This window comes from Janthinobacterium rivuli, from assembly GCF_029690045.1.
Taxonomy (GTDB): domain Bacteria; phylum Pseudomonadota; class Gammaproteobacteria; order Burkholderiales; family Burkholderiaceae_D; genus Janthinobacterium; species Janthinobacterium rivuli.
Map to the genome: position 1 here is coordinate 1,486,466 of NZ_CP121464.1, position 115,343 is coordinate 1,601,808.

82 protein-coding genes and 2 tRNA genes (2 of these 84 running past the window's edge) are annotated in these 115,343 nt (G+C 60.4%); 55 read left to right on the plus strand and 29 right to left on the minus strand.

Annotated features, from left to right (window positions below; translation table 11 throughout):
• Together P9875_RS06685 and P9875_RS06690 are read right to left on the minus strand one after the other, a co-directional pair.
• Nucleotides 1-2,237: the 5' portion of a TonB-dependent receptor gene (locus tag P9875_RS06685; RefSeq protein WP_278317896.1), read on the minus strand. The gene continues 439 nt to the left of window position 1, outside the view; the window shows 2,237 of its 2,676 coding nt (coding positions 1-2,237); it begins with the start codon at nucleotides 2,235-2,237; its stop codon lies off the left edge, out of view.
• A 176-nt stretch (nucleotides 2,238-2,413) separates the two neighbouring features.
• Nucleotides 2,414-5,140 carry a TonB-dependent receptor gene (locus P9875_RS06690; protein ID WP_278317897.1) on the minus strand — a complete coding sequence of 909 codons (2,727 nt, stop codon included), beginning with the start codon at nucleotides 5,138-5,140 and terminating at the stop codon, nucleotides 2,414-2,416.
• A gap of 239 nt (nucleotides 5,141-5,379) precedes the next feature.
• Between P9875_RS06690 and P9875_RS06695 the strand changes: the two genes are divergently transcribed.
• From P9875_RS06695 to P9875_RS06795, 21 genes are all read left to right on the plus strand, one after another.
• Nucleotides 5,380-5,802, plus strand: coding sequence for a hypothetical protein (locus P9875_RS06695; protein WP_278317898.1), 423 nt, complete (start codon nucleotides 5,380-5,382; stop codon nucleotides 5,800-5,802).
• Between the two features lie 19 nt (nucleotides 5,803-5,821).
• Nucleotides 5,822-7,654 (plus strand): ABC transporter substrate-binding protein, encoded by a 1,833-nt coding sequence (locus P9875_RS06700; protein ID WP_278317899.1) that lies wholly within the window; start codon nucleotides 5,822-5,824, stop codon nucleotides 7,652-7,654.
• A gap of 28 nt (nucleotides 7,655-7,682) precedes the next feature.
• Nucleotides 7,683-8,621 carry an ABC transporter permease gene (locus P9875_RS06705; protein WP_034782513.1) on the plus strand — a complete coding sequence of 313 codons (939 nt, stop codon included), beginning with the start codon at nucleotides 7,683-7,685 and terminating at the stop codon, nucleotides 8,619-8,621.
• Nucleotides 8,622-8,630: 9 nt separating this feature from the next.
• Nucleotides 8,631-9,740 (plus strand): ABC transporter permease, encoded by a 1,110-nt coding sequence (locus P9875_RS06710; protein WP_219311047.1) that lies wholly within the window; start codon nucleotides 8,631-8,633, stop codon nucleotides 9,738-9,740.
• A 9-nt stretch (nucleotides 9,741-9,749) separates the two neighbouring features.
• On the plus strand, nucleotides 9,750-11,441 hold the full coding sequence (locus P9875_RS06715; RefSeq protein ID WP_219311045.1) for an ABC transporter ATP-binding protein: 1,692 nt from the start codon (nucleotides 9,750-9,752) through the stop codon (nucleotides 11,439-11,441).
• A 27-nt stretch (nucleotides 11,442-11,468) separates the two neighbouring features.
• Nucleotides 11,469-12,431, plus strand: coding sequence for a VTT domain-containing protein (locus P9875_RS06720; RefSeq protein ID WP_035825185.1), 963 nt, complete (start codon nucleotides 11,469-11,471; stop codon nucleotides 12,429-12,431).
• Between the two features lie 384 nt (nucleotides 12,432-12,815).
• Nucleotides 12,816-13,835, plus strand: a complete 1,020-nt coding sequence (locus tag P9875_RS06725; protein ID WP_035825187.1) for a glucokinase — start codon at nucleotides 12,816-12,818, stop codon at nucleotides 13,833-13,835.
• A gap of 412 nt (nucleotides 13,836-14,247) precedes the next feature.
• Complete coding sequence (gene scpB / locus P9875_RS06730; RefSeq protein ID WP_035825189.1) at nucleotides 14,248-15,042, plus strand: SMC-Scp complex subunit ScpB; 795 nt, start codon at nucleotides 14,248-14,250, stop codon at nucleotides 15,040-15,042.
• Nucleotides 15,035-17,131, plus strand: coding sequence for a 23S rRNA pseudouridine(2605) synthase RluB (gene rluB / locus P9875_RS06735; protein ID WP_278317900.1), 2,097 nt, complete (start codon nucleotides 15,035-15,037; stop codon nucleotides 17,129-17,131). The genes scpB and rluB overlap by 8 nt, the downstream gene beginning before the upstream one ends.
• A gap of 342 nt (nucleotides 17,132-17,473) precedes the next feature.
• On the plus strand, nucleotides 17,474-17,962 hold the full coding sequence (rimP, locus tag P9875_RS06740; RefSeq protein ID WP_035828693.1) for a ribosome maturation factor RimP: 489 nt from the start codon (nucleotides 17,474-17,476) through the stop codon (nucleotides 17,960-17,962).
• Entirely contained in the window at nucleotides 17,959-19,524 is a 1,566-nt protein-coding gene (nusA, locus tag P9875_RS06745; protein ID WP_035825194.1) for a transcription termination factor NusA, read from the plus strand. Before rimP ends, nusA begins: the two co-directional genes overlap by 4 nt.
• A gap of 46 nt (nucleotides 19,525-19,570) precedes the next feature.
• Complete coding sequence (gene infB / locus P9875_RS06750) at nucleotides 19,571-22,429, plus strand: translation initiation factor IF-2 (protein ID WP_278317901.1); 2,859 nt, start codon at nucleotides 19,571-19,573, stop codon at nucleotides 22,427-22,429.
• A 114-nt stretch (nucleotides 22,430-22,543) separates the two neighbouring features.
• Nucleotides 22,544-22,960 (plus strand): 30S ribosome-binding factor RbfA, encoded by a 417-nt coding sequence (gene rbfA / locus P9875_RS06755; protein WP_035825200.1) that lies wholly within the window; start codon nucleotides 22,544-22,546, stop codon nucleotides 22,958-22,960.
• A 2-nt stretch (nucleotides 22,961-22,962) separates the two neighbouring features.
• Nucleotides 22,963-23,898 (plus strand): tRNA pseudouridine(55) synthase TruB, encoded by a 936-nt coding sequence (truB, locus tag P9875_RS06760; protein ID WP_051959407.1) that lies wholly within the window; start codon nucleotides 22,963-22,965, stop codon nucleotides 23,896-23,898.
• 207 nt (nucleotides 23,899-24,105) lie between these two features.
• On the plus strand, nucleotides 24,106-25,938 hold the full coding sequence (typA, locus tag P9875_RS06765) for a translational GTPase TypA (RefSeq protein ID WP_176388866.1): 1,833 nt from the start codon (nucleotides 24,106-24,108) through the stop codon (nucleotides 25,936-25,938).
• Between the two features lie 119 nt (nucleotides 25,939-26,057).
• Nucleotides 26,058-27,053: a tRNA dihydrouridine(20/20a) synthase DusA gene (gene dusA, locus P9875_RS06770; RefSeq protein WP_278317902.1), complete on the plus strand. Its 996-nt coding sequence runs from the start codon at nucleotides 26,058-26,060 to the stop codon at nucleotides 27,051-27,053.
• Nucleotides 27,053-27,517 (plus strand): hypothetical protein, encoded by a 465-nt coding sequence (locus tag P9875_RS06775; RefSeq protein ID WP_278317903.1) that lies wholly within the window; start codon nucleotides 27,053-27,055, stop codon nucleotides 27,515-27,517. Before dusA ends, P9875_RS06775 begins: the two co-directional genes overlap by 1 nt.
• A 534-nt stretch (nucleotides 27,518-28,051) precedes the next feature.
• Complete coding sequence (locus P9875_RS06780; RefSeq protein ID WP_035825209.1) at nucleotides 28,052-29,791, plus strand: methyl-accepting chemotaxis protein; 1,740 nt, start codon at nucleotides 28,052-28,054, stop codon at nucleotides 29,789-29,791.
• A gap of 60 nt (nucleotides 29,792-29,851) precedes the next feature.
• On the plus strand, nucleotides 29,852-30,199 hold the full coding sequence (locus P9875_RS06785; RefSeq protein WP_233516259.1) for an energy transducer TonB: 348 nt from the start codon (nucleotides 29,852-29,854) through the stop codon (nucleotides 30,197-30,199).
• A gap of 167 nt (nucleotides 30,200-30,366) precedes the next feature.
• Nucleotides 30,367-30,939, plus strand: coding sequence for a hypothetical protein (locus P9875_RS06790; RefSeq protein ID WP_099400781.1), 573 nt, complete (start codon nucleotides 30,367-30,369; stop codon nucleotides 30,937-30,939).
• A gap of 149 nt (nucleotides 30,940-31,088) precedes the next feature.
• On the plus strand, nucleotides 31,089-31,472 hold the full coding sequence (locus P9875_RS06795; protein WP_035825214.1) for a hypothetical protein: 384 nt from the start codon (nucleotides 31,089-31,091) through the stop codon (nucleotides 31,470-31,472).
• A 317-nt stretch (nucleotides 31,473-31,789) separates the two neighbouring features.
• On the opposite strand, the gene P9875_RS06800 is transcribed toward P9875_RS06795, so the two are convergent.
• From P9875_RS06800 to P9875_RS06810, 3 genes are all read right to left on the minus strand, one after another.
• Complete coding sequence (locus P9875_RS06800) at nucleotides 31,790-32,239, minus strand: hypothetical protein (protein WP_035825219.1); 450 nt, start codon at nucleotides 32,237-32,239, stop codon at nucleotides 31,790-31,792.
• 259 nt (nucleotides 32,240-32,498) lie between these two features.
• Nucleotides 32,499-33,158 carry an FxDxF family PEP-CTERM protein gene (locus tag P9875_RS06805; protein ID WP_278317905.1) on the minus strand — a complete coding sequence of 220 codons (660 nt, stop codon included), beginning with the start codon at nucleotides 33,156-33,158 and terminating at the stop codon, nucleotides 32,499-32,501.
• Nucleotides 33,159-33,459: 301 nt separating this feature from the next.
• Nucleotides 33,460-35,565, minus strand: a complete 2,106-nt coding sequence (locus tag P9875_RS06810; RefSeq protein ID WP_278317906.1) for a TonB-dependent receptor family protein — start codon at nucleotides 35,563-35,565, stop codon at nucleotides 33,460-33,462.
• A 288-nt stretch (nucleotides 35,566-35,853) separates the two neighbouring features.
• On the opposite strand from P9875_RS06810, the gene P9875_RS06815 reads away from it, so the two are divergent.
• A complete protein-coding gene (locus P9875_RS06815; RefSeq protein ID WP_176388863.1) occupies nucleotides 35,854-36,300 on the plus strand; it encodes a response regulator in 447 nt (148 codons plus the stop codon).
• Between the two features lie 28 nt (nucleotides 36,301-36,328).
• Here P9875_RS06815 and P9875_RS06820 read toward each other — a convergent pair whose 3' ends face one another.
• The 6 genes from P9875_RS06820 to P9875_RS06845 all read right to left on the minus strand — a co-directional run bounded on the left by P9875_RS06820 (nucleotide 36,329) and on the right by P9875_RS06845 (nucleotide 40,498).
• A complete protein-coding gene (locus P9875_RS06820) occupies nucleotides 36,329-36,625 on the minus strand; it encodes an addiction module antidote protein (protein ID WP_035825229.1) in 297 nt (98 codons plus the stop codon).
• Entirely contained in the window at nucleotides 36,625-36,924 is a 300-nt protein-coding gene (locus P9875_RS06825; RefSeq protein WP_035828697.1) for a type II toxin-antitoxin system RelE/ParE family toxin, read from the minus strand. Before P9875_RS06825 ends, P9875_RS06820 begins: the two co-directional genes overlap by 1 nt.
• Before the next feature lie 202 nt (nucleotides 36,925-37,126).
• Nucleotides 37,127-37,202, minus strand: a tRNA-His gene (locus P9875_RS06830).
• A 144-nt stretch (nucleotides 37,203-37,346) separates the two neighbouring features.
• Nucleotides 37,347-38,192 (minus strand): glutamate racemase, encoded by an 846-nt coding sequence (murI, locus tag P9875_RS06835; protein ID WP_099400788.1) that lies wholly within the window; start codon nucleotides 38,190-38,192, stop codon nucleotides 37,347-37,349.
• A gap of 65 nt (nucleotides 38,193-38,257) precedes the next feature.
• Entirely contained in the window at nucleotides 38,258-39,799 is a 1,542-nt protein-coding gene (locus P9875_RS06840; protein ID WP_034784516.1) for a fumarate hydratase, read from the minus strand.
• An 81-nt stretch (nucleotides 39,800-39,880) separates the two neighbouring features.
• Nucleotides 39,881-40,498, minus strand: coding sequence for a YqhA family protein (locus P9875_RS06845; protein WP_099400789.1), 618 nt, complete (start codon nucleotides 40,496-40,498; stop codon nucleotides 39,881-39,883).
• A gap of 308 nt (nucleotides 40,499-40,806) precedes the next feature.
• Between P9875_RS06845 and acs the strand changes: the two genes are divergently transcribed.
• The 6 genes from acs to P9875_RS06875 all read left to right on the plus strand — a co-directional run bounded on the left by acs (nucleotide 40,807) and on the right by P9875_RS06875 (nucleotide 47,012).
• The gene (gene acs / locus P9875_RS06850; RefSeq protein ID WP_099400790.1) at nucleotides 40,807-42,813 is read left to right on the plus strand and encodes an acetate--CoA ligase; all 2,007 of its coding nucleotides are present in this window, start codon (nucleotides 40,807-40,809) and stop codon (nucleotides 42,811-42,813) included.
• Between the two features lie 242 nt (nucleotides 42,814-43,055).
• A tRNA-Ser gene (locus tag P9875_RS06855) sits at nucleotides 43,056-43,146 on the plus strand.
• Nucleotides 43,147-43,377: 231 nt separating this feature from the next.
• Nucleotides 43,378-44,688, plus strand: coding sequence for a tyrosine-type recombinase/integrase (locus P9875_RS06860; protein ID WP_278317907.1), 1,311 nt, complete (start codon nucleotides 43,378-43,380; stop codon nucleotides 44,686-44,688).
• On the plus strand, nucleotides 44,681-44,860 hold the full coding sequence (locus tag P9875_RS06865; RefSeq protein WP_278317908.1) for a hypothetical protein: 180 nt from the start codon (nucleotides 44,681-44,683) through the stop codon (nucleotides 44,858-44,860). The genes P9875_RS06860 and P9875_RS06865 overlap by 8 nt, the downstream gene beginning before the upstream one ends.
• Before the next feature lie 947 nt (nucleotides 44,861-45,807).
• Nucleotides 45,808-46,674 (plus strand): phage integrase N-terminal domain-containing protein, encoded by an 867-nt coding sequence (locus P9875_RS06870; protein WP_278317909.1) that lies wholly within the window; start codon nucleotides 45,808-45,810, stop codon nucleotides 46,672-46,674.
• Nucleotides 46,675-46,811: 137 nt separating this feature from the next.
• Nucleotides 46,812-47,012: a helix-turn-helix transcriptional regulator gene (locus P9875_RS06875; protein WP_278317910.1), complete on the plus strand. Its 201-nt coding sequence runs from the start codon at nucleotides 46,812-46,814 to the stop codon at nucleotides 47,010-47,012.
• A gap of 107 nt (nucleotides 47,013-47,119) precedes the next feature.
• Here P9875_RS06875 and P9875_RS06880 read toward each other — a convergent pair whose 3' ends face one another.
• From P9875_RS06880 to P9875_RS06890, 3 genes are read right to left on the minus strand one after another with little or no spacing between them, the layout of a single operon-like run.
• On the minus strand, nucleotides 47,120-48,148 hold the full coding sequence (locus P9875_RS06880) for an RES family NAD+ phosphorylase (protein ID WP_278317911.1): 1,029 nt from the start codon (nucleotides 48,146-48,148) through the stop codon (nucleotides 47,120-47,122).
• Nucleotides 48,145-49,080, minus strand: a complete 936-nt coding sequence (locus P9875_RS06885; protein WP_278317912.1) for a sce7725 family protein — start codon at nucleotides 49,078-49,080, stop codon at nucleotides 48,145-48,147. Before P9875_RS06885 ends, P9875_RS06880 begins: the two co-directional genes overlap by 4 nt.
• 4 nt (nucleotides 49,081-49,084) lie before the next feature.
• On the minus strand, nucleotides 49,085-49,984 hold the full coding sequence (locus tag P9875_RS06890; protein WP_278317913.1) for a sce7726 family protein: 900 nt from the start codon (nucleotides 49,982-49,984) through the stop codon (nucleotides 49,085-49,087).
• A 1,119-nt stretch (nucleotides 49,985-51,103) separates the two neighbouring features.
• Here P9875_RS06890 and P9875_RS06895 point away from each other — a divergent pair.
• Entirely contained in the window at nucleotides 51,104-54,796 is a 3,693-nt protein-coding gene (locus P9875_RS06895) for a reverse transcriptase domain-containing protein (protein ID WP_278317914.1), read from the plus strand.
• Between the two features lie 530 nt (nucleotides 54,797-55,326).
• Here P9875_RS06895 and P9875_RS06900 read toward each other — a convergent pair.
• Nucleotides 55,327-56,907, minus strand: coding sequence for an isocitrate lyase (locus P9875_RS06900; protein WP_278317915.1), 1,581 nt, complete (start codon nucleotides 56,905-56,907; stop codon nucleotides 55,327-55,329).
• Between the two features lie 376 nt (nucleotides 56,908-57,283).
• Between P9875_RS06900 and P9875_RS06905 the strand changes: the two genes are divergently transcribed.
• A complete protein-coding gene (locus P9875_RS06905; RefSeq protein WP_278317916.1) occupies nucleotides 57,284-57,709 on the plus strand; it encodes an SMI1/KNR4 family protein in 426 nt (141 codons plus the stop codon).
• Nucleotides 57,710-57,762: 53 nt separating this feature from the next.
• On the opposite strand, the gene P9875_RS06910 is transcribed toward P9875_RS06905, so the two are convergent.
• Nucleotides 57,763-59,067 (minus strand): MFS transporter, encoded by a 1,305-nt coding sequence (locus tag P9875_RS06910; RefSeq protein ID WP_278317917.1) that lies wholly within the window; start codon nucleotides 59,065-59,067, stop codon nucleotides 57,763-57,765.
• Between the two features lie 152 nt (nucleotides 59,068-59,219).
• Here P9875_RS06910 and P9875_RS06915 point away from each other — a divergent pair, with 152 nt between their 5' ends.
• Nucleotides 59,220-59,936 (plus strand): SDR family oxidoreductase, encoded by a 717-nt coding sequence (locus P9875_RS06915; protein WP_278317918.1) that lies wholly within the window; start codon nucleotides 59,220-59,222, stop codon nucleotides 59,934-59,936.
• Between the two features lie 3 nt (nucleotides 59,937-59,939).
• Here the strand turns inward: P9875_RS06915 and P9875_RS06920 are convergent, their stop codons facing one another.
• Nucleotides 59,940-60,218 (minus strand): DUF1993 family protein, encoded by a 279-nt coding sequence (locus P9875_RS06920; RefSeq protein ID WP_278317919.1) that lies wholly within the window; start codon nucleotides 60,216-60,218, stop codon nucleotides 59,940-59,942.
• Nucleotides 60,219-60,352: 134 nt separating this feature from the next.
• Here P9875_RS06920 and P9875_RS06925 point away from each other — a divergent pair, with 134 nt between their 5' ends.
• The 12 genes from P9875_RS06925 (at nucleotide 60,353) to P9875_RS06980 (ending at nucleotide 75,364) form a co-directional block, all read left to right on the plus strand.
• A complete protein-coding gene (locus tag P9875_RS06925) occupies nucleotides 60,353-60,775 on the plus strand; it encodes a hypothetical protein (RefSeq protein WP_278317920.1) in 423 nt (140 codons plus the stop codon).
• Nucleotides 60,776-60,849: 74 nt separating this feature from the next.
• The gene (locus tag P9875_RS06930) at nucleotides 60,850-61,815 is read left to right on the plus strand and encodes a bifunctional helix-turn-helix transcriptional regulator/GNAT family N-acetyltransferase (protein WP_278317921.1); all 966 of its coding nucleotides are present in this window, start codon (nucleotides 60,850-60,852) and stop codon (nucleotides 61,813-61,815) included.
• 83 nt (nucleotides 61,816-61,898) lie between these two features.
• Nucleotides 61,899-62,537 (plus strand): TetR/AcrR family transcriptional regulator, encoded by a 639-nt coding sequence (locus tag P9875_RS06935; protein WP_035825265.1) that lies wholly within the window; start codon nucleotides 61,899-61,901, stop codon nucleotides 62,535-62,537.
• A gap of 116 nt (nucleotides 62,538-62,653) precedes the next feature.
• Nucleotides 62,654-63,448 (plus strand): alpha/beta fold hydrolase, encoded by a 795-nt coding sequence (locus tag P9875_RS06940; protein WP_219310989.1) that lies wholly within the window; start codon nucleotides 62,654-62,656, stop codon nucleotides 63,446-63,448.
• Nucleotides 63,449-63,596: 148 nt separating this feature from the next.
• Nucleotides 63,597-65,801, plus strand: coding sequence for a TonB-dependent receptor (locus P9875_RS06945; protein WP_278317922.1), 2,205 nt, complete (start codon nucleotides 63,597-63,599; stop codon nucleotides 65,799-65,801).
• Nucleotides 65,802-65,885: 84 nt separating this feature from the next.
• Nucleotides 65,886-66,881, plus strand: coding sequence for an alpha/beta hydrolase family esterase (locus tag P9875_RS06950; RefSeq protein WP_278317923.1), 996 nt, complete (start codon nucleotides 65,886-65,888; stop codon nucleotides 66,879-66,881).
• 199 nt (nucleotides 66,882-67,080) lie between these two features.
• Nucleotides 67,081-69,876 (plus strand): type VI secretion system Vgr family protein, encoded by a 2,796-nt coding sequence (locus P9875_RS06955; protein ID WP_278317924.1) that lies wholly within the window; start codon nucleotides 67,081-67,083, stop codon nucleotides 69,874-69,876.
• Between the two features lie 18 nt (nucleotides 69,877-69,894).
• Nucleotides 69,895-72,165, plus strand: a complete 2,271-nt coding sequence (locus tag P9875_RS06960; protein ID WP_099400806.1) for a T6SS effector phospholipase Tle3 domain-containing protein — start codon at nucleotides 69,895-69,897, stop codon at nucleotides 72,163-72,165.
• Between the two features lie 79 nt (nucleotides 72,166-72,244).
• The gene (locus tag P9875_RS06965; protein ID WP_278317925.1) at nucleotides 72,245-73,861 is read left to right on the plus strand and encodes a type VI lipase adapter Tla3 domain-containing protein; all 1,617 of its coding nucleotides are present in this window, start codon (nucleotides 72,245-72,247) and stop codon (nucleotides 73,859-73,861) included.
• 13 nt (nucleotides 73,862-73,874) lie between these two features.
• Nucleotides 73,875-74,141 (plus strand): PAAR domain-containing protein, encoded by a 267-nt coding sequence (locus P9875_RS06970; RefSeq protein WP_035825279.1) that lies wholly within the window; start codon nucleotides 73,875-73,877, stop codon nucleotides 74,139-74,141.
• Between the two features lie 84 nt (nucleotides 74,142-74,225).
• Nucleotides 74,226-74,885 (plus strand): hypothetical protein, encoded by a 660-nt coding sequence (locus tag P9875_RS06975; protein ID WP_278317926.1) that lies wholly within the window; start codon nucleotides 74,226-74,228, stop codon nucleotides 74,883-74,885.
• Between the two features lie 44 nt (nucleotides 74,886-74,929).
• Entirely contained in the window at nucleotides 74,930-75,364 is a 435-nt protein-coding gene (locus tag P9875_RS06980) for a DUF695 domain-containing protein (RefSeq protein ID WP_100875823.1), read from the plus strand.
• Here P9875_RS06980 and bla read toward each other — a convergent pair whose 3' ends face one another.
• Together bla and P9875_RS06990 are read right to left on the minus strand one after the other, a co-directional pair.
• A complete protein-coding gene (bla, locus tag P9875_RS06985; RefSeq protein WP_278317927.1) occupies nucleotides 75,365-76,258 on the minus strand; it encodes a class A beta-lactamase in 894 nt (297 codons plus the stop codon). It lies immediately after the preceding gene.
• The gene (locus P9875_RS06990; protein ID WP_278317928.1) at nucleotides 76,251-78,926 is read right to left on the minus strand and encodes a hybrid sensor histidine kinase/response regulator; all 2,676 of its coding nucleotides are present in this window, start codon (nucleotides 78,924-78,926) and stop codon (nucleotides 76,251-76,253) included. Before P9875_RS06990 ends, bla begins: the two co-directional genes overlap by 8 nt.
• Before the next feature lie 531 nt (nucleotides 78,927-79,457).
• On the opposite strand from P9875_RS06990, the gene P9875_RS06995 reads away from it, so the two are divergent.
• Complete coding sequence (locus P9875_RS06995; protein WP_278317929.1) at nucleotides 79,458-81,683, plus strand: TonB-dependent receptor; 2,226 nt, start codon at nucleotides 79,458-79,460, stop codon at nucleotides 81,681-81,683.
• A gap of 78 nt (nucleotides 81,684-81,761) precedes the next feature.
• On the opposite strand, the gene gluQRS is transcribed toward P9875_RS06995, so the two are convergent.
• The 8 genes from gluQRS to P9875_RS07035 form a co-directional block, all read right to left on the minus strand.
• On the minus strand, nucleotides 81,762-82,682 hold the full coding sequence (gluQRS, locus tag P9875_RS07000) for a tRNA glutamyl-Q(34) synthetase GluQRS (RefSeq protein WP_278317930.1): 921 nt from the start codon (nucleotides 82,680-82,682) through the stop codon (nucleotides 81,762-81,764).
• A 217-nt stretch (nucleotides 82,683-82,899) separates the two neighbouring features.
• The gene (locus P9875_RS07005; RefSeq protein ID WP_152598854.1) at nucleotides 82,900-83,529 is read right to left on the minus strand and encodes a hypothetical protein; all 630 of its coding nucleotides are present in this window, start codon (nucleotides 83,527-83,529) and stop codon (nucleotides 82,900-82,902) included.
• Nucleotides 83,526-88,487, minus strand: coding sequence for an RHS repeat-associated core domain-containing protein (locus P9875_RS07010; RefSeq protein WP_278317931.1), 4,962 nt, complete (start codon nucleotides 88,485-88,487; stop codon nucleotides 83,526-83,528). Before P9875_RS07010 ends, P9875_RS07005 begins: the two co-directional genes overlap by 4 nt.
• Complete coding sequence (locus P9875_RS07015) at nucleotides 88,477-89,781, minus strand: DUF2169 family type VI secretion system accessory protein (RefSeq protein WP_278317932.1); 1,305 nt, start codon at nucleotides 89,779-89,781, stop codon at nucleotides 88,477-88,479. The genes P9875_RS07010 and P9875_RS07015 overlap by 11 nt, the downstream gene beginning before the upstream one ends.
• Nucleotides 89,782-89,783: 2 nt before the next feature.
• A complete protein-coding gene (locus tag P9875_RS07020) occupies nucleotides 89,784-91,925 on the minus strand; it encodes a type VI secretion system Vgr family protein (protein WP_278317933.1) in 2,142 nt (713 codons plus the stop codon).
• A 77-nt stretch (nucleotides 91,926-92,002) separates the two neighbouring features.
• Entirely contained in the window at nucleotides 92,003-93,049 is a 1,047-nt protein-coding gene (tssG, locus tag P9875_RS07025) for a type VI secretion system baseplate subunit TssG (protein WP_035825296.1), read from the minus strand.
• Nucleotides 93,013-94,866, minus strand: coding sequence for a type VI secretion system baseplate subunit TssF (tssF, locus tag P9875_RS07030; protein ID WP_035825299.1), 1,854 nt, complete (start codon nucleotides 94,864-94,866; stop codon nucleotides 93,013-93,015). Before tssF ends, tssG begins: the two co-directional genes overlap by 37 nt.
• Nucleotides 94,867-94,944: 78 nt before the next feature.
• Nucleotides 94,945-95,757, minus strand: coding sequence for an outer envelope protein (locus P9875_RS07035; protein WP_081922859.1), 813 nt, complete (start codon nucleotides 95,755-95,757; stop codon nucleotides 94,945-94,947).
• Nucleotides 95,758-96,196: 439 nt separating this feature from the next.
• Here P9875_RS07035 and P9875_RS07040 point away from each other — a divergent pair, with 439 nt between their 5' ends.
• The 6 genes from P9875_RS07040 to P9875_RS07065 all read left to right on the plus strand — a co-directional run bounded on the left by P9875_RS07040 (nucleotide 96,197) and on the right by P9875_RS07065 (nucleotide 103,520).
• On the plus strand, nucleotides 96,197-97,711 hold the full coding sequence (locus P9875_RS07040; RefSeq protein ID WP_278317934.1) for an ABC transporter ATP-binding protein: 1,515 nt from the start codon (nucleotides 96,197-96,199) through the stop codon (nucleotides 97,709-97,711).
• On the plus strand, nucleotides 97,704-98,780 hold the full coding sequence (locus tag P9875_RS07045; protein WP_099400818.1) for an ABC transporter permease: 1,077 nt from the start codon (nucleotides 97,704-97,706) through the stop codon (nucleotides 98,778-98,780). Before P9875_RS07040 ends, P9875_RS07045 begins: the two co-directional genes overlap by 8 nt.
• Nucleotides 98,773-99,702, plus strand: coding sequence for an ABC transporter permease (locus P9875_RS07050; protein ID WP_278317935.1), 930 nt, complete (start codon nucleotides 98,773-98,775; stop codon nucleotides 99,700-99,702). Before P9875_RS07045 ends, P9875_RS07050 begins: the two co-directional genes overlap by 8 nt.
• Before the next feature lie 21 nt (nucleotides 99,703-99,723).
• Nucleotides 99,724-100,809 (plus strand): BMP family ABC transporter substrate-binding protein, encoded by a 1,086-nt coding sequence (locus P9875_RS07055; protein ID WP_278317936.1) that lies wholly within the window; start codon nucleotides 99,724-99,726, stop codon nucleotides 100,807-100,809.
• Between the two features lie 121 nt (nucleotides 100,810-100,930).
• Nucleotides 100,931-101,767 carry an HDOD domain-containing protein gene (locus P9875_RS07060; RefSeq protein ID WP_099379493.1) on the plus strand — a complete coding sequence of 279 codons (837 nt, stop codon included), beginning with the start codon at nucleotides 100,931-100,933 and terminating at the stop codon, nucleotides 101,765-101,767.
• 136 nt (nucleotides 101,768-101,903) lie between these two features.
• Complete coding sequence (locus P9875_RS07065) at nucleotides 101,904-103,520, plus strand: M28 family peptidase (protein ID WP_278317937.1); 1,617 nt, start codon at nucleotides 101,904-101,906, stop codon at nucleotides 103,518-103,520.
• 176 nt (nucleotides 103,521-103,696) lie between these two features.
• Here the strand turns inward: P9875_RS07065 and P9875_RS07070 are convergent, their stop codons facing one another.
• Complete coding sequence (locus P9875_RS07070) at nucleotides 103,697-104,911, minus strand: MFS transporter (protein WP_278317938.1); 1,215 nt, start codon at nucleotides 104,909-104,911, stop codon at nucleotides 103,697-103,699.
• 147 nt (nucleotides 104,912-105,058) lie between these two features.
• The gene (locus P9875_RS07075; protein WP_176389385.1) at nucleotides 105,059-106,057 is read right to left on the minus strand and encodes an LLM class flavin-dependent oxidoreductase; all 999 of its coding nucleotides are present in this window, start codon (nucleotides 106,055-106,057) and stop codon (nucleotides 105,059-105,061) included.
• A gap of 260 nt (nucleotides 106,058-106,317) precedes the next feature.
• On the opposite strand from P9875_RS07075, the gene galT reads away from it, so the two are divergent.
• From galT to P9875_RS07100, 5 genes are all read left to right on the plus strand, one after another.
• Nucleotides 106,318-107,421, plus strand: coding sequence for a galactose-1-phosphate uridylyltransferase (gene galT, locus P9875_RS07080; protein WP_278317939.1), 1,104 nt, complete (start codon nucleotides 106,318-106,320; stop codon nucleotides 107,419-107,421).
• Nucleotides 107,418-108,533, plus strand: a complete 1,116-nt coding sequence (locus P9875_RS07085; RefSeq protein WP_278317940.1) for a peptidase M24 — start codon at nucleotides 107,418-107,420, stop codon at nucleotides 108,531-108,533. The genes galT and P9875_RS07085 overlap by 4 nt, the downstream gene beginning before the upstream one ends.
• On the plus strand, nucleotides 108,530-109,597 hold the full coding sequence (gene galK / locus P9875_RS07090) for a galactokinase (RefSeq protein ID WP_278317941.1): 1,068 nt from the start codon (nucleotides 108,530-108,532) through the stop codon (nucleotides 109,595-109,597). The genes P9875_RS07085 and galK overlap by 4 nt, the downstream gene beginning before the upstream one ends.
• A gap of 177 nt (nucleotides 109,598-109,774) precedes the next feature.
• On the plus strand, nucleotides 109,775-111,514 hold the full coding sequence (locus P9875_RS07095; RefSeq protein ID WP_278318801.1) for a glycoside hydrolase family 2 protein: 1,740 nt from the start codon (nucleotides 109,775-109,777) through the stop codon (nucleotides 111,512-111,514).
• A 53-nt stretch (nucleotides 111,515-111,567) separates the two neighbouring features.
• Nucleotides 111,568-115,343: the 5' portion of an NAD(P)-binding protein gene (locus P9875_RS07100; RefSeq protein WP_278317942.1), read on the plus strand. 61 nt of this gene lie beyond the right edge of the window; 3,776 of the gene's 3,837 nt are visible here — the first part of the coding sequence; its start codon is at nucleotides 111,568-111,570; its stop codon lies beyond the right edge, outside the window.

The following is a 115,343-nucleotide window of genomic DNA, read 5'->3' on the forward strand; positions in this document are numbered from 1 at the left end:
ACGCCGCGTGCCAGGCGCGCATTCAGGCTGACGTCGATGCCGTCGGTTTTCACTTCACCGATGTTATCGTTCAGGTCGAGAATGGCGTACGGCGAACCATCGGGATTGCGCAGGAACAAGGCCTTGTATTTTTCGTAGTTGCCGAAGATCGATTGCTCGGGCAAGGAGCCAATCTTGTCCTTCAAATGGATGTTCCAGTAGTCGATGGCGACGGTCACTTCTTTGATCGGCTCGAGCACCAGGCCGAAGGCGAAAGTCGTGGATTTTTCCGGTTTCAGGTTTTCATTGCCGCCTTGTAGCTTGAACTGCTGCAAGTCGCAATCGCGCAAGGGATTGGCGCCAGGCTGCGGCACGCCACCGGGGCACAAAATCGGGTCGTCATAGCTGTCGTTGGTATCGTTCTTCGACGGCGGCGCATTCTTTTCAAACAGGGTGGGGGCGCGGAAACCCGTGCTGGCCGAGCCGCGCAGCACCAGCGCGCTGCTGGCCTGGTAGCGCAGGGCCAGCTTCGGATTGGTGGTGCTGCCCACGTCGCTGTAATGGTCGAAACGGGCGGCCAGCTGCACTTCCAGGTCCTTGATCAGCGGTAAGTTGATTTCGCCGAAGACGGCCTGGATGGTGCGCGAGCCGCGCTTCGACAGCGAGCCCGACAAGCCGGAACTGGTGGCCTGGCCGGCGATGTCGCGGTTGACGTTGAAGTCGGCCTTTTCGCGCCGCACTTCGCCGCCCAAAGCGATGGCCAGCGGGCCGCCGGCCAGCTGCATCAGGTCGTGGCTGCCCTTGAGGTCGAAGCCCGTGGTGGTGACCCTGGCGTTCTGCACTTCGCCGCGCAGGGCCGTGCTGTCGAGGTAAGCCTTGCCGGGGGCATCCTGCACCCCAAACGGGTTCAGGATGCCGTTCAGCACGCCAGCGGCAAAGCTCGCATCCTGCACATAGCCGTTGGTAAATTTCTCCGACGACTTGCTGATCGCATGGCTCAGTCCCGTCTTGTAATCCCAGCCCGCCAGTTCGCCTTCCAGCGCCAGCACCAGGCGGTCGGCTTTGCCGGTGGAATCGATTTGCCGCTGGCCTGCCTCGACGGGACGCCAGTTGACGCTCAGCGGCTGTCCCGACAGTCCCGGCTGGGCCGGCACGCCGCCCGCATTGCCCGGATAGTATTTGCTGGTATTGGGCAAGATCAAGCCAATTTGCGGCGGCGGCGCCGTGCGCGCCTTCACCTTGTTTTCCGAATGCAGGTATTCCACCGTGGCCAGGTGGCCGCCGCCCAGCTTGAAGGCGCCCTTGCCGAAGAAGGCCAGCTGTTCCTGCGCTGGCAGGTCGTCGATCTGGCGCGTGTAATCCTGGCGGCAAGTGCCGTTCGCCGGCACGGCCGGCACCGACAGCGGCGGCAGGCAGCCGCTGGCCGCGTACGGATTGCCGGCCAGGCCCTTGCCGCCGTTGGCGGCCGCATCGAAGTAATTGCCGGGGAAGGTCGTGCCGCTGGTAATGGACAGGCCGCGCGAGGGGATGATGCCGGTGGCCGAGAAGGCGCGGTCCTGCGAGGTCAGCACCTCCTGCTTGTGATAGTCGAGCACGCCGAAAATATTGTAGCCGTCCGTGTCGAGCTCGCCAAAGCCCGTCGACAGGTTGAGGCGGTGCTCGTCGCCGCCCTTGTGCTGGGGGGCGATGATTTCGGCCGTGATGTTCGTGACGTTGACGGAGCGCTTGGTGATGAAGTTGATGACGCCGCCGATGGCGTCCGTGCCGTAGATGGCCGAGGCGCCGTCGCGCAGCACTTCGACTCTTTCCAGGGCGGCGATGGGAATGATGTTCAGGTCGACGCTGGCGCCGTCATACGGATGGTTGGCGATGCGCCGGCCATTGAGCAGCACCAGGGTCTTGTCGCCGCCCAGTCCGCGCAAGTCGGCGCTGGCCTGGCCGCCCGTGGGCAAGCCGCTGGTATTGCCGCCGACGGCATTGCCGCTGCCCATGCTCGACGCGTTCGCGGGGATCCTGCCCAGCACTTCCTGGGCCGTCGTCAAGCCCTGTCTGGCGAAATCCTCGGCCTTGAAGATGGACAAGGGCGTCGCCGTTTCCGCGACGAGGCGCTTGATGGAGGAACCGGTGACTTCGACTCTTTGCATGGCGGGCGTGCCGGCTGTGTCGGTGTCCTGCGCCATGGCCGCATGGCCATAAACACCGAGCAAGGCTGCGCACAGCAGGCGCAAGGCAGGGAAGGGACTGCGGGTTGGCATCATCTGACACTCCTGTGGCGTGGGTTTGGCCAAGTGGCCTGCAAGGGAGTTTTACAGGCGCGCGGGAGCTAAGGTTTGCGTTTGCGCAATAGGCATGTGGATGCGTGTCCGCGCGCCACAGTCGGAACAAAAAAAGGCGGTGATTGCTCACCGCCTCGGGTTAGGATGCCTGCGTCAGCTTAGAAGAACTTGTAGCTGGCGCCCAGTTTGAAGTAGCGGCCGATGGCGCCGCTGGCATCCATCGGGTTGTAGCTCATGCCGCCATAGGTCAGCGGGTCGAGCGGGGCGATCTTGTCGGTCACGTTGTTGATCGAGGCAAACAATTGCAACTGTTTGTTGACGTTCCAACGGCTAGACAGGTCGAGCGTGGTGAACGAGGCGAGCTTGCAACCGTTCGGCGCCGGTGTGCCGTCGGCCAGTTTGGAGGAGCAAGGAATGCCCTCAAACTTGATATTCTTCATGTCCGAACGGTAGTTCAGCACGCCGCTGACGTTCCAGTTGCCCAGGTCCCACGAGCCGGTGAGATTGATCTTGTCCTTCGGCGTGCCGGCGCAGTTGGAAGTGTCGCAATTGCCATGCGTGCCGGCGAACTGGTAGCGCACGGTGGACGACTCGGCCCGCACCCACGAGGCGATGTGGGTCCAGGTCAGGCCGAACGTGGCGCGGCCGTAGTCGCCCAGGCGCACGCGCTGCTTGATGTCCAGGTCGATACCCTTGATCTCCGTGAAGCTGGAGTTGCGGTAGGGCGCCTTGGTGATCAGCAAGACGCCCGTGTTCGGCGTGACGACGCCATTGATGGTCAGGTTGCTGTCGGAACGGATGGCGGTCGGCAGGGCGGCCGCTTCGTTGTACGGCAGGGGATTGATCTCGTTTTCGCGCTTGATCTTCCAGCCATCGAGCGACAGGCTGGTATCGTTGAACGGATCCCACACGATGCCCAGGGTGTAGCCCTTGGATTTTTCCGGCTTGAGGCTGGGGTCGCCGACCTTGACGGCCGCCACCTGCAGTTCGCAGTCGCTGGCATTGGCGCCCGGCAGGCGGGTGCCGCCCGGGCAGCGCACGGGATCGCTTACGGTCGCGGTGCCCGTCGATTGCGAATCGGCATTGCTTTCGGCCGGGCCCGGTGCGCGGAAGCCTTCCGAATACGTGCCGCGCACGGCGAAGGTTTTCAGTGGCGTCCACTTGGCGCCCAGTTTCGGCGTGGTCGACGAGAAACGGTCGTATTTGTCGTAACGCAAGGCGCCCGACAGTTCCACCGTTTTGAAGACGGGCGCCAGCACTTCCAGGAACACGGCCGACACCTTGCTGTCACCCTTGGCCGCCACGTAACTGGCGTTGATGGAACCGTCTTCCGTGCCAGTCAGCGATGGATTGTCGAGCTTGTCGCGACGGTGTTCCGCGCCCACTGCCAGGCTCAGGGCGCCGCCCGGCAACTGCATCAGCTCGCGCGAGGCCTTGAAGTCGATGATGTCGAGCTTGGTCGTCGAATCGGAGGTGGCGTTGGTGACCATGGCCGCGTACAGCGAGGCCGGATTCTTGCCTGCCTGTGCACCGATGTAGTAGGGGAAATGCTTGCTGGCCGGACTGGAATCGCCCAGGGCATCCCTGACAACGGCCATGTTCAGCATGTTGCTGTAATCGAGGTGCAGCTTTGATTCCGAATGCGTGTAGCCGGCATCGTAGTCCCAGCCCATGGCATTGCCCTTGACGCCGAGCACGATGCGGTTGAACTCGTTGTTGGCCTGGCGCGTGCTGGGGCCGACGTCGAAAGCCTGGTAGCGCACGCGTACCGGCACGCCGTACGGATTTTGCGGATGGTTGGCGGCCAGCACAATGGTGGTGCCGGCACCGGAACCGTAATTGACGACGCCAGTCGGGCTGGTGGCGTTCGGCGGGAAGGCGACGGTGGGCGTGACCGATGGCGGGATCAGGGTAAAGGCCGTGTCGCGTTTCGAGTAGCCCGCTTCCGCGTATACCTGGGTGTCGGCATTGACTTGCCAGGTGCCGCGCGTGTACAGGTTGACCGATTCGATCTTCGGCTGCATCGAGCGGAACTGGTCGTGGTGCCACACGCAGCCGCCTTTCGGATCTTGCGGTGAAGACACGGACAAGGTGGAGCAGCCGGGCAGGGAGACATAGTTGTTGGTGACGGGGTCGCGGATCAGGCCTGTCGGCGAGGGATTCGCATCGTTGTTGCTGTTGATGTAGCCGCCGGCGAACTGGGTGTTGATCGCATAGCCATACGGGCGCAGGTCGCCCTTGCCTATCCATTTGCGCCCGGCGCGGTCGCTGTTCATCAGCATGTCCGATTTGCTGTATTCGGCATTGACGACGACATTGAATTTATCCGTGTCCAGGTTGCCCTTGCCGAAGGTCAGCGAGGCGCGGTGCTGCTTGGCGTCGCTGTCGCCGGAGATACCCGTGTCGGCCTTCAGGGTCAGGCCTTCGAAGTCCTTGCGCAGGATGATGTTGACGACGCCGGCGATGGCGTCCGCGCCATACGTCGACGAGGCGCCGTCCTTGAGGATTTCGATGCGCTCGACAATCTGCATCGGCACGGTGGACAGGTCGGTAAAGCTCTTCTGGCCGTCATCGGCGCGCGCGAACGGCGCCATGCGGCGGCCATTGAGCAAGACCAGGGTCGATGTGGCGCCCAGGCCGCGCAGCGAGATGGCCGTGGAACCGGCGGCAAAGCCGTTGCCGAAGCCCGTCGGCAGGGAGCCGGCACCGTCGGCGGTCAGGGTTTGCAGGTATTCGGCCACGGTGGCCTTGCCCGATTTCATCAAGTCATCGCGGGTGATGAGTTGTACCGGCGATGCGGTCTCGGCCGTGGCTCGTTTGATGCTCGAGCCTGTAATTTCCACACGTTGCACATTGGCGTCTTGCGCCATTGCCGGCGCAGCCATGATGCCAAGGCTGAGCGCTGCCACGCTACCCGAAAAGATCAGGCGTACGGAGCGGGATATCACTGTTTCCATCATCATTCTCAGAACTCCGAAAGTGTGCTCGGCTGGCCCTTGTGCGGCACAGCTTTGCCAGGGTGATAAAGATTGCTGCGTCGGCAATCGCTGTGGGTCAAACGGCATATCGTGCATTGCCGTGATTGATAAGACCATTTGCCGGGAAACCCTGTCAACGCGCACACATGCTTTTTCGGCATGGAAACAACAGTGTTTTTTATAATATTGACTTGTTTCAATATTTGCAATTATTTCAATGTTGCAGTGCGCCGCATATTTTCCGTACTGCCATAAAAACAGCTGTCATTCGGGGCCGTAAGGGTTACTACCAAGGTATTTTTTCATGGTGGCGGCTGGCTTTTGTTGCGCTGCGGAAGATTTTCCCCGTGATCGGGCGGCCGTGGCTGCGCGCCACGCCAGCACTGCGGCTTTTCGCCCGGCGGACAAAATATGCGTTATCGTTACGCCTTTTTCCAGCGCGCTTGCATGTGGACGGGGCTGGCGATGAGCAAGGCATAGATCTTGCGTGGATGGACTGGTTTTGGCGGTGGAATCCTGTATCCCAGGGGGAAGCCAGTACAAGCGCACCAATGCGGTGCGACAGATAATCGAGATGAAGGGTATTACATGAAGTCACCATGGATGCGGCGCGTGGCGCTGCTCGCCTGCCTGGCCACCCTGCCGCTGGCGGCCGTTGCCGCCGATGCCGCCCCCGCGGGCGCGCCGGTCAAAACCTTGCGCTATATCCTGCCGGCCGCCGAGACGGGTTTCGATCCGGCCACCGCGCGCGACCTGTATTCGAACCACATCACGCAGGCCGTCTTCGACACTCTGTACACCTATGATTACCTGGCGCGCCCCGTGAAGGTGGTGCCCGGCGCGGCCGCCGCCATGCCGGAAGTGTCCGCCGACGGCAAGACCTACACCATCCGCCTGAAAAAAGGCATCCTGTTCACGCCCGACGCCGCGTTTGGCGGCAAGCGCCGCGAACTGACGATGGCCGATTACGTGTATTCGTGGAAACGGCTGTTCGACCCGCGCCTGGCTTCGCCGCACAGCTGGCTGTTCGAAGGCAAGGTGGTGGGCCTCGATGATCTGGCCAAGGAAGCGGCCAAGTCGAACAAGCTCGATTTCAGCAAGAAGGTGGCCGGCCTGGAAATCCTCGACCCGTACACCTTGCGCATCACGCTGACCAAGACCGATTTCAATTTCCCCATGATTCTCGCCTACGTGCCGACGGCCGCCGTGGCGCGCGAAGTGGTGGACAAATACGGCGACGTGAAGGGCGAAGTGGGTTCGAATCCCGTCGGCACCGGCTATTACACCCTCGGTGAGTGGACGCGCGGCAACCGCATCGTCCTGAACCGCAACCCGCAGCACTTGCCGGAAACGTGGAATTTCATGGCCGGCGACGACCCGGACGACCAGCGCATCGTGCGCCAGATGCAGGGTAAACGCATTCCCGCCATCGACCGCATCGAAATTTCCGTGATGATCGAAGACCAGTCGCGCTGGCTGTCGTTCCAGAGCGGCGGCACGGACGTGTTCTGGCTCGACGGCCCGCTGGCGCCGAAAGCGCTGCTCAACGGCAAGCTGCGTCCCGAGCTGGCGGAGAAGGGCGTGCAACTGTCGCGCCTGCTCGATCCCGAGATCAGCTATTACTACTGGAATATGGAAGACCCGACCCTGGGCGGCTTCAGCAAGGAAAAGATCGCCCTGCGCCGCGCCATCGCCATGGCGCACAATATCGACGAGGAAATCCGCATCATCTGGAATGGCCAGGCCAAGCGCCTCGACTATCCGATACCGCCCGGTGTCGTCGGCTACGATCCGCACTACAAATCCCTGCTGCAATACGATCCCGTGCTGGCAAACAAATTGCTGGATAAATTCGGTTACAAGAAGGGCGCCGACGGCTGGCGCACTCTTCCGGACGGCAAGCCGCTGCTGATCCGCTACGCTTCGCGCAACGAAGCCAATGGCGTGCTGCAGGCGGAAATGTGGCGCAAGACCTACAACTCGCTGGGCATCCGCATGGAAAACGACCGCATGATCTTTTCCGACATTTTAAAGACGGAAAAGCAGTGCAAGATGCAGACGCGCACGGCGCCTTGGCTGGCCGACTATCCGGACGGCGACAACTTCATGCAGCTGTTCTACGGCCCGAACACGCACCAGAACAACAATGGCTGCTACCAGGATCCCGAATACGATAAATGGTACGCGGCCAGCCAGGCCATGCCGGCCAGCCCCGAGCGCGACGAGCTGTTCCACAAGATGGCGCGCCGCCTGGAAGTCAATGCGGGCGCCCTGATCGGCTATGCGCGCTACCGCAACATGCTGGCGCAAAAGTCGGTGCAAGGCTACAAGAAGCACCCGATCCTGTTCCAGGAATGGGCGTACATGGATATCGACAGCAGCGGTGCGCCAGTGGCTACTCCGGCTCCCGCCACTAAATAAGCGCAGCTTATAACGACAAGGAATCATTATGTTTGCTTATATCCTGCGCCGCCTGTGGCAGATGCTGCCCACCATGCTGGGCGTGGTCCTGCTGGTGTTTATCCTGTTCAACTGGGTCGGCGGTGACCCCGCCTACATTTTGGCCGGCAAGATGTCGAGTGCCGAAAGCATCGCCAACATCCGCCGCCAGCTCGGGGTCGACCAGCCGTATTACGTGCAACTGTGGATCTTCATCAAGCAGATCGTCACGTTCGACTTCGGCCAGAGCTGGGCCACGGGGGAATCCGTGTCGCACATCATCACCTCGCGCCTGGGGCCGTCGATGATGGTGTTGATTCCGCTGACCGTGCTGGAAACGTTTTTTGGCGTGGCGCTGGCGCTGGCCATCGCGTTTGTCCGCGGTTCGCTGACGGACCGCGCCGTCATGATCGCCTGCACGGTGGGCATGTCGATTTCCATCCTCGTCTACATCATCGTCTTCCAGTACGGCTTCGCCTATAAACTGGGCCTGTTCCCCGTGCAGGGCTGGGGCGACAGCTTCTGGGAAAACCTGCTGCGCTATTCCACCTTGCCTATCCTGATCGGCCTGGCCGTGTCGATTGCGCCGACCCTGCGCCTGTTCCGCACCTTCGTGCTGGACGAGGCGAACCAGGATTACGTGCGCACGGCGCGCGCCAAGGGCCTCAAGGAAGGCCGCATCATGTGGGTGCACGTGCTGCGCAATGCCGGCATTCCCATCATTACCTATGTGATGTCGAACTTGCCGGCCCTGCTGATCGGCGCTTTCCTGCTCGAGCGCTTCTTCGGCATCCCCGGCATCGGGCGTGAAGTGATTCTGGCCGTCGAGCGCAGCGACTTTCCGGTGATCAAGGCGATCACCGTGTATGTTGCCGCCGCCACCATGCTCTTCAACCTGCTCACCGACCTGCTGTACCAGGCGGTCGATCCTCGCGTACAACTGAAGTAGAAAGAGACGATGTCGAAACCTCATACATCGCCCGGCCTGTGGGCCCTGGCGTGGCGCCGTTTGCGCGGCGACAAGATTGCAATGGTATCGCTGGCCGTGGTCGGCGCCTTTTTCCTGCTGGTGCTGGCGTCCGCCAGCGGCCTGGTGGCCTCGAACTGGGAAGACGAAGTGGCCGTCAGCTATGCGCCGCCGACCTTCGTGGGCGCCGACAAGGACGTCGCCGCCGATGGCGCGATGCCCGTGACGGACGAGCGCAGCGCGCCGACGCCCGTCAACGTGCTTGACCCGCTGGCCGACGATATCGCCGAACTGCGCGCCCAGATGGGCAGTAATCCATCGGCCGGCGTCGAGATGTACGGCGTCACCGACCCGCTGGCCGACGACTTGACGGCCTTGCGCGCCGGCATGGGCAAGGCCAAGAAACTCGTCACGCACAAGGCGGCAACCCTGCCGTTCGGCGCCGACAAGTGGGGTCACGACATTCTGCAGAAAACCATCAAGGGCGGCGAAACGTCGATCGTCGTGGGCCTGGTGGCCGCCTTGCTGGCCGTGGTGCTGGGCACGATTTTTGGCGCCGTGTCCGGCTACTTTGGCGGCATGGTCGATGACTTTTTCAACTGGTTCTACAGCATCTTTACCTCGATTCCGTCGATCCTGATGATTCTCACCGTGGCGGCCGTGCTGCAGCAAAAGGGCGTGCTGACCATCGTACTGATCCTGGGGCTGACTGGCTGGACGGGGCCGTACCGTTTGATCCGCGCCGAATACATCAAGCACAAGGCGCGCGAATACGTGATGGCGGCCGACGCGATTGGTGCTTCGCACTGGCGCAAGATGTTTTCTCACATCTTCCCCAACGTGAGCCACGTTGCCTTGGTGCAAATGTCGATTCTGGTCGTGGGCTTCATCAAGGCCGAAGTGATTTTGAGCTTCCTCGGCTTTGGCGTGCCGGTGGGTACCGTCTCGTGGGGCAGCATGCTCAACGAGGCACAAAATGAACTGATCCTGGGCAAATGGTGGCAGCTGACCGCCGCCGCCACGGCGATGGCCGTGCTGGTGACGGCGTTCTCGCTGTTTACCGATGCCTTGCGCGATGCGCTCGACCCCAAAGTGAAATAGGAGTTGCTCATGGACCAGAATAACCTGTTGGAAGTGCGCGACCTGCGCGTCACCTTCCGCCTGGACAAGAAGACCACGTTTGAAGCCGTCAAGGGCATCTCGTTCAATGTGCCGCGCAACAGCACCGTCGCGCTGGTGGGCGAATCGGGCAGCGGCAAGTCCGTCAGCTCGCTGGCCGTGATGGGCTTGCTGCCGCCGGATAACACCATCATAGCCCCCGCCTCGAGCATCCACTTTGGCGGGCGCGACCTGCTCAAATTGTCGATCGCCGAGCGGCGCACCATGTGCGGCAAGGATATCTCGATGATCTTCCAGGAGCCGATGTCGTCGCTGAACCCCGTGTTTACGGTCGGCTTCCAGATCGCCGAAGTGCTGCGCCAGCACATGGGCATGAACCGCAAGCAGGCGCGCGCGCGTACGCTGGCGCTGCTGGAAGAAGTGGGCATCCCCGATCCGGCCACCAAGATCGACGCCTACCCGAGCCAGATGTCGGGCGGTCAGCAGCAGCGCGTGATGATCGCCATGGCGATCGCCTGCGAACCGAAACTCCTCATCGCGGACGAACCGACGACGGCGCTCGACGTGACGATCCAGAAGCAGATCATGGACCTGATCGCGGCGCTGCAAAAGAAGCATCAGATGTCCGTGCTCTTCATTACCCACGACCTGGGCCTGGTGGGGGAGATCGCCGACCAGGTGATCGTCATGCGCCACGGCGAAGTGCGCGAAACGGGCGAGGTGCGGCAAGTGTTCGAAGCGCCGCAAGACAGTTATACCAAAGCCCTGCTGCATTGCCGCCCCTCGCTGGACGAGCGCCCGTGGCGCCTGCCCGTGATTGCCGATTACATGGACGGCAAGGCCGGCCCCGGTATTGAAATGCAGCAGCGCACGCGCGGCTACACGCCGGGCGACGAGCCCGTGCTGGTGGTGAATAACCTCAGTAAAAGTTTTTATACGCGCGTAGGCTTGTTCGGCAAGCGCGAATTCCAGGCCGTCAAGGACGTGTCGTTCACTTTGCCGCGCGGCAAGACGTTGGGCGTGGTGGGCGAGTCCGGTTCCGGCAAGACGACGGTGGGCCTGACCCTGCTGCGCCTGCACCAGGCAACGGGCGGCACGGCCATGTTCCACGGCAAGGATTTGATTGCCATGCCGAACAAGGAATATTTGCCGTATAAACGCCGCATCCAGATCATCTTCCAGAATCCATACGCGTCCTTGAACCCGCGCTTTACGGTGGGGCAGATTTTGCTGGAACCGATGCGCATCCACAAGATCGGCGCGACCGACCAGGAACGCATCGCCAAGGCCTACTGGCTGTTAGACAAGGTGGGGCTGCCGGAACAGGCCTTCCACCGCTATCCGCACGAGTTTTCTGGCGGACAACGCCAGCGCATCGCGATTGCCCGCTGCCTGACCATGCAGCCGGAAATCCTCGTGTGCGATGAATCCGTGTCGGCGCTGGACGTGTCGGTGCAGGCGCAGGTACTCAATTTGCTGCAGGACTTGCAGGATGAATTCGGCCTGTCCTACATCTTCATTTCGCACGATTTGTCGGTGGTGAAATACATCGCCGACCAGGTGATGGTGATGCACAAGGGGCAAGTGGTGGAGCTGGCCGATTCGGATGAGCTGTACCGCAATCCCGTGCATCCGTACACGCGCACGCTGCTCAGCGCCATACCCAAGGGCGTGCAAATATAAACACGCTTTTACGGTAAGATAGCGGCCATGCCCAACCTCATTTACCTGCTCGAACATTACGGTGTCCTGATTGTCTTTGGCATCGTGCTGGTGGAGCAGCTCGGCCTGCCGATTCCCGCCTTTCCCATCCTCGTGGTGGCGGGGGCGCTGGCCGTCGATGGCGACATGAATGGGGGACTGGTGCTGGCCGCCGCGCTAAGCGCCTGCCTGATCAGCGACTTCACGTGGTTCCGCGCGGGCCGCCATTTCGGCAAGCGCATCCTGCGGCTGCTGTGCCGCATCTCGCTGTCGCCCGATTACTGCGTCAGCCAGACGGAAGACAAATTCAAGCGCTGGGGCCCGAAAGCCCTGATCGTTTCCAAATTCGTGCCGGGTTTCAATACCGTGGCCGCGCCCATGTCGGGCGCGCTGGGCACGCCGCCGGGCCTGTTCTTCCTGTACGCGGGCCTGGGCGCCTTGCTGTGGAGCGGCACGGGCATCGTCGTCGGCGTGATTTTCCATGCCAGCGTGCAGCAAGTGCTCGACTTGCTCAGCACCATGGGCAGCACGGCCTTGCTGATGCTGGCCACCTTGCTGGGCTTGTTCCTGCTGTATAAATTCCTTGAACGCCGGCGTTTTCGCCAGGCCTTGCAGATCGAGCGCATCGGCATCGATGAATTGCTCGAACTGATAGAGCAGGGTGAAGAGCCGCTGATGGTCGACGCGCGCAGCGCCACGGCGCAGGCGCTGGAGCCGGCAGTGCCGGGCGCCTTGTTCTTCAACGGCAAGGAACCGGTGCCCGCCATGATCGCCATGGACAAGGACCGCCACATCATCGTGTATTGCAGCTGTCCCAACGACGTGACGGCCGCGCAAGTGGCCAAGCTGCTGCACCAGCACGGCTTCCACCGCGCCAAGCCCCTGCATGGCGGCCTCGACGCCTGGAATGCCGCCTACCGCTCGGACGAGCCGGCGCCCGCCAGCCTGCTGGGCGAAGGTTTGCCTTCCTGATCCGCCTGATTGCTGGCCGATAGCTGTTGCTTGGTAGCATGCAAGTCGGTAGTAATAATACGAAAACACCGTTGCAGCACCGCCAGGACGGCAGCGCCGCACCTGCGCCGTTCCATACAAAGCGGCTTTGCGCAAACTCCGGCATACTGTGCTTTCAACGCGATTCCTGCTGCTATGCAACATGCTTTTCGCGCTCCCGATGAGTGCAAGCACTTACTATAAATCATTGTTTTCAAGCAATTTTTGCGCTGCCTGTTGCATTTGGAGTGGAACTACCAATAAAGGCTCGTTTTGATGTACTTAAACTACAAACTTTGCTTGCCTCCGGGCGCATTCATCCTTTAAGCTTGGCGTCCCATGCGTCCCACTTCATCATTTAAAATCATGAGCGCTTCGTCTTCTCCCGTACTGCCGACTTCCGCCTTCGCCGATGGACCGCGCCTGCTGGCCGACGTGGGCGGCACCAATGCCCGTTTCGCCCTGGAAGTGGCCGCTGGCCACATCACCCTGGTGGAAGTGCTGCCCTGTGCCGATTACCCGAGCCTGTCCGCCGCCCTGCAAGCCTATCTGGCCCTGCCGCACATCGCGGCCGCCGGCGGGCAAGCCGTGCGCCATGCCGTGATCGCCATCGCCAACCCGGTCGACGGCGATTTCCTCAGCATGACGAACCATCACTGGTCGTTCTCGATCCGCGCCATGCGCGAAGAGTGCGGTTTCACGACCCTGGACGTGGTCAACGATTTCACGGCCCTGGCGCGCGCCTTGCCGCAGTTGTCGAACGAGCAAAAACACCAGGTGGGCGCGGGCACGGCCCGTCCGAATACGGCCATCGGCCTGATCGGCGCCGGCACGGGCCTGGGCGTGTCGGGCCTGATTCCTTCGCATGGCGGCTGGATCGCCCTGCAAAGCGAGGGCGGCCACGTCAGCTTTGCGCCGTTCAACGAAGTGGAAGTGAGCATTCTGCAATTTGCCTGGCGCGAATACGAGCATGTCTCGGCCGAACGCCTGATTTCCGGCGATGGTCTGGAACTGATCTACCGCGCCCTGGCCGACCGCGCGGGCGTGCCGGCGGAAGACTTGCCGGCGGCGGAAATCACGCGCCGCGCGCTGGCTGGCGAATCCCAGCTGTGCGACGATGTCATCGAAGCGTTCTGCTGCATGCTCGGCACCGTGGCGGGCAACGTTGCCGTCACCCTGGGCGCGCTGGGCGGCATTTATATCGGCGGCGGCATCGTGCCGCGCCTGGGCGCGCGTTTCGACCGCTCCGGCTTCCGCGCCCGCTTCGAGCGCAAGGGCCGCTTCGCCAATTATGTCTCGCAAGTGCCGACCTTCGTCATCACGGCGCAGTACCCAGCTTTCCTGGGTGCATCGGCCATTCTGTCGGAGAAACTCGCCTCCCTGTGATGCGGGCAGCGGGCGATATGTCGCGCCAGAACCGGGTAAAACGCGTGTTTTGCCCGGTTTTGCGCTTTTCCGCTTTTTATCAGGTACAATTGGCATCGTTGGATGAAACGACGACTGTCGCTCTCCTGTCTGGCTGGTTTGTCGCCACGGGAAAAGCAGCTGCTCCGGAGATCGTTTCATTGCTGGTTACTTAGTGAAGGTTAATTAAGGCCAGCACCATGGATGGCAGGACTTTCACTGCATCCGCTTTAGTCCCGCTTTGCGCGCATCGGCCAAGGCGTCGGAAAAACAGCCTCAACTAGTAACCCAGCACGGCGTCATCATCGATGTCTGCCCTCTGTTACGTTGAAATGAACGTTTTTGATTTCTTTCTCTGCATACGAATTGCAACACACATCCGCACAGAATTGCTATGAATACAATTGAGGCTAAAAAAGTCCTCGAAACCGCGTTGCTGTGCGCTCGTGAGTCGCTGACGATCCACAGCTTGAAGAAGCTGTTCGTCGATGCGGACGAGAATGGTCGCGTGCGCGGCGTCGGCGTTGGCGCCGACACGATCAAGCAATTGCTGGAAGAGTTGCGCGATGAGTGGGAAGGGCGCGGCATCGAGATCGTCAGTCTGGCGTCGGGCTGGCGCTTTCAAAGCCGCCCGGAAATGAAGATGTATCTCGATCGCATGACGCCCGAGCGGCCGCCCAAGTATTCGCGGGCGACCCTGGAAACCCTCGCGATCATCGCCTACCGCCAGCCGGTGACGCGCGGCGATATCGAGGAAATCCGCGGCGTTGCCGTCAATTCGCAGACGATCAAGATGCTGGAAGATCGTGGCTGGGTCGATGCCATCGGTTACCGCGACGTGGTGGGACGGCCGGCCTTGCTGGCCACCACCAAGCAGTTTTTGGATGACCTGGGTTTGCAATCGCTGTCCCAGCTGCCGCCTTTGCAGCAAATCAGCGAGATGCAGGGCAATGGGCTCGAAGCCCTGGAAGCGGCCCTGCAAGAAAATTTTGACAAGGCAAGCAATGAGCTTGTCCCCCAGCTTGGTGCAGGTAGCAATACGGCTGTGACAGATATAGATGTGACAGCAAGCCTTGATGCCGGCCCCGATGCTTCGCCCACGGACGAAGCCTACACTCACGACCCTGCGCCAGAACTAACGGTTGACGCTGCGCCAGGTCAGCACAGCCAAGAAACGAAGAATGAATAATCCGAACACACCCGAGACAGTAACCGCCAGCGACGAAGCCATCGTTGCCAAGCCCAAGCGCCGCACCAAGGCTCAGATCGAAGCCGATGCGGCTGCTGCCGCAGTTGCCGGCGATAGCGCCGTTGCCAAGCCGAAGCGCCGCACGAAAGCCGACGTGGCCGCTGATGCGCCCGTCGCCGCTGCTGAAGTTGAAGCCGCCCCAGCCGTCAAGAAAACCCGCGCCAAGCCAGCCCTGAAAGCCGTGGCCGACGCCGCCGAAGCGGCTGCTGAAGCGGTTGCCGCACCTGCACCGCGTCCGCCGCGCGCCCGCGCCGCCGCCAAGGCCGCTGCCGCCGTCGCTGAAACGGCGCCCGAAGCCGTCGCCGACAAGCCGGCCGAAGCACGTCCGACCCGCGGTCCGCGCCAGATGCGTGGCGTGCAGGCGGAACGCGCACTGCGCCAGCCGCCGCGCGCCGAAGCACCGCAGGCCGCCGAAGCCGTTGCAGCCGCGCCTGCCGCAGAGCAAGCCGCCGCGCCTGTCGCCGACGTGTTCGATGCCGAAGGCAACCTCGTGTCCGGCCCGCGCCTGCCGCGCGGTCCGCGCAACGACGTACCGGGCGCTGGCAAGAATGCCGGCAAGAGCCGTAAAAAGGGCAAGGGCCGCCAGGCTGCGCCAGGCAAACTCAGCGACGCTGATGCTGTCTTCTCGTTCGTCACCTCCGACGCGTTCGACAGCGAAGAAGGCGGCACGGGCCGCGTACAGAAAGTGGCCGTGCGCCGCGACCTGACGTCCGACGACGACGCGCCGAAGCTGCACAAGGTGCTGGCCGAAGCCGGTCTCGGTTCGCGCCGCGACATGGAAGACCTGATCATTTCGGGCCGCGTGTCCGTCAATGGCGAGCCGGCCCACATCGGCCAGCGCATCTTGCCGAGCGACCACGTGCGCATCAACGGCAAGTTGATCCAGCGCCGCGTCAGCAAGAAGCCGCCGCGCGTATTGGTCTACCACAAGCCAGCCGGCGAAATCGTCAGCCACAACGACCCGGACGGCCGTCCATCCGTGTTCGACCGCCTGCCGACCATGAAGGCAGGCAAGTGGTTGGCCGTTGGCCGCCTCGACTTCAACACGGAAGGCTTGCTGCTGTTTACCACCTCCGGTGACCTGGCCAACCGTCTGATGCACCCGCGCTACGGCATCGACCGCGAGTACGCCGTGCGTACCCTGGGCGAGCTGGAAGAGGGCATGCGCCAGAAGCTGCTGGCCGGCGTCGAGCTGGAAGACGGCCTGGCGCAGTTCTCGAAGATCGCCGATGGCGGCGGCGAAGGCATCAACAAGTGGTACCGCGTGGTGATCGGCGAAGGCCGTAACCGCGAAGTGCGCCGCATGTTCGAAGCGATCGGCCTGACCGTCTCGCGCCTGATTCGTACCCGTTACGGCGCCATGACACTGCCAAGCGGCCTGAAGCGCGGCCGCTGGGAAGAGATGGATGAAAACACTGTGCGCGATCTGCTGACCGCCTACGGCATCGAAAAGAAAATGCCGGCATCGGGCGACCCCCGTGCCGCTGGCGCCGCCAAGGGCCGCGAAGCACGCAAGGTCGAACGCAAGGACCGCGATGACGAGCCGAATGGCAACCGCATCGATGTGAGCAACCGCAACGCCGACCCGTTCCCGGTCGCGCCGCGCCGTGGCCAGCCGCAAGGCCAGTTTGCCCGTCCGCAAGGCCAGGGCCGCCCAGGCGGCGCCGGCCGTCCAGGCGAAGCGCGTGGTCCTGGTCGCGGCCAGCCGCAAGGTCCGTTCCAGGGTGGTCAGCCCCGTTCGTCGGCATCGTTCGAAGGTGCGCAAGGCCAAGGCCAGGGCCAGGGCCGTCCGCCGCGTGCGGCAGGCCAGGGTCAGGGTCGTCCGGCAGGTGGCGGCGAAGGCCGCGCGCCGCAGCGCGGTCCGCGCCAGCCCGATCCGCTGCAAACGGCCTTCGGCTTCGCCAACACGGGTCCGCGCCGCAATACGGGCGGTGGTGCCGGTGGGCAAGCGCGTTCCGGTGGCCAGCCGCGTGGCGGCATGGATCGCGGCGGCATGGATGGCATGCCGCGCCGCCGCAGCAAAGGTTAATCGGGAAGAGTTTCTTCTTGCGCACCCGCCGATCTGCGGCAGGTGCGCGCTCTTGTAACTGTTGTAAGCCGGGCCGCTCCTCGTGTGCGGCATTGCGGCGAAGTTAATAAGAGGTTATAATCTGCAGCCTAATAAAAGTTCTCCGCAGGGTTGTTTGGTGGGGAGTGCTTTCATCTGGTTGGGGAAATACAAGAAGATGGGCAGATGCCCATTTTTTTTTGTTGAACCGTTTGTAATGGCTCCGCAAGGGGCCATATATGACTTGAATGCGTGTTTTTGCATGTTGTCGGCGCCCAAGTGGTGCTGTCATGCCGAAAACGGGCCTTATTTCTGGAGAATTTCTTGCAGCAGTTGGGATTAATTGAAAAGACAGTTACTGGTCTGGGCTATGAGCTCGTTGATGTCGAACGTGCCGAGCGCGGACTGCTGCGCGTCTTTATTGATTTCAGCGCCGCCGATGCCGCTGAAAAAGGTCCGATCACGGTCGAAGACTGTGCCACGGTGAGTCACCAGTTATCGCATGTGTTGACGGTAGAGAACGTTCCTTACGAGCGTCTCGAGATTTCTTCCCCGGGTCTCGATCGTCCGGTGCGCAAGCTGGAAGACTTTGTCCGTTTCGCAGGCCAGGAAATCATCGTCAAGCTGATGGTGGCGATGCCGGGTACGAACAACCGGAAATCGTTCCAGGGGATCTTGCAAGAACCCGTGGGCGATAAATTGTCGTTGGAATTTGAAGGTAAGGATGGTCCGGCGATGTTGGAGTTTACGCTCGCGGATGTGGATAAGGCACGCTTGGTGCCGCAGGTGGTTTTTAAGGGACGCAAAGCATGAGCCGCGAAGTTTTATTATTGGTTGACGCGCTGGCGCGCGAAAAAAACGTCGATAAAGATGTCGTCTTCGGCGCCCTCGAATTCGCGTTGGCGCAAGCCACGAAGAAACGGTATGAGGGTGAGGTAGACATCCGCGTTTCGATCGACCGCGAAACGGGCGAATTCGAATCGTTCCGCCGCTGGCACGTCGTGCCCGATGAAGCGGGCCTGCAATTGCCGGATCAGGAGATCCTGCATTTCGAGGCAAAAGAACAGATTTCCGATATCGAAGTCGATGACCACATCGAAGAACCGATCGAATCCGTTGAATTCGGCCGCCGTTTCGCCCAGGATACCAAACAGGTTGTCCTGCAGCGCGTGCGTGACGCCGAACGCGAACAGATCCTGGTCGACTTCCTGGAACGCGGCGACTCGCTCGTTACCGGCACCATCAAGCGCATGGAACGCGGCGACGCCATCGTCGAATCGGGCAAGATCGAAGCCCGTCTGCCACGCGACCAGATGATCCCGAAAGAGAATCTGCGTATCGGCGACCGCGTGCGTGCTTTCATCTTGCGCATCGACCGCAATATGCGCGGCCCGCAAGTGATTCTGTCGCGCACCGCGCCAGACTTCATCATGAAGCTGTTTGAGCTGGAAGTGCCGGAAATCGAGCAAGGCATGCTGGAAATCAAATCCGCTGCCCGCGATGCCGGCGTGCGCGCCAAGATCGCCGTCTACACGGCCGACAAGCGCATCGACCCGATCGGTACTTGCGTCGGCATGCGCGGTTCGCGCGTGCAGGCTGTCACCGGCGAACTCGGTGGCGAACGCGTCGACATCGTGCTGTGGTCGGAAGATCCGGCGCAGTTCGTCATCGGCGCCCTGGCGCCGGCGAACGTGTCGTCGATCATGGTTGACGAAGAAAAACACGCGATGGATGTCGTCGTGGACGAAGAAAACCTGGCAATCGCGATCGGCCGTTCCGGCCAGAACGTGCGCCTGGCCTCTGACCTGACCGGCTGGAAGATCAACATCATGACGGCCGAAGAATCGGCTGACAAAGCTGCCCAGGAAACGGCTGCCGTGCGCATCCTGTTCATGGAAAAGCTCGATGTCGACCAGGAAGTGGCCGATATTCTGGTGGAAGAAGGTTTCGCCAGTCTGGAAGAAATCGCTTACGTGCCAATTTCCGAAATGCTGGAAATCGAATCGTTTGACGAAGATACCGTCAATGAACTCCGTACCCGTGCGCGTGATGCGCTCGTTACCGAAGCGATTGCTTCGGAAGAGGGTCTGGAAGGCATGGACGAGGCGTTGGTGGGTCTGGAAGGCATGGACCGCATTACCGCCGGCAAGCTGGGTCTGGCTGGTATCAAGACCGTTGAAGCATTTGCAGCACTGGCATACGACGAATTTGGCGCAATCCTGGCCTTGTCTGCGGACCGTGCGCGTGAACTGATTACAAGTGAATTTAAAGATGTGACCGACGATGAGATGAAGTTGGTTGACTCGAAATACGACGATCGTGCCAAGGCGTTGCAAGCCAAGGCATGGAGTCTGGCCGAATCCGCAAAGGCTTAATTTGAGTATCTTTATCATCTCCGCGACACATAGAAAAGAGGACTGAATGGCGAGTAACAACGTAGCCCAATTTGCCACCGAACTGAAGATGCCTGCAGATTTGCTGCTGACGCAGCTGCGTTCTGCCGGCGTCGAGAAAAGTTCGACGTCAGATCCATTGTCGAAAGATGATAAGGACAAGCTTTTGGATCATCTGCGCCGCACACACGGCGCAGCGGCTGACACAGAAAAGAAAAAAATCACCGTGACCCGCAAGGAAACGACTGAGATCAAGCAAGCTGACGCAACCGGCAAATCGCGCACCATCCAGGTGGAAGTGCGCAAGAAACGCACTTTCGTCCAGCGTGACGAAGCTGCGCCGGTCGCCGCTGAACCGGTCGCGCCTGCCGCACCGGTGATCGATCCCGCCGACGTGGCGCGCCGTGAAGAAGAAGCCCGTAAACAGGCTGAACTGATCGCCCGCCAGGAAGCCGATCTGCGCGAAAAGCAAGAACGTCTGGCCAAGCTCGACGCGGAAAAAGAAGCCCAGGCGAAAGCCACGCAACAGGCTGAACTGGCTGCGAAGAAAGAAGCTGAAGCGGAAGCGAAGAAAGCCGCCGCCAAGGCTGCTGCCGCGCCTGCCGCCAGCGCCGCTGCGCCTGTCGTTGACGACGCCGCCGCCGAAGCGAAAAAAGCTGCTGCCGCTGAAGAAGCGAAGAAGAAAGCGGCTGCCGCTGCTGTTGCCGCCAAGGAAGCCGCTGACAAAGCGGAAGCCACCGAGCGTGCACGCAAGGCCGTTGCCGACGAAGTTGCTCAGATCAAGGCCATGATGAACGCGCCACGCCGCGCCATCAAGGCACCGGAACCCGTACCGGTTCCCGTCAAGCCGAAGGCGCCGGAAGGCACCCTGCACAAGCCTGCTGACAAGAAACCTGGCGACAAGCCGGGCGACAAGAAGCCTGCTGTTGCAGACAAGAAATCCATCAAGTCGGCCAATGTGTCGTCCACCTGGTCCGATGACGCGAAAAAACGCGGCACCACCGGTGGTCCCAAGCCACGCGGCAACAGCGGCCCAGGCGGCCGTGACAGCTGGCGCGGTGGCGCGAAGGGCCGTCGCCCGACGCACCATGACGACCGTGAATCGAACTTCCAGGCTCCTACGGAAGCCGTCGTCAAAGACGTGCACGTACCGGAAACGATCACCGTGGCCGAACTGGCGCACAAAATGTCCGTCAAGGCATCCGAAGTCATCAAGCATTTGATGAAATTGGGCCAGATGTGCACGATCAACCAGGTGCTGGACCAGGAAACCGCCATGATTCTGGTGGAAGAAATGGGCCACAAGGCGTTCGCCGCCGAACTGGACGATCCGGAAGCGTTGCTGGCCGATGTGGGCGAACACGCGCACTTCGAAACCAAGCCACGCGCACCGGTGGTCACCGTCATGGGTCACGTCGACCACGGCAAGACCTCGTTGCTCGATTACATCCGTCGCGCCAAGGTGGCTTCCGGCGAAGCGGGCGGCATTACGCAGCATATCGGTGCTTACCACGTCGATACGCCACGCGGCATGATCACCTTCCTCGACACCCCGGGCCACGAAGCGTTTACCGCGATGCGTGCCCGTGGCGCCAAGGCAACCGACATCGTGATTCTGGTGGTTGCCGCCGACGATGGCGTGATGCCGCAAACGAAAGAAGCGATTGCCCATGCGAAAGCAGCTGGCGTACCGCTGGTGGTGGCGATCAACAAGGTCGACAAACCAGGCGGCAACGTCGATCGCGTGACGCAGGAACTGGTCGCAGAACAAGTCGTACCGGAAGAATACGGTGGCGAATCGCCATTCGTGCCGGTCTCGGCCAAAACGGGTCAAGGTATCGACGACCTGCTGGAACAAGTGCTGTTGCAAGCCGAAGTGCTGGAACTGACGGCACCGGTCGATGCGCCTGCGCGCGGCCTGGTCGTCGAGGCGCGTCTGGACAAGGGCCGTGGTCCTGTCGCGACGATCCTGGTGCAGTCCGGTACCTTGCGCCGCGGCGACGTGATCCTGGCTGGCTCTTCGTATGGCCGTGTTCGCGCCATGCTGGACGAGAACGGCAAGTCGATCGCTGAAGCCGGTCCTTCGATCCCGGTCGAAATCCAGGGCTTGACGGAAGTGCCGGTTGCCGGTGAAGAAGTCGTCGTCATGGCTGACGAGCGCAAAGCGCGTGAAATCGGTCTGTTCCGTCAAGGTAAGTTCCGCGACGTGAAACTGGCGAAACAGCAAGCTGCGAAACTGGAAAACATGTTCGACCAGATGGCCGAAGGCGAAGTGAAAAACTTGCCATTGATCATCAAAACCGACGTGCAAGGTTCGCAAGAAGCGCTGGTTGGTTCGTTGCAGAAACTGTCGACCTCCGAAGTGCGCGTACAAGTTGTGCACGCAGCCGTCGGCGGCATCACGGAATCGGACGTCAACCTGGCAGTCGCCTCGAAAGCGGTCATCATCGGCTTTAACGCCCGTGCTGATGCCCAGGCACGCAAGCTGGCCGAGTCGAATGGCGTGGACATTCGCTACTACAACATCATTTACGATGCGATCGACGAGATCAGATCGGCGTTGTCGGGCATGTTGGCACCAGAGAAACGCGAAACCGTCATCGGCCAGGTCGAGATCCGCCAGGTTATCCTGGTCTCGAAAGTGGGCGCGATTGCCGGTTGCCTGGTCACCGATGGCGTGGTCAAGCGTGCTTCTTCCGTCCGCCTGTTGCGCAACAACATCGTGGTGTGGAGCGGCGAGATCGAATCCCTGAAACGCTTCAAGGACGATGCGAAAGAAGTTCGCGCCGGTCTGGAGTGCGGCCTGTCGCTGAAGAACTACAACGACATTCAGGTTGGCGACACTCTGGAAGTGTTCGAAGTCCAGGAAATCGCTCGTACCCTGTAATCGCAGAAGTAATGGCGCGGACATATCGTTGTCCGCGCAAACACGTGGGGCGCATTGGTCAACGGGCAACCGTTTGACTCATGCGCCCTGCGGCACTTAGGACAGCATAAAATCATGGCTAAACATAGCAAAACCATGCCAGCGCGCGGCTTGCGCGTGGCTGACCAGATCCAGCGCGATCTGGCTGAAATCGTCGCCTACGAATTGAAGGATCCACGCGTCGGCACGATGATCACCATCACCGAAGTGCAGATCACGCCTGACTACGCGCACGCCAAGGTGTTTTTCACGATGTTGAAAGACAGCAAGGAAGCCATCAAGAACACCACCGAAGGCCTGATGGCCGCGTCTGGCTTCATCCGTGGCTTGCTGGGCAAGCGCCTGCACATCCACACCCTGCCGATGCTGCATTTCGTGCACGACAGCTCGACTTCGCGCGGCATGGAAATGTCGCTGCTGATCGACAAGGCCAACGCCACGCGCGCGGCTGACGCCGAGCCGGATGTCAAACCAGAAGCGGACGAGCAATAACAGTGGCGGGTCCGAAGAAACCGCCCGGCATCAAGCGGGTGCGCGACCTGGTCGACGGCGTCTTGCTGTTGGATAAGCCCGTGGGCTGGTCCAGCAATGACGCCCTGATCAAGGCCAAGCGCGTTTTGAACGCGAAAAAAGCGGGCCATACGGGCACCCTGGATCCGTTCGCCACGGGCTTGCTGCCGCTGTGCTTTGGCGAGGCGACCAAGTTCTCGCAGGACTTGCTGGAAGCCGATAAAACCTACGAAACCCTGGTGCACCTGGGACAGACAACGGATACGGGCGATACCGAGGGCGAAGTGCTGGAAACGCGCGACGTCAACGTCACCGAAGAGCAGATCGAAGCCGTGCTGGCACAGTTCCGCGGGCCGATTTTGCAGACGCCGCCGATGTACTCGGCCTTAAAACGGGACGGCAAGCCCTTGTATGAGTATGCAAGGGCAGGCATCACCCTGGAGCGCGAAGCGCGCCCCGTGACCATCCACAAGCTCGAGTTCCTCGGCTATGACGCCCCGTTCCTGAAATTGTCCGTGATGTGCAGCAAGGGCACGTATATCCGCGTGCTGGGCGAAGATATCGGCCATGCCTTGGGTTGCGGTGGCCATCTGAACGCCTTGCGCCGCACGCAGGTGGGCAGCCTGACCTTGGACGGCGTCGTCACGCTCGATGAGTTGACTGCGCATGCCGCGCCGTTGAGCCTGCTGGCGCCCGTCGATGCCTTGCTGTCGAGTTTCCCCGCCGTCCAGCTGACGGAAGAATTGGCCAAGCGTTTCCTGCATGGCCAGCGCATCGCGCTGGGCAAGGAAGACGTCGCCGTGCCAAGCGAGCCGGGCAGGGTGCGCGTGTATCACGACAGCAAGCTGCTGGGCACCGGCCAGTTGCAGGAATACAGCATCCTGGCGCCGGAACGCTTGATTGCCACAGCGCATCAATAAGTCACAGCAACGTCATATTACCCAGCGACACTCGTTAAACAGTGTCGCTTTTTTAAACAAACCGTCCCCGACTGCGGGAGCCGCCAGCATTTTTAGATAGCGTTGCAACGCAACATGCTATACTACGCGGTTCCGGAAATAGATTAGCATTCGGGTATCTCGTACACCTTGTACGCACTCCGCAGTTTTTCAGTAACTACTACGACCATGTCAAATACAAAACGCGCAATTCGTAATATCGCCATTATCGCCCACGTTGACCACGGCAAAACCACGCTGGTGGATCAGCTGCTGCGCCAGTCCGGCACCTTCCGTGAAAACCAAGCGGTCGACACCCGAGTCATGGACTCGAACGACCTGGAAAAGGAGCGCGGCATTACGATTCTGTCGAAGAACTGCGCTGTTGAGTACGAAGGCACCCACATCAACATCGTCGACACCCCAGGCCACGCCGACTTCGGCGGCGAAGTGGAACGTGTTCTGTCGATGGTGGACTCGGTTCTGCTGCTGGTCGATGCACAAGAAGGCCCGATGCCGCAAACCCGTTTCGTCACGCGCAAAGCGCTGGCACTGGGTCTGAAGCCTATCGTTATCGTCAACAAGGTCGACCGTCCAGGCGCGCGCCCGGACTGGGCCATTAACCAGACGTTCGAACTGTTCGACAAGCTGGGCGCGACCGACGAACAACTGGATTTCCCTATCATTTACGCTTCGGGCCTGAACGGCTATGCCGGCCTGACCGAAGACGTGCGCAGCGGCGACATGAAGCCAATGTTTGACGCCATCCTGGAACACGTTCCAGTGCGTGACGACAATCCTGAAGGCCCGCTGCAAATGCAGATCACCTCGCTGGACTACTCGTCGTACGTCGGCAAGATCGGCATTGGCCGCGTCAACCGCGGTACCGTCAAAGTTGGTCAGGACGTGCTGGTCATCAATGGTCCAGGCGCCACGCCTATCAAAGGCCGCATCAACCAGGTGCTGAACTTCAAGGGCCTGGAGCGCGTGCTGGTTGACGAAGCCGTCGCCGGCGACATCTGCCTGATCAACGGTATCGACGAAATCGGCATCGGTTCGACCCTGTGCGCAGTCGATACCCCGGATCCGCTGCCGATGCTGACCGTCGACGAGCCGACCCTGACCATGAACTTCATGGTCAACAATTCGCCACTGGCTGGCCGCGAAGGCAAGTTCGTTACCTCGCGCCAACTGCGTGACCGTCTGGACCGCGAACTGAAAGCCAACGTTGCTCTGCGCGTTTCGCCAACCGACGACGACACGATCTTCGAAGTATCGGGCCGCGGCGAGCTGCACCTGACGATTCTGATCGAAAACATGCGTCGCGAAGGCTTCGAGCTGGCCGTATCGCGTCCACGCGTGGTCTTCAAAATGGTTGATGGCGTGCGCCACGAGCCGTTTGAAAACCTGTCGGTTGACGTGGAAGAAGTCAACCAGGGCGGCGTCATGGAAGAACTGGGCCGTCGTCGTGGCGACCTGCAAAACATGGAATCGGATGGCAAGGGCCGCGTGCGTCTCGAGTACCTGATCCCGGCGCGTGGCCTGATCGGCTTCCAGGGCGAATTCATGACCCTGACCCGCGGCACCGGCCTGATGAGCCACGTATTCCACGAATACGCGCCAGTCGACAACACCCGTGGCGAAATGGCTGGCCGTCGTAACGGCGTGCTGATCTCGCAAGATGACGGCGCCGCTGTTGCTTACGCGATCTGGAAACTGCAAGACCGCGGCCGCATGTTCGTGTCGCACAATGACCCAGTCTACGAAGGCATGGTCATCGGTATCCACTCGCGCGACAACGACCTGGTCGTCAACCCGATCAAGGGCAAGCAGCTGACCAACGTGCGTTCGTCGGGTACCGACGAAGCGGTGCGCCTGGTACCACCAATTCAGATGTCGCTGGAATACGCAGTCGAATTCATCGAGGACGACGAACTGGTGGAAATCACGCCTAAATCGATCCGTCTGCGCAAGCGCTTCCTGAAAGAGCACGAGCGTAAAAAAGCGTCGCGCGATTCGTAATCTGTTGTAGCGCATGGCCTGCGGGCCATGCCACGCTCAAGCCCGTTGCTCCGCCTTTCCTTCACCGGTGAGGCGCGCAGCGGGTTTGTCATTTGCAGCTCCTGTTTTTTGTAGACACCATGACTTCCTCTTCTTTGCCTTCCCGCCGCCTGTCCGTCGCCCCGATGATGGACTGGACCGACCGCCATTGCCGCAAGTTCCACCGCGAAATCACGCGCCACACCTGGCTCTACACCGAGATGGTGACGACGGGTGCGCTAGTGTACGGCGACGTGGAGCGCCATTTGCGCTTCAACGAGGAAGAGCATCCGGTGGCGCTGCAGCTGGGCGGCAGCGATCCGAAGGATCTGGCCACCAGTGCGAAGCTGGGCCAGCAGTGGGGCTACGACGAGGTCAACCTGAACTGCGGCTGCCCGTCCGAGCGCGTGCAGAAGGGCGCATTCGGCGCCTGCCTGATGGCCGAGCCGCAACTGGTGGCCGACTGCGTGAAAGCCATGCGCGACGTGGTCGATATCGATGTCACCGTGAAGCACCGCATTGGCATCGATGACAGCGAATCGTATGACTTCGTGCGCGATTTCGTCGGTACCGTGGCCGATGCCGGCTGCAAGACGTTTATCGTGCATGCGCGCAATGCCATCCTGAAGGGCCTGAGCCCGAAAGAAAACCGCGAAGTGCCGCCACTCAAGTATGACTATGCCTACCGTTTGAAGCGTGATTTTCCCCAGTTCGAGTTCATCATCAACGGCGGCATCAAGACCCTGGACGAAATCGACCTGCACCTGCAGCACCTGGACGGCGTCATGCTGGGCCGCGAGGCCTATCACAACCCCTACGTGATGGCGCAGTTCGACCAGCGCTATTACGGCGACGACACGCCCGTCAAAACGCGCGAGCAGGTGCTCGAAGCGATGATTCCGTACATCAGCGCGCAGCTGGAAAAAGAAGCGGGGCGATTAAAACTGAACAGCGTCACGCGCCACATGCTGGGCCTGATGCAAAACCTGCCCGGCGCACGCGGCTTCCGCCAGACCCTGTCCGATTCCAAGAAGCTGGCGTCGGGAGATCCGCGCCTGCTGCTGGAAGCGGCGGCACGCTTGTCCTTGCCTGCCTGATGCGCGGCGACGTCCACGTCCATGCACAGCAGTTGCATGGCTACCTGCAGGCCGTCACAGCATTGAAGGATGATGGCAGCCTGTTTCTGTGCGAGTATCTGGGGCCCGTCGCGCCGCAGGCATCGCTCGACGCGCTGTGCCGCACGCTGAAGCTGGAGCCGGACGGCATGCGCCTGCAGCCGATCGAGAGCATGGACTGCAGCGGCGCCTTGTGCACGCCGCGCCAGTGGCTGCTCGAGCGCTTGCTGCCGATGAGCGAGGCGAACCGCGAGCCGCTCGACGCCCGTTTATATGATGGTTTCGAAGCCGAACTGGCCGAACTGTTCGGTAGCGAGCCGCACTGGTATCAACTGGTATCATCGGGTCAGGGCAGCCTGGCTGGTCGATTGGGCGCCATCTGGAGCATCTTTGTCTTCGGCACAGACGGCCACGCCTATGTGATGCATTGCAGCTGGGACCGCTAATCCAACTTGTCTATACCGGTGCCCTTGCGCACTGGTATTGTCCGCACTACCCCCTCCTCTGAGTCCCTCTCCCCAAACGATGTCATATGGCTATGCCATGTGTTGTAAATGCGCTGTTTCGGCGCACGCCCGCACTGTCGTGGGGCATTTCTATGGGGCAAGAAACGGCGTTGTTGCCATTTCCCCGAAGAAAGTTAATCAGCCATTTATTCGGGTACTTATTGCTTGCTTTGAGGCAAAATTTACACCTATAATTGATTATAGACAAATATTTCTCATATGAATGTTTGATGTTGATCTCGCATCATCTGTGTCAAAAATTCAGTGTGTAGAACAAATTTGCATTCGCAGTCACTGGCGTTTTCAGGGCTGTTGTAGATCAGGAAGTACCCCAGGCTGCGTGCGGCCGGAGACCGCCAGCATACCAATCGGTAAGGGCGGACACCGGTGTTGCGCAGCCTTCGTCTTGTCGTGCCGGGCAAAAATCCTTATCAATAGTTTCATTTACGAAGAGCCGAAATGAATTTAGCAAAAATGAAGGTTGGTACCCGCCTGGGCCTGGGTTTCGCCCTGGTACTGGTTCTGCTGGTGGCCGTGACCGTCCTCGGCATCGCGCGCATGGCGCAAATCCAGGAACGTCTCGATCACGTGATCAATGTCAACAACGTCGTCACCCGCCTGGTGATCGACATGCGTGGCAACGTCAGCGACCGCATCACTTCGCTGCGCATCCTGACCCTGATGACGGACGCGGGCGATATGGAACCTGAAATGGCGCGTATCAAGACGCAGACGAGCACCTATCAGGAAACGCAGAAGAAACTCGAAGAGAAATTCGCCGTCGAGTCGACTCCGGAAGAAAAAGCGCTGCTGACCTCGATCAAGGAATACGAAGCGGCCGCCATGCCGGCCATCGCCAAGGCGTCGGCGCTGTGGATGGCCAACGATGCGGAAGGCGCCACGCGCGTGATGATCAAGGAAATCCGCCCGGTACAGAAAAAATGGATGGAAGCGCTGGAGCAACTGGCCGTGCTGGAAGACAAGCTTAACGAGCAGATGCAATCGGACGCCCGCAAGGCCTTCGACAGCGCGCGCCTGTTCATGATCATCCTCGGCGTACTGGCCGTGGCGATGGGCGTGGCGGCGGCACTGGTGATTACCCGCGGCCTGCTGAAACAGCTGGGTGGCGAGCCTGACTACACGGCGTCGATCGCCGGCAGCATCGCCAATGGCGACCTGTCGATCGGCATCCATACGCAGCCTTCCGATACCTCCAGCCTGCTGGCGGAAATGAAGGAAATGCGCAACAGCCTGGTGGGCATCGTCGGCCAGGTGCGCGTCGGTACGGAAACCATCGGCACGGCCTCGCGCGAAATTGCCGACGGCAATATCGACCTGTCGTCGCGCACGGAAATGCAGGCCAGCGCGCTGGAAAAGACGGCATCGGCCATGGAAGAGCTGACCTCGACCGTGAAACAGAATGCGGACAATGCGCGCGAAGCCAACAAGCTGGCCGCCACTGCTTCGGACGTGGCCCTGAAGGGCGGCTCCGTGGTGTCGCAAGTGGTAGACACCATGAGCTCGATCAATGAATCGGCGAAGAAAATTGTCGACATCATCGGCGTGATCGATGGCATCGCCTTCCAGACCAACATCCTGGCGCTGAACGCGGCCGTGGAAGCGGCACGTGCCGGCGAACAAGGCCGCGGCTTTGCCGTGGTGGCGTCGGAAGTGCGCAACCTGGCCCAGCGCTCCGCTGGCGCGGCGAAAGAAATCAAAATCCTCATCGACGACTCGGCCGAGAAGACGGAACGCGGTACGCGTCTGGTCGGCCAGGCTGGCGTGACGATGGGCGAAGTGGTCGACAGCGTGCGCCGCGTGACCGACATCATGAGCGAGATCGCCAGTGCCAGCCAGGAACAAAGCGCCGGCATCGAACAGGTCAACCTGTCGATCATCGAGATGGATGGCATGACGCAGCAAAATGCGGCCCTGGTCGAACAGGCAGCCGCCGCGGCACAAAGCCTGCAGGACCAGGCGGCTGAACTGGCCCACGTGGTCAGCATCTTCAAACTGGTCGATGGCGAAGAGAAGCCGGCGGCGTATGTGCCGGCCCCCGTGGCTGCCGCGCCAGTGGCCGTGCGCAAGCCGGCGCCGGCATTGCGCCCGGTCAAGTCGCTGACCCGCAAGACCGAAGCAGCCGCTCCCGTGGCGGCTGCAGCGCCACGCAAGGCTGCAGGCGCCGGCAGCAATGACGAGTGGGAAGAGTTTTAAGCGCGGCCAACAGCGCACCGGAAGTTGTAATTACCGTATCTGATAATCATGGGGAAGCACATGTTTGAGAATAAGCGTTTGATGAGTGTTGCAGCAGCCTTGCTGGTATCCGTTTCTTCCGCCGCCTTCGCGGCCGAGGTGCCGGCATCGTTCGATGCCAAGAACTGCAAGGCCGACTATCCGAAAGCCTCGCTGATGAACGAAGAGCAGGGCACCGTGTCGATGTCCTTCCTGGTCAACGCCGATGGTAGCGTTGCCGATTCGAAAGTCGACAAGAGCAGCGGCTTCAAGAACCTGGACAAGGCCGCCATCAAGGCCCTGTCCGCATGCAAGTTCAAGCCGGGCACCAAGGATGGCGCCGCGGCGCAAACCTGGACCAAGGTCGACTACGCCTGGAAGCTGGACTGATCCATATTTGCCGGGAGCGGCGCTCCCGGCATGGCCGACTCCGCTACGGGCGGCGCCTGCAAGGGTGCCGCCCGTACTGTTATGTGCGCCAGCCAACGGCACTGTCGCCGCCGATTCTGTTACCCTCGAAACATACCTTCGGGATCTCCCATTACAAGAGGCCTACCATGCAGCGCATCCTGACACTTTCCTCCCTGGCCGCCAGCGGCTTGCTGCTTTCCGCCTGCGCCTCGCTGGGCACGCCCGTGGGCTTGCAGGCGGGGCAGACCGTGGCCGTCGTCAATAGCCTGAGCTGGGACAATCCCCTGACGGGCAAGCGCGACGGCGTGCGCACCAGCTGGCCCATCAAGGATGGCAAGATTGCCCCTGAATATTTTCCGCTGGCGCAGCTGAAGCAGTGCGAGGCCGGCGGCAAGCCTTGCGCCTGGGGCGTGATGCGGGCGCAGCGCGGCGCGCCCACGCTGAGCTATGCGGACGGCGGCGTCGACCTGGCCGTGAGCGTGGCCATCGACGTGGCGCGACGCCAGGATGCGCGCCAGGGCGAGACGCAAACGGCGATGGCGATTCCGCAGGATGTGGCCGCGCTGGCTGGCCGGCAACAGGTGCAACCCAGCTGGAAATTGAAGTATGGAAAGGTCGAGCAGGTCGAGCTCGATTACGGCGTGCGCTACCAGGTGTGCGTGCAGCGCTACGATGCGGCCGGCAAGGCCATCGATACCTGCGCGATTCCGTTTATTTGAAGAAACATGCCATGCGGGCCGTTTGTGGCGGCCTTGCGACATTTCATGTTGCGGCGTGCGTCGGCGTGTAACAATCGGTAAAAGCACAGCAAAGCACCGCGTAATTTCTTATAGTACTTAATTAAGCAGTACACATTAGGAGAATTGCGATGAAAACCCTGTTGGCAGTAATCTCGCTGGCCGCCCTGGGTGGCTGCGTCGTGGCGCCCCCCGGTCCTGCGTATTACGGTTCGCGCGCGCCGCAGGGAGCCTACAATCCTTACGACTGGCATACGGTCTCGTCCGAGCCGGTGCAGTCGGGCCGCGTGATGAGCGCGCCGCGCGTGGAATATACGAATGAGCCCGTGTATGTGCAGCAGCAGCCGGTGTACGTGCAGCAGCCCGTGTATGTGCCGGCGCCCGTGTACGCGCCGCAACCGTATTACTACAATCCGCCCGTATCGATCGGGCTGGACTTCATGTTTGGCTTTGGGCGCTACGGTGGACACCGCGGCGGCTGGGGCGGGCATGGTCGCTATCACGGCCGCCGCTAATGTAGCGTGCTTGCATGCAGGACAAAGCCGGACAAGCGTTGCTTGCCCGGCTTTGTCATTCTACTAGTGGAAATACACCGAACCCTGGTGCAATACGTCCGCCGAGCACAGGATGTACATCGCCGCCGCTGCCAGACCTATTTGCAAGGCGCCAAAGCTGATCGGGATGAGGCGGGACATGTCGTACTCCTGAGTGGTGTGGAATGTGGTCAGACTTTCATCATAGGATGAGTTGATGCCTTTGGGCATCGGATGAATGTCCGCTACCGTGTAGGACAACACCTCGTGCCTGGCGCCCCGCCTCGCTCTCCGGAAGGCTAGCGGTTTTTCCAGCGCACGACAGGCTCTTCCGGCGCCGTGTCCGGCACGTTCGAGATCGCCAGCCAGTGCGTCAGGCGTTCCGGGTGCTTGAGATTGATGCCCATGCCATCAATGATGCCGACCTGTTCCAGCATGCGCGCATCGATTTTCGCTTTCGACACCGTGGGCGCGCCCATGACCATGCGGTCGTACGCCTTGCGCGCCTTGTGTTCCCACTTGTGCAGATTGCTTTCGTCGAAGCGGTTCGCTTCGAAATACACGGTCAGGGTGCCATCGAGGTTGCCGAAGCCGACAATGCCTGCGCCCTTGCGGATGGTGGTGGTGTTGTCGATATCAAATTCAGCCGTGGGCACAAAAATGCCGGCGCGGCCGTCGATGTCGGGACGTCCCACGGGCGTTTCCTTGCCGTAGGAACTCGTTTCGGTAATGGTTTTTTCTGCGGACATGGTGCGTGTGCGGTGGCCGTGCCGGGAGCGCTATCGGGCCCGGTGGTGCCAGCCTTCCTGTTCAAAAAATGCGTGCTGATGATCAGGGCGGGGTAGGGGCCCTGGCGGAGCGATGCTTGGCATTGCTTGATACCCCGCTATTGTAGCGTCAATTTAATTCTTCTTGGCAACATTTCCTGAAAATTATGCTCCCGTCTTTCCATGAAAAAGCCGCCCGGCCATGGCGGCGGGGCGGCTGATGTGCGACGCTAGATCAGGCTCAGGCGCCGTTCTTGCGGCGCACCACAAAACCCAGCAAACCCAGGCCCAGCAGCATCATGGCGTAGGTTTCCGGTTCCGGCACGGCAGCCATCACCGAGACATTATCCAGGTAGGAACCATAGGTTGGCGCGGAGACGGGGCCGATCGATTCGAAGCGCAGCAGGCTCGACGAGCCGAGCGCCGTGACGTTCTGGCTGTAGGTTTGCCACACGCCGGTGGTGGTGCCGACCAGTGCCGTTGGCGTCAGCAGGGTCGAACCCCAGTAGACATTCATCAGGCTGTTCGCGCCGCCTGCTGTATTCGGGCGGCCCGAGTAGGCAAACGACAGCGCATACGTGCCGCCGGCCGTGGTGGCGATCGACTGCGAGACGGAGGTCAGGCGCTCGGCATTGAGTTCCAGATATTGCGTGCCGGCAGCGGCGACGGGGTTGAAGCCGCTCTGGCCGCCTTGCGTGGCGCCCTTCTGGATTTCAAACGCGGTGTTGCCGCTGACGGACGAGGTCCAGCCCGTCACGGCGCTCAATTGCGCGAACGGCGTGCTGATGGCATTGCTTTCGAAGCTGCCGTTGATGACCAGTTCGGTCGCGGCATTGGCGGCGCCGGCAGTGATCAGCGAGGTGAGCGCTGCAATCTTGAAGAGGGTGGCAGGCATGTTCATGGATGGTCCAATTTCTTATTTAATGATTAATTTAATTTCCTAAATGATATTGAAGAATATCACTAAAACTCACCGAAAGTAGAGATTTTTCGCTAAAAATTTTGTAATTGTGAAATCATTTGTGTTTAAAATGAAAATAATTTCCATGGCGAACTTGTTGCGCGTACTTCCAGGGGGCGGCGGCCATGTTTTAGCTTGCATTGCAGCATCTTTGTGACATCCGGGACGTAAAAAAAACCTGCATCGAAAACACAACGATGCAGGTTTTTTGCCGAGTGCGCGCGTCAGGCGCGCTACCGGATCAGAACGCCAGGCGACCCTGCAGGTAGGCCATGCGCGGCGCGCCCACCAGCTTGCCCAGGTTGCCATCCGAGGTGCGCGTGAAATAGCGCTTGTCGGCGAGGTTGTTGACGCCGGCGACCAGTTCCAGGCCGTTCTGGCCCGGCACTTTCCATTTCACTTGCGTGTTCCAGGTGCGGAAGCCGGGAATGACGCCCAGGTTGCCGGCCGCGTTTTCCGCCACGGTGTTGGCTTCGTCGGCGAATTGGCGGCTCTGGTGGCTGCTCGACAAATCAAAACCCCAGGCGCCCAGCTGGTAGTGGGCGCCGACGGTGTCCGTGGTGCGCGAATAGAAGGGCACGTCGTTGCCCGCGTTCACGCCATCCTGCAAGGTGGCCTTGGTGTAAGTGTAGGTGGCGTAGGCATTCAAGCCGGCCAGCGGGCCGGACTGGTCGAAGTGGTAGTCGATGGCCGATTCCAGGCCCCGGTGGTGCGTGGCGCCCACGTTGTAGAAGACGACGTTTTCGCCGCTGCCGACGGACTGGATCTGGTTGTCGAACTTGATGTTGAACAAGGTCGCCTCGGCCGACAGTTGGGCGCTTTTCCAGCGCGCGCCCAGCTCGGCTGTTTTCGCCAGTTCCGGCTGCAGCGGGTTCTTGCTTGATTGCGCATTGAGCTGCGTATTTTGCACGGCGCCAAACGAGCTGTTGTAGTTGCCGAACAGGGTTACATTATTGTTGAGCAAGTAGGCCACGTTCAGCGAGGGCAGGGCCTTGTTGTTGAGCAGATCGATCTTCTGGTCGGTCGGCAAGTGGTTGAAGCGTTCCGTCTTGATGTGCTCGTAGCGCACGCCGGGCGTGATGCGCCACGCGTCGATGGCGATCTTGTCGTCGATATACACAGCTTGCGCATCGGTCGAATTGTCGGCGAAGCGCGTCGGCTTTTGTTGCACGCCCGTGGCGATGACGACGTTGTAGATGGTCTCATCGGCCCGCTCGGCCAGGTAGCGGTAGCCGACGGTGACGTCCTGCGATACCTTGCCGGTCGTGAAGCGCTGCGTGTAGCGCGGTTCGATGGCCGTCGTCTCATAGTTGCGCGGCTGGTGGCCCAGGTTCTTTCCGCTGATCAGGGTGCTTTCGCGCGAGCTCTTGTTGTAGTAGGCGCGCACCTCGAATTCCTGCGTGCCGGACAGGGCGTTCAGGTAGCCGATGTCGAAGGCTTTGCGCTCGCCGCTCCAGAAGTCGCTCGGGCGCGTGTTCTGGAACGGGTTCTGTTTGTACTGGGCGGCGGTCAGGCCGCCCGGCGTGCGCGACGTCACGTCATAGTAGGACAGCTTGCCGTACACCTCGGCCGTCGGGCTCAGGTCGTAGCGGAATTTGAGGGCGAAGTCGTTGACCTTTTCATCGCTGCCCACGCGCCAGTCGCTGCCGCGGATGCCCGAATACAGCACCGCCAGGCCCAGGCCGCTGTCGAGTTGGGTGCCGGCAAAGACGCTCGCTTGCGTGTTGTGGCCCACTTCGCTGTACGAGTTGTAGCGCACGGTGGCGTCGCCCGTGATGCCTGGCGTGGTGGGCACGCGGCGCGTCTTGAAGTTGATGATGCCGCCCACGTTTTGCGGGCCGAAGCGCACGGCGCCGCCGCCGCGCACCACGTCGACCGTCTCGACATTGGCCAGGCTGACGGGCGCGAACGACAGTTGCGGCTGGCCATAGGGCGCCACCGACATCGGGATGCCATCGAGCAACACCGTGCTGCGCGGCGAATAGCGCCCGGCTAGGCCGCGCACGCCGATATTGAGGGAGATGGCGCTGCCGGCGCTGCCCGAGTTGTCGCTGATCTGCACGCCCGGAATGCGGCGCATCACGTCGCTGAGGCTGGTCGCGCCCGAGTTCTCGATATCGTCTTTTTGCACCACGGTGCGCGCGCCGGCGAAATTTTTCGTGCTGGCGGCCATGCTGGTGCCCAGCAGATTGCTGCTGACCTGAATCGATTCCAGGATGGGGCCAGCGTTATCGGCAGTATTAGCTTGCTGTGCCTGCGCGGCGATGGGCGCGTTCAGGCATGCGAGGGCGATGGCCAGCGCGCACGGGCGCAGCGAAAAGGGCAGTGTGAAAGGTGTGGCAGCCATGCATGGATCTCCGTAATGACAATGTTTGCGCGGGCAATCGGGCGGCGCGACAACATCGTGGCGTGGACATCCGGCGCAAGGGGATGATAATGATAATGATTCTCATTTTATCCGTCAATTGCGAGTATTGCGTAGTGGAGGTATGGCCGCTTGCAGGGTAGGAAAGTGTTGCTGGCGCGGTACAGCGGGCGGCTTCGATTGCCGCGTGGCACCATTGCTCGGGTGCGGCGGCATTGTGCGGGCTTCTTGTATACTCGCGTTTTTGCAGACGTCAGACGTGAACGCACAATGAGCCAGACAACTGAAACGACACCAGGCAATTCCTCCGTGGAACGCCGTCAGGGCGACCAGCCGGCAAGTGCTGCGCGCAAATTAAATCTCCTGGTGGTTGACGACAACCAGGAAGTGGGCGAATCGCTGGCCATGCTGCTCGAGGCGCTGGGCCACCATGTCGTGGTGGTGCGCAACTGGCAAATGGCCGTCGAGCAAGTCAAGCTGTGCGTGCCCGACGCCGTCTACCTCGACATCGAAATGCCCGGCATCAGCGGCATCGAAATCGGCCGCCGCCTGCATAACAATCCCGACACGGCCAACGCCGTGCTGATCGCCGTCACCGGCCACAGCCTGCCCATGTACATGGACGACGCGCTGGCAGTGGGCTTCCGCCACTTCCTCGTCAAGCCCGTGCGCCTGGAGGATTTGGCAACGACGGTGCAGTCGGTGCTGGCGGGGTAGTCTTTCCGCTGCCACGCCTGAGCGGTGGTCAGGTGTTCAGCGCTGCGGCGCGAAATTGCAAGCCGAGTGCATGCGTCACCTTCAAAATGGTGTCGAAGCTTGGATTGCCTTCGCCGGACAAGGCCTTGTACAAACTTTCCCGTCCCAATCCGGTATCCTTGGCAAGTTGCGTCATGCCGCGCGCCTTGGCAATGTTGCCGAGCGCTTTGGCGATGAAGGATGCGTCGTCGCCCGCTTCTTCCAGGCAAGCTTCAAAGTAGGCGACGATATCCTCTTCGGTTTTGAGGTGCTGCGCGCTATCCCACTTGTTGAGTTTTTGTATCATCAGACCTCCTGGAGTATTTGCGCGAGCCGCTGCGCCGTTTTGATATCTTTTGCTTGCGTTGATTTGTCGCCGCCAGCGAGCAGGATGATTATTTCCATGCCGCGCTGGGTGAAATAAACGCGGTAACCGGGACCACAATCAATTCGCATTTCCGAAACGCCGCCACCGACAGGTTTGCAATCGCCAAAGTTGCCGTCTTCGGCACGGTCAATACGGGCCTGGATGCGGAAAAAAGCTTTCCGATCCTTCAACTGGCTGAACCAGTCATCGAACGTGGCGGTGGTATGGATGCTTTTCACGCATACAAGTGTATTCTTTGGGATACGATAAATCAAGCGTATGCATCAAGTTTGATTGTTGTGCGCCGACCAGCTTCGTTCGCTGATGCGCTCGCCTGACATGTTGTGGAAGGGCGGCTGATGTTGCCTTATGCATGTGCGCGGAAATGAAAAAAGGGTTACAAGCCGAAGCATGTAACCCTTTTATTTACCGCTAATTCTGTGGGGTGGCTGATGGGGCTCGAACCCACGACAACAGGAATCACAATCCTGGACTCTACCAACTGAGCTACAGCCACCACTGTCTTACTTACCTGTTTAGCTGTTTTGCTGAACAGGTGCCGAATTATACAAAGAACTCGGCAAAGTGGCAAATCTAAATGCGGTCTTTTTTAAAGAATCGAAAGATTGCATGAAAACGGTCGCTTTTACTCTCACACAGCTCACACTGACAGGTACGCGACGGGCGGCTGCAAGTCCAGCAAACCGGCGAAGGCTTGCGCCAGGGCTTCGACCTTGGCCGTCGTGTAGCCCAGCAGCCGTGGCGCGTCGTTGCTGGTGCGGCGCAGGCTGGCCGCGTCGAGCAAACGGGCCAGCTGGCGCGCCACGGCGTCGCCGGTGTCGACCAGGGTGACGGGTTCTGACGTATGTGCGCGCACCGTGCGTTCGATGGCGTCTTGCACGAAGGGGTAGTGGGTGCAGCCGAGCACGAGCGTATCGACACCTTGCGCCAGCAGGGGGGCGATATAGCGGTCGAGCATGGCGCTGGTGGCATCGAGCGGGTCGCTGCCCATCGCGGACTGTTCGATGCGTTCGACCAGGCCGACGCAGGGCTGCAAGATGAAGGTGGCGCCGGTCGCGCTGCTGACTTGTTCGCGCAAGGCCAGCAGTTTGTCGCCGCGCAAGGTGCGTTCCGTGGCCAGCACGCCGATCTTGCCGTTGCGGCTGATGGCCGCCGCCGGTTTCAGGCCTGGTTCGACGCCGACGATGGGCAGGTCCGGGTAGCGCGCGCGCAGCGCCTTGATGGCGGCGATAGTGGCCGTGTTGCACGCCACTACCAGTGCCTTGGCGCCTTGCTGCAGCAGGTAGCCGGCCACTGCCAGTGAACGGTCGATCACCTGCTGTTCCGTCTTGTCGCCATACGGCGCATGGCCGGAATCGGCAAAGTAAATCAGGTCTTCCTGCGGCAGCTGCGCGCGGATATGGCGCAGCACCGACAGGCCGCCCACGCCGGAGTCAAAAATGCCGATGGGCGCGTCAGGGTGGGCATTGCTTGCAATAGAAGTCATGGGAAACCGGAGTAGATAAAAAAACGCCGCGCTGATTGCTGCGCGGCGTTAATGGTAGAGCTTGTTTAAGCAACCGTCACGGGAATCTTGCTCACGCTATTGAGTTGCTCGATCTTCGCCTGCCACTCTTTCGGGCCCGTGTTGTGCACCGAGGTGCCTTTCGCATCCACGGCCACCGTCACCGGCATGTCGACCACGTCGAATTCGTAGATCGCTTCCATGCCCATGTCGGCAAAGCCCAGCACCTTGGCGTGCTTGATGGCTTTCGACACCAGGTAGGCGGCGCCGCCCACAGCCATCAAATAAGCCGACTGGTGCTTCTGGATCGATTCGATGGCGACCGGTCCCCGTTCGGCCTTGCCGATCATGGCGATCAGGCCGGTTTTTTCCAGCATCATGTCGGTGAACTTGTCCATGCGCGTGGCGGTCGTTGGACCGGCCGGGCCGACGGCTTCGTCGCGCACCGGGTCGACTGGGCCGACGTAGTAGATCACGCGGTTCTTGAAGTCGACCGGCAATTCTTCGCCCTTGGCCAGCATGTCTTGGATGCGCTTGTGCGCAGCGTCGCGGCCCGTCAGCATCTTGCCGTTCAACAGCAAGGTCTGGCCCGGCGTCCACGAAGCGACTTCTTCTTTCGTCAGGGTGTTCAGGTCGACGCGCTTGGATTTTTCCGTGTCCGGCGTCCAGTGCACTTCCGGCCACGACGACAGCGATGGCGGTTCCATGTAGGCCGGGCCCGAGCCGTCCAGCACGAAGTGGCCGTGGCGCGTGGCGGCGCAGTTCGGGATCATGGCGACAGGCTTCGACGCGGCGTGCGTCGGGTGCATCATGATTTTCACGTCGAGCACGGTCGTCAGGCCGCCCAGGCCTTGCGCGCCGATGCCCAGCGAGTTGATCTTGTCGCACAGCTCGATACGCAGTTCTTCCAGCTTGTTTTGTGGGCCGCGTTGTTTCAGCTCAAACATGTCGATGTCTTCCATCAACACTTCTTTTGCCATCAGCATGGCTTTTTCGGCCGTGCCGCCGATGCCAATGCCCAGCATGCCAGGCGGGCACCAGCCGGCGCCCATGGTCGGCACGGTCTTCATGACCCAGTCCACCAGCGAATCGGACGGGTTCATCATGATCATCTTCGATTTGTTTTCCGAGCCGCCGCCCTTGGCAGCGACTTTCACGTCGACGGTGTTACCTTCGACCAATTCCATGTGCACGACGGCTGGCGTGTTGTCCTTGGTGTTCTTGCGGTCGAAGTGCGGGTCGGCCACGATGGAGGCGCGCAGTTTGTTGTCGTCGAAGTTGTATGCGCGGCGCACGCCTTCGTTGACGGCGTCGGTAACGGTGCCGGAGAAGCCTTCGAAGCGCACGCCCATGCCGATTTTCAGGAAGACGTTGACGATACCCGTGTCCTGGCAGATAGGACGCTTGCCTTCCGCGCACATGCGCGAGTTGGTCAGGATTTGCGCGATCGCATCTTTTGCCGCCGGGCTTTGCTCGGCCGCGTAGGCGCGCGCCAGGTGCTCGATGTAATCAGCAGGGTGGTAGTAGCTAATGTACTGCAACGCTGCGGCGACGGATTCGATCAGGTCTTCTTGCTTTATGACAGTCATGGTGTTCTCGCGGTGGATAAGAAGGGTAAGACTCTTTGCTGAAAGCCCATGGCCGCCGCTGGCAGCCATGAGCTTCTTTCATTAGTGAGGTGCTCTGGCTTGATTCTGGGTGACCGTCATGATGCGGTCCGTGTAGGCAATCGCCATCGCCGACAGGATGAAGACCATGTGGATCACCGTTTGCGCGATGATCACTTCGATCTTGTACGAGTTGGCGTTGATGAAGGTCTTCAGCAGGTGGATCGACGAGATGCCGATGATGGCCATCGCCAGTTTCGTCTTCAGCACGGAAGCATTGACGTGCGACAACCATTCCGGCTGGTCTGGGTGGTCATCGAGGTGCATGCGCGAAACGAAGGTTTCGTAGCCGCCAATAATGACCATGATCAGCAGGTTCGAAATCATCACCACGTCGATCAGGCCTAATACCACCAGCATGATGGTGGCTTCATTGAGCTTGGTCGGCAGGGCGCTGCCCGGTACGGCGACGGCCGTCAGCACGTGCTGCAGGGCCGCATCATTGCCGAACACGGCGCCGATCAGGTCGGATAATTCCACCCAGAAATGGAAGACATACACGCATTGCGCGAGGATCAGGCCCAGGTACAGCGGCAACTGCAGCCAGCGCGACATAAAGATGAAGGAGGACAGCGGGTGCAGCTTGGTATGTTTGGATGACGGTGGTAGGTGGTCGATCATGTGGGGTTTCCTGGGGGAGTAAATACCAATTTTTGGTATGCCCGACATTTTACACTTGCTGCTGATTACTGCGCATGGCCTTGCATCTGATTATCAGGTTTGATGAAACACGAAGTGGTATTGAACCTTCGGCGCAGCGTGCATTTTCCCAGTGAAAATACTGTATGGCGTCCCCTTGACTCCTGTTGCCGAAGGCGCTTATGGTTAGCCTTGATAGGGCTAAATCGCTGCATAAACGCGACATGTAAGGCGTCCGTAAGACATGGGGCCTATCGTGTTAGCAAACAATTACTACACTGGAGACAAGCATGAGCGCTACAGAAAACCAAGGGCAGGGCACGGAACAGCAGGGACCAGGAGAGTCGCGCGTATTTGACCCATCGGCAGCGTTTGCCGCACAGGCAACGATTTCCGGCATGGACGCCTACCGCGCCATGGTGGCCGACGCCGAACGCGACTACGAAGGCTTCTGGGCCAAGCTGGCGCGCGAAAACCTGAGCTGGAAAAAGCCGTTCACCCGCACCCTGAACGAAGACAATGCCCCATTCTACAAATGGTTCGAAGACGGCCAGCTGAACGTGTCCTACAATTGCCTGGACCGCAATATCGAAAATGGCCTGGGCGACAAGACGGCCATCATCTTCGAAGCGGACGACGGCACCGTTACCAAGGCAACATATAAAGAACTGCACGAAAAAGTCTGCAAGTTCGCCAACGGCCTGAAAGCCAAGGGCATCGCCAAGGGCGACCGCGTGATCATCTATATGTCGATGTCCGTCGAAGGCGTTGCTGCAATGCAAGCCTGCGCGCGTATCGGCGCCACCCACTCCGTGGTCTTTGGCGGTTTCTCGGCGAAGTCCCTGCAGGAACGCATCATCGACGCAGGCGCCGTGGCCGTCATCACGGGCGACGAACAATTGCGCGGTGGCAAGAAGCTGCCATTGAAATCCATCGTCGACGAAGCGCTGGCGCTGGGCGGCTGTGATTGCGTGAAAAACGTCATCGTTTATAAACGCACGGGCAGTGACTTGCCGATGGTAGCCGGCCGCGACACGTGGCTGCACGATCTGGTCGAAGGCCAGTCGGCGCAATGCGAGCCGGAATGGGTCGATGCCGAGCATCCACTGTTTATCTTGTACACCTCCGGTTCGACGGGCACGCCGAAGGGCGTGCAGCATTCGAGCGGCGGCTACCTGCTGTGGGCCGCGCTGACGATGAAGTGGAGCTTCGACATCAAGCCGGACGATGTGTTCTGGTGCACGGCCGACATCGGCTGGGTGACGGGCCACAGCTACATCGCGTACGGCCCGATGGCCGTGGGCGCCACGCAAGTGGTGTTCGAAGGCATCCCGACGTACCCGAACGCGGGCCGTTTCTGGGAAACCATCAAGAAGCACAACGTGAGCATTTTCTACACGGCGCCAACGGCCATCCGTTCGCTGATCAAGGCGGCCGACGTGGACCCGAAAGTCCATCCAAGCAACTATGACCTGACCAGCTTGCGCCTGCTGGGCACGGTTGGCGAGCCGATCAATCCAGAAGCGTGGATGTGGTACTACAAAAACATCGGCGGCGAGAAATGTCCGATCGTCGATACCTTCTGGCAAACGGAAACGGGCGGTCACATGATCACCCCATTGCCAGGCGCCACGCCGATGGTGCCAGGTTCCTGCACCCTGCCATTGCCAGGCATCATGGCCGCCATCGTCGACGAAGCGGGCCAGGACGTGCCGAACGGCCAGGGCGGCATTCTGGTCGTGAAACGCCCATGGCCATCGATGATCCGCACGATCTGGAACAACCCCGAGCGTTTCAAGTCCAGCTATTTCCCGGAAGAGCTGGGCGGCAAGATGTACCTGGCAGGCGACGGCGCCATCCGCAACAAGGACACGGGCTACTTCACGATCACGGGCCGCATCGATGACGTGCTGAACGTGTCGGGCCACCGCATGGGCACGATGGAAATCGAATCGGCCCTGGTGGCCAACCCGCTGGTGGCCGAAGCGGCCGTGGTGGGCCGTCCGGACGACACGACCGGCGAATCGATCTGCGCCTTCGTGGTGCTCAAGCAAGCGCGTCCGACAGGCGAGGAAGCGAAACGACTGGCCCTGGAGCTGCGCAACTGGGTCGGCAAGGAAATCGGCCCGATCGCGAAACCGAAGGAAATCCGTTTCGGCGACAACCTGCCGAAAACCCGCTCCGGCAAAATCATGCGCCGCCTGCTGCGCGTGCTGGCCAAGGGCGAGACGATCACGCAAGACGTGTCGACCCTGGAAAACCCGGCCATTCTGGATCAGTTGAAGGAAGCGTCGTAATAAGGTCAGTCCCTTCGGGATCGGCCTGCGCCCCACTGGGGCACAGGCCCCCGCCGGGTCTGACCCAGCTTTTACTGGGGTGGAAGCATGAGAACATCCGAAACCAATTCTGGCCAGCCAATGGTTTTACCCCTGGGTAAATAACTTTGGCAGTCCGTAGAATCTTTGCTATAATCTGCGGCTTCGCGACAAGCGATATGCAGTACACAATGTGAGCAAGCAAGACGCGCGCATTGCCTTCAGGAGAGATGGCTGAGCGGCTGAAGGCGCACGCCTGGAAAGCGTGTATAGGGTAATACTCTATCGGGGGTTCGAATCCCCCTCTCTCCGCCACGGATAGTAATTAAGTAAGATCAGGACGTCTCAGGAAGTCCCTCAAAAACCGCTTAGAGCCTTGATTCTAAGCGGTTTTTTCGTTTCCGGACGTTGCACAGCGTCCTAGGACATCAACCTCAAGTAGGCGCAAGTTTGGGGGCTCCTCGCACTCAGCCATTGCCGCTTGCCCCAAAAATTCAAAAAAACGACTATATTGATCTTTACAGCATGCCGCGCAGGAGGTTTGCCATGCCAAAGATCATTGCTCCGCTGACAGATTTACTCATCCGCAACGCCAAGCCACGCGAGCGGCCATACAAAATGTTCGATGGTGACGGCATGTACCTCGTCGTCGCTCCTACCGGCTCCCGCATCTGGCGGTTCAAGTTCCGGCAGGCCAACGGCAAAGAGAATACGCTGACGTTCGGCCCTTACCCGGAAATTACCTTGCAGGATGCACGTGAAAAGCGCCTGGCGACACGCCGCCTGCTACTGCAAGGAATCGACCCCGCCAAGCATCGCGACGATGCCAAACGCTTGGCAAAGGATAAGGCGTCCAACACGTTCGAAAAAATCGCGCGCGAGTGGCACGGCAACAAAGTGCCCACGTGGAGCGAACGCACCGCCAAGAACACCATCCAGCGCCTGCAAGCGGACATCTTTCCAGCCATTGGCCGCATGCCGATCGATGAGATAAAGCACCGCGATCTGATCGCCGCGCTGCGCAAGATCGAGGAGCGTGGCGCAAGTGAAGTCGCCCATCGCCTGAGAGCGGTATGTGCGTCAATTTTCAGCTACGCGATTCAGTGCGGATTCACAGAGCGCAATCTGGTCACCGATATGAAGGATGTGTTGAAGACTGTCCGCGCCGGACACTTTGCCGCCATCAACGCCGACGAACTACCGCTGTTCCTGGCCATTCTGGACCGCAACGAAGCACGTATGTTCGCGCCGACCCGCATTGCGCTGCGTCTGATGCTGCTGTGCTTTGTGCGCACCAGCGAGTTGATCGAGACGCCCTGGTGTGAAATTGACCTGGAGCGCGGCGAGTGGATCATTCCATGGCAGCGCATGAAGCGTGGCAAGCTGACCGTCAATCCGGATATGACCAACCATCACGTCTGCCTGTCGCGCCAGGCGCTGGAGCTGCTGCGCGAACTGCACGCGATCACGGGCCGCAGCAAGTACCTGTTCCCGAATCAGCGCGACCACGAAAAGCCGATCAGCAACAACACGATACTGGTGGCGCTTGGACGCATGGGATACAAAGGCAAGATGACCGGCCACGGCTTTCGGGCGCTGGCCATGAGCACCATCAAGGAGCGCCTGGGCTACCGGCATGAAGTCGTGGACCGGCAACTGGCACATGCACCGAAGGATAAGGTGGCCAGCGCCTATGACCGGGCGCAGTTCCTGGCTGAACGGCGCCGGATGATGCAGGATTGGGCCGACTACATCGATGCCGTAAGCGGCAAGGGAGAGCCGCCGCAGGCGCCCAGATTAACGCTGATCAGTGGTGAATTCAGCCGGGATGGCGGAACGGGAGGGCACCATGTCTAAGTATGTACTGCGCCTCACGGATGCGCTTATCAAGCAGACCGCTTCCAAGGACAAATTACATAAACTAGCTATCGGAGCCTTTGTCCGGGCTGCAACGCTGCCGGTCAATGCCAGTGGCACCAGTCCAGCCCGCGCCGGTTCCAATTCTGCGTACTACGAAAAGCGCACTTGACGAAACGAACCACTTGCAAACGTCGATAGCAGGCATAGAATGAAGTTCTCTTATGTGGGAATCGCTCCCACGAGGGCATGCATCGAGCATGTCCCTATGCTTAGCGGCATAGGCGTTGCGGTCGTCACCCGCCACCATGATACCTAGCAGTTTCTGCTAGAGATATATATCGCCGGGCCATGCAGAAGCATGCACATCTCGGCACGATAAAGCGCTGCCTTCAGCGCCTACATATCCCACAATCCGCAAGACGGATTGCCTGGATGATTGCGCCCGATGGGCGCTTCCTCAAACAGGAGCAAGACTCCTGCCCCGATTGGTTCGCATGCCCCACGAGGTAGCGCACCCTATGAAGCACAGCATGGCTTTGCCGCAAGCCGCACCGTCAGCAGAAATGCCAGCGATGCGATGCCATCGCGGCCGCCGCCAGCGCATGCGCTTCAGAGCCGCCAGTATCATCACCGCGAGTGCGATGCTGGCTTGTATGCCGTCACATGCCATGGCTACGTGCGCGCGTCGTTACTGGCGGCGTGCTGCCAGTGACGACGCGCCGCCGACGGCATAGGCCCAGGCGGCAAGCGGAATTCCACCGCGTGATGGTGTTCAGTGACGGGGCCAGGCGCCCCGCATCGCAGGCAAGCCCTGCGATGTCCTTTGCCCGCAACGGGCTGATTAGTAGAAGTTGATCCGTGCACGATGTGCACTCCATGGACCCTGGGTGATTGGTCCCCGCTGCGGCAGCTTCCTCCGGGAGCGCGCAGCGGTGCCACACGCGCATGCGGCGCGGGCAGGCAGTAACAGCAACCGCATACACGGGAGTGGTGTCCCGAGGCCCTTGATTCAACCTTTTCTGCCGAGGCAGTGAGGGTGGCCAGAAACACTTACCAGACAGGATTACACCACGCGGCATCGATGTGAAAACCAAGGATCGAAAGGATGACTTTGCCATGCGCGACCTGAACTACCAGCTCAAGCAACTGTGTCACCGCAACCGGGATGGCAGTTTTGCGACGCAGGCCGACCGCGAGCGCCTATTAAACCTGTGCGCCAACGACCTGGCGGAACGAGGCTTCCAGCATATGAGCGTGGACAGCCTGAAACCGAAGCATGTGGCGGCGCTGCTCGACAAGTGGAAGCAGGATGGCGTCAGTACTGGAACCATCAAGAATCGCATGAGCGCCCTGCGCTGGTGGGCCGAGAAGATCGGCAAGGAAAACATCATCGCGCGCACCAACGGCGAATACGGCATCGCAGAGCGGGTGTTTGTCACCAATGTCTCGAAGGCGAAGGTGCTCGATGCCGACACGCTGGCCCGCGTGAACGATCCTTATACGCGCATGTCCTTGCAGTTGCAGGCGGCGTTTGGATTGCGGCGCGAGGAAAGCATCAAGATCAAGCCGGGATGGGCCGATGGCGGGAGCGTCTTGCGGCTGCAGGATAGCTGGACCAAGGGCGGCAAATACCGGGAGGTGCCGATTGCCACCATGCAGCAGCGCGCCATGCTGGAAGCGGCCAAGGCGCTGGTGGGCAAAGGCAGCTTGATTCCGGCGCAGTTGCGCTATCGGGACCAGTTGAACCGCTTTCGTGCGCAGTGCGATAAGGCTGGCATCCATGGTGTGCATGGTCTGCGCCATGAGTACGCGCAGCGGCGCTATGCCGAGCTGACTGGCCGACCGAGTCCAGCCAGTGGCGGCCCGACGTCGAGGCAGCTGGATGCTTCACAAAAATTGGTAGATCACGCCGCGCGGCTGAAGATTTCGGCGGAGATGGGGCATGGGCGTGAGCAGGTCACTTCCATCTACCTGGGCAGATGACCGCTCACTTGTATCAGGGCAGTAGCGAATGGAACAGAAGAGTTGCAAAGGAGTGCAGCCTTGGCGCTGCCGGAATGATCGCGGAGAGTCGGCATGACTCTCCATTGTTTGCTGTTCATCAATCGAAGGAGAATCTTATGACCACGACTAAAAAATTCCTCCGCTTGCCTGCGGTCATCGAGGCCACCGGCTGGTCCCGCGCCACAGTCTGGCGCAAGGTGAAGGCAGGCGTGTTGCCAGCACCTATTCCCATCGGCCCTAAGTCTATCGCGTGGGACGCGGAAGAGATCGCTCAATGGCAGCAGCGCTGTATTGACGCTAGGCGTGGAGTCGCTTGAGTGGGAGTTAATAGTGGCTGGATAGGAGCGCCCCACCTCGTAAGACGCCACGGGGCGGGCCTACCGGCCCTCTCCGAATCGTCCAACTATGGCTCGCCTGTGGTGGTTCAGACGGCGTGGAACTGCACAGACACACGTGAGACTGAATGGACTGTTACATTGTTTGCAGTCCCCTTGGCAGGATCAAACAGGGCCAGGTTGACTCCGCCGTCAACTGAGCTGCGATACATTACGCCATCGTAGCCGCACTTCTTCGCAAACTCGCAAAGGTATTGGCTTGGAATGTAGTCGTAGGCTGCCGACTTGGGTAAGACGGGACGGGTCAACTCCTCGCCTAGACGCTCCAATAGGCGAACATCCTCGCACATCTCTGACACCTCTTGACTGTCGGGCAAGATAAAAGGCGAGACCATCTTTCGTGGATTGCGCAGGTCTGCAATCTTCAAGCCCTCCGGGAGCGTTATCGCTGCTACAGATATGAAATCGCCGCTATGTGGCCTGACCTCCGAAATCGCCGTTGCGGGGCTAGATGAGATGTATAGATATGGAATTCCAGCTGGATTTGCTCTACCGTGCGATGCAAGTTCAGGTGGCGGCGCGCCCATATGCTCAGAGAGATACGTCCCTTCGGACCCTTGGATTCTTGCGCGGTACCATAATTGCGGCATGTCAGCTTGGTCAAGTAGTAGATTTGACAGTAACTCTTCTAGGCGCTCCAAGTCCACCCTAGTGGTAGGAAAAAAGCGATTCGAATGCATGAGTTCCACACAACGATTCTGCCAATTGGTAAGCCCTTCAGATTTTCGCTCTACCACGGCTTGAAACCGTTCGCGCACTATCTGACCATCATCCAGAATATCGCTAAGCAAGTCCTTTGCATGAGCAATATCTAAGCGCTCGAATAATCTCCAGTCCTCTTTGAGGAATTCGACTAAAGTCTTGCCTACCGGATCTTGTTTGTAGACGCCGATCACAAGTTCAAACTGTTCACGAAGGAGTATCGGATCTAGTAGCGGTTGCTCGGTCGAGTCGCAATAGGAACAATTGCCGGACGTTTTAGATAGAGTGGGAAACAGTTCTCGTCGTAGATGTCGATCGCCGAAGCACTCGGGGCAGCACAGGCGCGGGTCGCTCATTTTTTTGCAAGAAAATATGCTGCAAGCGTTTCAATATGATGATTCATGGACAACTTTTTCGCATAGCCCAACCCTGGGAAATGGCCACTGTCACGGAGAGACAAAAACTCTAGAACCGCATTGGTTTTCAGAATATTCGTACCTTCTGAATTGACTTCAGCGGCTAAATTGTCAAGCGCTTCCGCAAATTTTCCTGCAGGGTCTGTTGGAGTTTCATAGCGAATTGATTTGAAATGATGAATAAACATAGCATCATCTTTTGATGGGTCAATGCAAGTCAGATGAATTGCAACTGAGTAAGCCGGACCACCTCCATCGCTATAGTCGGCACCCACTATCAAGAAGTCACCGAATCCATCCATTCCTAGTTCTTCAAAAGTCACGTGAAGATCAGAAAATTCCTCGTACTCGGGATGCTGCCTGTTGGCGCGCTTTTCAAATCCATTTAGAACGAGAATTCGTTCGTCACCTTTGAAGTGCTTCCTATATAAACGATTGTCCCCTACAAATACGTGGCGGATAGCCATCCCCTCTCGCTCTAGATGATCTGCCAGTGTTCGATCCGTGAAGCCGCTATGTATGAGTGTAATCTGCCGCTCACGATATGAGTTACATAGGGCCATGATCGCTTCAACGGTCATTCCTTCGCTCAAAAGGATGCCGGGAGCGATATTTTGATGTTCGTTCAACTCGTCTTGCATCAGAGCTGTCAGCGCCGCCGGGTCCTCAGAGTGCTCTCCATTTACAGGATTGACAATCAGGATAAGGTCCCCTCCAGCCGAGTTAACCGCATCAATAGCACGCTTGAGACCGTTCAAGTTTTCCTTGACCGGTTCTACAATTGGAGTGAATCCGACTTTCGCCATAAGAGGCGCGCATTCTCGGATAGTGATTAAATCGAATTGCTTACCACGGAAGTATGGATAGTACATGCAGTTAAGCCCAGGTGAGGGCCTCCGCAACCGGAGTGGAGAGCGATGCGATTAGCCTTTCATGATCCCGCTCGCGTATTGAACTTGAAAACGCCAAGGGCTTCAATGACTTTGGTAACGCTCGCGCAAGCTCAGATAGCGGAAGCAAGCTACGGGTTTCTTTTAGGACCCTTATCATACACTCATGGAGTTTGTTTGGCGGCAATCTTGAGAAGATTGTAGCTAATTCGCTGTGAATGCGGGTATTAGGAACATCCGGAATGGGCACACCGAAATATTTTAGGATTTCAAACGCTTCGTTCCTATGTAGCGAGTCAAGCAATGTCAACGGACACAGATCCTTCAGCCGGTCTTGGGCCTCTCGTACGGGGGAAATTTTAAGGCGGCTATTGAGAAGCAACACACCTACATCATCGGGGACGCTGTCGAGCACCGCGTCTATGTGATTCTCGCTCGTTATGATGTTTACACGTGAAAAGACTTTAAAGTACGCGGCGATTTGATTCGGAAGTCGATCAAGGTTATCACGTTCAGACTTGATCTCGTAGACAGTGGATGCGCCATTCAATATGACCAGGTCAGCCTTGCATGTCCCAATTCTAAATTCCGACAGCATTGAGGCGGTGTTTAGTGAGTGGATACCAAGTAAAATTTTATGCGTGACGGCGGCTCGGTAGGCATACTCATACCGAAAGTTCTTCCGTGTCAAGAGCGCAAACGCAGATTCAAAAAATGCACTTAGCGGTGCGGAACCGCTGACTACTTCATGCAATGCAGATTCGCCAAGCAAGCGAGCAAACGTGCGAGACCTTCCTTGCCTTGCCAACTCTTGAACAACCACAGACGAGAACATTCTTGCGGTGGCCGCAAGCTGGGAGTTCTCGGTCATTTTTTTGTTGTTCATTTTTGCAATTTTCTATGGGTAAATAGCTTTCTACTGCGACAGAATGCTCTAGTTTGACTGTTTTTTTGTGATAATTTTCACAAAAGTTAAAAAATACAACAAACCTTCTATTATAGCTTGTACTGGCTGTTGGCAGACGAGACGCATACCAAACGGTCGTAGTTCTACGCACATCCGGATGTCGGAGTACACGTTGCACGTGTACTCAGTACCATGGAATAGACTTATGACGCATCGGATTGTAGCTCTGCTGCCTTCCGTGACGAGCTATAAAGGGCCGGGGGCAGGTCCGCCATTTGGACGCGGGCTGATGCATTGAGTACTTCAGAAGCCCGGTCAGTTATAGCGACGAACGCACGTCCTCTGCACGCGATGCTGCCGACAAAGACCTAAGGGATTCTATTGCAACCACAGCACCAATCCGTGTCCAAATGGCGGACCTGACCCTCGCTCCCTCGCTCCTCTGAGCATGCTTTTATGGCGGCCAGTGCATCAGTCCGTGACCAAATGGCAGACTTGATCTTGGCTCCGCGACTATTTCGTTTTGCGGGAATACTGATAGCGACCTAAGGATGAGGTCAAGCGGCGAGCTTAAGAAATAAGAGTTTTTCTCTACCAAGTGCCATGCACCAATCGGCAAAGTTTATTATTCGAAGACTGGAAACGATGGCGAGCTAAACTCCTCGCTGGCAAGCGCACCAATACGTCAATCAGAGCTCCAACAATAGTTGTTAAATTAAAAATATCGTCAATAACACTCGGCTATGAAAGAGCCTTACCGTAGTGGCCAGACCGCCGCTATTTTCTCGGAAGCATTCCGAAAATTCAAAAAACTGAGATGCATCTCTGCTATTGACTATGTGGTAAAAATGGTTACATCGAGGGGGGAAGTTACAAAATTTTCAGTGCTACTTGATGGCTTAGCGGAAATTGAGAGATGGACAACATCCAAGGATAGGATTATTGTTGAGTTCGCTTCCTAACGGTGCGGCACCTTGAGAGTACGCGAGTTCCAAGTCGGCGCCAGCAATGTTCGATTAGCACAGCTAAAACGACGATGTAAATTACATTGTAGTTTCTATAATTTTAATATATCCCCAAAATAACCTAAACCGTACAATGAAATTAGTCCAAGAAAAATACCGGAAGCTACGACCAGACATTGATCTCTTAACAGATGAAGTAGTTATTAGCCAAGCCTGGAAAAAGACGCACGGCTACATTCGCACCCATAATTGGTACGCGGATACCTTGGAGCTGGACATTTCCGCGCTCGATATTGAAAAAAATTCATCTACTTGGGCGCAAGGAATAGCTAGTGCACGATCTCACTTACTCCCAATGGAATTGGTGCCTGCTGCAAAAAGCGAGGCTTGGATACTAGACGCAAAACTTGGCTGGGTACCCAAAGAAAATAGTAGAATCCGAAGAGCCAAACCTCCGATTAGACCACTTGCGCATTTGACCGTTAGAGATCAAACGTGGGCAACTGCATTGATGATGTGTTTCGCGGATGCAGTAGAGAGTAGCCAAGGCAATTGCGCAGTCGAAGACGCGCATTTCGCACAGAAAAAACAAGTTTATAGCTACGGAAACCGATTGCTTTGCGACTGGAAATCGAATGATGCATGGTTTCGTTGGGGTAATGGAGAAACATATCGAAAATTTTTTACCGACTATCAAAACTTCCTTAAAAGGCCAATACAGATTGGCAGAACCGTCGCCAATAGCTTAAGCGATATTGACCATGTATTTATCATAAACCTAGACATAGCGAAATTTTACGACAATATCGATAAGAGCGTTCTTTTGGAAAGACTTGGTAGCATATCATTGTGGTACGATGATACAAAAATTTTATATAATTTTTGGAATGCAGCGCGAAAAATAACTAATTGGAAGTGGAGTTCACATGCCGAAGAAACCGCAGAATCACTAGGTTTAGAATTGGGAAATGGTTTGCCACAAGGTCTAGTCGCATCAGGATTCCTAGCTAACGCTTATATGATTCCATTTGACCGAGAAATTGGAGATTTTATCGGCGAAGGAATAACAGATGTTCCCGGAATTGTTTTGCATGACTATTGTCGTTACGTAGACGATTTGCGATTAGTAGTGAGCGTTGGTAATGTAGGTGTTGACGAGATTGCCACAGCAATAAATAAATTCATAAGTAAAAAACTTAAAATATTTGCAGGGCAAGACTTAAAAATAAATCCTCAAAAAACAAAAATAACTTCGCTTTCAGATCTGGATAACACCGGTAGTCTTTCGGGAAGGCTTGCTCTATTGCAAGCTGAATTGAGCGGCCCAGCCGACCGCGACGTTCTAGAAAATGCAACTGCTGTGCTGGAAGGTTTATTAATTTCTCAGCCGGATGATGTACCGGATACAACAGAGCTGGAGCGCGATAAGAAATTATTTAGACTGGTAAAGTTTGATCATGACATTCGACTGGATACGTTGAAACGTTTTGCGGCAAATAGACTAGAATCCGTTATTAAAAGTAAAAGGAAATTAACTTTCTTCGATGCTCACAATCCCGATGCGGAAAAATTATCTGATAATGAGTGTGAATTATTATCAAAAAAATTAGTTAAGGCTTGGACGCAAGATCCGTCGCTTGGTTTGGTTCTACGAAAAGCCATTGAAATTTTTCCTTCTCCAATCATTATTGAGCCGGTTATTGAGGCAATTTATAGACGAACAAGTTTTTCGGGAAAAAGCAAAAATATCCAGAGCGCAGCGATGATGGATTTTCTTTTGGCTGACTTATTTAGATGTTGCGTGGACTTTGGTGGGTATTTTCAGCGATTTGATTGTCCCAAGTCCTCCGCGCCAGAAGATCTTCTGGACATTGCCTCTATGTACGCTCAACGCACAGTTGCGGCTGAGAATGTACCTGAATTTGTCCAACGTCAGGCATTGCTACTGTTGGCTACCCGTGAAAAACCAGTTTTGGTGAAACAGCCTGAGAAGTCGATCCAAAATAGCCTACATGCGATATTGGCCGGTTCGCCGCCACCATTTCAACGCGAGCGTATAGCATTATTTGAAGTTGCGTCGCAAATAACCGGGCGTTCAGATACGTTTGCAATGTTACTTCTAGAAAATATAAACGAGATTGACAATGATAGTAAATACGAAGCCTTGGAAAGTATTGCAAAAAGAGGCGGAGATTTTTGGTTTAGTGTATGGAAGCTACTTTCAAAAAACCCAGCAGAACGTTTACTTGTTAAGCGCTTGGACTGGGCCGCGCCAATAACGTCCAGTGATTTGAAGTCAAAACGCCAAAGGCTATCAAAAGTAATTGCATCAGACAGAAACGGTTTTCAACACGAGATGGGTCTTATTAAATTGGCATTGGGTTTAATTGACTTTTCACAGAAAAATTTAAAGTCTCTTCCTTTGTCACCCCGTGAAATTATTGTAAATCAAATTGGACAACAAAGTGATTGGAGTGAATTGTGGCGCCCGACAGTTACAGCGATCGATTGCGAACCCATATCAGGAGCAGTGGCTGCGGACCCACGTTTTTCCGTTCCACCTTGGATTGACGACGAAAATTCCGAGCATCTGATTGTGTATTGGATTGGTTCGATTCTTCGTGCAGCTGCAGTTGGTGGAAGCGACTTCACTGGCAATACGTGGAATGGAAAGAAATTTTCTGGCTACAAAGGTCTGAAAACAGGATGGTATAAACGTCGAATGGGAATGATGCATGCTTCTGAAATTTTAGTGGGCAACTATGCAACTGTTTCAGGTTGGTTTTCTGAACTTTTGATGAAATGTTTGCAATGGCCTGGATTCGAATCAACCTTTCTGCAGAACCAAGATATTTCTCAAATTTCTGATGTAAAAAATCTAAAATCTGTCCTTATTGACCGAAAGAATTTGCTCGACAACTTATATTGCACCACATCTCAATTGCCGGCCCTCGTCACATCAGTAGATAGAAGTTCATTAGCCCATCGAAAAATTTTTCGTATTGTTGTCGTGCAACAGTTACTCCCTAGAGATCGTGATTTTTCCTTAAGCGATCCTACATTAAGCTTGCCGAGAGCGAGAGCCGAAAATAGATCTCATTTAGCAAATATATGCCAATTAACATATAAAACATTATGCACCAAACTCGAAGCAGATAACGATAAAAATTTAGCCGACGCAGATTTAATAGTATTTCCTGAGGTTTCGGTTCATCCCGATGATCAAGATCTAATAAAACGCTTGGCAGACAAAACGAAAGCAATTATTTTTGCGGGACTTGTTTTTACGGAGCACGATGGGAAAACGGTTAACATCGCGCGTTGGTTCATTCCGGATATCCGAAAATCTGGACGTCAATGGGTAATTAGGGATCAAGGAAAGCACAACATGACAAAAGGCGAAAAGTCGCTTGGAATAACCGGACATCGACCATGTCAGCATATTATTGAAGTGACTGGTATGGATGAAGGCCCAATGACTATGAGTGGGGCGATTTGTTATGATGCTACTGACTTGAAATTGGCTGTAGATCTGAAAGATAAAACAGATCTATTCGTGGTGTGTGCACATAACCGGGATGTAAATACATTCGATACGATGGCTGCGGCATTGAATTATCACATGTATCAGCATGTGGTTGTGGTGAATAAAGGAGAATATGGTGGGTCAACTATTCAGGCTCCTTATAAAGCGAATTTTGACAGATTAGTCTCGCATGCTCACGGTGTCGATCAGATTTCGATTAACGTGGCAGACCTCGATTTGGCCGCATTTAGACGTGAACATAAATTTTTCAAAGCTGTAAAAACCAAGCCAGCTGGATAAATTAATGCCATTGGTTGTGGGCTGGTGGCCCAGATGAAAAATCCAAGCTCGTGAAAAGATACACAGGTTCCAGGTTTTGGCTAAATGCACTTTGACGCAAAGTAGGTGCACAAAACCTTTAACCATCCCGGGCCCCCACAGACAGATTTGGGTAGAATTACCTCAGAAATAACTCTGCCTAGGATATCGCTACCGTACCTACGGCAAGTCCGGCCAATGACCGGCTGAATGACGCTAGCAGTCATAGTTTCAGTTCTGCCTGTCTGTTGACTTAGTCGATAGCTAGGGGCGTTTCATTTCGGGAGTAAAAAATGGAAATCGAGGAATCATACTTAGGAACAAGTCACCGTCTGATGGATTTGTGACGGACTTTTCGATACCGGCTCCGTCGGGGTATGTTTAGGGGGAGACGCTCACCTAAGACGGATGTCGTACGAGTGAAGTAAAGCTTCCTTTCAATGATAGGAATCCCCCTCTCGCAAAAAAGCCCGCCGAAGCGGGCTTCCTCACTCTACAGTTAAGCCAAAAGCTCAGAACTGGTTCATGGTGTTGTCTTTACCAGCCGCCTTCAGCGCCGCTTCGCCGCTGAAGTAATCCTTGTGATCATCGCCGATGTCCGAGCCGGACATGTTTTGATGTTTCACGCAGGCGATGCCCTGGCGGATTTCCTTGCGCTGCACGCCGGCCACGTAGCCCAGCATGCCTTGGTCGCCGAAGTATTCCTTGGCCAGGTTGTCTGTCGACAAGGCTGCCGTGTGATACGTCGGCAGGGTGATCAGGTGGTGGAAGATGCCGGCTTCGCGGGCCGAGTCGGCCTGGAAGGTGCGGATCTTCTCGTCGGCGGCGATCGCCAGTTCCGTCTGGTCGTATTCCACGCTCATCAGCTGGGCGCGGTCGTAGGCGGACACGTCCTTGCCTGCCGCTTTCATGCCGTCGAAGATTTGCTGGCGGAAGTTCAGGGTCCAGTTGAACGACGGGCTGTTGTTGTACACCAGCTTGGCGTTCGGGATGACCTTGCGGATTTCACTGACCATGCCGCCGATCTGCGCGATATGCGGTTTTTCCGTTTCGATCCACAACAGGTCGGCGCCGTTTTGCAGCGAGGTGATGCAGTCGAGCACGCAACGCTCTTCGCCGGAACCGGCGCGGAACTGGAACAGGTTGCTTGGCAGGCGTTTTGGACGCAGCAGCTTGCCTTCGCGCTTGAGGATGACGTCGCCATTGCCCAGCGCGTCGGCCGACACTTCTTCGCAGTCGAGGAAGGAATTGTATTGGTCGCCCAGGTCGCCTGGTTCATTGGTGACGGCGATCTGCTTGGTCAGGCCGGCGCCCAAGGAGTCCGTGCGGGCGACGATGATGCCGTCGTCCACGCCCAGTTCCAGGAAGGCGTAGCGGATGGCGCGGATCTTGGCCAGGAAGTCTTCGTGCGGTACCGTGACTTTACCGTCCTGGTGGCCGCATTGTTTCTCGTCGGACACCTGGTTTTCGATCTGGATGCAGCAGGCGCCCGCTTCGATGAACTGTTTCGCCAGCAAATAGGTGGCTTCGGCATTGCCGAAGCCGGCGTCGATGTCGGCGATGATGGGCACGACGTGGGTGACGTGGCCGTCGATCTTGGCCTGGATGGCTTGCTTGGCATCACCTTGGGCAGCGTCCAGCTGGCGGAACAGGCCGCCCAGTTCGCGTGCATCGGCCTGGCGCAGGAAGGTGTACAGCTCTTTGATCAAGGCCGAGACGGCGGTTTTCTCGTGCATCGACTGGTCAGGCAGCGGGCCGAACTCGGAGCGCAGGGCGGCGACCATCCAGCCGGACAGGTAGAGGTAGCGGCGGTCGGTGCTGTTGAAGTGCTTCTTGATCGAGATCATCTTCTGTTGACCGATGAAACCGTGCCAGCAGCCGAGCGACTGGGTGTACTTGGATGGGTCCGCATCGTAGGCGGCCATGTCGTTGCGCATGATCTTCGCCGTGTAGCGGGCGATGTCCAGGCCGGTCTTGAACTTGTTCTGGGCGCGCATGCGGGCGGCGGACTCGGGATTGATGGCGTTCCAGGCGCTGCCTTGTTGGTCTTTCAAACCAGCAACAGCTTTGATGTCGTCTTGATATTGGGACATGTGAATCTCCTAAAAAGAAAAGCAATGTTTGAGAAAATCGCCGAGTGCGCCACAACGTCTTGTCGAAGCAAACTGCATGACTAAATAGTAGGCCGATTGGCATCTATGTTCAAGTCTTATATAAGACATATAACTTAAATTAAGTCTTTGTTTTTCAATGGCTTAATTAATATTTTTCAGGATGTGAAATGAATTTTCAAAAAGTGAGAGCGTCAATGGATGAGTTCGCTGTTTGAAATTTCGCGATGTGAAACGCCTTTTCAGAATTTGGTGCAGCGCGACAAATCCGGGCGAAAAAAACCACCCGAAGGTGGCGCAGAAGCAATTTTGTTTTAATATTATGTTCCGATTGTGAAAGGTAAAGTCAGCAATGCAGATGAACGGTATGGATCTGCCCGTCGAGTATGTTGCTTTTGCAGCAATATATCGGGAGGCGGAAGGATTTTGCAATTTGAGACTGAGGGAAGAGCTCGATTCTTTCAGTAACGTCTTGCAGACGGAATTGGCTCACATCTATACGGATGTGAGCCAATTGAGTGCCCAGACAGCGAAGCTTGGCGTGTGTTTCGTAGGTGATGGCTGCTATGGGGAGCCTGGAAGTGTCAGTGCTGAGCCGGGAGCCATGCCGGACATTATTGATTTTACAGAAATCATCTGTTTCGGCATGGCCGGTGACGGGAGTCCATTCTGTTTCGACTACAGAGGGGGCCGCAGCGTGCCCTCTGTCATCTTGTGGGACGATGACTACTGGCGAAAGATTGCAAACTCCTTTGAAGACTTCCTGTTGCTATTTTCTAGATAGCTTACCGGGGCAGTTGCCGCAGCGCACGAGGCAAGCCCGTGCGCTGCGCGGATCTAGCGTCCCACGGTCTGCCGCTGATCCTTGATGAACAGTGCCGTCAGCATGCCCACCACGCACACGCCGATCACATAATAGGCAGGGCCCAGCACGTTGTTCTTCAGCATCAGGGTCACGACCACGGGCGTCAGGCCGCCGAAAATCGCGTACGACAAGTTGTAGGAAAACGACAGTCCCGAGAAGCGCACCTGGGCCGGGAACGCTTGCACCAGCACGTAGGGCACGGCGCCGACGACGCCGACGAACAGGCCCGTCATTGCGTACAGGGGCAGCAGCAGGTCGGGACGGCTGCCGACGGTGGTGTAGAAGAGATACGTGGAAATGGCCAGCAGGACGGAACCGACAAAGATCACGCGCTTGCCGCCCAGGCGGTCGGCCAGCATGCCGGCGATGATGCAGCCGAAGGCCAGGCACAGCGTGGCCACGGTATTGGCGACGAGGGTGGTACGCGGCGCGATGTGGTGGATCTTTTGCAGCAGGGCAGGTGTCATCAAAATAACGACGACGATGCCGGCCGACAGCATCCACGTCAGCAGCATCGATACGACGACGGCGCCGCGGTGGCTGCGCAGCACGGATTTCAACGGCATTTCCGTGGCCAGCGCCTTGCGCTGCTGCATTTCCGCAAACACCGGGGTTTCATGCAGCCAGCGGCGCAGATACATGGCGCCGAAACCGAAGATGCCGCCCAGCAGGAATGGATAGCGCCAGGCGCCATCGGTGATTTCTGCTGGTGTGTAGACGGTGTTCAAACCCGTCGCAACGAGCGAACCGAGCAGAATGCCGACGGTCAGGCCGGCCGTCAGCACGCCGCAGGCAAAGCCCGTGAAACGGCTGGGCACGTGTTCGGACACAAACACCCAGGCGCCCGGCACCTCGCCGCCCACGGCCGCGCCCTGGAAGACGCGCATCAACAGCAGCAGCAGGGGGGCGGCCAGGCCGATGGTGGCATAGGTCGGCAGCAGGCCAATCAGCAAGGTCGGCACGGCCATCATCAGGATGGAGAGGGTGAACATGCGCTTGCGGCCGAGCAAGTCGCCGAAGTGGGCCATGACGATGCCGCCCAGCGGACGCACGACGTAGCCGGCGGCAAAGATGCCGAAGGTTTGCAGCAAGCGCAGCCATTCCGGCATTTCCGGCGGGAAGAACAACTGGCCGATGGCGTTGGCAAAGAAGACGAAGATGATGAAATCGTAGAATTCCAGCGCGCCACCGAGGGCGGCCAGCGACAGGGTCTTGTAGTCTTGTTGGGTGAGGGGACGGCTTGCGGCGTTGATTGCGGCGGTGTCGGAAGTAGGCATGTGTCTCGTTCTTGTGTGTTATCGGAGATTGCCAGACCTAGCATACGCATTTCCGCCGCGTGAGTAAATGCGGGGGATACGGGCAGCCGCCTCAGCTGTGCTTAATACAACGCCGCTATCATCAGCGTTGACTTCATTGGAAAGGACACACAATGCACATCATGATCGTGGGCGCCAGCCGGGGCCTGGGACGCGCGCTGGTCGACGGTTTGCTCGCTGACGGCCATGCCGTCATCGGCGTATCGCGCCAGCGACCTGCCGACTTGCCCGCCAGCCAGGGCGCGCAGCTGCAATGGATAGCGGCGGACCTGGCGGCACCCGCCGAGGCCGTTGAACGCATCGCGCGCGAGGCACCTGCCACATTGGACGCGGTGATCTATAACCTGGGCGTGTGGGAAGAAAAGGCGTTCAGCGACGAGTACGCTTTCCTCGACGATGCGGACGGCGCCATCGTCGACATGGTCAATACCAACATCACGGCGACGATATTGCTGCTCAAGCGCCTGGTGCCGCGCTTGCTGGCCAGCGGCAAGCCGCAGCTGATACTCACGGGGTCGACGTCCGGCCTGCGCCAGAGCGGCCGCCCGGAAGTGACGTTCAGCGCCTCGAAATTTGCCCTGAACGGCATCGCCGACGCCTTGCGCGAAGGATTCCGCGCACAGGGGCTGGCCGTGACGGCGCTGCAGCTGGGCTACCTGAATACCTACGATGGCTTGTCCGTGCCGCTGGCGGACGCCGCCGCGCGAGGCGAAGGTGAGCTGATTCCCGTGCATGACGTCGTCGCCGTCGTGCGTATGCTGCTGAGCCTGTCGAATGCCTCGTTCGTGCGCGAACTGGTGATGCCGGCGCTGCGCGACGAGCGCTTTTAGGCTTTACGCCGGAAACAGCGCCCCGGCTTGTCGCATGTTGGCGGGCGTGGCGAGCCGGGGCAGCGCTTGCCGCGTCAGCCGGCACACGGCTTCCTGCGCCTGGGTGCACGTGAATTCCACCTGCCGCGCCAGGGTGTGCATGTCGGGCGCCAGCCGTGATACGAGCAGGTTTTGCGCATCGAAACTCAGCGCCTGGGCGCGTTCTTCGCCTTTCGCTAACAGCGTCGTCAGGGAGCGCAGCATCTGTGCAAAGCAGGGGATGGTGATGGCGTAGACCGACATGGACCTCCTCAAGTAAAGGGGCGAGAGCAATACTGGCATGATGCCCGTGCCAGCCGGGTTTCAGCGTGCCGCTTGACCATGCTACAGTCCGCCATTGCCGCCAGCCCAGTGCGGCGCTCCCTGGATCAAGATTGATGCCTACCTGGACTTCCCCGCCCCAACTCGTCGCCCTGGCCGCCTTCTATGCGCAAGCGCAAGCCCATCCGGAAACGCTCAGTGATGCTGTCTTCCTGGAAAATGTGAAAAGCGCCCACTGGCCCACCAATTGCTGGAGTTACGTGGAAGCATCGTTCGCCATCATCGCGCCTGCCTGTCTGCTGCGTCCGCATCTGACTGCCGAGCTGATCGCTTTCCCCATCGACGCCATGATCGCGGGCGGCCTGGAGGATGCAGGGCAAGTCATCGCAATCGGCCTGGCCTGCGCCACGCGCGACGCGCCGTATGTGGCGCCAAGCGAGGAGGGTAAGCGCTGGCTGACGCAGGTGTGGCCGGGACTGGGGGAGATGGTCGAGGCCGTGTTTCAGGCCAGGTTGCAGGAGGCGTTGGCGGAAGACTAAGCAAGCTGGTGCTTGACTTGGAAAGCTGGTTTACGTTATGGTATACGTAACTACCTACATATATCCTGACTAACATGTCCTCCACCCTGCAAACCTACGGCTCCCTGATGCTGGCCAGCCGCCTGCGTCGTCTTTCCGATCAACTGTATGCCGGCGTCGATACCAGCTATCTGGCGGCCGGCGTCGAGCTGACGTCGCGCTGCTTCCCCTTGTTATTGCTGCTGCGCGACAACGGTCCAACGGCGATCACGGCCCTGGCCGCGCAGATCGGGCAGACGCATCCTGTGGTGGTGCAGCTGGGGCGCAAGCTGCTCGATGCGGGCGTGGTAACGGAGATGCCGGACGCCAAGGATGAGCGTCGCCGTCTGCTGGCGCTGTCCGACGCGGGGCAAGCCTTGCTGCGCGACATGGCGCCGCTGTGGGACGATGTGCGCGCGGCCGTCGATACGGTATTTGAGCAAGGCGCGCCGCAACTGATGGCCAGTTTGGACCGGGCGGAAGCGCGCCTGCAGGCGCAAGGCTTTGGCGAGACCATCGCCGCCTGCCGGCGCCAGCGCGAGCGGGCCGCCGTGGAGATCATTGATTACGGGGCGCACTATGCGGCCGACTTCAAGCGTCTGAATATCGAATGGCTGGAACGCTATTTCTATGTTGAGGCGCTCGACGACAAGGTGCTGTCCGATCCGCAAAGCTCGATTCTCGACGCTGGCGGGCAGATTTTCCTCGCGCGCCTGGATGGCAAGATCGTTGGCACTTGCGCGCTGATCCGCGCCGATGACGCCAGTATCGAGTTGTCGAAGATGGCTGTCACGCCCGAATGCCAGGGCCTGGGCATCGCGCGCAGGCTGATCGAACGGGCCTTCGATGCATTCGAGGCCAGCGGCGCGCAACTGCTGTTCCTGGAGTCGAACAGCAAGCTGGCGCCCGCCATCCGCCTGTATGAAAGCAGCGGCTTTGCCCACGTGGCGCGGCCGGCCGGCGACGCGCATTATCAGCGCGCCGACGTCTACATGGAGTGGCAGGGCAGGCCGCGTAGTTGAACACCCCATCGGCCGTCTCCCGCGTTACAATACGCGCACCCATAACGGAACTTAGGTTCCACTATTCGAGACGCCGACGCCGCATGCCTTCCTTTCCAATGCCCTTCCCGCAGATGATCGTTCCCCCGGAACCCACCCAGGCGCGCAGCAAGCAAGCGTTCGAGCGCCTGCTGCAGGTCGGTGAACAGTTGCTGGCGGAAAACCGTTTCGATGAAATCGGCGTGGCTGATCTGGCGAAACTGGCGGAAACCTCGGTGGGCACGTTTTACCGTTTGTTGGGCGACAAGGACACCTTGAGCCGCTTGCTGCTGCAGCGCTTTTTTTCCGACATGGTGGAAAAGGTCGAGACCCTGACGGAGCTGCGCCAGTGGGAAGGGCGCAGCCTGGAAGAGTTCATCCGCGCCATGGTGGCCATGTTCGTGGCCGTGAATGGCGGGCGCAGCGGCGTCTTGCGGGCCTTGATCACGCGCGCGTCGCAGGATGCGCAATTTCGCGACAGGGTGCACCAGATCAATCATTTGATCTCGCAACGCACGGTCGCCGTACTGGCCAGCAAGTCGTCCAGCATCCGTCACCCGAATCCCACGCAGGCGATGATGGTGGTGCCGCCCGTGCTGCTGGGCATCCTGAACCAGCACACCCTGACGGGTTCGCTGTCCTTTTTGTCGGGCGCGGCGCTCGAGGATGAACTGGTGCGTGTTGCTTTAAATTACCTGACTTGAACTATTTAGCGATTTAACTTGAAATCGGAATTCGGATTCCGTATTATGTTTTCCAACAGCAGGAAAACATATTCCTGCACCTGAACACAAAGCATGTTCAACAGCAAGGAGACAGAATGCGGCGTCACACGACATCCGATGTTCCATTGCATTACCTCGACCTCGGCAAGCAGCAGGGCGAGCCCGTGTTTCTGCTGCACGGCCTCGGCTCCTGCGCCGAAGACTGGCGCCCGCAGATCGACGCTCTCGGCAGCAGCTATCGCCTGATCGTGCCCGACCTGCGCGGCCATGGCGCCAGTCCCGCGCCCAACGGCGACTGGCAGATCGGCGACTTCGCCAACGACCTCTTCAATTTGATGGACCAGCTCGACGTGCCGCGCGCGCACATCGTCGGCTTTTCCCTGGGCGGCATGGTGGGCCTGGAAATGGCCAACCGCGCACCGGGCAGGGTGGCCAGCTTGTGCCTGATCAATTCCCAGCCGTTCCAGGGTAGCAAACCGGCCGCGCTGCTGTTTGCCTACTGGCTCCGGCGCACGGTGATCGCCACCTTCGGCCTGAAAGCCATGGGCAAGATCATCGGCAAGAAATTGTTTCCCGATCCTGCTCAGCAAGCGCTCGTCGAGCGCTTCGCCACGCAGATGGCGGGCATGGACAAGCGCGCCTACCTGGCCGCGCTGGACGCCATTTTCCACTGGGATATCGATATTCACTTCCAGGCCCTGGCCATGCCCGTCCTCATCATGGCGGCCGACCAGGATTACACGCCCGTCGCCAGCAAGCGGGCCTTTGCCGCACAGTTTCAGCAGTGCGAGATCGAGATCATCGCGAACTCGCGCCATGCCACGCCCCTGGACCAGGCGCAGCGTGTGAATACCTTGTTGCAGTCCTTCCTTACCATAAATTCAAAATAAACAGGCCACTCGCCGCACGGGCCGAGGGCCGGGAAACAGTCATCGCAGGGCAGGTGCACGCATTGCGCGCGCCGGTACCGTTACGTCTTGCGAATCTGTAAACCGGTCGTCTTCTCTGGCGGTCAGCAAGCCTGACATTGGAGACGCTATGAAACTTGCTTTGAAATTGATGCCCGCCGCCCTCGCCGTTGCCGGCGCCTTTGCCACCCAGACCCAGGCGCAGGAAGCCATCCCGGCCACTGCTGTCAGCGCCCAGGAAGCCAGCGAGGCGAAAGAACGCATGGAAACCGTCACGGTCTCTGCCCGCCGCCGCGAAGAGCGCCTGCAGGACGTGCCGCTGGCCGTCACGGCGTTTTCCGCCAAGGCCCTGGAACGGGCGAATATCCAGAACCTGGCCGACTTGCAGGAGCGCGTGCCGAACCTGACCGTGTACGCCTCGCGCGGCACGAATACGACATTGACGGCCTTCATTCGCGGCGTGGGCCAGGCTGACCCTGTCTGGGGCGTGGATCCGGGCGTGGGCATTTATTTTGACGACGTCTACATGGCCAGGCCGCAAGGCGCACTGCTCGATGTGTTCGACGTGCAACGCATCGAAGTGCTGCGCGGCCCGCAAGGCACCCTGTACGGCAAGAACACCATCGGCGGCGCCATCAAATACATTTCGCGTCCGCTGGCGAAGGAAAACGGCGTGTCGGCGGAAGTGGGTATCGGCAACTACAAGCAGCGCAACTTCAAGGCCGCCTTCAATCTGGCCAACGAGAGCGGAACCTGGCGCGCGCGCCTGGCGGCCGCCAAGCTGGATCGCGACGGTTTTGGCCGCAACACCTTCAATGGCGAACAGGTCAGCGACCAGGACAGCACGGCCGCGCGCCTGTCCGTCGGCTACTTTCCGCAAGACATCCCCTTGACCGTCGTGCTGAGCCTGGACGCCACGGATGATAAGTCCGGCGTGCGCGGTTTCCAGCGCATGGGCGTGAGCGCCTTCGACCCGCTCAAGCGACCCGCCAGCACGGATGCGTATGACATCCAGAGCGGCATGCCGGGCAACAATTTCACGCACAACCGGGGCGGCTCGCTGGTGGCCAACTACACCTTGTCGAACGACTGGTCCGTGAAAGTGATCGGCGCCAAGCGGCGCAGCACGTCCGAGCAAACCATCGACTTCGACGGCTTGCCGCAACCGATTGCCGACGTGTTCGGCGACTCGCGCGACGAACAGAAAAGCCTGGAATTGCAGGCCTCGTACAGTGGCGACTACGGCGCCGGCGTGGTCGGCCTGTACCGCTTCGAAGGCACGGCCGGCGGCGGCATCTACAACAACTTCCTGGGGCGCCAGTTCACGGCCGCCGTCAGTACGGTGGAGACGGACAGCACGGCGCTGTACACGGACTGGACCTGGCCGCTGGGCAAGGTGTGGAGCATCAATGCGGGCTTGCGCCACACGCGCGAGGAAAAGCGCGCCATCGTGCTGAACCGCGCTTTTGCCGACGTGGGCTTTACGCGGCCCATCCAGACGGCGGCTGACTTCGACAAGTCCTTGTCGGTCAGCAATACCTCGCCGAAACTGTCAGTGCGCTATGAAGCGTCGAAGACGACGAATTTCTACAGCAACCTGTCGCGCGGCTTCAAGTCGGGCGGCTACAACGTGCGCGCCAACAACCTGGTGGTGCCCGATTCGGCGCGGCCGTACAAGGATGAAAAGCTCGACGCGCTGGAAGTGGGCATGAAGTACGCGGCGCCGGACGACACGTTCGACGCCAACGTGGCCCTGTTTTACAACCGCTACAAGGATATCCAGTTGTCGGTGTTCACCAGCTACGTGCAGCCGGGCGGCGTGCCGGGCTTCTATGGCGACTTCACGAACGCGGGCAAGGCGACCGTGAAAGGCGCCGAGTTCGAATTTTCGTGGCGGCCCAACCGCCAGTGGGAAGTCAACGGCTTCCTCGCGCTGCTGAACGCCAACTATGACGAGTTCATGAGCGGCGGCAAGAACATTGCGGATACGCAAAAGTTCAGCAATACACCAGCCCGGCAAGTGGGCTTGAACCTGACACGCACGGACCGCGACGTGTTCGGCGGCGCCTTGCGCAGCATGGTCGGTTATGGCTACCGCAGCAAGGTCTACCCGACCACGGACTTGAGCGAAACGCTGGCGCAGGGCGGCTACAGCATCTGGACGGCCGGCGTCGTGTGGGAAGCGCCGAAGAACTGGACCTTCAGTCTGCATGGCAGCAACCTGGGCAATAAACGCTACCGCACGGATGGCTACAACATTCCTGCCGTGTTCATCCTCGACGGTTTCTACGGCCCGCCGCGCCAGATCATCGCCAAGGCTGGCTACAAGTTTTAAAAGGTTGTTGAAGTGCCAGCCTGGTTAGCGCCAGGCTGGTTTGTTGTCGCTGTTTTCGTCCTTAATAACAATCAGGAGACTGGCATGGCACATCTGCATCATCAACTGCGTCACTTCTTATCTGCACTCATCGCCGCCTGCGGCTTGCTGGCCGCGCTGCCGGCCGCAGCCGGACAGTGGGACTTCGGCCTGTACGCGAGCCTGTGGGGGACCCGCGAATACCAGGTCTGGTTACCGAGCAATTACAACGCCAACACGCCGCTGCCTGTCGTGCTGATGCTGCACGGCTGCGGTTCCGAGCCCAACAGCATGGCTGCCGTCAGCCGCTATAACCAGCTGGCGGACAGCGAAAATTTCATCGTCGTCTATCCGCGCCAGAACGCCACGGCCAACCCCATGCGCTGCTGGAATTTCATGTTGCCGCTGAACCAGGAACGGGGCACGGGCGAGCCGGCCGTGCTGATGGGCATCTTGAACAAGGTCAAGAGCAAGTATGCGGTGCAGGACAGCCGCGTGTATGTGACGGGCATCTCGGCGGGCGGCGCCATGGCGTCCATCATGGCCGCCTGTTATTCCGACGTGTTCGCCGCCGTGATGGTGCATTCGGGCGGCATGTACAAGGGCGCCATCGGCATGCTCACGGCCGCCGATTCGCTGTTCAACGGCAGCTCGTTCGACCCGAAAGTGCGGGGCAAGGATGCCTGGCGCTGCTCCGGTTCGCCGCGCCGCCTGATGCCGACGATGGTGTTCCACGGCACGGCCGACATCGTCGTCAATCCCGTCAACGGAGAGCAAACCATCGAGCAATTCCTGCAGACCAGCGACTATGGCGACGATGGCCTCGACAATGACAGCGTGCGCTACCGTGCCGACAGCATCGTGCGCCAGACGGTGCCGTACGGCCGCAGTTACTCCATCGACACGTATCTGCACAACGGCGCCGTCATCGCGCAAAAATACACGGTCGAGGGCATGAACCACGCGTGGAGCGGCGGCCCGCCCGGCTGGCCATTCAGCGATGAGCTGGGCCCGGACGCGACTGTGATCAGCTGGAATTTCTTCAAGAATTACCAGCGTTGATGGCGTTAGGGAATTTGCAGCTTGGACAAAGCACCTATTGTGCTGTTCAAGACCCGCCCTGCTGGCCAGGCGGAAAAGGTTGACGGAAGTAGTGGGAACCTTGGCGGGTTCTTACTAAATATCAAGTATTTCCCTGCCATCCCATGGCATTGTCGGTTCTCCAGCTTGATTCGATGCAAGTGCGAACGAGGAGAATGCCATGGACGGTGACGAGTCGATATCGGGTGCCGAGCGACCGCTGCGCCTGCGCCTGGGTGTTTCGCCCAAGGTGCCTGCCGGCGTGCTGATACCGCAGCGTATCGCCGGCAGCGAGGCCATCTGTGGCGGCATCGAATACCGCATCTTGTGTGTCTCGACGCATGCCGACTTGCCGCTGAGTAGTTTGATTGCTTTGCCCGCGGCTATCGATATCGTCACCGACCACGGGCAGCTGCGCAGTATCTGCGGCATCGTCACGCAAGCCAGCGCCGGCGACAGCGATGGCGCGCTGGCCAGCTACCAGCTGGTGCTGACGGACGCCTTCGCCATCATGGAAAAGCGCTGCAATACGCGCGTCTTCCGGCGCCTGACGGATATCGAGATCGTCAAGACCTTGCTCGATGAATGGATACGCAGCAATACCGTGCTGGCGCACGCCTTCCAGTATGCGTTTGCCGATTTCTTTGAGGCGCAAACGTATCCGCAGCGCGAATTTGTCATGCAACACAATGAGTCCGATGCGGCCTTCGTGCGGCGCCTGCTCAAGCGCAATGGCGTCGCCTGGTTTTTTCGTGCCGAGGGCAATACGGATGCACATGCCGAGCCGGCGCATACCCTGGTGCTGTTCAACCATGCCGATGGCTTGTGGAAAAACATGGCCGATACCGTGCGCTATCACGCGGACCGCGCGACGGAACAGCGTGACACCTTGACGTCGTGGAGCGAAGTGCGCAAGCTGCAGGCGGGCAAGGTGACGCGCCATAGCTGGAATGAAGAACATCCGCGCGCGCGGCCGTTCATGACCGCCGATGCCCTGGGACGGGGGACGCAGGGCATGCATGGTAATGCGATTGCCGCCACGCTCGATGATTACCGCGTGCTCCCGCCGCGTGCGGGCATGGATCATGAGGCCTTGTGCCAGCTGGGCATGCTTGCCATGCAGCAGCACGATTACGAGAGCCATTGCTTTCACGCCGAAGGCAGCGTACGCGACCTGTGCCCTGGGGAGTACTTCAGCCTGGCCGAGCACCCGGACATCGACGCCTTGCCAGTGGACGAACGCGACTTTGTCGTCACATCGCTGCAGGTGGCGGCGCAAAATAATTTACCCAGGGAGCTTGCCGCCAGGGTGGCCCGCCTGTTTGCGCGCAACCATTGGCTGGCCGACGACGCCTCGCTGCCGCAGCGCGAACTGGCGTCGATGGTGGACGAGGGTCCCTTGCGCATGCATATTGCACTGACCGCCGTGCGGCGCGGCGTGCCCATCGTCCCAGCCTATGACACACACATCGACCTGCCGCCAGTTCCCATGCAAAGTGCCGTGGTGGTGGGGCCGGCCAATGGGGAAGTCCATTGCGACGCGATGGGCAGGGTCAAGGTGCGCTTTCCCGCCACGCGCAAGCTGGACCACGAGCATGCAGGCGGCACGGGCGCCTCCGACACGGATGCCGATTCGGCCTGGGTGCGCGTCGCGTCGAGCTGGGCGGGAAACGGACCTGGCAGCATGCAGCAATGCGGCTATCTCGGTTTGCCCCGCGTCGGCAGCGAAGTTTTGCTGGCCTTTCTGGGCGGAGATCCGGACCGGCCCATCATCGTGGGACAGTTGTACAACCATAATGCGCAGCCGGTTGCCTTGAGCAAGGTGGGCGACCTGCCCGGCAACCGTTATTTGTCCGGCATCAAGAGCTGTGAGATCAAGGGCACGCGTGGCAACCAGCTGCGCTTTGACGATGTGCACGGGCAAATCAACGCTCAGCTTGCCAGCGATCACGGTTCCAGCCAGCTCAACCTGGGCTGGCTGACGCAGGACCGGCGCAATGGCCAGGGCGAGGCGCGCGGCGAAGGCGCCGAACTGCGCACCGATGAGCAACTGGCCATGCGGGCGGGCAAGGGCATGCTGATTTCGGCCTGGAAGCGCCTGAACGGCGAGGGTAGCCACATGGCGCGCAGCGAATATCTGGGCCTGATGGAAAACTGCCTGGAATTGTTCCGCTCGCTGGGTAGCTATGCGGCCACGCATCAGGGGCTGGAGCACGCGGACGAAGCGCAGCAGGAATTGCAGCACAGCTTGAAAGGCTGGGAAGGCGGCAGCAATACGCAGCCCCGTGCCGAATTGGGCGGTGCGGCGGCGATTGCCGTCACGGCGCCTGCCGGCATCAGCTTTGCCAGCTCGAAAGCTATCGTCAGCTATGCCGTCAGCAATATCGATACCGTGGCGCAGCAGCACCTGCAAGCGGTGGCAGGCCAGCGCTACAGCGTGAATGCGGGCAAGGGCATCTCGTTGTTTGCCCATGCGGATGGCATCCGCGCCATCGCCCATCATGGCAAGTTCCTGCTGCAAAGCCAGCATGACGACATGGACCTCAACGCGGCGAAAAATTTGAAGCTCACCGCCAGCGAAGGCAAGCTGACGGGCATGGCCGATGAAATCGTGTTGATCTCCAAGCACGGCGCTTTCATCCGCATCGCCGACGGCATCACCTTCGGCAGCAAGTCGCCGCTGAACTTCAATGCGCCCAATTTCATCTTCAATGACCCGCAAAGCATGGAGGTGCAATTGCCAAGCTTTGCCGAGGGCAAGGCCGACCAGCAATTCATCTTTCAATATGAAGGCGACGACAGCGCCGTCGATGGCGTGCCGCAACAACCGCAGTTGGCACCGCAGGCGCACTTTGCCGTGGAGCTGGGCGATGGCTCGTCGGCCAATGGGCGCAGCGATGGAGGCGGCAAGACGGACGTGCTGGAGCGCGCAGCGATGCACCTGGCCGCCATCGAAGTTTTCAACAACAAGGATTGATGACGCCAGGAGAGTGCGATGGGCAGCTATCCGAAAGTACCGTACGTGGTGGGCGAGGAAGTGGCGCTCCTGCATTGCGAACGCAGCGTGTGCAAGAAGGTCAAGATACGCCGCAATTTGCCGGGCAATATCATCGTCATCCATGGCGTCAACGATGTTGGCGTCAGCTACAAGGCGGTAGAGGACGGCTTGTGTACCGGCCTCGCTGCCAGGCTGGGCCGTTCATTTACGCCTGCCACTTATCGCATGCCAATGGCGGCGGACAAGGACAAGCTGGAAGACGATCCCGACGCCGTCTTCTTCAAGCGTACGATCGCCAAGGACACCAACAGCCCCGTGATTCCGTTTTACTGGGGCTACCGTGAAGTGGGAGTGAAATGCAAAACGATCAACGGCCAATTCGTTGACCGCTACGGCAACCGTCTCGACAAGGACTTGTCCAAGGAAGGCGGCCCCTTCGGTAACGCCACCAGCAATTTGCCCGATATGTGGCGTCCTGGAATCTATGCGCCAGTCGATCCCATGGGCGATGCCTTGCGTCCATTGAGGACTGCACCCGGGCGTATGTACATGGTGCTGGCGGCCCAGCGCCTGGCCGCACTGATTTCCATGATTCGCGATTACGATGCGGATGATACCGTCAGCATCGTCGCGCACAGCCAGGGCTGTCTGCTGTCGCTGCTGGCGCAAGCGATGCTGATGGAAAAGGGCTCGGCGCCGGCCGACAATTTGATACTCACGCATCCGCCTTACAGCCTGGTGGACAGCCTGCCTCTGTTGATGCGAGGAGCCGCCTGGTTCGATGGCGGCGAAGATGCAGCGATGAAGCCCTATTACCATTTGCTCAGTGGCGCGCAGACGCTGGGTGCGCGCCTGAACACCTTGGTGAATATCGTGGCTGGTGTGGCGAAAGGCAACGGCCAGGCTTGCCAGCCGCCGTTTGCCGACTTGAAAAAGGATGAGCATCGCGGCATGGTTGGCAGCCGCTGGCAGAGTGCAGAGGACCGCGATAACCGCCGCAAGGTTTATCTATATTTCTGCCCAGAAGACATGACGGTGGCACTGGATAACATCCAGGGAATAGGCTGGGATGGCGTGCCCGATTATGCATCTGGAAGCGAATTGGTTGAAGAAGAGGAGACATCCAGTCTTGATGGGTACAGTGTCTCATCCGGGCACACCAAGATAGTGGAACATAAAAAGGTGCGCAGCGCGCTGGCGGAACTGGGCGGCAGATTTTATCAGCGGGTATTCAGCAACAAGACCAGACTGGAGCCGGCTACGGGAAAAACCATGGCGTCGTTGGTTGGAAAGCCGCCGCCTTTTGATTTTCCATTAAGGCTCATGACAGAAAGCGAACAGTCCCATGTGGAGCTTTCCTTGCGTAGTCATCGTGCACAACACAATGCGGTGGTTTGGCCTGTCAATACCAGGTTGAGCAAAGTGGAACAACGTAATGGCGTACGCACCATCAATGGGGAAGCGTTGAAACAGCCGGTGTTGGCTGATTTGCGTGGCACTTCGCAAATCGATTCGCCCAATATTCCCAAAACTTCCATGATGCGAAACCGTAAACCTGAAGATCAGGGACCTGTGGAAGAAGTCGATCCCTGCGATGCATCAGTGGCACTTACCAGCGGAAGCGGCCTGCATACAAGCGCCGAGGATCGCCCGGATCCGGCTGGCTATCGCCGCTTTCCAGAGCGCGATGAGGCCATACGCGGGGCCGAATTGGCCTTGATGACGACTGCTTATAACAAGGAAAAGAAACTCGATGGCAAAGAGCCACTCGATCAACGCAAGGTCATTGCCGCTACACGCTACACGGAAGGAAATGTCTTGGCGACCATCCAGGAAAGCCCGAATGAAGCACGCTTGCGCTGGCAGCGGGAGGTCAGTGCCAAGTCTTTTCATAGCTCCATTATCGGTAGCGCGAAGAATCATAGCCAAGTGACCGCATATGACGTGGCGATTGGCAGCGGCAAGGCTAGTTCGGATCCGCAGTTCTACGCGTATTTATGTGCGGTGGCGGATTGGCGGGTGAAGGACTTAAAGAGCAACGAAAAAGGGCGCAATGGGATACGGATAAAAGAAAAATTCGTATTGGAGTTTGCGCCATATTTATCCGTCGAGCCTGCCTGGAGAAGTGCCGTGATCAATGGCACCATTGACTATTACAACACTGGAGTTTTGCCTGCAGGATTACCCTTGCTATCAGGGCCATTGTGGAAAATTGTAGTGTCACAAACAAAAAACACAAAAATAGTGACCGAAAAAAAAGCAAAATAAATGGATTTTGTAGCCCCGTCGGTAATAATTTTCTTCCGACTATTGTTCCTTCGAAACTGCAGGCCGAAAGGTGATAACCATGATGACGCTTCGTTGGTTGGGAATATCAATAGTTGTTGTGATTTTATTTTTTGGTTTGTTATGGCTCAGTGCCTTATCGAAGAGCCAGGCGCGTGAAATCGCGTCACAGTTGCAGGCGCAACAGCCAAAGACACCTATGGAGCCAGAGCAAGAGTACGTGCTGGAAGTGATCGGATTGGGGGTGACGCTGGATAAATACCGTCAGGGAAAATTGTGGGAGGCTTTGCAAAAAGGAAGTCCTTACACCAGCATACGCGAAAAAGATCCCAAGAAATACCCTTGGACGGGCGATGACAAGGACGGGGAAGGCGGCAGCAGGGCCTATGATGCGCTAGAAAATGGTGTCAATTTCACCCCGTTATACTGGGGGCTGCCATCGTTCTATGCAGGTACTCCCATCCTTGACCCGGCGGCACAACCGAGCTTAACTGAGCCGATGGCGGGACTCGTGGCTGGCGCTGGCACCTCGGGCATGGCTTGGCACTTGTTTTCGATTGCTTCCTGGAAGCTGGATGAGCATCCTGACCAATTGTTGATTGATGTGTTTGATTTTTTCGATAGGCATCCTGATGTACCCTACATCGTTTTGCATTCCGAGGACAGTGTTGGCACGCGGGATGGCAACCGGAAGCCAGGCACTGCAAGAAAACTGGTAAACGGGTATTTCATTCCGGATATGCCTGATGCCACGGCGGTATTCATCCTGGCACGCCGCGAACGAGTAGAACCGTTGCGCCCATTTGTATGGGATGACCCGGAGAATAACTTCGTCCAGGAAAAACTACGTGGCATGTATTACGAAGTCATGCAATCGCTGCCCTCGCGCGCGAAACAGCAGCGACCTGAAGCCTTCAGCGAACGTCAACCCACCGTCGCAGAATGGCTTGCCGCTGCTGCCGCCTTCGCCCAGCGGCCCGATATCCGCGGCGTGGGCTTGCATACTTTTGACAAACTCAATCCCTGGGAAAATCGCCCCCCGCGCGACTGGAAGCCGACGCCGTGGTTTCCCATTCCATGGAACCGGGAACAGATGGAAACCTTCGACCGCTTGCCCTCGTTCGGTTTCGTGCACCGGCCCGTATTCGTCAAATTTGCGGATGAAGAGGGCAAGCCCGTCACGCGGCGTGACCAGCGCCAGAAGATGTTCAATGCGGGCTGGCAGCAGGCGCTGCAAACCTTGCCGGTGGCGGAGCGCGGCAAGGGGCCAGCACGCATCGTGGCCGGTACGGGAAATCAGCCGGAGCAGTTGCTGATGCTCGAAGGTATGTTGCATGACTATGCGTCACAAGGCGGGCCGGAAATCGACAGCAGCAAGAGCGCACAGTTCATCAATACCGATCTTCGCCTGGGTAATACCGGTGCCGCCACCTGGTTTATGCAGATGGCCATCGGCGTGATGGGCAGCTATCGCGATGGCGGCGCCACTGCCGCGATTAATTTGCGCGACGGCAATGAGGCCAGCATCATCTTCATCACGCCGCCATCGGACGCCAAACGCCAGCAGCAGGATGCCAATGGCGATATCTTCCGCAGCCGCGTCACGCCCGCCGTCGATCCGGCCAACTATGCGGCGCCATCGGTGGAAGCCATCCTGGAAAGCCAGCCAGGACAATAATTCGGGAGGCTGTATGCGTAAAGTCATCCGTTTGGGCGACGCCACGTCGCATGGCGGCAAGGTGCTCAGTTGTGCCGCCACGCATTTTACGGTCAATGGCATTGCCGTGGCCTGCGTCGGGGACTTGTGCAGCTGCCCCGTCAAGGGGCATCAAGGCTGCAAGATCGCCAGCGGCTCGTCGCGGCACACCATCAACGGCATCGCCATCGCCTTTGAAGGCGATACTACCACCTGCGGTGCCAGGCTGCTCGCTGGCGGCGTCAACTTCCGCACCTCCTGACGCCGCGTCCGCCTGCCATTTCCTGCTAACTATATAATCTGCGCTTGGGCGATATCCGCCCTTGACTCCGATTGAAGGAATGCCATGCCAGCTTATTTCGTGCGCCCCTTGGTGCTGTGTGTCGTGTCGGCCGTGTGCCTCTCCGCCAGTGCCGCCGAGGCGGTGGTGGATGCGCAGCAGCGCGCGTCCTTGCTGGAATTTTATGCACAGCAATATCCGGGCGATCCGGCTGCGCGCACCGTGTTCGAGAGCGTGCCCGTCGTGGGTGGCCGCGGCAGCGAAGTGGTGGGCAGCGTGGAAACGTCGCCGTATCGGGGCCATGGTGCGCTGTGCCGGACGCAGCGCACCAAGTTCGTGCTGCACGGCGAGGGCAAGCAGGCGCGCTGGCAAGAGGCGGGCATGGAGTATTACGCCTGGCTCGACCGTGGTACCTGCCGCGCGGTGGCCGAACCCGTGCGCATGCTGCAGCGCATTCCCGATGTGGAGCTGGAAGGCGTGTTGCTGTACCAGAAGCCGCTGCTGGAGCGGGCGCGATTATTGATGGCAGGCAATACGGCCTGCGCCCCCTTGCGGGCGCTGAAATTTGCGCTGGCGGCTGTCGACGTGGGCACGGCCGCACCGCGTGCCGAAGAGCGTTATGCGCTGGTGTTCAAGAGCGACCGCGACAGCTACGCCCGTGTCTGGCTGCGCAAGAGCGGCGCCCAGTATGACGCGTGGAATGTGACTTGCCCGCCAGTACTGTAGACTGCTCGCCCTTTGCCCGATTTTACTTTTTGACTGTTGCAACCATGAACGAAAATTCCACTTCCGCCCGCAGCTGGGGCACCATCGTCACGCATAGCGACGAGATGGCCATCATCTACCGCTATGTCGATACTTTCCATGACGACTGGGACCTGTCATCGCAGCCGGATCGCATCATCATCGCCTGGCGTTATGAAGACGAAACGGGCATGCCCGCGCCGAACGAACGCGAGCACATGGAAGAGCTGGAAGCGGCGCTGGCACCCGTGGTGGAAGAGGGCGGCTTCGCCACGCTGGCGCTGGTGTCCACCGGTGAAAACCTGCGCGAATGGATTTATTACACGCAGTCGGGCGAAGAGTTTTTCAACCGCCTGAACACGGCGCTGGCGCCGCGTCCAAAGTTCCCGATTGAAATCCGCAGCGCGGCCGACCCCGCCTGGTCCACGTACGCGGGGTTTATGGCGGCGTTACCGAAGTAATTACACCAGCGCGGCCGTCACGATACGCGTGGCGGCCGTGATGATGTCCTGATTCGTGTCCGCTTTTTTCTGTTCGCGCGTGTAGTACACGGCGATGACCAGTGGCGCGCCGCTGGGCGGGTAGGCCACGCCGATGTCGTTGACGCTGCCATACGCGCCCGAGCCGGTTTTATCGGCCACCTGCCAGCCGGCAGGCACGCCGGCGCGGATGCGTTTGTCGCCCGTCGTGTTGCCGCGCATCCAGGCATCGAGTTGCTGGCGCTGCGGCGCCAGCAAGCTATTTTCCAACAACAATTGCTGCAAGCTGTGCGCCATCGACGCGGGGCTGGCCGTGTCGCGTACTTCTCCCGGGATGGCGCTGTTCAATTCCGTTTCCCAGCGTTCCAGCTGGAACATGGTGTTGCCGATGCTGCGCGCAAACGCCGTCACGGCTTGCGGCCCGCCTAATAATGTCATCAAGAAATTGGCCGCGCTATTGTCGCTGTACTGCAAGGTGGCGGCGCACAGGTCGGCGACCGTCATGCCGTCGGCCAGATGCTTTTCCGTGATGGGCGAATAGGTGACCAGTTCCTTTTTCTCGTAACGCACATGCTGGTCCAGCAAGCCCGGCTGGCTGACGCTGCGGGCCAGCACAGCACCCGCCAGCATGGCCTTGAAGGTGCTGGCCAGGGGAAAACGTTCGTCGGCGCGATAGGCAAGGCGCAGCTCGCTGCCCAGGCGCCAGGCGGCAACGCCGAGGCGTCCGCCTGCGGATTTTTCCAGCGCGGCCAGTTGCGTCTGGGCGGCGGCGATGCTGGTGGCGGGCGCGGCAAACAACATCGGTGTCGGGCACAGCAGGGCGGCGCCGCCAGCCAGCAGGAGGTTGCGGCGGATGTGGTTCGTGGATTCAGTCATGGTCTGTCAGTGTTGTTGGAGTGGAAAGAGTGGCCAGCAGTTCGCCGATGGCGAGCAGGTTGGCCGGTTTGGTCAGATGGTGGTCGAAGCCGGCCGCGCTCGATTGGCTGCGGTCGTTTTCGGCGCCCCAGCCCGTCAAGGCCACAAGCACGACGTTGGCGCCGGCCGGTATCCGGCGCAGCGCACGCGCCACTTCATAGCCGTTCATGCCGGGCAGGCCGATGTCGAGGAAGATAACGTCCGGCAGGAATTGCGGCGCCACGGCCAGGGCCTGTGCGCCGTCGTGGGCCACTTGCGTGGCGTGGCCCATCATGTCGAGCACGGCGGCGAGGGTGTCGGCCGCATCGACATTGTCGTCGACCACCAGCACGCGGAAATGGCGGCTGCTGGCGGAGCTGGCGGCGATGGCCGGTTCGGTGGGTGCCTTGGGTTCCACCGTCAGCAGCGGCAGACGCACGCTGAAGGTGCTGCCCAGGCCGGCGCCTGGACTGGCCACCGTGGCGCTGCCGCCATGCAGCTCGGCCAGGCGCCGCACCAGCGACAGGCCGATGCCCAGGCCGCCCTGCGCTCTGCCCATGTTTTGTCCCACTTGCGTAAACATGTCAAACACGGTGGCGATCGATTCGGCGGGGATGCCCACGCCGCTGTCCTTGACTTCGATCAAGGCCTCGTTGCCATCGCGTAATGCACGCAAGCTGATCTGGCCGCCCGCCGGCGTGTACTTGGCGGCATTGTTGAGCAAATTGCCCAGCACTTGCGCCAGGCGCGTGGGATCGGCCTCGAGTGGCAGCGGCTGCTCGTCGAGTTCCACTTGCAATTGGTGGCGGCCCGCCTCGATCAGCGGCATGCTCGTTTCCACGGCGCCGGCGATGATGGTTTTCAAGTCCGTGCGCTCGGGCTTGAGTTCGATCTGGCCCCGCGTGATGCGGGCCACGTCGAGTAAATCATTGACCAGATGCACCATCTGATTGACTTGCCGCTCCATCACGTCGCGCACCCGCGCCACGGTGGCGGGCTTGTCGGCGGCCAGGCGCATGATCTGCAAGCCGTTGCGGATGGGCGCCAGCGGATTGCGCAGTTCGTGCGCCAGGGTGGCCAGGAATTCCGTCTTGCGCCGGTCCATTTCGGACAAGTTGTCGGCCAGTTGGCGCAATTGCTGTTCAGATCGCTTGCGTTCGCTGATGTCGCTGAACAATACCGTCAGCAGGCGGCTGCCGGGGCCGCCCAGGCGCGCGGCGAAGACTTCGAACCAGCGCTCCATGGCCACGGCTTCGTTTTCGTAGCGCACGGGCTCGCCGGTCTTGACGACCTGGTCGTACAGGTCGAACCAGTGCTGGTCGTGGTCGGGCACGAAGCTGCGGATGGTCTTGCCGATGGCGTTTTCCAACCCCGACTGCTTGACGAAAGCGGGATTGCCTTCCAGGTAGCGGAAATCCACGGGGCGGCCTTGCTCGTCGTACAGCATTTCGATGACGCAAAAGGCCTGGTCCATCAGCTCGATCAGGGTACGGTAGCGTTCCTCGCTGCGGCGCAGCGCATCTTCCACTTGTTTCTGGCGCGTGATGTCGAGCAGGACGCCGGGCAATTGCAAGGGCGTGCCATCGGGCGCGTATTCCGCGCGGCCCCGCGCGATGACCGAACGGTACTGGCCATCGCCGGCGCCGACGCGGTAGCTGGCCTCAAACGGCGTGTGCGCCTGCAGCGCCTGGGTAATCTGCGTGCTGACTTGCTCGCGGTCATCGGGGTGGATGATGTCCAGATAGCGCGCCAGCGGCGCTGCCGTGGCCGCATCGGCATTGACGGGGAACAAGCGCGCCATATTGCTGTCGGCCGTGACCCGGTCGGCCACGATGTCCCAGTTCCAGGTGGCCACTTCGCCGGCCGCCAGGGTCAGGCGCAAGGTTTCCTCGTTCTGTTTGCTGGCCGTCAGGTCGAGCGAGATGCCGGACAGGCCGATCACGTTGCCGGCGCCATCGCTGGCGCAAGTGCCGCGCATGTGCGCCCAGTGCAGCGCGCCATCGGGCCAGCGCACGCGGATATCGACTTCGAAATCGCTGGCGCTGGCGATGGCCGCGTGCACCACTGTTTGCCAGTGCTGCAGGTCGCCGTCGAGCATGGCGCCCGTCAGCTGCGCGTAATCGATGTGGCTGTCAGGCGGCAGGCCCAGGTTGGCCTTGAAGGCATCCGAGCCGGCCATGCTGCCGCTGCCCAGGTCGATCTCCCACGTGCCCATGCGGCCGCCCTGCATGGCCAGGCGCAGCCGCTGTTCCGTCTGCCGTTGCTGCGTCACGTCGCAATGCGAGCCCAGCCATTCAACGATGCTGCCGTCGGGCGCCAGCACGGGCAGCATGCGCACGAGCATGTTGCGGTAGGCGCCGCTGACGTGGCGCAGCCGGTATTCCGCTTCGAACACGCTGGTCAGGTGCGATGGCATGACGTAAGGCAAGTTGCGGTCGTCCGGATGCAGGGCATTGACCCAGCCGCGGCCCAGCAGTTCAGCCTCGGTCTGGCCCGTGAAGGCGCGCCAGGATGGCTGGTCGGCATCGAACTGGCCGAAGGTTTTCGTGCTCCAGACGATGTCGCAATGGGCACTCAGCAGTAAATGCGCCGCCTGGGCGGCGATGGTGGCGGACGGGACGGCGTTGCTGGGCTGGCTGGATTCTGGCATGGAGGCGATCGACGATGGTGCAGGGGGCTGCCGCCGCACTGCAATGGGGCGGCTTGGCAACTCAATTCTGGCGATATTACAACTATTTTTACCGCCAGGGCTGTCTTGCTGGACGCTAATTCCGCTTTCGCGGGCCAGGTAAAAAAAGTCGCGCCCTGCGGCAGGTGATCGGGGGAAATAGCAACGAAATAGCAACGAAGTAGCAAGATAGAGGCGGTATTGTGGCTGAATAACCACTAGTCGGCCCATTATGTTGATGAATGAATATTTTACATAACAATATTCTTGCAGCGCACAAGGCGCTTGAATTAAATTGGCGCCTTACTCAAAAGTTGGTGTTCATCAGACATCCCAGAGATGCGGCCGCTACCGCTGTCAGCTTGAACGACAGCCAGGGCAGAGCCAGTGACGCCAGGAGCGGAGAGACATTCGTTCGCGCTGCTGCACCGTGATGGTGCAGACGATCATCCAGCGCCGTACATAAGCCGGAGACAGGTTTCGCAATTCTTTTTTAAACTTCTGGGAAACAACATGATCAAGATGTCCAAGATGCACAAGCGTTTGTGCGCCAAAAGCGCTGCTATGCTGGCACTGTCCGCTGCCTTGCCTATCGGCTCGGCTTACGCTGATGAAGTCGCTGCTGATACGACCCCTGCCGCCAGCCAGCTGGAAACCGTGACCGTGACGGCACAGCGCCGCAAGGAAAATATCCGCGACGTGCCCGTCTCCGTGTCGCTGCTGCGCGACGAAAAGCTCGACGTGCTGGTATCCGGCGGACAAGACATTCGCGTGCTGGCTGGCAAAGTGCCGAGCCTGAACGTGGAATCGTCGAATGGCCGCACCTTCCCCCGCTTCTACATCCGCGGCTACGGCAATACCGACTTCAACATCTTTGCATCGCAACCTGTTTCCCTGATTTACGACGATGTCGTGCAAGAAAATCCTATCCTCAAGGGCTATCCGATTTTCGACGTGGCCGGCGTGGAAGTGCTGCGCGGCCCACAAGGTACCTTGTTCGGCCGCAATACGCCTGCCGGCGTGGTCAAGTTCGAATCCGTCAAGCCGAACCTGGACAAGGTTGAAGGCTATTACAACGTCTCCGCCGCCACGCACAACACGACCAATTTCGATGGCGCCGTCAACGTGCCGCTGAGCAAAGAATGGGCCATGCGTGTCTCGACCTTGCGCCAGCACCGCGACGACTACGTCGACAACACGTTTACGGGCAAGAAAAACGCGCTGGACGGCTACAACGAACACGCCGAACGCGTGCAATTGATGTATGCGCCGAACGGCACGTTCAACGCCCTGTTCAATGTGCATCAGCGCAGCACCACGGGCAGCGCGCGCGTGTTCTTTGCCAACGCCATCAAGCTTGGCACGAATGACCTGGTCGACGGTTTCGATCCGACCAAATCCTACACCGATGCCTTGAACTTCCAGGAGCTGCGCACCAATGGCGCCAGCGCTCGCCTGAGCTGGGAACTCGACGGCGTCAAGCTGTACTCGATCACCGGTTTCGAACGCGTGGGCAAGTATGTGTCGCATGGCGACATCGACGGTGGCGCACCAGGCATGGTGCCAGCGATTCCATTCCCGGTGGAAACCGCTGGCGGCATCAGCAGCGTGAAACAGTACTCGCAAGAATTCCGCGCCGAATCGAAAAGTGCCGGTCCGCTGAATTGGCAGGCTGGCGTGTACTACTTCAATGAGGACGCCAACGGCTATACGGATAACTTCGGCGGTAGCGACCATGCGCTCGTTTCGCACCTGGCCAGCCGCCAGAAAAACACGGCCTGGGCCACCTTTGGTTCCGTCAACTATGCCGTCAACGATGACTTCATGTTGCGTGCCGGCTTGCGCTACACCAAGGACAAGAAGGATTTCAACACGGTAGTAGCGAACAACGTCCCGCAAATCAACCCGACCAGCGCCGATGTCAGCAAAGCCAAGGTCAACTGGGACCTGAGCGGTACCTACAAGTACAACAAGGACGTGAACTTCTACGGCCGTGTCGCCACCGGTTTCCGCGCACCAAGTATTGCGCCAGCCAGCAGAGATGTGTCCGTGACCGTGGCCGATGCGGAAACGATCACCTCGTTCGAAGCGGGCATCAAGGCCGACCTGTTCGAGCGCCGCGCCCGCGTCGCTTTCAGCCTGTACAACTACCAGGTGAAAAACCAGCAATTGACGGTCGTTGGCGGCACCTCGAACGTGACGCGTTTGATCAATGCGGCCAAGACGAATGGCCGCGGCGCGGAACTGGAACTGGAAGGTTTTGTCACGCCTAGCCTGAAGATGTCGCTGGGCGGCAGCTACAACTTCACAGAAATCAAGGATCCATCCCTGTCGGTAGCCACGTGCCGTAGCTGCACCGTGACCGATCCGATCAACGCCGCTAACCGTGCTGTTATCAACGGCAACCCATTGCCGCAAGCGCCGAAGTGGACGGTCACCGCCACGGGCCGCTATTCGATCCCGATGGAAAACGGCGAATTCTTCGTCTTCACGGACTGGGCTTACCGCAGCAAGATCAACTTCTTCCTGTACGAGTCCACCGAGTTCACCGGCAAGCCCATGGTCGAAGGTGGCTTGCGCGTGGGCTACACCTGGGATGCTGGCAAGTATGAAATGGCCGTTTTTGGCCGCAACATCACCGACACCCAGCGTATCACGGGCGCCATCGACTTCAACAACCGCACGGGCTTCATCAATGAGCCACGTCAGTTTGGGGTGCAGTTCAAAGGCAACTTCTAATTGCCTGATACCAGGCGCCGGCCCTAGCGGCTGGCGCCTGCGCTCCAACCCGCCGACGGTTCGCCGCGGCGGGTTTTTTTATGCGTGTATCGGAAGTTGCGACAAGCGCTGCGCCCAGGCGGGAACGGCTTGCCGCCAGAAGTCTTCCACATTCTCGGCGCGCACATCGAGGCCGAGGAAGCGGGCCGCCGGCAGCAGCGCCGACGTCAGCAGTTCGGTGGCTTGTGTTCCTGTATCGAAGGCGAGGGCGCCCGTCTGCTTGGACAGCTTTTCGCCGCTGTCGTTCGTGACGACAGGCACGTGCAGGAAGCCGGGATGCGGCAAGCCCAGCACATCCTGCAAATACAGCTGGCGTGGCGTGGAATCGAGCAAGTCAGCGCCGCGCACCACCTGCGTGATACCCTGCGCGCCATCGTCGACGACGACGGCCAGCTGATACGCCCAGTAACCATCGCCGCGCAGCACGATGAAGTCGCCCACGTCGTTGGCCAGATCCTGCCGCTGCGGACCGGCCCAGCGGTCGGCAAAAGCGTATACGGCATCGGCCCCCTGCGGCACGCGCAGCCGCAAGGCCCGCGCCGCCTTGCCCGGCGCCAAGCCGTGGCGGCAGGTGCCCGGATACACGGCGGCCCCATTTTTCGGCGCGCCCGCCTGCAAGTTCGAATCCTGAATCTCCTTGCGCGAACAGCCGCACGCATACACGAACCCGTCGTCCTGCAATTGCTTCAGCGCCGCCTGGTACAGCGGCAGCCGCCGGCTCTGCCACGTCGCCTCGCCATCCCACTGCATGCCGCAGCGCTGCAGGCTGGCCAGAATGCCGGCGTCGGCACCTTTGACATTGCGGTCATAGTCCAGATCCTCGATACGCAGCAGCCACGTGCCGCGATGCACCTTGGCATCGAGATAACTGGCCATGGCGGCAACGAGCGAGCCCATGTGCAGGGGACCGGAGGGGGAGGGGGCGAAGCGGCCGATGTAGGGGGCGGTGGGAACGGGCATGCAGAGAACTGTTGATTATGTATAGGCTTGGCGCGGTTTTTCTGGATAACGTGTGATTGGCTGCAATTCAGGCAGTGGCAAGTATCGTTCAGAATATAAATCAAGTCAATTCGTTGCTGGTTTTTACTATTTAAATTAATGTTTTTATAATTTTTAGATGTTGTAAAGGCGAATAAGGCGCCATGTTGGTTGCAATTTTTTGATAAGGATCACGGAGTCATTTGTTTGAAATGGCGGTTTCCATGACGGAAATTACATGTTTTATCCCGTCGGTGATAATTGAGTTGCTGTTGATGTATTTGTCCTTGATAATTTTCAATATTTCAATATCTGCACAGCTAGCTACGTCCATGTCAATTGCATTTGCAATATTGTGGTCAATGTTAATTTCATCTAATATTTTAATTATTATTTCTATTGATTTTTCAATTTGTTTTTTGTGTAAATAGAATTCAGCAACTAATAGTCTAATTTCGCCTGATTTATTTTCAAGTAATGAATTGGCAATATTTTTCATGTCATTATTTTCTGTTTTGCAAAGTGCGTAATATATTGCATAATTTAAACTGCGTGAAATGATCGGGTATTCTCCGAAATTTCTTATGGAATATATTTTTCTCTTGGCTAATCTTAGTATCTCACTACTTTTATCTCCTTTTAAAGCGATCAGCCACAGTAATTCTTTTTTTCTTTCGCTTGAATTTTTCTGGTTTAGTTGTTTTAATATTTCATCCAAATGTTCTTTTTCTAATATCCTTTCTCTGGATGGTTTTGAAAGATTCTCTAGTTCAATTATTCTTCCTTTTTTTATTATGTCTAGAATGTTTGAATTTATAGATTTTTTCATTTTCCCAGTATTCCATTTTTAATTTCAATGTGCATTGCTTTATAGTCACCGGCTGAGGCTAGTTTTCCAGTGTCATCGCATAACTTTGCTCCAGAGATTTTTGGAGGTGCATAATTTCCGTTGGCTACGCTAGATGTTGGAACAATTTCCTTGTGGGCGTGTGGCACTTCATCTGCATTTCCTAGTGGTATGGTGCGTTTTTCAGCTGGATCAATGCGTACCGCTGCTGTGTTCCCATCTGGTAAGTTTTTAGTCCAGACTTGCCCTCGTTTATTGGATCCAGAAGGGTTAGTTCTGGAACCTACCATGGTGTAACCTCTTCTCCGCAAAATTTTTCTGATATCACTTGGAAGCATATTATTCAATGCAGGTAAGTTCTTTATTTCGTCCACGGCACTGGAAATGATGAGTCTGCATTTTGCCAGTCCTAATGGGTCGCTCCACTGAATGGGATTTGTTACATATGCATAGCCATTCAGTCCGCCTAGAATGCCGATAGGATCTTGACTAAGATAGTGTCCGCAATCAGGCTCATAGTAGCGGTAACGGTTATAAAACAGTCCAGTCTCTTGATCCTCATACTGCCCCTGAAACCGCAGCGGCTGGTCGATTTCTCCCTCTACCTGCAACAAATGCCCCCAGGCTTTGTAGCGCCCGCTCCAGACTACGTTCCCTTGCGCATCCGTCAGCTCGCGCGGCGTGCCCAGGTGGTCGCAGTGGTAGTGGGTGATGCTATCGTGTGCTGCCGCGTCATCGGCTGCCGCCTGGGTACCTTGCCATGCCGATACATGCAGCGTTTCAGTGTCCGCTTGTTCTTGCGCAATCGGGGCCTGCAGTTCGGCGTCGTCCCGGATGGCAGGCAAATCCCATTGGGCCACGCGCGGCAGGTGCACGGCGCTTGCCTGAAGACAGGCTGGCGAACTAATTTTGGCCAGCGGCACGAAGCTGTCCGGCTCGTACAGGTATGTGACAGTTTCATCTTGCCCAAGTTCCTGCGCCAGCGTGTCGCCATCCCAGACGAAGAAGGTGGTGCTGGCGTTCGTGCGGGCGGGCTGGTCTATTGTGATGTCTTGCTGGCTGGTCCAACGCGCCTCATCGACGCGTTTGGCGATGCGGCGGCTGAAGGCGTCATAAAAATAATGGGCGCGGTGGCGTGACTGGCGTTCCGTCCTGGTGGCGTGGCTGAGGCGGTTTTCGGCGTCGTAGCGCAGCGCCATATCGCTCCAGGTCGACTCCCTGCCCGGCGGATGGAAGCGCTTGCTGGTGGCATTGCCCTGCTCGTCGTAGTCGTATTCGTTATCGGCGTAGCGTTTCAGTACGTTGCCGGAGGCGGGGGCGGTATCGACCAGATTGCCGGCTGGGTCGAAGGCGAAGTGTTCGGCCAGGCCCGGCTGCACGGCGGACAGCAATTGCCCGACGGGATCATAGGTATAACTGAGTTTGCCAAGCGGCCCTGCAGTGGTGGTGCCCGTCTGCACGATGGTGCGCAAGTTTCCCTGGGCATCGTATTCGAAACGGCGCTCGCGCACGGGAACGGGCGCGTCGGCGCCGCGTGCCAGGGTCAGCCGGGTGAGGCGCGATTGCGGGTCGTACTGGCGCGTGGCGAGCAAGCCGCTGGTGCCCAGCTGCCGCTGCTTTTCGCGGTGCAGTTTGTCGCGTTCGACATCGACCACGGTCTTGCCATGCCACAGCACGCCGTGCCAGTGGCCGGAGCCGTAGCGCAGGGTGTCGACGCGGCGTCCATTCGGCAGGACGGTTTGGATATGGTTGCCCAGTTCGTCATAAGAGTGCGTCATGACAAAGCTGGCGTCCGGCGCGCGCGGGGTATTCGGCAGCCTGGCCGCTTCGGGCAGCGTTTGCAGGAAGCAGGCGCTGCGTTCTTCGATCAGTTGGCCCAGCGCATCATGGAAGAAACGCTGTTCGGCTTGTGGCGCGGAGACGGCCGTCAGGCGACCCAGCGCATCGTAGGCGTAGCGAACCGCACCGTCCGCCGTGGTCTTGACTTGCAACAAACCGAGCGCGTCGCGCAGCAACTGCGTGCGCTGGCTGCCGCACTCGGTGGCAGTGAGGTTGCCGGCAGGGTCATAGCTGTAGTGCGTGCGCTTGCCGTCGAAGCCCGTTTCCGACGACAGCCAGCCTTCCGCATGATATGCGAGCCGGTAGCTTTCGCCTTTGACGTTGATCAATTCTGTCAGTTGCAGCGCAGCGTCGTAGCGATACTGCAAGGTCTGGCCGATGGCGTCCGTGCGCTCCACGGGCAAGCCCTGGCCGTTGTAGCGGTAGCGTGTCTGCTGACCGGCCGCATCGACGTGCAAGACCAGATTGCCGTCCCCATCGTAGGCATATTGCTCCCGGGTCTGATCGGGCGCCGTGAGGCGGATCAGGCGGCCCAGCGCGTCGTATTCGTAGCGGGTGGCATGGCCGAGCGCATCGCGGGCCGCTTCCAGCCGGCCCAGCGCATCGTAGGCGAATTCGCTGGTGTGGCCGGAGCAATCCGTGTAGCTGGTCAGCCAGCCCTGGCGGTTGTACTGGAAATGTTTGCTGCCGCCCTTGGCGTCGATCAGTTCCACCAGCTGGCCGCGCTGGTCGTAGCGGTAGCGCGTGACGTGGCCCAGGGCATCCGTGATGCTGAGGGGGCGGCCTGCCGCATCGTATTCGCGCAAGGTGGTGTTGCCCAGCGGATCCGTGAAGGCGACAGGCTGGTTCCGGTCGTCGTAGTCGATGCTGTTGCTGTGCCCCTTGGCATCGGTGCTGCGGATCAGGTTGCCAGCCGCATCGTAAGCGTAGCGCGCGGCGGCGCCGTTGGCATCGATATCGGCCAGCAGCATGCCATCGCGGTCCCACTCGCGCCGGCCCAGCGAGGCGGCCTTGCCGTCGATCACGCGGCGCACTTCGGTCACCAGCCAGTTGGCGTCGAATGTGTATTCGAGGACGCCGCCGTTTTCCATGACTCTGCTGGTGTCGTTGTCCACGTAATCGATGCGCGTGTGCTCGCTGCCATCGCACGCCCGGGTAGCGGTGGCACGCGCCTGGTAGCTGTTGGCCACGGTGATTGGATAGTGCTGCGCCAGTTCCTGCTGGCTCAACGGTGATCCGCTCCAGCGGGCGCGCAGGGCGTCCAGGCTGATCCATTCCAGTTCGTAGCTAAAACCCGTGTAGCTGCTGCATGAGGTGAGGAGCTGGTGACGATAGGCATAGTGGCGCGTGTTGCCCAGCGCATTCGACTGGCTGACCAGGTTGTAGCGGGGCGCGAACGGCGGCTGCGTTTCGTTTGTTTCGGCCGCGTATTGGTAGCGGACGTGGCAGAGTCGGCTGCCGTCGGGTAATACCTCGTCGATTCTCCCGATGTGGATGGCCTTTTCCATCTCCGCGCGCATGGCTTCGAGCACGCTGCCATCGTCGCTGCGCAGGCGCAACAGCACTTCGCCCGGCCTGGCATCGATCAATCGCTCGATGCTGACGCCGCGTCCATCGCGCGCTTCGCTACGCACGAGTGCAAAGCGCTGCGTAGCGACGGGCGCGGACGGAGCCAGCATGGCGTTGACGCCGTCGTAGCCGTGCGGCAGCCAGTCGTCTTCAGCGCGCGCGTAGCGGTCGCTGCTGCCGTCGCGCCACAGCAAAGTGAAGGTGTCGGCGCCGTCGCGCGTGAGCGTAAAACCTTCCTTGCGGCTGTCGTGCTGCTGGCCCGGTTCCAGGCCAGGCAGGCGCAGGGCGCGGCCGCTGTCGTCGTGGTAGACGATGCCGGCATCGCATAGCGACAGGCTGGTGGTGTAGGGCGTGGACCAGCGCGCGCCCAGCAAGCCCCAGTCTTCGCATTCGGCGCCGGAACGGTAGCAGCGCGTCCAGACGATGGGAATGCTGCGCTCGAGCGCGAAATCCGTCTGGTACAGGATTTCCTGGCCCGTGCCGAAATGCACGGGCTTGCGGCCCTTGACGGGTTTTTTCGCTGGGCCGCTATCTTTGGGGCAGCAGTCGGACGGTGCTTCCGATTTTGGTTCTTTCTTGCCGCGGCTCTTGCCGTCGTCGCCGCCGTTTTTTGGGGGCGGTTTGTCGAGTTTTGGGGGCGGCTGGTCCGTTTTTTTGCCGACCAGCTTTTCCTTGACCTTGTTGATGGTTGGCGCCGTTTTCTTGCCGAGGAACTTGCTCAGTATTTTCCCGCCAGGAACCTTGCTGAAGGCCGCCGCTTGCAATAAGTTGCCTACGATATTCATGCCGATGTCGGCGGCAGTGTTGAGCAAATCAGGTGTCTTGCCTGTCAAGATGTAGTCGGCCGCCTGGTCGAGCACCGTGGCCGATGCTTCCATTGCGGTGCCTGTTGCAACGGTCGCCGTGCCGGCCACAGCGCCCGTTGCCGCCCCCGCTTCCATCGCGGCGGCAACGGGGGCGCCGACTCCCGTCGCCGCAACGCCCACCCCGGCGACTCCCAGCACAGCGCTACCTGTCAGGACGGTGCCACCCGCGTCCACCAGGTCTTCGGCGGCGCCATGCATTTTCCTGGAGCCATGCTCCTTGTAATCCTGTGCCACTTCCCGTATCGCCGCCGTCAGTTCCTTGAGCACGGGCTTGGCGGCCTCCCCGCCCCGTTCATAAATCTTGCCCACGGTATTGCGCGAATTCATCCATACTTCGCGCCCCATCTGCACCAGGCTGGCGCCGTTGGCGCGGTGGATGCTGCTGGCGACCTTGGTGTCGACCTGCTTGCCGACGGTGCCGCTCTTGACGCCGCCCGCCTTGCCGGCCGCGTCGCCTTTGACGGTGGGAATGATGCTGCGCTGGTGCAGGATGACGGGCTCGCTGTGCGATTTGACGTTGGGCGAGGCATTTTGCGCTTCCGAAAATTCGCCTGTGATGCTGTAGGGAATAGGGGGCGTGCTCGAGCCGACGGGCGTCTTGCAAATGTCGGGGCTGAGGCTGACGCAATAGAAACGCCCCGATTTGGTGACGGTTTCATTTGTCATTATTTTTACCTTGCTCGGCCGCCTTGCCGAGCGCTTCCTGCGCCTGTTCCAGCAGTTCGATGCGGGCGATCTGCGCCGGCTCCATCAGGTGCAGCAGACGCGACGCGACCTGGTCCGCGTCGGTCGGCACGATGGCGCGCCACACCAGTTCCACGCTGGCGGCCTCGGGATCGATCAGTACCGTATCGATGGCCAGGCGCCAGACGAGAAACTGGTCGTTCTTGTCCGCCAGCAGCAGGCACAGCACCTGTTGCGGCAGGGCGAAGCGCAGCACCGTGTTGCCGCGCGGGTCGATGCGGGCCGAGGGATGGTCGTGGCGGCACAGATTGGTCAAGGTGAATTGTTCCAGTCCCGCCAGGTACGGGCATTGCTGGTCGGGTGGCGTGCTGTTCCAGTACGCGAAATCGAAGTCTTTCGGCAGGGCGGGGACCTCGTCGGCATCCCATTTATCCTTGATGACGATGCTGCCGGCCAGCGCGCGGCGCGGTAGCCAGCCACGGCCGATAACGGCCAGCCCCGCCGGCGCCGGCAGCTCCTTGCCGCCCGCGCCTTGCCAGAACTGGGCGGCTGTGCACGGCTGCGATGGCGGTGTGATGCGGGGCGCGGGCACCTCATTGATCTGCTTCACATCCAAGTGCCAGTGGCGCGCAAAACCGCGTCCCAGCGGATTGGCCTGGCAAGAGTCGTGCGCCGCCGCGTTGCAGTCATCGGCCTCGATGCGGCATTGCCCGCCATATGCGTAGGCATAGTGCAGCGGCAATTGCAGGAACGCTTCCGGTGCGGATAGCTGCCACGGATTGGGCCGCAGCAAGCCCACGGTGGCGATGCGGGCGCAGCCCTGCGCCAGACGCGTGAGGACGGTTTTCTTGCGGAAGGCGCGCTCGCCACTCACTTGCAGGGTCTTGTCGATCAGGGTCTTCTTTGCTGACTGCACCTTCAGGTTGACGAGAAATTGCGGCATCGCCTGGCCGCGCGGCGCGTGCGCTACGCCATTGACGATCACGTCGCAGCGCGGCTTGTAGGGCGCGAAGTCGCTCTCCTGTAGCGTGCCCGCCTGCGTGTCGCCGTCCAGGTGCCGGTCTTCCGTGGCCAGCGGAGATTGCCGTGCCATGGGCAGCAGGCTGGCCAGGCCGTCCGCGCCGCAGGGGCCGAGGGTGTAGCCCATGCGCGCCACCACCACATGAAAGGCATGGCCAAACTGGTCGACCATGTCGAACTGGCTGGCCGCATGCGGCGTGCGGTTGTCGAAGAGCAGGTTGGGGATGTTGAAATGGGCTGTGCCGGCGTCGTTCATCGTCAGCCCGGATTGTTGTCGATGTCGTCGCCATGGATCTGCACCTTCGACCTGCCGCGGATGATGATTTCATCGGCAACCAGTTCGATGCGTCCCGGCGTGATGGTGATGCTGGAGGTGCCTACCGTCATCGTGTGCGAATCGGTGGCCGTGAGCGTGCTGTCGGCGCCGACGATGACGCTTTTCGTCAGTCCGACTTGCTCGGCCTGCGCCAGCACCACGGTGGTGTTCATGGCGCCGATGACGGTGGTCTGGTAGGCGGCGCCGATGGTCAGTACCTTGGCCAGTCCGATCGTTTCGTCCTTGGCCAGGGTCACCCGTTCCGAACGGTGGCCGTCGATCTGCACCTGTTCGTTGCCGCCCACGTGTTCGCGGCGGTTGTCGCCGATGTCGATGTGTTCGTTATGGTCGACGCGCTCGCGGCGGTTGTTGTGCACGGTGATGTCTTCATCGTGGTCCACCGTTTCCGTGCGGTCGCGCTTGACGTGCACGGTTTCATCGCGGTCGACGGTTTTGCGCCGGTCGTTGCCGACCCAGTGCGATTCGTCGTGCTCGACTTCGATGCGCTGGTCTTTTTCCGCGTGCAGCCACAGCTCTTCCGCGTCCTTGCGGTCTTCGAAGCGCAGGGCATTGGCGTGCGCGGCGGAACCTTTTTTTGAGGAGCGGCTCAGCATCCCGCTCTGCGTCTTGTTGGCCGGTAAATCCCACGGCGGCATATTGCGCGCGTTGTAGACGCAGCCGATGATGAGGGGCATGGCGACGTTACCGTCGAGAAATTGCACGGCCACTTCCATGCCCACCCGGGGCAGGCTGATGTGGCCGAAATTCGGGCCGGCCCAGTTCGATATCACCCGTATCCACGGTGAACTCTTGTCGTCGAAGGTGCCCAGGCGGTCCCAGTGGAATTGCACTTTCACTCGTCCATAGCCGTCCGTGTGGATTTCCTCGCCGGGCGGCCCGACGACGGTGGCCGTCTGCACGCCGTAGATCTTCGGTTCGCGGCTATGAAAATGGCGGCCCGGCCGCCAAGGGATGGCGCGGGGGATGCAGGTGAACGTGTTGCTGTAGTGCGAGGTGGCGCCGTGTCCTTGCTGATAGTTGTTGCTGGCGTAGTGGTGCACGGACAGGATCAGGTATTCGCCGGCGGCGCTGTCGAAATGTCCGCCCAGGGTGAACCAGCGCCCTGGTTGCGCCGTGCGGTCGTTGCCTTGCGCTTCGAACAGCTGCCCCTGCGCGTCGCGTTCTTCCATGCGGCGCTGGGCCAGCGCTTCGCCATCGTCGATGTTTTTAAAACCGTAGCTGCCCGTGTTTTCATAAATTTCCAGCGAGGGTACGGCTCCCTGTTTGTTCAGGGAATCACGGCTGGCGCGGGCGCTGCGTGGATTTTTAAAGTTGAAGCTGGCCACCGTCATCTGGCTTGGCGCCATGCGCCGCACCGTGCTCCACTGGTGCACGCCATCGTCTTCCTGGGAGCCTGCCTGGTGCTGGAAGGGGATTTCGCTCAGATCGCCATCGATGGGCTTGCCGGTGGTGCTGTCGTCGGACAGCCACAAGGTGTGGCCGTCAAGGCGGTGTTCGTAGCGGTAGTGCCAGCCCAGTTGCTCCCAGTGGCGGTGCAGCAGGTTATGGTCGCTCTCGTTGTGCTGGCACGTGTAGGTGATGGCGGGATCGGCTCCGCTGGCGGCCAGCTTGTAGTCGCGCATCAAGTAGTCATCGAAGACCTTGTCCGTCAGCGCCGCCACCGTCAAGCCGTGGAAGGCGACATTGTTTTGCCGCAAGTGCAAGTGCGACAGCCACGGTTCCAGCACCATTTCATAGAAGGCGAAACCGCCGTCCGTGCGCAGGAAGCGGAACTCGAAGACATAGCCATTGAAGTAGCGCAAGGTGCCGTCTTCGCGCACCAGTTCGATGGTCACCATCTTGCCCATCACTTTGTCGAGGGCGATGCTGGCATCGTCGGACAGCACTTCCACAACACAGGAAAAGTCGCGCGACAGGCTTTCGCTGGCGGACAGGCTGTTGGCGAGGAAGCGGATGCCGGCGGGGCCGTCGCCATGCGGAAAGCGCAGGCGCAGCAGGCGCTGACCCTGCATGTCGCCCGTCAATGCCGTCCATGCCGCCGTCGTATCGGGGAATTCGCTCATCGCGCATCGCTTCACGGTAGGGATCGTTGGCCGACTGTAGCAATAGCGAACACAAGCGTTTTGCGCGGTCGCAAGGATCAATCGTTGAACGAGGGCATTAAGTGCATTTCGTAATGTTTGTCATCGCGGTGGCGCGGCGTTGCCGCATCGCCAAGGAAACTGTTGCAGCCGAGGCCGCCTTGTGGCGCTGCCGCCAATGTTGTCCCTTGCACATCGCTGGCGCGCAGCACCAGCACGATGTCGTAGCGCACGAGCGGCTGGCCGAACAGCATCAGCATGTGCCGCAGCGCCTGGCTGCCAGGGGCGCGCGGCAAGAAGCTGGCGTGCTGCTTGGCAGTGAGCGGGCCGAGGCACAGGCGCACGGCCAGGTCGGGACGGCGGCAGCGCTCGCCGATGGTGGCATGCTGGCCCAGCACGGCATTGGCCATGCCCAGCGCCGTTTGTTCGCGCGGCGCCAGCACGTCCATGGCTCCCGTCGCCTCGTCGATATGGCAGGGCACGCCGAAGTGGTCGGTGAGGATGCTCGCCATGACGATGGACGAGATGTTGCGCTGCTGCAGCAAGCCGCTGTACAGGCCGGCGGCCGCCTCGTTCTGGCCCTGGCCCGGCTGACATGCGGTCAGGGCCAGCAGGCGCGACAGGAAGTCCCCGTCATGGCCGGCTTGCTCGATGCGGTATTTTTGCCAGGCCTGGTAAAACAGGGCCACGGCGCGGCTGGAAAACAGGTCGAGAAAAGCGCGCGGGCCGGTGTCGCGTTCGCTATGCTGGTGCGCGGCGATGCGTTCGGAATAATGGCTGGGCAAGCTGCCCTGGCAACCCAGCAGGCCCATGAAGGCAGGCGTAAGGTGGATGGCCTGGCCGTGGCCGGACAGCAGCGCCTGCAGCAGGGCATCCGCATCGTCGATGCCGCCCGTCGCGAGAGTCTCGACCTGACTGGCGGGAAAGCGCAGCGAGACGCTATTGTCGAAGCGCACGAGCTTTGCCAGCGCCGTGTGTTCGTCGATGCCGTGTTCGGCCAGCCACGCCAGCAGCAGGCGCAGGGCCTGGAAGCACTCGAAGCGCTGCGGCGCGTCGAGCAATTGCTGGATCACGCTGGGGTGGCGTCGGCGCTGCGTTCCGGGCATCGCAGGAGTTCCTCGCCGCTGCGGTGCGACAGCAGCGTCAGTTGGCTAAAGCAGTTGAGTTGGCTGTTCAGGGCGAAATAACGCTGCAGCACCTGGGCAAAAATATGGATACTGCAGCCGACGAAGGCTTGCTCGTCGATGCCCAGGCGGATGGCGATGCCGGGCATCAGGGTGGGAAACGGCACGGTGGGCATCCACGCGCGTGTGCTGCCGTGTTCGAGCGTGACGATGCCCTGAATCAACCGCTGCGTGGTGGGCGAGCGGGGCAGGTCGTACAGGCCCAGCATTTTCTGGAATTCGCCCAGGCCTGCCTGCGTCAGGCCCGAGTAATTGAGCGACAGGTGCGCAATCAGGCGCCAGTGGGTGTCCGCCAAGAAACGCACGCTGGGCGTGGGCTTGCGCAGGAAGCGCGCGGGGATACCGTCGGGCACGTCTTCGGCCAGCAAGTCGCCGCCGGGCAAGCCGTAGTGCAACTGCGTGGGCAAGTCGCGGTTGCTGCACAGCAGCTGCGTCGAGACGGTGGCGCAGGCTGCGCTGGCCGGTGAAAATTGCGGGTCGATCAGGCTCAACCGCGTTTCATGGCCGGGGCTGATGGCGGCCACGGCTTCGTCGCGGCGCGCCAGCCAGTATTGGCCATGCTCCTGGCCCTGATCTACCTGAGAACCCTGCAGCGAGGCATATAGGGGCAAGAAAGTGCTCAGACGCTCGCCGGCCTCGTCCTTGCGCACCACGGTGACGGCCTCGATGCTGTGGATGTCGTAGGCAAACGCATGCGTGGCATCGGCCACCAGCGCGTAGTCGGGCTCGGTATGCGTGAGGCGGATGGGCACGCCGGACTTGGCAAACAGGTTGACGACGGGCGTGCAGCCGAGCAAAAGATTATCGGGGCTGACGCCGGACAAGAGCCGCGCCTCGTGGCTGTCGCTGCGCACGCCCTTGAGCGGCAGGTGCAGGGTGAACTGGCGGCACTGTTTCGGTAGCAAGGGAGCCAGCAGGGACCATGCGATATCGATGAAATGAAATTTTTCCGGAAACGCGAAATACTCGGTCAGCAGGCGCAAGGCCGGGTGCGAGCGGGCGGAAATGGGGATCAGCGCGTCGTCGTCCACATAGCCTGCCGGCGCCAGCAAGGCGCCGTCGACGGCTTGCCACGGGCCGTGTTCGTCCAGCGCCACGTACGCGCCCGCGCCGTGCAGGAACAGGGCGTCGAGCAGGGCCGCGCGCACGGATGGTTCGCCATCGGCAAACAGGCGCAGGCTGGCAAAGCCGGCCTGGTCCAGGTAGTAGTTGTCACTGCTGCTGGTGAACTGCATGCTGAGCAAGGCGCTGGCGCCGGCGGGCAGGCGCAGGCCGGGCGGGGCGTCGATGATGGGCGAGAAATGCAGCTGCGTGATCGCCAGCGGCGCCAGGCTCACGTCATACGCGCTGGTGAACTTGCAGGCGACGCCCTGTACCGGTTGCGAGCGCAGCACGGTGCCGCGTGGGACATGCGCCACCTGGGCCAGCTGACCGCCAGCGGGCGCTTCGTCTGCTGCGATGCGCACGATGGAGCAAGACGGAAACGGCCGCAGGTAATGCGGGTACAGGGTTTCCAGCAAGGAGTTGGTAAATTGCGGATAGGCGTCGTCGAGGCGCTTGGCGACCCTGGCCGTGAGCAGGGCAACGGACTGGATCAGGCGCTCGATGTGCGGGTCTTCGCAGGTGTCTCCGGCGATCAGCAGGCGCCCGGCCGCTTTCGGATAGCGGCTGGAAAATTCGCGCGTGTACTGGCGGAACAGGCCCAGCTCGCGCTCGTAATACGGCAGTAGTTGTTCCACGGTCGCGCTCTCCGCCAGCAGGAAAGCTTCATGCTGGCATCAGGCGCGACCGTGAGTGTTGATGCGTAACAATGAATTTTAGAAATGGTACTCCGCGCGTATCATCGGCGTCTTCGCCGTCTGCCCCACGTTGCCTGTGGTGGCGGGCGAGTTGCCGAACTTGTTCTTCCAGTACTGGTATTCCAGACCCACGCGGAAGGTGTTCTTGGCGCTGCCCAGGGCCGCGCCCACGTCGAACATCACTTGCATGTCGATATTCGTTTCCACCGCCGTCTTGCGGCCCACTTCATCGTTGCCTTTTGAATCGATGAGGTTAAAGAATCCTTCGAACGAGAACAGCGGCGACAGCGGGATGCCCCAGGCGCCCGTCAGCATGGCGTGCGTTTTATACGTGTAGCGGCCCGTCACTTGCGAGATGGGCGGGAACGCGCCGCTGGGGGCATTGCTTTCGCGCAGTAACAGCAGGCTGGTGTTGAAGAAACCGGGCACGTCCCACATCAGGGTTGGGCCGGCCACCAGCATGCGCTTGCGCGAATTGTAGCCGACGTCATTCTTGGTGTTGACGTCGAAACCGAGGGTGACGCCGACGCCGCGCACGGGGCCGAACTTGATGTCGCTGCCGCGCACCTTGCCGATGTCGATGGTGTTGCGGTACACCAGGTACGCTTCCTGCGCGCCGGACGTCTTGCCCAGCGCGCCAGGGTCCTTGCTGTCGGACATGAGGAAATCGAGGTTGACGAAATTGCTGCCGTATTTGTAGCCGCTGGCGTGCGTGATGGCGAAGATGTTTTTCTTGATGTCGTCCGGATTGAACGGCTCGCGGTAATCATTGCCGGCGCGCCAGCTCAGCGCGGTATCGCTCCATTCGGCAGCCTGGGCGGTTGCGCCCACGCCGAGGGTGGTAGTGAGGCAGAGCAACAGACACGGTATGGTTTTTGGCACTTTCGGCTCCTGATGGCGGTGTGGGAAACGGGAAATGAAATAGCAGGGGGCGTAGCCCGCATGAAGCGCTGCGATGGGGATAATTACGCGCCGTTCAATCCATGATGCGAGAAGCGCCACGTCGGGCGATATGTCTTGTCTGCATACTTACTATCATTTCTTGCATATAATCATCGCACCTTCTCGCCATTGCGGGGCAAGGCGGCCGCTGTAAAGCTGATAATTTTTTTCAAAATTGTATACAGGTGTTGTTTTTTTGAGGAAATAGAAATGCGCGCCGCCGCGTCATCCCCCAAGCGCCGCGGATGCCGATACGATAGAGACAAGAGCTTGAATTTCTCCACCGGCGACGATGCCGGCGACCCTGCAGCGAGGCACGAAAAAAACAATGACGGCACGCCTGGAATTACTCGATATCAGCAAGCGCTATCCGGCCGTGGTGGCCAATGACGGCATCTGTCTCACCGTCGCGCCCGGACAAATCCACGCCGTACTCGGCGAAAACGGCGCCGGCAAATCGACCCTGATGAAAATCATCTACGGCGCCGTGCAGCCCGATGGCGGCCGCATTCTGTGGAATGGCCGCGAAGTCGAGATCGCCAACCCGTCGGCCGCGCGGGCGCTGGGCATCGCCATGGTGTTCCAGCACTTTTCCCTGTTCGACACCTTGACCGTGACGGAAAACATCGCCCTCGGTTTGCCCGCCGGCACCAACATGACGGAGCTGGCGCAGCGCATCGAAGACACTGCGCGCCAGTACGGCCTGGACCTGGAACCGCAGCGCCACGTGCACACGCTTTCCGTCGGCGAATGCCAGCGTGTGGAAATCGTGCGCGCCTTGCTGGCCAAGCCGCAACTGCTGATCCTCGATGAACCGACGTCCGTGCTGACGCCGGGCGCCGTGGAAAAACTGTTTACCACCTTGCGCCAGCTGGCGGCCGAAGGCTGCAGCATCCTGTACATCAGCCACAAGCTCGACGAGATCCGCGCTCTGTGCCATACGTGCACGGTGGTGCGCGCCGGCAAGAACGCGGGCGTATGCGACCCCTCGCAAGAGTCGGCGGCCAGCCTGTCGCGCATGATGATCGGCGCCGAGCCGCCCGCCGTCACGCGCGTGGCGCGCACGCCCGGTGCCGCCATGCTGAGCGTCAAGAATTTGAACTTGCCGAAGAGCCACCCGTTCGCCACGCAATTGATCGATATCCATTTCGACGTGCGCGCGGGCGAGATCGTCGGCATCGCGGGCGTGTCCGGCAATGGCCAGCAGGAATTGCTGGCGGCCCTGTCGGGTGAAGACATGCGCGCGGCCGCCGCCAGCATCGTGCTCAATGGCACGCCGGCGGGCCGACTGCCGCCGGGAAGGCGGCGCGCGCTGGGCTTCGGCTTCGTGCCGGAAGAAAGGCTGGGGCGCGGCGCCGTGCCCGACATGGGGCTGGCCGACAACGTGTTATTGAGCTTGCAGACACCGGCCACCATCCGCCACGGCTTCGTGCGCCATAACGTCATCGCGCAGCGGGCGGCCGCCATCATCGCCCGCTTCCAGGTGAAGGCGGGCGGGCCGCAGGCGCTGGCGCGCAGCCTGTCGGGCGGCAATTTGCAGAAATACATAGTCGGCCGCGAAGTCATGCGTGAACCCACGGTGCTGGTGGTGGCGCAGCCGACCTGGGGCGTGGACGTGGGCGCGGCCGCGCAAATCCGCGCCGAATTGCTGGCGCTGCGCGATGCCGGTTGCGCGCTGCTGGTCGTCTCGGAAGAGCTCGATGAATTGTTCGACATCAGCGACCGCTTGCTGGTGATGGCGAAGGGAAAGATATCGCCATCGCTCGACGTGGGCGAGGCCAGCGTGGCGCAGGTGGGGCAGTGGATGAGCGGGCTGTGGCCGCAGGAGGCTGCCCATGGCTAAATTTGCCTTGCGCCTGGAAGCCCGGCCGACTCCGTCGCGCCTGATGTCGTGGCTGTCGCCCGTGCTGGCCGTGCTGCTGACCGTGCTGTGCGGCGCGCTGCTGTTTATCGCGCTGGGAAACGATCCGCTGGCGGGCCTGGCCGTGTTCTTTGTCGAACCCTTGCGCGACGCGCATGGCTGGTCCGAGCTGGGCCTTAAAGTCGCCCCTTTGCTGTTGATCGCCGTGGGCCTGGCCATCTGCTTTCGCGCCAACATCTACAACATCGGCGCGGAAGGGCAGCTGACCCTGGGCGCCATCTGCGGCGGCGCGGCCGCGCTGTACCTCGATGACGGCGTCGGTGGCGCGGCCATCATCGGCGTGTCCCTGCTGGCCGGCATGGCGGGCGGCATGCTGTGGGCGGGCCTGGTGGCGTGGCTGCGCGACCGCTACAACGCCAGCGAAATCCTCGTCTCGCTGATGCTGGTCTACATCGCCCAATTGCTGCTCAGCTATCTCGTATATGGCGTGCTGCGCGACCCGGAAGGGTTTAATTTTCCGCAATCGAAACTGCTGTCGGACGGCTTGCTGTTGCCGATGGTGATCAGCGATACGCGCTTGCACGTGGGCATCGTGTTTGCTTTGCTGGCTTCGCTGGGCGGCTGGCTGTATTTGTCGCGCAGCATTGCCGGCTTCCGCCTGCGCGTGGGCGGCATGGCGCCGGCCGCCGCCCGGTATGCGGGCTTTTCCTCGCGCAAGACCTTGTGGTCGTCCTTGCTGATTTGCGGCGCCCTGTCCGGCCTGGCGGGCGCCTGCGAAGTGCTGGGGCCGATGGGGCAGCTGACGCCCACCGTCTCGCCCGGCTACGGCTTTGCCGCCATCATCGTCGCTTTCGTCGGACGCTTGCATCCCGTGGGCGTGATTTTTTCCAGCTTCGTCATGGCCCTGTTTTATATCGGCGGCGAACTGGCGCAGTCGCGCCTCGGCCTGCCCAGCGCGATCACGGGCGTATTCCAGGGCATCTTGCTGTTCGCCTTGCTCGCTTGCGACGTGCTGATTCAATACAAATTGCGCTGGAGAAAACATGGATAACCTGCTGCTGACCATCGCACCACTGGTCGCGGCCAGCATCAATGCGGGCACGCCGCTGATGCTGGCCGCCCTCGGTTTGTTGGTGAATGAAAAGGCGGGCGTGGTCAACCTGGGCGCGGAAGGCATGATGCTGGTCTCGGCCATCACGGGCTTTGCCGTGGCCGTCAACACGGGCAGCCCCACCCTGGGATTTCTGGCGGGGGCGTGCGCCAGCATGCTGCTGTCAGGCTTCTTTGCCTGGCTGACCGTGTGGCTGGGCACGAACCAGTACGCGACGGGCCTGGCTTTATCTCTGTTCGGCGCCGGCGCGTCCACGTATATCGGCTTGAAGTACGTGGGCAACAGCTTGCAGAATGGCCGCTTCGGCATCCCTTTATTGGAAGACATTCCCGTGCTGGGGCCGGCCCTGTTCCGCCAGCATCCGATGGTGTATTTGTCGTTGCTGCTGTGCCTGGCCATCGCCTGGTTTTTGTACCGCACGCGGGCGGGCCTCGTGCTGCGCGCCGTGGGCGAGTCGCCAGCGTCCGCGCATGCGCTCGGCTACCCCGTGCGTCGCATCCGCCTGGCAGCCGTGCTGTTCGGTGGCGCCTGCTGCGGCCTGGCCGGCGCGTTTTTATCGCTCGTGTACACCCCGCTGTGGGTGGAGGGCATGGTGGCGGGACGCGGCTGGATCGCGCTGGCGCTGACCACCTTTGCCACCTGGCGCCCCGCGCGCGTGGTGGGCGGCGCCTACCTGTTCGGCGGCATCACGATATTGACGTTCCACGCGCAGGCGCTGGGCGTGCCGATTGCCTCGCAACTGCTGTCGATGCTGCCGTATGTGGCGGCCATCGTCGTGCTGGTGCTGATCTCCAGCAATGCCAATTACATCAAGCTCAACATGCCAGCATCGCTGGGCAAGAATTTCAATCCGGGAAATTAATCACTCACCACAAGGAAAACCATGTCCAAGAAACTGTTGTGCGCCGCCGTTTGCAGTGCGGCGCTGATGCCCGCCATGCCTGCCATGGCCGCCGCGCCCGCCGCCGCCCCATTGAATGTCGGTTTTGTTTACATCAGCCCCATCGGCGACGCGGGCTGGACCACCCAGCACGATCAGGCCCGCAAGGAAATGGAAAAGGCGCTGGGCAGCAAGATCACCACCAAGTACGTGGAAAACGTGCCGGAGAGCGCCGATGCGGAACGGGTGATCCGCGACCTGGCGCAAACGGGCAGCAAGCTGGTCATCACGACCTCGTTCGGCTACATGAATCCCACCTTGAAAGTGGCGAAACAATTTCCTAATGTGAAGTTCATTCATTTGACGGGCTACAAGACGGCCGTCAACGTGGCCAACACGAATGCCCGTTTCTACGAAGGCCGCTACCTGGCTGGCGTGCTGGCAGGAAAGATGAGCAAGACCCACGTGGCCGGTTACGTGGCGGCATTCCCCATCCCGGAAGTGTTGCAGGGAGTCAACGCCTTTACGCGCGGCATGCGCAGCGTCGACCCCAAGGCGGAAGTGAAAGTGGTGTGGGTGAATAGCTGGTTCGACCCGGGCAAGGAACGCGACGCGGCCATCACCCTGATCGGCCAGGGTGCCGACGTGGTCACCCATCACACGGATTCGACCGCCGTGGTGCAGGCCGCGGAAGAGAAGGGCAAGTATGCGATCGCCTACCACTCTGACATGAAAAAGTACGGGCCGAAAGCGCAGCTTGCCGCCGTCACCCACCATTGGGGCGATTACTATACGCAGCAGGCGCAAGCCGTGCTGGACGGCACGTGGAAGTCCAGCAGCACCTGGGGCGGCATCAAGGATGGCATGGTCAAGCTGGAAGGCATCAACGCTGCCGTGCCCGCCGATGTGAAACAGTTTGTATTGGCGCGTGAGAAAGAGTTGGTGGCCGGCAAGCTTAATCCGTTCAGCGCGCCGGTCAAGGATAACGATGGCAAGGTGCGCCTGGACAAAGGCGTGCTGGACGATGCGGCGCTGACGAAGATGGATTATTTTGTCGAAGGCGTGGCCGGGAAAGTTTCCGGAAAGTAATAGGTTTGAGTTTGAACTTGCTGTAATATTGCCGGAAACGGGAGCCGGGCCGGGACGCAGTGCGCCTTCCCGGCCCACCCACACAGCAGAGCCTGAACAGGCCCGTACCGGAGATTGACCCATGGACAGACTGGAAGTATTCAAGATTATCGCGTTGCAAGCGAGCAAGGGCGAGCTGACGTTCCCCGCCAACGTCAAGGCCACCTTGAAGCTGCAGGAAGCGCTGGACGACCCCGATTGCCATATCGAGGCGGCTGCGCGCATGGTCATGGCCGAGCCGCTGCTGTCGGCCCGGGTCGTGGCATTGGCCAACTCGGCCGCCTACAACCGTTCCGGCAATGAAATCGCCAATGTGCGCGCCGCCGTTTCGCGCCTGGGCTTTGCCACCCTGAAATCGATGGTGGCCTCCGTCATCGTGCGCCAGCTGGGCAGCCAGATTACCGACCCGCAATTGCGCGCCAAGGCGGCCAAGCTGTGGGAACACACGGCCCACGTGGCCGCGCTGAGCCAGGTGATCGCGCGGAAAGTCACGCACGTGGACGTGGAAACGGCCATGTTCGCCGCCATCGTGCACGAAGTGGGCGGCTTTTATCTGCTGTCGCGGGCCGAGGAATATCCGGGTTTGCTCGACGACAATACCGAAGACTGGATCGAATACGGCGAAAAGCTGATTGGCCGTGGCGTGCTGCGCCAGCTGCAAGTGCCGGACATGGTCTTGCAAGCCGTGGAAGGCATGTGGCATGGCGGCAGCCCGTTCCCGCCCCGCACCCTGGGCGCGACCCTGGTGCTGGCCAACGATCTGTCGCCTGTCGGTTCGCCTTTGCACCCGCCGGAAAGCGCCGCGCGGCGCCAGGCGGCGGCGAAGATCGACTTCGGCATCGGCGGCAGCACCTTGCACACCATCCTCGAGGAATCGGCCGAAGAGATCGAATCCCTGGCGGCCGCCTTGCTCGTGTAAATTACTCGGCCATGACATCCCCGCCTTGCCGCGGGGATTTTTTTCGTCCGCATTTTGATCCATCTTTCTCCATGGCATACAATCGCCGGCTCGGCCATCCGCCGGACCGCTTTCCTCCTCTTACCCAAAGGATATTATGCAGAAGCTGTTTTCTTCCCTCGCCTTGACTGCGCTGGCGTTTTCCGCCCAGGCCGCGACCGGTTCGCCCATCGTGCAGGAAGCGCCCTTGCGCGCCCACCTGGCCTTCCTGTCGAACGATTTGCTGGAAGGCCGCGGCACGGGCCAGCGCGGCGCCGACCTGACGGTGGCCTACCTGGAAACCCAGGCGCAGATGGCCGGCTTGAAACCCGTGCGCGGCAACAGCTATCGCCAGAGCGTGCAGATCGCCGGCGTGAAATCCTTGCCGCAAGATAGCAGCCTGCAGGCGGTGGCGGGCGGTGGCAAGGCCGTGCCACTGGCATTCGGTCCGGACTGGGTCTGGGCCACGGGCGACTCCGTTGCCGCGCACACCTTCGATGCGCCGCTCGTCTTCGTCGGCTACGGCATCACGGCGCCGGAAGAGGGCTGGAACGCTTTCAAGGGTGTCGATGTCAAAAACAAGATCGTCGTCATGATGGTCAACGACCCGCAGCCGACCGCTGCCGAACCAAACCGTTTCGCTGGCAAGGCGCTGACTTATTACGGCCGCTGGACCTACAAATTCGAGGAAGCCAAGCGCCAGGGCGCGGCCGGCGTCTTGCTGATCCACACGAAACCGTCGGCCTCGTACGACTGGAGCGTGGTGCAGAACAGCTGGAGCGGCAGCGAGCGCTTTCAATTGGCTGACCGCACAGCCGGCACGCCGCTGCAGGGCTGGATCGCGGAAGACGCGGCGCGGCGCCTGTTTGCGGCCGGCGGGCAGGACCTGGACGCCTTGCGAGTGCAAGCGGAAAGCAAGGACTTCAAGGCCGTCGCATTGAACGCCAAGCTGAGCGGTGAAATGAAATCGGCCGTGCGCAAGGTGGAGCAGTTCAATATCGCCGGCATGGTGCCGGGCACGGATCCGACACTGAAAGAGGAAGCCGTCATCTACAGCGGCCACTGGGATCATCTGGGCAAGCAGGGAGATACTGGCGATACCATCTACAACGGCGCCGTCGACAATGCCTCGGGCACGGCCGGCCTGCTGGCCATGGCGCAGGAAGCCGTGAAAAAACCGGCGAAGCGCACGCAGATCTTCCTGTGGGTGGCGGCCGAGGAGCAGGGTTTATTAGGTAGCGCCGCCTACGCGGCCGATCCGCTGTGGCCCTTGAACAAGACGGCTGCCGCGCTGAACCTGGACAGCCTCAATTTCGTCGGCGCCACGCACGACATCGGCGCGCAAGGCAGCGAGCGCACGGAACTGGGCGCCATGGCGGCAACAACCGCCAAAGCCATGGGCATGCACATCGCGCAAGCGCGTCCCGACCTGGCGGGCGGCTATTTCCGCAGCGACCATTTCAGCTTTGCCAAGGCGGGCGTGCCCGCGTTTTCCATCAATGGCGGACGCGAGTACATCAAGGACGTGGCCGCATCGAAAGCCAAGGCGGCCGCCTACGGCCCCCGCTACCATCAGGTGACCGATGAGTACGACGCCAGCTGGGATCTGTCCGGCATGACGCAGCAGGCGCAATTTACGCTGAACCTGGGTCTAGCCGTGGCGAACGCGGCGAAGATGCCGGCCTGGAAGGCGGGCGATGCGTTTGGCAAGGCGCGCGAGCAGGCTGCAAAGTAAGGGGTGGTTTGTGCCAACAATGTTGGCGCGGCAGTGTCGGCTTACGCGCTGGCGCGCTAACCCGACCTACGTGACTTGTTTCTATCAGCATCAGGCGTAGGTCGGATTAGCGCGGCGAAGCCGTGCGTAATCCGACAGTATTGTTGGCCCCATAGTGTTGGCGCCGCAGCGTTGGATCAGGCAGCCCGCTCCAGCCGCCGTTGCGTGTGCCGGTACTTGCTCCACACCAGCAGCATCAACAGCGGCATGGCGCCGCCCACCATGCATAGGGCGGGCCAGCCGCCGGCGGCAAAGCTGGCGCTGGCCAGGGCCGAGCCAGCGGAGGCGCCGATGAAGCCGCCCGCGATGAAGACCGTGGTCACCCTTGCGCGCGCATGCGGCGCCAGTTTATAGATGATCGACTGGTGCGTCACTTGCAAGCCCATCACACCCATGTCCAGCAGGACGATGCCGATCAACAGCAGCACCAGCGAATGGGCGCCAAAGCCGATCAAAGCCCAGCCAGCGATCGAGGCGACGGCCAGCAGCCAGGTGGCTTGGCGCGCATAGCCGCGGTCGGCCATGCGGCCCGCCGTGTTGGCGGCAAACGCGCCCGTGGCGCCCGCCAGGCCGAACAGGCCGATCTGCATTTCCGAATAGTGGTACGGCGCGCCGCTGAGCAAGAAGGTCAGGCCCGTCCAGAACACGCTGAAGGTACCCAGGCCCAGGCCCGAGAACAGGGCGCGCTGGCGCAGCAACGGTTCCTGGCGGATGATGTCGGCTAGCGAGGCCAACAGCTTGCCGTATTGCAGCTTGCCGCGTGGCGCTTCGTTCGGCAGGATGCGGCGCAGCATGACGAGCAGGGCCGCGACGACGATGGCGGCCAGCACGTAGACGGTGCGCCAGCCGCCGCTGATCTGCGACACGGTGCCGGAGACGGTACGCGCCAGCAAGATGCCCAACAACAAGCCCGTCATGACGGTGCCCACCATGCGGCCCCGGCTGTGGTCGGGCGCATACGAGGCCACCATGGCCGTGACGACCATCAAGGCGCTGGACGTGATCCCCATCAAGACGCTGGCGATGGCAAAGACGATGATGTTCTGGCTGGTGGCGGCCAGCAGCAGGGCGGCTATCTTGGCGATCAGCATCCACGTCAGTAACTGGCGGCGGTTCAGCACGTCGCTGAGCGGCACCAGAAACACGATGCCCAGCACATAGCCGATCTGTGTGGCCGTGACCAGGTAGCCCGCTTGCGGCACGCTGACGCCAAACGAGGCGGCCAGCATGGACGTGAGCGGCTGCACGTAATAGAGGCTGGCGACGAGCACGCCGGCGGACAGGGCGAACAACAGGATGCGGGTCGACGTCAGCAGGGCGCTGGCGTCGACATTCGATGGTGCGGATTTCATGCGGTTACAACTTTCTTGGAATGATGCTTTTGGATGGACATGATAGCGGGGCTGCGCATTTCTTGCCGGGCAGGCAAAAAAATCCCGGCGATCGTTGCCGACGGCCGGGAAAAGGGTATAGGGGGATATACCGAGGAGAGTTAAAACTTAAGCAGCGCGTGCCAGCTCCGCATGCACCTGCGCCGTGATTTCATACGAGCGCAGCCGGTGCTGGTGGTCGAAGATCTGCGACGTGATCATCAGTTCGTCGGCGCCCGTTTCGGCGATGAAGGCGGCCATCTTCGCCTTGACGGTGTCTGGCGCGCCGATGGCGGTGCAGGACAGGACGGAATCGAGCATGGCGCGTTCCTGCGGGCCCAGTTGCTCCAGGTAGCCGGGCACGGGCGGCTGCAAACGCGACGGGCGGCCCGTGCGCAGGTTGACGAACGCTTGCTGCATCGACGTGGCGCGCAGGTGCGCCTCGGCATCCGTGTCGGCGGCAAAGACGTTAAAGCCCAGCATCACGTACGGTTTCGCCAATTGTTTGGACGGCTTGAAGTGTTCGCGGTAGTAGGCCACGGCTTGCATCATCATTTGCGGCGCGAAGTGCGAGGCGAAGGCGTACGGCAAGCCCAGGTGGGCGGCCAGCTGGGCGCCAAACAGGCTCGACCCGAGTATCCACACGGGCACTTTCGCGCCCTTGCCGGGCACGGCCAGCACGCGCTGGCGCGGCTCGTCGGACATATAGTCGATCAATTCCTGCACGTCCTGCGGGAACTGCTCCGCGTCCGATTGCAGGTCGCGGCGCAGGGCGCGCGCCGTCGTCTGGTCGGAGCCGGGCGCGCGGCCCAGGCCCAGGTCGATGCGGCCCGGATGCAGCGCTTCCAGGGTGCCGAACTGTTCCGCGATGACGAGCGGCGAGTGGTTCGGCAGCATCACGCCGCCGGCACCCACGCGGATGGTTTTCGTGCCGGCCGCCACATGGGCGATGACGACGGCCGTGGCGGCGCTGGCGATGCCGGGCATGCCGTGGTGTTCGGCCAGCCAGTAGCGGTTATAGCCCCAGCGTTCGCCGTGCTGCGCCAGGTCGAGCGTGTTCTTGAACGACTGGCTGGCGTCGCTGCCTTCGGCGATGGGGGCCAGGTCGAGTATGGAAAATGGAGTCATGGTAGCGATATCGGGACGTGGTTGAAAATCACAATGGACGATTTGTCTATCCCCTGACGACAATAGGGTCGGCCTTGAACGCGGCAGGGATGACAGGCTGGACACATGATAATGCGAATTTGGAATTTGCGTACTGATCGGTAAAAAACTCGTGCCGGCTGGGGCCGGTGCTGCTTAAACTGGTGAAATCGCCGCAAACTCTGGAACTTTCCTTGCCAGCCCCAGTCTTAAGAATTCGTGCCTTAAGATTGTGAAACATCATGTATTGCGAGCAACTCGTCAAACCCGACGGGCGCCAACTGACCCTTTACAGTAGGCGTCCCATCGTCGTCGCTGGCCTTGCACCGAGCCCTTTCCCCTTGCCGCAGGAAGCCAATCCGCACTTGCGCTGGCACCCCTTGCGCGGCGAGTGGGTGGCGTACGCTGCCTATCGCCAGGGCCGCACCTTTCTCCCTCCGGCGCAGTACAACCCGCTGGCGCCTACGCGCGATCCCGCGCATCCGACGGAGTTGCCTGCCGGCGACTACGATATCGCCGTCTTCGACAACCGCTTTCCCACCCTGGCACTGCATGCCCATGACCCGCCCGCCTTGACGGTTGCCACGGCGCCCGCTGGCGGCCACTGCGAAGTAGTGGTGTTTGCCCAGGATGCCTGCGCCTCGCTGGGCACCTTGCCTGTCAGTCACATCGTCTTGCTGCTGCAAGCGTGGGCCGAACGCACGCAAGAGCTTGCCAAGCGACCCGGCATCGCCTACGTGCTGCCGTTCGAAAACCGTGGCGCGGAAGTGGGCGTGACCCTGCACCATCCGCATGGCCAGATCTACGCCTATCCCTTTGTCCCGCCCGTGCCGGCCCGCATGCTGGCGCAGGAGCGCGCGTATTTTGCCGAGCATGGCCAGGCCTTGCTGGTGGACATGGCGCGGCGCGAAGCCGATGGCGGCGCGCGCCTGCTGTATCTGGGACCGGAAGCCATCGCTTTTGTTCCCGCCTGCGCCCGCTACCCGTATGAAGCGTGGGTGATGCCGCTGCGGCAGACGGACAGCTTTGCGGCCTTGTCGGCCGGGCAGCGCGAGGATCTGGCACGCGCGCTGAAAACCGTCTTGCTGAAATACGACGGCCTGTGGCAGCGCGAGATGCCCTATCTGATGGCCTGGTACCAGGCGCCGCCGGACGGGTGCGCGCATCCGGAAACGCAGCTGCATGCGCAGTTTTATCCACCGTACCGCACGCGCGAACGGCTCAAATACCTGGCCGGTACCGAGTTGGGTGCTGGCATGTATGCCATGGATGCCCTGCCCGAGGAGTCGGCGCGGCAGTTGCAGGACGTGCACGTGGCATGGAATATGGCAGAGGAAATCGCATGAATTGGAATGTTGAACTGGAAATTGCACATAAACTGGCGCAGATGCGCGGCTGGCTGGAACAGGAGCGGGCGGGCGCGCTGCGCCTGCGCGGCGTGGACTGGTTCGCCTGGGCCACGGCGGGCGCGTCGGGCAGCGCCTGCCAGACGGCCGAGTGCGGCTGTGCCGAGGTGCTCGTCACGCGCGACGCGGCCTACATCCTGACGGATGCGGCCGAGGCGCAGCGGCTGCGCCACGAAGAAGTGCGCGGCAGCTGGACCTGGCAAGTGACGCCGTGGATGCAGCCGCGGATGGCTGAATTGCGCGAGCATTTCGTGCAGCATGCGGCGGGCGGGCGGCCCGTGCTGTGCGACCGGCCTGGCCTGCATGAACGCAGCCTGCCCGTTGTGCTGCGCGAAGAGCGCTTGCCCTTGCTGGCCTCGGAACAGGTGCGCTACCGCGAAGTGGGGCGCCTGGCCGCCGCTGCCGCCAGCGAAGCGCTGCGCGCCGCGCGCCCGGACTGGAGCGAGCAGGAGCTGGCCGGCGCCTGCGCCCGCGCCCTGTGGTCGCGCGGCCTGCACGCCGTGTACGTGCTGGCGGCGGGCGCCGAGCGCTTCGTGCGCTACCGGCGCGCGCCGCCGGCCGCGTCGCCGCTGGGTGAACGGGCCGTGCTGGCGCTGTGCGCGCAGCGTTTCGGCCTGTGCGCCAGCCTGAGCCGCCAGCGCCGCTTCCGTCCCGTCCACCCCGCGCGCGACGGCATCGGCGAAGCGGACGCGGCCATCCTGGCGCTGGAAGCGGTGGCGCTCGATGCCTGCGAAGTGGGCCACGCGCTGAGCATGGTGTATCACGCGCTCGACAGCGCCTATGCGTATGCGGGCCAGCCCGATACGGTGCACGAATACCGGCAGGGCGGCATCGCCGGCTACCGCTCGCCCGAAGTGGCCGCCGGCGCGCACACGGAAATCACCCTGAAAGAGGGCATGGCCCTGGCCTTCCATCCGACCTTGCCCGACAGCATGGTGGAAGACACTTTCCTGCTCAGCGGCGGGCACCTGCACAACCTGACTTGCGACCCGGACTGGCCGGCCACATCCGTGCAGGGGCGGCTGCGTCCGCTGACCCTGGAGTTGCCATGATCACCCCCGAGGCGTATTTCGGCGCGAGCCCCGTGGTGGATGCCTCGGCGCCCGGCAGGGTCAACCTGCTGGGCGAGCATACGGACTACAACGATGGCTACATGCTGCCGTGCGCCACGCCGCAACGCACGCGGGTGAGGCTGGCGCTGGCCGCCGATGGACACCATCAGTTCTATTCGGCAACCCTTGATGAGCTCGTGCGTTTCGAGCACCAGTGCGCCGCGCCGCCCGGCTTCGGCCGCTACCTGGAAGGCTGCATCCGCCTGCTCGAGGAGCGCGGCGTGGCGGTGCCGGCCGTGCGCGCGCATATCGAATCGGACGTGCCGCCGGGCGCCGGCCTGTCGAGCAGCGCGGCGCTGGAAATCGCCATGCTGCGCGCGCTGCGCCAGTTGCTGGGGCTGTCGATTGACGACGTGTCGCTGGCGCTGATGGGGCAGCAGGCGGAAATCCGCTATGCGCAGGTCAATTGCGGCGTGATGGATCAGATGGCGTCCAGCCTGGCCGACGAGCGCCATATGCTGCTGCTCGATGCGCGTACCTTGCAGCATGAATTGCTCGACTTGCCTGGCGACAGCGAGGTGCTGGTCGTCGACAGCGGCATGGCGCGCACCTTGGCCAGCAGCAAGTACAACGAGCGGCGCGCCGAGTGCGAACAGGCGGCGCGCCTGCTGGGCGTGGCGGCGCTGCGCGACGTGCGCGAGCCGTCCATGGTGGAAGGCTTGCCCGAACCGTATCGCCGCCGCGCGCGCCATGTGGTCAGCGAAAACCTGCGCGTGCTGCAGGCGTGCGGCCAGCATGGTCCCGTGCTTTTTGGCCAGTTGATGACGCTGTCGCACGCCAGCCTGCGCGACGATTATGAAGTGTCGCTGCCGGCGCTCGATGCGCTGGTGGCGCTGCTGTCGGCGCAGTCCGCCGTGTACGGCGCGCGCCTGACGGGCGCCGGTTTTGGCGGGGCCTGCGTGGCCCTGTGCCGCAAGCACTGCGCGGCCAGCGCGGGGCGCGCGGCGGTACAGCGCTTTAACGCTGCCGGACACAGCGCACGCATGGTGGTTCCCTTGGCATGAGCGTGGTTTGATCTTGCTCATGCGTTGCGGCGCAAGTCCCATACGCCGGAACTTGCTCCCTGCGGCATGCATCCAACACGCATGCTCAATGACCATCTCTCCCCACCGAATACGCATGACGGCCAGGCTGAAACCGTCCTGCCGGGCGCGGGCGCCTTTGCCTATCCCCGGCCGCAGATGGTGCGCGAGAACTGGCAATCGCTGAACGGCGCCTGGCGTTTTACGTTTGACAATGAGCGGCGCTACCGCCTGCCCGATGGCGGCATCGGCTGGACGCACGAGATCATCGTGCCGTTTCCGCCGGAATCGCAGGCCAGCGGCGTGGGCGACCGTGGCTTTCACCGCGTCTGCTGGTACCAGCGCGACTTCCTGCTGCAACCGGGCGGCCCCTGCGTGCTGCTGCATTTCGGCGCCGTCGACTACCATGCCAAGGTGTGGCTGAACGGACACGTGGTGGCTGACCATGAGGGCGGGCACACGCCGTTTGTCGCCGACATCAGCCATGCGCTGCTGCCCGACGGGCCGCAGGTGCTGACGGTGCGCGTCGAGGACGATCCGCACGACCTGGCCAAGCCGCGCGGCAAGCAGGACTGGCAGCTGCTGCCCCATTCCATCTGGTATCCGCGTACCACGGGCATCTGGCAAAGCGTGTGGATCGAGCGCGTGGCGGCCACCTACATCGGCAAGCTGCGCTGGACACCCGTGTTCGAGGGCTACGAGATCGGCTGCGAAGTGTTCGCCGTGGGCGACCTGCAGGATGACCTCACCGTGGCCGTGCGCATCTGGCATGGCAGCAACCTGCTGGCCGACGACCAGTACAAGCTGATCGAAAACGAAGCGAGCCGCAAGATCGCCCTGTCCGACCCCGGCATCGACGATTCGCGCAACGAACTGCTGTGGAGCCCCGAACGTCCCATTTTGCTCGATGCCGAAGTGACCTTGTGGCATGACGGTGAGCTGCTCGATACCGTCAAGTCGTACACGGCGCTGCGCTCGGTGGCCATCAACCGCGACCGCTTCATGCTCAATGGCCGGCCGTATCCGCTGCGCCTCGTGCTCGACCAGGGCTACTGGCCAGACACCCTGCTGGCGGCGCCTTCCGACGATGCCTTGCGGCGCGACGTGGAACTGGCCAAGGCCCTGGGTTTCAACGGCGTGCGCAAGCACCAGAAGATCGAGGATCCGCGCTACCTGTACTGGGCCGACCGCCTGGGCTTGCTCGTCTGGGAAGAAATGCCATCGACGTACCGCTTTTCCAGCAAGGCCATCACGCGCATGGTGCGCGAATGGACGGACGTGATCGAGCGCGACTACAGCCATCCGTGCATCCTCGTCTGGGTGCCGTTCAATGAGTCGTGGGGCGTACCCAACCTGACGGCCATCCAGGCGCACCGCAACGCCGTCGAAGCGCTGTACCACCTGACGCGTACGCTCGACCCCACGCGCCCCGTGATCGGCAACGACGGCTGGGAAGCGTCGGCCACCGACATCCTCGGCATCCACGATTACGACTGCGATCCGGAACGCCTGCAGGCGCGCTATGCGATCAGCGACTCGGCCCGCACCACCTTGTTCGACCAGCGCCGTCCGGGCGGGCGCATCCTCACGCTCGACGGCTTCCCGCACCGGGGCCAGCCCATCGTCCTGACGGAGTTTGGTGGCATCGCCTTCGACCGGGAACAGGGCGAATCGGCGGAAACCTGGGGCTATGCGCGCGTGGGCAACGAGGCGGCCTTCCTCGATATTTACCGGCGCCTGATGACGGTCGTCAATACGGCGCAGATGTTCAGCGGCTTTTGCTACACGCAGTTCGCCGACACCTTCCAGGAAGCCAATGGCTTGCTGACGGCGGACCGAACGCCGAAGGCCGCGCTGGAACTGCTCAGCGCGGCCACCCGCAACATCCGGCTCAATTGAACGCAGGCCGGACCTGGCAAGTTTCATCTGGTTCAGATTTCAAAGGGGCAGGCATGGCCGATACCGATGGCGCGGCAGCGCCGTTCCTTACTTACTGGCAGGCCGGCTACGAAGGCGCCGACCACGTCACCCATGGCGGCCAGGCGCTGGACATGAACCGCGCCACGGGCCACCTGGACAGGGTGCGCGAAGACTACCTGCTGTTGCGCCAGTTCGGCATTCGCAGCGTGCGCGAAAGCATAGGCTGGCGCCTGGCCGAGCGCGATGGCCAGTTCGATTTCTCTTTCATCGAGGAGCGCGCCGCCGTGGCGCAGGAGCTGGGGCTGCAGATCAACTGGACTTTCTGCCACTACGGCTGGCCGGCCGGGCTCGACCTGTTTTCACCCGACTTCGTGCCGCGCTTTGCCCGCTATTGTCGGGCAGCAGCGCAGTTCCTTGCGCCGTATGCGGGTAGCGCGCCCGTGTACTCACCCATCAATGAAATCTCGTTTACCAGCTGGGGCTTGTCGGTGCACATGTTCCAGTGCCTGAATATGTACCGGCCCGATGCGGGCCAGGAAGGCAAGCGGCAGCTGGTGCGCGCCAGTATCGCCGGCTGCGATGCGATCCGTGACGTCAGTCCGCAGGCGCGCTTCCTGCAATGCGATCCCCTGATCCACGTGACCGCGCCGCCCGGACGCACGGACTGGGTTGCGCAGGCGGCCGCCTGGCGCGCCTCGCAGTTCGAAGCGTGGGACATGCTGTGCGGCCGGCAAGCGCCGGAACTGGGCGGCGCGCCGCGCTACCTGGACTTGATCGGCCTGAACTATTACCACAGCAACCAGTGGGAAAGCGGCAGCAATTTGCGCCTGTGGTGGCACCTGGGCGAACCGCGCCGCATGCCCCTGCATCAGCTGCTGCTGGAAGTACAGGCGCGCTACCAGCGGCCTTTGCTGCTGGCGGAAACGAGCCACGTGGGCAGCGGGCGCGGTGCGTGGATACGCGACGTGGCCGCCGAGGCGGCGCTGGCTGTCCAGCATGGCGCCGCGCTGCGCGGCATCTGTATTTATCCCGTCATCGACCGGCCTGACTGGGACGATGCCAGCCACTGGCACCGCAGCGGGCTGTGGGAGGTCGGCCTGGAAGGCGAGGGGGGCGAGCGGCTGCGGCGCATCCTCGTGCCCCCCTACGCGGCGGCACTACGGCAGGCACAGCGCCTGACGGCACACCTTTGTTCAACGTTTGCCCCGGCGGGGCAGAAAGGAACTGGCATGCGAACCATCATCGTTTTTTCCCATTTGCGCTGGAATTTCGTGTATCAGCGTCCGCAACAGCTGCTGTCGCGGCTGGCGCAGTTCTACCGCGTGGTCTTTGTCGAGGAACCCGTCTGGGACGATGGAGCCAGCAGGCTGGAGCTGTCCACGCCGGCGCCGAACGTGACGGTGTGCCAGCCCCGCACGGCCGTGCAGGCGCCCGGTTTTCACGACGACCAACTGGCCGTGCTGCAGCCCCTGCTGAGCCAGATCACGCCTGCCGACGACCCCATCGTGTGGTTCTATACGCCGATGGCGCTGCCACTGCTGCCAGCCCTGCACGCGGGCCTGGTCGTGTATGACTGCATGGATGAACTGGCCGCATTCAAGAATGCGCCGCGTCAGTTATTGCAGCGAGAAGCGGCCTTGCTGGCGCGCGCCGACCTGGTGTTTGCGGGCGGTCCCAGCCTGTTTGAGGCGAAACGCACGCGCCACGCCAACGTCCATTGTTTCGCCAGCAGCGTCGACACCGTGCACTTCGAACAGGCGCTGGACCGCCACAATGGCCATCCCGCGCAGGCGGAGATCGGCCGGCCCAGGCTCGGCTATTACGGCGTGATCGACGAACGTTTCGAGCCGGCCCTGGTGGCGGCGCTGGCCGACGCCCATCCCGACTGGCAAATCGTGCTGGTTGGCCCCATCCTCAAGATCGACCCGGCCAGCCTGCCGCAGCGCCAGAATATCCATTATCTGGGCCAGCAGCCCTACCAGGCCCTGCCGCACTTCCTGGCCGGCTGGGACGTGTGCCTGCTGCCGTTTGCCAGCAATGAGGCGACCCGCTTCATCAGTCCCACCAAGGTGCTCGAATACATGGCGGCGCAGTTGCCCATCGTCAGCACGCCGATCACCGATGTGGCCGTGCCGTATGGCGACATCGTGGCCATCGCCGATACACCCGACGCCTTTGTCGCCGCCTGCGAGGCGGCGCTGGCCGCGACGCCGGAACAGCGCGCGGCCATGGCCGCCCGCATGCGCGCCATTGTCGACGCCACCTCCTGGGATGCCACGGTGGAGCAGATGCGCAACTTGCTCGACACGACGCCGCCGGGGCAGGGCGCCCGCCAGGCCGTGCCCGCCGCCGGCACGACACAGGCCGCCGCACCGGGCGCCGGCGCCGATGTCAATTTGCTGCATCCCCCCGGTGCGCCGCAAGCCGTGGCCTGCGCCATCATCGGCGCCGGTCCGACGGGCTTGAGCGCCGCCTATCACCTGGACGCCGATACTTTGCTGCTGGATAAAAATGCCGCCGTGGGCGGCTGGTGCCGCTCCATCCAGGACCGCGGTTTTACTTTCGATCACGCGGGCCACATCATGTTTTCCAACGATGACTATGTGCTCGACATGTACCGCACCTTGCTGGGCGGTAACCTGCACTGGCAAAACCGCGAAGCCTGGGTCTACAGCAAGCAGGTCTACACGCGCTATCCTTTCCAGGGGGCGCTGTACGGCTTGCCGCCAGCCGTCATCAAGGAGTGCATCGTCGGCGCCATCGAGGCGCGCTACGGCAAGGCACCGGCCGCGCCAAGCCCTGAAACGGCTGCGGCCTGCGCCGTGGAGGACTGCTGCGCCGACGGCGGCACGGGGCTGGAACAGCTGCACGATGCCGTGGCGGCGCCGACCCAAGCCCAGGCCCAGGGCGCGCCCAATTTCGAGCAATTCATCCATCAGGTGTGGGGCAGCGGCATCGCCCGCCATTTTGCGATTCCCTACAACAAGAAATTGTGGACCGTGCCCCTGGCCGAGATGGAAACGTCGTGGCTGGGCGGACGTGTTCCCTTGCCGAATCTGGAAGAAATCATCGAGGGTGCGCTCGAACCGGTGGCCAGGCCGATGGGCCCGAATGCGCGCTTCGGCTACCCCTTGCGCGGCGGTTTTCAGGCCTTGATGTCGGGCTTCCTGCCGCACCTGCAGGGCAAGCTGGAACTCAATGCCGATGTGGTGCAGGTCTTGCCGCGCCAGCACGTGATCGTGCTGGGCGATGGCCGCCGCTTCCGCTACCAGCACTTGCTCAGCACCATGCCCCTGCCGCAGCTGGTGCGCCTGATCGGCGAGCAGGCGCCGCCGCAGGTACGGGCGGCGGCGCGCGCCTTGCGGCATATTTCCGTGCGCTGCGTCAACCTGGGCGTGGCGCGCGAAAACATCAGCGAGAAACACTGGATTTACTATCCGGAAGAGACGATATTCCACCGTATTTTCCTGCAAGGTAACGCCAGCCCCCACTGCAACGCGCCGGGCGGTTTCGGCCTCACGTGCGAGATCAGTTATTCGCCCTGGAAACCGTTGCCGCTCGATGGACAGGCCCTGATCGACCGCTGCATGGCTGACTGCATCGCGGTGGGCTTGCTGCGCGACGATGACCGCCTGCTGGTCGCCAACCAGGTAGACATGCCGTACGCCTACGTGGTGTACGACCATGCGCGGGCCGCCAATGTGGCGCTGGTGAAGGCATGGTTATCGACGCAGGACATCGTGCTGGCGGGACGCTACAGCGAGTGGGAATACTACAATTCCGACCATGCCTTCCTGGCCGGGAAAAA

What these genes read in the sequence shown, in the direction of transcription:
- P9875_RS06690 (WP_278317897.1), bottom strand. Translation starts at nt 5,140, where the DNA reads ATGGCTGCGCCGGCAATGGCGCAAGACGCCAATGTGCAACGTGTGGAA.
- P9875_RS06695 (WP_278317898.1), top strand. Translation starts at nt 5,380, where the DNA reads ATGCTTTTTCGGCATGGAAACAACAGTGTTTTTTATAATATTGACTTG.
- P9875_RS06700 (WP_278317899.1), top strand. Translation starts at nt 5,822, where the DNA reads ATGAAGTCACCATGGATGCGGCGCGTGGCGCTGCTCGCCTGCCTGGCC.
- P9875_RS06705 (WP_034782513.1), top strand. Translation starts at nt 7,683, where the DNA reads ATGTTTGCTTATATCCTGCGCCGCCTGTGGCAGATGCTGCCCACCATG.
- P9875_RS06710 (WP_219311047.1), top strand. Translation starts at nt 8,631, where the DNA reads ATGTCGAAACCTCATACATCGCCCGGCCTGTGGGCCCTGGCGTGGCGC.
- P9875_RS06715 (WP_219311045.1), top strand. Translation starts at nt 9,750, where the DNA reads ATGGACCAGAATAACCTGTTGGAAGTGCGCGACCTGCGCGTCACCTTC.
- P9875_RS06720 (WP_035825185.1), top strand. Translation starts at nt 11,469, where the DNA reads ATGCCCAACCTCATTTACCTGCTCGAACATTACGGTGTCCTGATTGTC.
- P9875_RS06725 (WP_035825187.1), top strand. Translation starts at nt 12,816, where the DNA reads ATGAGCGCTTCGTCTTCTCCCGTACTGCCGACTTCCGCCTTCGCCGAT.
- scpB (WP_035825189.1), top strand. Translation starts at nt 14,248, where the DNA reads ATGAATACAATTGAGGCTAAAAAAGTCCTCGAAACCGCGTTGCTGTGC.
- rluB (WP_278317900.1), top strand. Translation starts at nt 15,035, where the DNA reads ATGAATAATCCGAACACACCCGAGACAGTAACCGCCAGCGACGAAGCC.
- nusA (WP_035825194.1), top strand. Translation starts at nt 17,959, where the DNA reads ATGAGCCGCGAAGTTTTATTATTGGTTGACGCGCTGGCGCGCGAAAAA.
- infB (WP_278317901.1), top strand. Translation starts at nt 19,571, where the DNA reads ATGGCGAGTAACAACGTAGCCCAATTTGCCACCGAACTGAAGATGCCT.
- rbfA (WP_035825200.1), top strand. Translation starts at nt 22,544, where the DNA reads ATGGCTAAACATAGCAAAACCATGCCAGCGCGCGGCTTGCGCGTGGCT.
- typA (WP_176388866.1), top strand. Translation starts at nt 24,106, where the DNA reads ATGTCAAATACAAAACGCGCAATTCGTAATATCGCCATTATCGCCCAC.
- dusA (WP_278317902.1), top strand. Translation starts at nt 26,058, where the DNA reads ATGACTTCCTCTTCTTTGCCTTCCCGCCGCCTGTCCGTCGCCCCGATG.
- P9875_RS06775 (WP_278317903.1), top strand. Translation starts at nt 27,053, where the DNA reads ATGCGCGGCGACGTCCACGTCCATGCACAGCAGTTGCATGGCTACCTG.
- P9875_RS06780 (WP_035825209.1), top strand. Translation starts at nt 28,052, where the DNA reads ATGAAGGTTGGTACCCGCCTGGGCCTGGGTTTCGCCCTGGTACTGGTT.
- P9875_RS06785 (WP_233516259.1), top strand. Translation starts at nt 29,852, where the DNA reads ATGTTTGAGAATAAGCGTTTGATGAGTGTTGCAGCAGCCTTGCTGGTA.
- P9875_RS06790 (WP_099400781.1), top strand. Translation starts at nt 30,367, where the DNA reads ATGCAGCGCATCCTGACACTTTCCTCCCTGGCCGCCAGCGGCTTGCTG.
- P9875_RS06795 (WP_035825214.1), top strand. Translation starts at nt 31,089, where the DNA reads ATGAAAACCCTGTTGGCAGTAATCTCGCTGGCCGCCCTGGGTGGCTGC.
- P9875_RS06800 (WP_035825219.1), bottom strand. Translation starts at nt 32,239, where the DNA reads ATGTCCGCAGAAAAAACCATTACCGAAACGAGTTCCTACGGCAAGGAA.
- P9875_RS06805 (WP_278317905.1), bottom strand. Translation starts at nt 33,158, where the DNA reads ATGAACATGCCTGCCACCCTCTTCAAGATTGCAGCGCTCACCTCGCTG.
- P9875_RS06810 (WP_278317906.1), bottom strand. Translation starts at nt 35,565, where the DNA reads ATGGCTGCCACACCTTTCACACTGCCCTTTTCGCTGCGCCCGTGCGCG.
- P9875_RS06815 (WP_176388863.1), top strand. Translation starts at nt 35,854, where the DNA reads ATGAGCCAGACAACTGAAACGACACCAGGCAATTCCTCCGTGGAACGC.
- P9875_RS06820 (WP_035825229.1), bottom strand. Translation starts at nt 36,625, where the DNA reads ATGATACAAAAACTCAACAAGTGGGATAGCGCGCAGCACCTCAAAACC.
- murI (WP_099400788.1), bottom strand. Translation starts at nt 38,192, where the DNA reads ATGACTTCTATTGCAAGCAATGCCCACCCTGACGCGCCCATCGGCATT.
- P9875_RS06840 (WP_034784516.1), bottom strand. Translation starts at nt 39,799, where the DNA reads ATGACTGTCATAAAGCAAGAAGACCTGATCGAATCCGTCGCCGCAGCG.
- P9875_RS06845 (WP_099400789.1), bottom strand. Translation starts at nt 40,498, where the DNA reads ATGATCGACCACCTACCACCGTCATCCAAACATACCAAGCTGCACCCG.
- acs (WP_099400790.1), top strand. Translation starts at nt 40,807, where the DNA reads ATGAGCGCTACAGAAAACCAAGGGCAGGGCACGGAACAGCAGGGACCA.
- P9875_RS06860 (WP_278317907.1), top strand. Translation starts at nt 43,378, where the DNA reads ATGCCAAAGATCATTGCTCCGCTGACAGATTTACTCATCCGCAACGCC.
- P9875_RS06865 (WP_278317908.1), top strand. Translation starts at nt 44,681, where the DNA reads ATGTCTAAGTATGTACTGCGCCTCACGGATGCGCTTATCAAGCAGACC.
- P9875_RS06870 (WP_278317909.1), top strand. Translation starts at nt 45,808, where the DNA reads ATGCGCGACCTGAACTACCAGCTCAAGCAACTGTGTCACCGCAACCGG.
- P9875_RS06875 (WP_278317910.1), top strand. Translation starts at nt 46,812, where the DNA reads ATGACCACGACTAAAAAATTCCTCCGCTTGCCTGCGGTCATCGAGGCC.
- P9875_RS06880 (WP_278317911.1), bottom strand. Translation starts at nt 48,148, where the DNA reads ATGAGCGACCCGCGCCTGTGCTGCCCCGAGTGCTTCGGCGATCGACAT.
- P9875_RS06885 (WP_278317912.1), bottom strand. Translation starts at nt 49,080, where the DNA reads ATGTACTATCCATACTTCCGTGGTAAGCAATTCGATTTAATCACTATC.
- P9875_RS06890 (WP_278317913.1), bottom strand. Translation starts at nt 49,984, where the DNA reads ATGAACAACAAAAAAATGACCGAGAACTCCCAGCTTGCGGCCACCGCA.
- P9875_RS06895 (WP_278317914.1), top strand. Translation starts at nt 51,104, where the DNA reads ATGAAATTAGTCCAAGAAAAATACCGGAAGCTACGACCAGACATTGAT.
- P9875_RS06900 (WP_278317915.1), bottom strand. Translation starts at nt 56,907, where the DNA reads ATGTCCCAATATCAAGACGACATCAAAGCTGTTGCTGGTTTGAAAGAC.
- P9875_RS06905 (WP_278317916.1), top strand. Translation starts at nt 57,284, where the DNA reads ATGAACGGTATGGATCTGCCCGTCGAGTATGTTGCTTTTGCAGCAATA.
- P9875_RS06910 (WP_278317917.1), bottom strand. Translation starts at nt 59,067, where the DNA reads ATGCCTACTTCCGACACCGCCGCAATCAACGCCGCAAGCCGTCCCCTC.
- P9875_RS06915 (WP_278317918.1), top strand. Translation starts at nt 59,220, where the DNA reads ATGCACATCATGATCGTGGGCGCCAGCCGGGGCCTGGGACGCGCGCTG.
- P9875_RS06920 (WP_278317919.1), bottom strand. Translation starts at nt 60,218, where the DNA reads ATGTCGGTCTACGCCATCACCATCCCCTGCTTTGCACAGATGCTGCGC.
- P9875_RS06925 (WP_278317920.1), top strand. Translation starts at nt 60,353, where the DNA reads ATGCCTACCTGGACTTCCCCGCCCCAACTCGTCGCCCTGGCCGCCTTC.
- P9875_RS06930 (WP_278317921.1), top strand. Translation starts at nt 60,850, where the DNA reads ATGTCCTCCACCCTGCAAACCTACGGCTCCCTGATGCTGGCCAGCCGC.
- P9875_RS06935 (WP_035825265.1), top strand. Translation starts at nt 61,899, where the DNA reads ATGCCTTCCTTTCCAATGCCCTTCCCGCAGATGATCGTTCCCCCGGAA.
- P9875_RS06940 (WP_219310989.1), top strand. Translation starts at nt 62,654, where the DNA reads ATGCGGCGTCACACGACATCCGATGTTCCATTGCATTACCTCGACCTC.
- P9875_RS06945 (WP_278317922.1), top strand. Translation starts at nt 63,597, where the DNA reads ATGAAACTTGCTTTGAAATTGATGCCCGCCGCCCTCGCCGTTGCCGGC.
- P9875_RS06950 (WP_278317923.1), top strand. Translation starts at nt 65,886, where the DNA reads ATGGCACATCTGCATCATCAACTGCGTCACTTCTTATCTGCACTCATC.
- P9875_RS06955 (WP_278317924.1), top strand. Translation starts at nt 67,081, where the DNA reads ATGGACGGTGACGAGTCGATATCGGGTGCCGAGCGACCGCTGCGCCTG.
- P9875_RS06960 (WP_099400806.1), top strand. Translation starts at nt 69,895, where the DNA reads ATGGGCAGCTATCCGAAAGTACCGTACGTGGTGGGCGAGGAAGTGGCG.
- P9875_RS06965 (WP_278317925.1), top strand. Translation starts at nt 72,245, where the DNA reads ATGATGACGCTTCGTTGGTTGGGAATATCAATAGTTGTTGTGATTTTA.
- P9875_RS06970 (WP_035825279.1), top strand. Translation starts at nt 73,875, where the DNA reads ATGCGTAAAGTCATCCGTTTGGGCGACGCCACGTCGCATGGCGGCAAG.
- P9875_RS06975 (WP_278317926.1), top strand. Translation starts at nt 74,226, where the DNA reads ATGCCAGCTTATTTCGTGCGCCCCTTGGTGCTGTGTGTCGTGTCGGCC.
- P9875_RS06980 (WP_100875823.1), top strand. Translation starts at nt 74,930, where the DNA reads ATGAACGAAAATTCCACTTCCGCCCGCAGCTGGGGCACCATCGTCACG.
- bla (WP_278317927.1), bottom strand. Translation starts at nt 76,258, where the DNA reads ATGACTGAATCCACGAACCACATCCGCCGCAACCTCCTGCTGGCTGGC.
- P9875_RS06990 (WP_278317928.1), bottom strand. Translation starts at nt 78,926, where the DNA reads ATGCCAGAATCCAGCCAGCCCAGCAACGCCGTCCCGTCCGCCACCATC.
- P9875_RS06995 (WP_278317929.1), top strand. Translation starts at nt 79,458, where the DNA reads ATGATCAAGATGTCCAAGATGCACAAGCGTTTGTGCGCCAAAAGCGCT.
- gluQRS (WP_278317930.1), bottom strand. Translation starts at nt 82,682, where the DNA reads ATGCCCGTTCCCACCGCCCCCTACATCGGCCGCTTCGCCCCCTCCCCC.
- P9875_RS07005 (WP_152598854.1), bottom strand. Translation starts at nt 83,529, where the DNA reads ATGAAAAAATCTATAAATTCAAACATTCTAGACATAATAAAAAAAGGA.
- P9875_RS07010 (WP_278317931.1), bottom strand. Translation starts at nt 88,487, where the DNA reads ATGACAAATGAAACCGTCACCAAATCGGGGCGTTTCTATTGCGTCAGC.
- P9875_RS07015 (WP_278317932.1), bottom strand. Translation starts at nt 89,781, where the DNA reads ATGAACGACGCCGGCACAGCCCATTTCAACATCCCCAACCTGCTCTTC.
- P9875_RS07020 (WP_278317933.1), bottom strand. Translation starts at nt 91,925, where the DNA reads ATGAGCGAATTCCCCGATACGACGGCGGCATGGACGGCATTGACGGGC.
- tssG (WP_035825296.1), bottom strand. Translation starts at nt 93,049, where the DNA reads ATGCCCGGAACGCAGCGCCGACGCCACCCCAGCGTGATCCAGCAATTG.
- P9875_RS07040 (WP_278317934.1), top strand. Translation starts at nt 96,197, where the DNA reads ATGACGGCACGCCTGGAATTACTCGATATCAGCAAGCGCTATCCGGCC.
- P9875_RS07045 (WP_099400818.1), top strand. Translation starts at nt 97,704, where the DNA reads ATGGCTAAATTTGCCTTGCGCCTGGAAGCCCGGCCGACTCCGTCGCGC.
- P9875_RS07050 (WP_278317935.1), top strand. Translation starts at nt 98,773, where the DNA reads ATGGATAACCTGCTGCTGACCATCGCACCACTGGTCGCGGCCAGCATC.
- P9875_RS07055 (WP_278317936.1), top strand. Translation starts at nt 99,724, where the DNA reads ATGTCCAAGAAACTGTTGTGCGCCGCCGTTTGCAGTGCGGCGCTGATG.
- P9875_RS07060 (WP_099379493.1), top strand. Translation starts at nt 100,931, where the DNA reads ATGGACAGACTGGAAGTATTCAAGATTATCGCGTTGCAAGCGAGCAAG.
- P9875_RS07065 (WP_278317937.1), top strand. Translation starts at nt 101,904, where the DNA reads ATGCAGAAGCTGTTTTCTTCCCTCGCCTTGACTGCGCTGGCGTTTTCC.
- P9875_RS07070 (WP_278317938.1), bottom strand. Translation starts at nt 104,911, where the DNA reads ATGAAATCCGCACCATCGAATGTCGACGCCAGCGCCCTGCTGACGTCG.
- P9875_RS07075 (WP_176389385.1), bottom strand. Translation starts at nt 106,057, where the DNA reads ATGACTCCATTTTCCATACTCGACCTGGCCCCCATCGCCGAAGGCAGC.
- galT (WP_278317939.1), top strand. Translation starts at nt 106,318, where the DNA reads ATGTATTGCGAGCAACTCGTCAAACCCGACGGGCGCCAACTGACCCTT.
- P9875_RS07085 (WP_278317940.1), top strand. Translation starts at nt 107,418, where the DNA reads ATGAATTGGAATGTTGAACTGGAAATTGCACATAAACTGGCGCAGATG.
- galK (WP_278317941.1), top strand. Translation starts at nt 108,530, where the DNA reads ATGATCACCCCCGAGGCGTATTTCGGCGCGAGCCCCGTGGTGGATGCC.
- P9875_RS07095 (WP_278318801.1), top strand. Translation starts at nt 109,775, where the DNA reads ATGGTGCGCGAGAACTGGCAATCGCTGAACGGCGCCTGGCGTTTTACG.